The organism is Cryobacterium roopkundense, assembly GCF_014200405.1.
Taxonomy (GTDB): Bacteria; Actinomycetota; Actinomycetes; order Actinomycetales; family Microbacteriaceae; genus Cryobacterium; species Cryobacterium roopkundense.
The window spans coordinates 3898388-4013730 of record NZ_JACHBQ010000001.1; the positions used below are offsets into that span (position 1 = coordinate 3898388).

General features: G+C 64.0%; 103 protein-coding genes, 1 tRNA gene and 1 pseudogene (2 of these 105 running past the window's edge). 63 read left to right on the forward strand and 42 right to left on the reverse strand.

The features are described 5' to 3' along the window. On the forward strand, window positions 1–490 hold the 3' portion of the coding sequence (locus tag BJ997_RS18090) for an HdeD family acid-resistance protein (protein WP_152602067.1). It extends 140 nt beyond the left edge of the window; only the last 490 of its 630 coding nucleotides appear in the window; the start codon falls outside the window, past its left edge; it ends in the stop codon at window positions 488–490. Continuing rightward, window positions 487–738: a hypothetical protein gene (locus BJ997_RS18095; protein ID WP_035835240.1), complete on the forward strand. Its 252-nt coding sequence runs from the start codon at window positions 487–489 to the stop codon at window positions 736–738. The genes BJ997_RS18090 and BJ997_RS18095 overlap by 4 nt, the downstream gene beginning before the upstream one ends. 99 nt (window positions 739–837) lie before the next feature. Here the strand turns inward: BJ997_RS18095 and purB are convergent, their stop codons facing one another. Together purB and BJ997_RS18105 are read right to left on the reverse strand one after the other, a co-directional pair. After that, window positions 838–2220 carry an adenylosuccinate lyase gene (purB, locus tag BJ997_RS18100; RefSeq protein WP_035835241.1) on the reverse strand — a complete coding sequence of 461 codons (1383 nt, stop codon included), beginning with the start codon at window positions 2218–2220 and terminating at the stop codon, window positions 838–840. Further along, on the reverse strand, window positions 2217–2744 hold the full coding sequence (locus tag BJ997_RS18105; RefSeq protein WP_035835242.1) for a low molecular weight protein-tyrosine-phosphatase: 528 nt from the start codon (window positions 2742–2744) through the stop codon (window positions 2217–2219). The genes purB and BJ997_RS18105 overlap by 4 nt, the downstream gene beginning before the upstream one ends. Before the next feature lie 125 nt (window positions 2745–2869). Here BJ997_RS18105 and BJ997_RS18110 point away from each other — a divergent pair, with 125 nt between their 5' ends. Both BJ997_RS18110 and BJ997_RS18115 read left to right on the forward strand, forming a co-directional pair. Beyond that, window positions 2870–3154 (forward strand): hypothetical protein, encoded by a 285-nt coding sequence (locus BJ997_RS18110; RefSeq protein ID WP_035835243.1) that lies wholly within the window; start codon window positions 2870–2872, stop codon window positions 3152–3154. Next, window positions 3151–4623, forward strand: a complete 1473-nt coding sequence (locus BJ997_RS18115; RefSeq protein WP_035835244.1) for an alpha/beta hydrolase — start codon at window positions 3151–3153, stop codon at window positions 4621–4623. Before BJ997_RS18110 ends, BJ997_RS18115 begins: the two co-directional genes overlap by 4 nt. On the opposite strand, the gene BJ997_RS18120 is transcribed toward BJ997_RS18115, so the two are convergent. After that, window positions 4607–4999: a phage holin family protein gene (locus BJ997_RS18120; RefSeq protein ID WP_035835245.1), complete on the reverse strand. Its 393-nt coding sequence runs from the start codon at window positions 4997–4999 to the stop codon at window positions 4607–4609. The genes BJ997_RS18115 and BJ997_RS18120 overlap by 17 nt on opposite strands. Before the next feature lie 86 nt (window positions 5000–5085). On the opposite strand from BJ997_RS18120, the gene BJ997_RS18125 reads away from it, so the two are divergent. The 16 genes from BJ997_RS18125 to BJ997_RS18200 all read left to right on the forward strand — a co-directional run bounded on the left by BJ997_RS18125 (window position 5086) and on the right by BJ997_RS18200 (window position 22267). After that, window positions 5086–6192, forward strand: coding sequence for a histidinol-phosphate transaminase (locus BJ997_RS18125; RefSeq protein WP_084141041.1), 1107 nt, complete (start codon window positions 5086–5088; stop codon window positions 6190–6192). Window positions 6193–6250: 58 nt separating this feature from the next. Beyond that, window positions 6251–7342, forward strand: a complete 1092-nt coding sequence (locus BJ997_RS18130) for a thiamine pyrophosphate-dependent dehydrogenase E1 component subunit alpha (RefSeq protein WP_035835271.1) — start codon at window positions 6251–6253, stop codon at window positions 7340–7342. 83 nt (window positions 7343–7425) lie between these two features. Further along, on the forward strand, window positions 7426–8385 hold the full coding sequence (locus BJ997_RS18135) for an alpha-ketoacid dehydrogenase subunit beta (protein ID WP_035835273.1): 960 nt from the start codon (window positions 7426–7428) through the stop codon (window positions 8383–8385). 41 nt (window positions 8386–8426) lie between these two features. Continuing rightward, window positions 8427–9782 carry a dihydrolipoamide acetyltransferase family protein gene (locus BJ997_RS18140; protein WP_035835246.1) on the forward strand — a complete coding sequence of 452 codons (1356 nt, stop codon included), beginning with the start codon at window positions 8427–8429 and terminating at the stop codon, window positions 9780–9782. 81 nt (window positions 9783–9863) lie between these two features. Next, window positions 9864–11567, forward strand: coding sequence for a hypothetical protein (locus tag BJ997_RS18145; protein WP_035835247.1), 1704 nt, complete (start codon window positions 9864–9866; stop codon window positions 11565–11567). Between the two features lie 79 nt (window positions 11568–11646). Next, window positions 11647–12684 carry a metal ABC transporter substrate-binding protein gene (locus BJ997_RS18150; RefSeq protein ID WP_035835248.1) on the forward strand — a complete coding sequence of 346 codons (1038 nt, stop codon included), beginning with the start codon at window positions 11647–11649 and terminating at the stop codon, window positions 12682–12684. 7 nt (window positions 12685–12691) lie between these two features. Beyond that, entirely contained in the window at window positions 12692–13483 is a 792-nt protein-coding gene (locus tag BJ997_RS18155) for a metal ABC transporter ATP-binding protein (protein ID WP_035835249.1), read from the forward strand. A gap of 1 nt (window position 13484) precedes the next feature. Continuing rightward, on the forward strand, window positions 13485–14369 hold the full coding sequence (locus tag BJ997_RS18160) for a metal ABC transporter permease (RefSeq protein WP_236628780.1): 885 nt from the start codon (window positions 13485–13487) through the stop codon (window positions 14367–14369). Next, a complete protein-coding gene (locus BJ997_RS18165) occupies window positions 14369–15175 on the forward strand; it encodes a metal ABC transporter permease (RefSeq protein ID WP_035835250.1) in 807 nt (268 codons plus the stop codon). The genes BJ997_RS18160 and BJ997_RS18165 overlap by 1 nt, the downstream gene beginning before the upstream one ends. Then, window positions 15172–15573 carry a Fur family transcriptional regulator gene (locus BJ997_RS18170; RefSeq protein WP_035835251.1) on the forward strand — a complete coding sequence of 134 codons (402 nt, stop codon included), beginning with the start codon at window positions 15172–15174 and terminating at the stop codon, window positions 15571–15573. Before BJ997_RS18165 ends, BJ997_RS18170 begins: the two co-directional genes overlap by 4 nt. 152 nt (window positions 15574–15725) lie before the next feature. Then, a complete protein-coding gene (locus BJ997_RS18175) occupies window positions 15726–18596 on the forward strand; it encodes a putative bifunctional diguanylate cyclase/phosphodiesterase (RefSeq protein ID WP_052541940.1) in 2871 nt (956 codons plus the stop codon). A 177-nt stretch (window positions 18597–18773) separates the two neighbouring features. Beyond that, on the forward strand, window positions 18774–19010 hold the full coding sequence (gene rpmB, locus BJ997_RS18180; RefSeq protein WP_035835252.1) for a 50S ribosomal protein L28: 237 nt from the start codon (window positions 18774–18776) through the stop codon (window positions 19008–19010). Then, window positions 19010–19177 (forward strand): 50S ribosomal protein L33, encoded by a 168-nt coding sequence (rpmG, locus tag BJ997_RS18185; protein ID WP_035835253.1) that lies wholly within the window; start codon window positions 19010–19012, stop codon window positions 19175–19177. Before rpmB ends, rpmG begins: the two co-directional genes overlap by 1 nt. Before the next feature lie 2 nt (window positions 19178–19179). Next, complete coding sequence (gene rpsN, locus BJ997_RS18190) at window positions 19180–19485, forward strand: 30S ribosomal protein S14 (protein ID WP_035835254.1); 306 nt, start codon at window positions 19180–19182, stop codon at window positions 19483–19485. A gap of 381 nt (window positions 19486–19866) precedes the next feature. Continuing rightward, complete coding sequence (locus BJ997_RS18195; RefSeq protein WP_035835256.1) at window positions 19867–20154, forward strand: HU family DNA-binding protein; 288 nt, start codon at window positions 19867–19869, stop codon at window positions 20152–20154. A 139-nt stretch (window positions 20155–20293) separates the two neighbouring features. Further along, a complete protein-coding gene (locus tag BJ997_RS18200; protein WP_035835258.1) occupies window positions 20294–22267 on the forward strand; it encodes a bifunctional copper resistance protein CopD/cytochrome c oxidase assembly protein in 1974 nt (657 codons plus the stop codon). A 66-nt stretch (window positions 22268–22333) separates the two neighbouring features. Here the strand turns inward: BJ997_RS18200 and BJ997_RS18205 are convergent, their stop codons facing one another. Continuing rightward, window positions 22334–23800, reverse strand: coding sequence for an HNH endonuclease signature motif containing protein (locus BJ997_RS18205; protein ID WP_183323650.1), 1467 nt, complete (start codon window positions 23798–23800; stop codon window positions 22334–22336). A 357-nt stretch (window positions 23801–24157) separates the two neighbouring features. Then, window positions 24158–25201: a hypothetical protein gene (locus BJ997_RS18210; protein WP_035837085.1), complete on the reverse strand. Its 1044-nt coding sequence runs from the start codon at window positions 25199–25201 to the stop codon at window positions 24158–24160. A 64-nt stretch (window positions 25202–25265) separates the two neighbouring features. Between BJ997_RS18210 and BJ997_RS18215 the strand changes: the two genes are divergently transcribed. After that, the gene (locus BJ997_RS18215) at window positions 25266–25973 is read left to right on the forward strand and encodes a Gmad2 immunoglobulin-like domain-containing protein (RefSeq protein ID WP_035837083.1); all 708 of its coding nucleotides are present in this window, start codon (window positions 25266–25268) and stop codon (window positions 25971–25973) included. Window positions 25974–26065: 92 nt separating this feature from the next. Then, a complete protein-coding gene (locus BJ997_RS18220) occupies window positions 26066–27391 on the forward strand; it encodes an ATP-dependent DNA helicase (RefSeq protein WP_052542331.1) in 1326 nt (441 codons plus the stop codon). Window positions 27392–27454: 63 nt separating this feature from the next. Here the strand turns inward: BJ997_RS18220 and BJ997_RS18225 are convergent, their stop codons facing one another. Beyond that, complete coding sequence (locus BJ997_RS18225) at window positions 27455–28009, reverse strand: hypothetical protein (RefSeq protein WP_052542330.1); 555 nt, start codon at window positions 28007–28009, stop codon at window positions 27455–27457. A 31-nt stretch (window positions 28010–28040) separates the two neighbouring features. Next, on the reverse strand, window positions 28041–28451 hold the full coding sequence (locus BJ997_RS18230) for a DUF4383 domain-containing protein (protein ID WP_035837082.1): 411 nt from the start codon (window positions 28449–28451) through the stop codon (window positions 28041–28043). A 211-nt stretch (window positions 28452–28662) separates the two neighbouring features. On the opposite strand from BJ997_RS18230, the gene BJ997_RS18235 reads away from it, so the two are divergent. After that, a complete protein-coding gene (locus BJ997_RS18235; RefSeq protein WP_160175885.1) occupies window positions 28663–29928 on the forward strand; it encodes a serine hydrolase domain-containing protein in 1266 nt (421 codons plus the stop codon). A gap of 29 nt (window positions 29929–29957) precedes the next feature. Here the strand turns inward: BJ997_RS18235 and BJ997_RS18240 are convergent, their stop codons facing one another. Next, window positions 29958–30224 (reverse strand): GlsB/YeaQ/YmgE family stress response membrane protein, encoded by a 267-nt coding sequence (locus tag BJ997_RS18240; protein ID WP_035837080.1) that lies wholly within the window; start codon window positions 30222–30224, stop codon window positions 29958–29960. Between the two features lie 421 nt (window positions 30225–30645). Here BJ997_RS18240 and BJ997_RS18245 point away from each other — a divergent pair, with 421 nt between their 5' ends. Beyond that, window positions 30646–31968, forward strand: a complete 1323-nt coding sequence (locus BJ997_RS18245; RefSeq protein ID WP_052542329.1) for an alkaline phosphatase PhoX — start codon at window positions 30646–30648, stop codon at window positions 31966–31968. 97 nt (window positions 31969–32065) lie between these two features. On the opposite strand, the gene BJ997_RS18250 is transcribed toward BJ997_RS18245, so the two are convergent. The 4 genes from BJ997_RS18250 to BJ997_RS18265 all read right to left on the reverse strand — a co-directional run bounded on the left by BJ997_RS18250 (window position 32066) and on the right by BJ997_RS18265 (window position 37635). Then, window positions 32066–33448, reverse strand: coding sequence for an MFS transporter (locus tag BJ997_RS18250; protein ID WP_035837079.1), 1383 nt, complete (start codon window positions 33446–33448; stop codon window positions 32066–32068). A 39-nt stretch (window positions 33449–33487) separates the two neighbouring features. After that, on the reverse strand, window positions 33488–34684 hold the full coding sequence (locus tag BJ997_RS18255; protein ID WP_035837078.1) for an acyl-CoA dehydrogenase family protein: 1197 nt from the start codon (window positions 34682–34684) through the stop codon (window positions 33488–33490). A 63-nt stretch (window positions 34685–34747) separates the two neighbouring features. Next, window positions 34748–36256: an aldehyde dehydrogenase family protein gene (locus tag BJ997_RS18260; RefSeq protein WP_035837077.1), complete on the reverse strand. Its 1509-nt coding sequence runs from the start codon at window positions 36254–36256 to the stop codon at window positions 34748–34750. Further along, window positions 36253–37635 carry an aminotransferase class III-fold pyridoxal phosphate-dependent enzyme gene (locus BJ997_RS18265; RefSeq protein ID WP_035837076.1) on the reverse strand — a complete coding sequence of 461 codons (1383 nt, stop codon included), beginning with the start codon at window positions 37633–37635 and terminating at the stop codon, window positions 36253–36255. Before BJ997_RS18265 ends, BJ997_RS18260 begins: the two co-directional genes overlap by 4 nt. 106 nt (window positions 37636–37741) lie before the next feature. Between BJ997_RS18265 and BJ997_RS18270 the strand changes: the two genes are divergently transcribed. Then, entirely contained in the window at window positions 37742–39256 is a 1515-nt protein-coding gene (locus tag BJ997_RS18270; RefSeq protein WP_035837075.1) for a PucR family transcriptional regulator, read from the forward strand. A gap of 2 nt (window positions 39257–39258) precedes the next feature. Here the strand turns inward: BJ997_RS18270 and BJ997_RS18275 are convergent, their stop codons facing one another. Continuing rightward, window positions 39259–40461, reverse strand: coding sequence for a CaiB/BaiF CoA transferase family protein (locus tag BJ997_RS18275; protein WP_035837074.1), 1203 nt, complete (start codon window positions 40459–40461; stop codon window positions 39259–39261). 205 nt (window positions 40462–40666) lie between these two features. Beyond that, on the reverse strand, window positions 40667–41518 hold the full coding sequence (locus BJ997_RS18280; protein WP_035837073.1) for an NAD-dependent epimerase/dehydratase family protein: 852 nt from the start codon (window positions 41516–41518) through the stop codon (window positions 40667–40669). Between the two features lie 256 nt (window positions 41519–41774). On the opposite strand from BJ997_RS18280, the gene BJ997_RS18285 reads away from it, so the two are divergent. The 4 genes from BJ997_RS18285 to BJ997_RS18300 all read left to right on the forward strand — a co-directional run bounded on the left by BJ997_RS18285 (window position 41775) and on the right by BJ997_RS18300 (window position 45227). Then, the gene (locus tag BJ997_RS18285) at window positions 41775–42929 is read left to right on the forward strand and encodes a Re/Si-specific NAD(P)(+) transhydrogenase subunit alpha (RefSeq protein ID WP_035837072.1); all 1155 of its coding nucleotides are present in this window, start codon (window positions 41775–41777) and stop codon (window positions 42927–42929) included. Further along, window positions 42929–43234 carry an NAD(P) transhydrogenase subunit alpha part 2 gene (locus BJ997_RS18290; protein ID WP_035837071.1) on the forward strand — a complete coding sequence of 102 codons (306 nt, stop codon included), beginning with the start codon at window positions 42929–42931 and terminating at the stop codon, window positions 43232–43234. The genes BJ997_RS18285 and BJ997_RS18290 overlap by 1 nt, the downstream gene beginning before the upstream one ends. Further along, on the forward strand, window positions 43231–44604 hold the full coding sequence (locus tag BJ997_RS18295; protein ID WP_183323652.1) for an NAD(P)(+) transhydrogenase (Re/Si-specific) subunit beta: 1374 nt from the start codon (window positions 43231–43233) through the stop codon (window positions 44602–44604). The genes BJ997_RS18290 and BJ997_RS18295 overlap by 4 nt, the downstream gene beginning before the upstream one ends. Before the next feature lie 101 nt (window positions 44605–44705). After that, complete coding sequence (locus BJ997_RS18300) at window positions 44706–45227, forward strand: DinB family protein (protein ID WP_035837070.1); 522 nt, start codon at window positions 44706–44708, stop codon at window positions 45225–45227. Between the two features lie 220 nt (window positions 45228–45447). Here the strand turns inward: BJ997_RS18300 and BJ997_RS18305 are convergent, their stop codons facing one another. Further along, a complete protein-coding gene (locus BJ997_RS18305) occupies window positions 45448–46029 on the reverse strand; it encodes a hypothetical protein (RefSeq protein WP_183323654.1) in 582 nt (193 codons plus the stop codon). 229 nt (window positions 46030–46258) lie between these two features. Between BJ997_RS18305 and BJ997_RS18310 the strand changes: the two genes are divergently transcribed. Both BJ997_RS18310 and BJ997_RS18315 read left to right on the forward strand, forming a co-directional pair. Next, a complete protein-coding gene (locus BJ997_RS18310) occupies window positions 46259–46705 on the forward strand; it encodes a GNAT family N-acetyltransferase (protein ID WP_035837067.1) in 447 nt (148 codons plus the stop codon). A 92-nt stretch (window positions 46706–46797) separates the two neighbouring features. Beyond that, on the forward strand, window positions 46798–47448 hold the full coding sequence (locus tag BJ997_RS18315) for a dihydrofolate reductase family protein (RefSeq protein WP_035837066.1): 651 nt from the start codon (window positions 46798–46800) through the stop codon (window positions 47446–47448). A 478-nt stretch (window positions 47449–47926) separates the two neighbouring features. Here BJ997_RS18315 and BJ997_RS18320 read toward each other — a convergent pair whose 3' ends face one another. From BJ997_RS18320 to BJ997_RS18335, 4 genes are read right to left on the reverse strand one after another with little or no spacing between them, the layout of a single operon-like run. Then, window positions 47927–49921 carry a zinc-ribbon domain-containing protein gene (locus tag BJ997_RS18320; RefSeq protein ID WP_052542328.1) on the reverse strand — a complete coding sequence of 665 codons (1995 nt, stop codon included), beginning with the start codon at window positions 49919–49921 and terminating at the stop codon, window positions 47927–47929. After that, window positions 49918–50991 (reverse strand): ATP-binding protein, encoded by a 1074-nt coding sequence (locus tag BJ997_RS18325; protein ID WP_035837065.1) that lies wholly within the window; start codon window positions 50989–50991, stop codon window positions 49918–49920. The genes BJ997_RS18320 and BJ997_RS18325 overlap by 4 nt, the downstream gene beginning before the upstream one ends. Beyond that, complete coding sequence (locus BJ997_RS18330; RefSeq protein WP_052542327.1) at window positions 50991–53048, reverse strand: DDE-type integrase/transposase/recombinase; 2058 nt, start codon at window positions 53046–53048, stop codon at window positions 50991–50993. The genes BJ997_RS18325 and BJ997_RS18330 overlap by 1 nt, the downstream gene beginning before the upstream one ends. Window position 53049: 1 nt before the next feature. Then, entirely contained in the window at window positions 53050–53808 is a 759-nt protein-coding gene (locus BJ997_RS18335) for a TnsA-like heteromeric transposase endonuclease subunit (protein WP_052542326.1), read from the reverse strand. Window positions 53809–53915: 107 nt separating this feature from the next. On the opposite strand from BJ997_RS18335, the gene BJ997_RS18340 reads away from it, so the two are divergent. After that, window positions 53916–54341, forward strand: coding sequence for a protein kinase family protein (locus BJ997_RS18340; RefSeq protein WP_035837064.1), 426 nt, complete (start codon window positions 53916–53918; stop codon window positions 54339–54341). A gap of 561 nt (window positions 54342–54902) precedes the next feature. Here BJ997_RS18340 and BJ997_RS21235 read toward each other — a convergent pair. Next, a complete protein-coding gene (locus BJ997_RS21235; protein WP_035840832.1) occupies window positions 54903–55139 on the reverse strand; it encodes a hypothetical protein in 237 nt (78 codons plus the stop codon). 179 nt (window positions 55140–55318) lie between these two features. Between BJ997_RS21235 and BJ997_RS18350 the strand changes: the two genes are divergently transcribed. Beyond that, window positions 55319–56845, forward strand: a complete 1527-nt coding sequence (locus BJ997_RS18350; protein WP_221243938.1) for a DDE-type integrase/transposase/recombinase — start codon at window positions 55319–55321, stop codon at window positions 56843–56845. After that, window positions 56842–57654, forward strand: coding sequence for an ExeA family protein (locus tag BJ997_RS18355; protein WP_183323656.1), 813 nt, complete (start codon window positions 56842–56844; stop codon window positions 57652–57654). Before BJ997_RS18350 ends, BJ997_RS18355 begins: the two co-directional genes overlap by 4 nt. A 299-nt stretch (window positions 57655–57953) precedes the next feature. Here BJ997_RS18355 and BJ997_RS18360 read toward each other — a convergent pair whose 3' ends face one another. Further along, window positions 57954–58301 (reverse strand): hypothetical protein, encoded by a 348-nt coding sequence (locus BJ997_RS18360; RefSeq protein ID WP_035836353.1) that lies wholly within the window; start codon window positions 58299–58301, stop codon window positions 57954–57956. Between the two features lie 45 nt (window positions 58302–58346). Then, window positions 58347–59255 (reverse strand): metallophosphoesterase family protein, encoded by a 909-nt coding sequence (locus BJ997_RS18365; RefSeq protein WP_084141174.1) that lies wholly within the window; start codon window positions 59253–59255, stop codon window positions 58347–58349. A gap of 504 nt (window positions 59256–59759) precedes the next feature. On the opposite strand from BJ997_RS18365, the gene BJ997_RS21240 reads away from it, so the two are divergent. Both BJ997_RS21240 and BJ997_RS18375 read left to right on the forward strand, forming a co-directional pair. Continuing rightward, window positions 59760–60098 (forward strand): hypothetical protein, encoded by a 339-nt coding sequence (locus tag BJ997_RS21240; protein WP_152602152.1) that lies wholly within the window; start codon window positions 59760–59762, stop codon window positions 60096–60098. 697 nt (window positions 60099–60795) lie between these two features. Then, window positions 60796–63411: a hypothetical protein gene (locus BJ997_RS18375; protein WP_035836355.1), complete on the forward strand. Its 2616-nt coding sequence runs from the start codon at window positions 60796–60798 to the stop codon at window positions 63409–63411. 40 nt (window positions 63412–63451) lie between these two features. On the opposite strand, the gene BJ997_RS18380 is transcribed toward BJ997_RS18375, so the two are convergent. After that, complete coding sequence (locus tag BJ997_RS18380; protein ID WP_052542175.1) at window positions 63452–63979, reverse strand: mismatch-specific DNA-glycosylase; 528 nt, start codon at window positions 63977–63979, stop codon at window positions 63452–63454. Window positions 63980–64164: 185 nt separating this feature from the next. Continuing rightward, on the reverse strand, window positions 64165–64695 hold the full coding sequence (locus BJ997_RS18385; protein WP_035836356.1) for a hypothetical protein: 531 nt from the start codon (window positions 64693–64695) through the stop codon (window positions 64165–64167). A gap of 269 nt (window positions 64696–64964) precedes the next feature. Between BJ997_RS18385 and BJ997_RS18390 the strand changes: the two genes are divergently transcribed. From BJ997_RS18390 to BJ997_RS18400, 3 genes are all read left to right on the forward strand, one after another. Then, window positions 64965–65312, forward strand: coding sequence for a hypothetical protein (locus tag BJ997_RS18390; RefSeq protein ID WP_035836357.1), 348 nt, complete (start codon window positions 64965–64967; stop codon window positions 65310–65312). A 223-nt stretch (window positions 65313–65535) separates the two neighbouring features. Then, complete coding sequence (locus BJ997_RS18395) at window positions 65536–66111, forward strand: HNH endonuclease signature motif containing protein (protein WP_052542180.1); 576 nt, start codon at window positions 65536–65538, stop codon at window positions 66109–66111. A gap of 87 nt (window positions 66112–66198) precedes the next feature. Continuing rightward, window positions 66199–66594, forward strand: coding sequence for a hypothetical protein (locus tag BJ997_RS18400; protein WP_035836358.1), 396 nt, complete (start codon window positions 66199–66201; stop codon window positions 66592–66594). A gap of 439 nt (window positions 66595–67033) precedes the next feature. On the opposite strand, the gene BJ997_RS18405 is transcribed toward BJ997_RS18400, so the two are convergent. After that, entirely contained in the window at window positions 67034–68851 is a 1818-nt protein-coding gene (locus BJ997_RS18405) for a DUF262 domain-containing protein (RefSeq protein ID WP_035836359.1), read from the reverse strand. Window positions 68852–68959: 108 nt separating this feature from the next. Here BJ997_RS18405 and BJ997_RS21635 point away from each other — a divergent pair. Next, window positions 68960–69306 (forward strand): annotated as a pseudogene (locus BJ997_RS21635) (integrase core domain-containing protein); the annotation flags it as partial. 419 nt (window positions 69307–69725) lie between these two features. On the opposite strand, the gene BJ997_RS18415 reads toward BJ997_RS21635, so the two are convergent. Next, a complete protein-coding gene (locus BJ997_RS18415) occupies window positions 69726–70088 on the reverse strand; it encodes a hypothetical protein (RefSeq protein ID WP_035836360.1) in 363 nt (120 codons plus the stop codon). A gap of 272 nt (window positions 70089–70360) precedes the next feature. Here BJ997_RS18415 and BJ997_RS18420 point away from each other — a divergent pair, with 272 nt between their 5' ends. The 8 genes from BJ997_RS18420 (at window position 70361) to BJ997_RS18455 (ending at window position 82116) form a co-directional block, all read left to right on the forward strand. After that, complete coding sequence (locus BJ997_RS18420; RefSeq protein ID WP_035836361.1) at window positions 70361–70972, forward strand: hypothetical protein; 612 nt, start codon at window positions 70361–70363, stop codon at window positions 70970–70972. A 70-nt stretch (window positions 70973–71042) separates the two neighbouring features. Beyond that, window positions 71043–71549 (forward strand): hypothetical protein, encoded by a 507-nt coding sequence (locus BJ997_RS18425; RefSeq protein WP_152602155.1) that lies wholly within the window; start codon window positions 71043–71045, stop codon window positions 71547–71549. Between the two features lie 279 nt (window positions 71550–71828). Next, on the forward strand, window positions 71829–72308 hold the full coding sequence (locus tag BJ997_RS18430) for an NYN domain-containing protein (protein ID WP_035836363.1): 480 nt from the start codon (window positions 71829–71831) through the stop codon (window positions 72306–72308). A gap of 52 nt (window positions 72309–72360) precedes the next feature. Then, window positions 72361–74418, forward strand: a complete 2058-nt coding sequence (locus BJ997_RS18435) for an N-6 DNA methylase (RefSeq protein WP_035836364.1) — start codon at window positions 72361–72363, stop codon at window positions 74416–74418. Window positions 74419–74658: 240 nt separating this feature from the next. Beyond that, on the forward strand, window positions 74659–75627 hold the full coding sequence (locus BJ997_RS18440; RefSeq protein WP_052542177.1) for a 5'-nucleotidase: 969 nt from the start codon (window positions 74659–74661) through the stop codon (window positions 75625–75627). A gap of 186 nt (window positions 75628–75813) precedes the next feature. Beyond that, window positions 75814–77763 carry a type I restriction-modification system subunit M gene (locus tag BJ997_RS18445; RefSeq protein WP_035836365.1) on the forward strand — a complete coding sequence of 650 codons (1950 nt, stop codon included), beginning with the start codon at window positions 75814–75816 and terminating at the stop codon, window positions 77761–77763. 191 nt (window positions 77764–77954) lie between these two features. Continuing rightward, the gene (locus tag BJ997_RS18450) at window positions 77955–79184 is read left to right on the forward strand and encodes a restriction endonuclease subunit S (RefSeq protein WP_152602156.1); all 1230 of its coding nucleotides are present in this window, start codon (window positions 77955–77957) and stop codon (window positions 79182–79184) included. Next, the gene (locus BJ997_RS18455; RefSeq protein WP_035836366.1) at window positions 79165–82116 is read left to right on the forward strand and encodes a type I restriction endonuclease subunit R; all 2952 of its coding nucleotides are present in this window, start codon (window positions 79165–79167) and stop codon (window positions 82114–82116) included. The genes BJ997_RS18450 and BJ997_RS18455 overlap by 20 nt, the downstream gene beginning before the upstream one ends. A gap of 248 nt (window positions 82117–82364) precedes the next feature. Here BJ997_RS18455 and BJ997_RS18460 read toward each other — a convergent pair. Further along, window positions 82365–82438: transfer RNA gene (locus BJ997_RS18460), tRNA-Gly, on the reverse strand. A gap of 71 nt (window positions 82439–82509) precedes the next feature. On the opposite strand from BJ997_RS18460, the gene dcd reads away from it, so the two are divergent. Further along, on the forward strand, window positions 82510–83106 hold the full coding sequence (gene dcd, locus BJ997_RS18465) for a dCTP deaminase (RefSeq protein WP_035836367.1): 597 nt from the start codon (window positions 82510–82512) through the stop codon (window positions 83104–83106). 191 nt (window positions 83107–83297) lie between these two features. Further along, a complete protein-coding gene (locus BJ997_RS18470) occupies window positions 83298–83822 on the forward strand; it encodes a hypothetical protein (RefSeq protein ID WP_035836368.1) in 525 nt (174 codons plus the stop codon). 112 nt (window positions 83823–83934) lie between these two features. On the opposite strand, the gene BJ997_RS18475 is transcribed toward BJ997_RS18470, so the two are convergent. The 4 genes from BJ997_RS18475 to chrA all read right to left on the reverse strand — a co-directional run bounded on the left by BJ997_RS18475 (window position 83935) and on the right by chrA (window position 88612). Beyond that, the gene (locus BJ997_RS18475; RefSeq protein WP_035836369.1) at window positions 83935–84735 is read right to left on the reverse strand and encodes an isocitrate lyase/PEP mutase family protein; all 801 of its coding nucleotides are present in this window, start codon (window positions 84733–84735) and stop codon (window positions 83935–83937) included. 193 nt (window positions 84736–84928) lie between these two features. Continuing rightward, a complete protein-coding gene (locus BJ997_RS18480; RefSeq protein ID WP_035836370.1) occupies window positions 84929–86248 on the reverse strand; it encodes an MFS transporter in 1320 nt (439 codons plus the stop codon). 117 nt (window positions 86249–86365) lie between these two features. Beyond that, on the reverse strand, window positions 86366–87190 hold the full coding sequence (locus BJ997_RS18485; RefSeq protein ID WP_084141179.1) for a serine protein kinase RIO: 825 nt from the start codon (window positions 87188–87190) through the stop codon (window positions 86366–86368). Window positions 87191–87385: 195 nt separating this feature from the next. Then, window positions 87386–88612 (reverse strand): chromate efflux transporter, encoded by a 1227-nt coding sequence (gene chrA / locus BJ997_RS18490; protein ID WP_035836371.1) that lies wholly within the window; start codon window positions 88610–88612, stop codon window positions 87386–87388. A 255-nt stretch (window positions 88613–88867) separates the two neighbouring features. Between chrA and dnaK the strand changes: the two genes are divergently transcribed. Genes dnaK through BJ997_RS18515 form a run of 5 tightly spaced genes read left to right on the forward strand, consistent with a single transcriptional unit; the run spans window position 88868 to window position 94062 of the window. Next, a complete protein-coding gene (gene dnaK / locus BJ997_RS18495) occupies window positions 88868–90742 on the forward strand; it encodes a molecular chaperone DnaK (protein WP_035836372.1) in 1875 nt (624 codons plus the stop codon). Window positions 90743–90750: 8 nt separating this feature from the next. Continuing rightward, a complete protein-coding gene (locus BJ997_RS18500) occupies window positions 90751–91422 on the forward strand; it encodes a nucleotide exchange factor GrpE (protein ID WP_035836373.1) in 672 nt (223 codons plus the stop codon). Continuing rightward, a complete protein-coding gene (locus BJ997_RS18505) occupies window positions 91415–92422 on the forward strand; it encodes a DnaJ C-terminal domain-containing protein (protein WP_035836374.1) in 1008 nt (335 codons plus the stop codon). The genes BJ997_RS18500 and BJ997_RS18505 overlap by 8 nt, the downstream gene beginning before the upstream one ends. Before the next feature lie 2 nt (window positions 92423–92424). Continuing rightward, window positions 92425–92841: a heat shock protein transcriptional repressor HspR gene (locus BJ997_RS18510; RefSeq protein WP_035836375.1), complete on the forward strand. Its 417-nt coding sequence runs from the start codon at window positions 92425–92427 to the stop codon at window positions 92839–92841. Between the two features lie 54 nt (window positions 92842–92895). Beyond that, the gene (locus BJ997_RS18515) at window positions 92896–94062 is read left to right on the forward strand and encodes a class I SAM-dependent methyltransferase (RefSeq protein WP_035836376.1); all 1167 of its coding nucleotides are present in this window, start codon (window positions 92896–92898) and stop codon (window positions 94060–94062) included. A gap of 43 nt (window positions 94063–94105) precedes the next feature. On the opposite strand, the gene BJ997_RS18520 is transcribed toward BJ997_RS18515, so the two are convergent. The 6 genes from BJ997_RS18520 to BJ997_RS18545 form a co-directional block, all read right to left on the reverse strand. Continuing rightward, a complete protein-coding gene (locus tag BJ997_RS18520; RefSeq protein ID WP_084141176.1) occupies window positions 94106–95650 on the reverse strand; it encodes an APC family permease in 1545 nt (514 codons plus the stop codon). Between the two features lie 17 nt (window positions 95651–95667). Further along, window positions 95668–96588, reverse strand: coding sequence for a universal stress protein (locus BJ997_RS18525; RefSeq protein ID WP_035836377.1), 921 nt, complete (start codon window positions 96586–96588; stop codon window positions 95668–95670). Further along, window positions 96585–98615 (reverse strand): primary-amine oxidase, encoded by a 2031-nt coding sequence (locus BJ997_RS18530; RefSeq protein WP_236628928.1) that lies wholly within the window; start codon window positions 98613–98615, stop codon window positions 96585–96587. The genes BJ997_RS18525 and BJ997_RS18530 overlap by 4 nt, the downstream gene beginning before the upstream one ends. A gap of 105 nt (window positions 98616–98720) precedes the next feature. Continuing rightward, the gene (locus BJ997_RS18535; protein WP_152602157.1) at window positions 98721–100028 is read right to left on the reverse strand and encodes a glycosyltransferase 87 family protein; all 1308 of its coding nucleotides are present in this window, start codon (window positions 100026–100028) and stop codon (window positions 98721–98723) included. Window positions 100029–100163: 135 nt separating this feature from the next. Next, a complete protein-coding gene (locus BJ997_RS18540) occupies window positions 100164–100736 on the reverse strand; it encodes a histidine phosphatase family protein (RefSeq protein ID WP_035836378.1) in 573 nt (190 codons plus the stop codon). A gap of 159 nt (window positions 100737–100895) precedes the next feature. Next, window positions 100896–102290: an IS1380 family transposase gene (locus tag BJ997_RS18545; protein WP_035841044.1), complete on the reverse strand. Its 1395-nt coding sequence runs from the start codon at window positions 102288–102290 to the stop codon at window positions 100896–100898. Between the two features lie 1366 nt (window positions 102291–103656). On the opposite strand from BJ997_RS18545, the gene BJ997_RS18550 reads away from it, so the two are divergent. Continuing rightward, on the forward strand, window positions 103657–105273 hold the full coding sequence (locus BJ997_RS18550; protein ID WP_035840741.1) for an isocitrate lyase: 1617 nt from the start codon (window positions 103657–103659) through the stop codon (window positions 105271–105273). Between the two features lie 62 nt (window positions 105274–105335). Here BJ997_RS18550 and BJ997_RS18555 read toward each other — a convergent pair whose 3' ends face one another. Further along, window positions 105336–105518, reverse strand: a complete 183-nt coding sequence (locus BJ997_RS18555) for an LPXTG cell wall anchor domain-containing protein (RefSeq protein WP_035840738.1) — start codon at window positions 105516–105518, stop codon at window positions 105336–105338. Window positions 105519–105548: 30 nt separating this feature from the next. After that, window positions 105549–106292, reverse strand: coding sequence for a DMT family transporter (locus tag BJ997_RS18560; RefSeq protein ID WP_338080932.1), 744 nt, complete (start codon window positions 106290–106292; stop codon window positions 105549–105551). A 135-nt stretch (window positions 106293–106427) separates the two neighbouring features. On the opposite strand from BJ997_RS18560, the gene istA reads away from it, so the two are divergent. Both istA and BJ997_RS18570 read left to right on the forward strand, forming a co-directional pair. Further along, window positions 106428–107978: an IS21 family transposase gene (gene istA, locus BJ997_RS18565; protein WP_035841013.1), complete on the forward strand. Its 1551-nt coding sequence runs from the start codon at window positions 106428–106430 to the stop codon at window positions 107976–107978. Further along, window positions 107975–108724 carry an ATP-binding protein gene (locus tag BJ997_RS18570; RefSeq protein ID WP_183323283.1) on the forward strand — a complete coding sequence of 250 codons (750 nt, stop codon included), beginning with the start codon at window positions 107975–107977 and terminating at the stop codon, window positions 108722–108724. The genes istA and BJ997_RS18570 overlap by 4 nt, the downstream gene beginning before the upstream one ends. A gap of 109 nt (window positions 108725–108833) precedes the next feature. Here the strand turns inward: BJ997_RS18570 and BJ997_RS18575 are convergent, their stop codons facing one another. Further along, the gene (locus BJ997_RS18575; protein ID WP_035837201.1) at window positions 108834–109085 is read right to left on the reverse strand and encodes an EamA family transporter; all 252 of its coding nucleotides are present in this window, start codon (window positions 109083–109085) and stop codon (window positions 108834–108836) included. Between the two features lie 92 nt (window positions 109086–109177). Between BJ997_RS18575 and BJ997_RS18580 the strand changes: the two genes are divergently transcribed. Genes BJ997_RS18580 through BJ997_RS18590 form a run of 3 tightly spaced genes read left to right on the forward strand, consistent with a single transcriptional unit; the run spans window position 109178 to window position 112069 of the window. Further along, a complete protein-coding gene (locus BJ997_RS18580; protein ID WP_084141286.1) occupies window positions 109178–109732 on the forward strand; it encodes a CGNR zinc finger domain-containing protein in 555 nt (184 codons plus the stop codon). Between the two features lie 55 nt (window positions 109733–109787). Then, window positions 109788–111023 (forward strand): MFS transporter, encoded by a 1236-nt coding sequence (locus BJ997_RS18585; RefSeq protein WP_052542361.1) that lies wholly within the window; start codon window positions 109788–109790, stop codon window positions 111021–111023. Between the two features lie 47 nt (window positions 111024–111070). Then, on the forward strand, window positions 111071–112069 hold the full coding sequence (locus BJ997_RS18590) for an adenosine deaminase (protein WP_035837202.1): 999 nt from the start codon (window positions 111071–111073) through the stop codon (window positions 112067–112069). 6 nt (window positions 112070–112075) lie between these two features. On the opposite strand, the gene BJ997_RS18595 is transcribed toward BJ997_RS18590, so the two are convergent. Both BJ997_RS18595 and BJ997_RS18600 read right to left on the reverse strand, forming a co-directional pair. After that, entirely contained in the window at window positions 112076–112474 is a 399-nt protein-coding gene (locus BJ997_RS18595) for a RidA family protein (protein WP_035837203.1), read from the reverse strand. Between the two features lie 24 nt (window positions 112475–112498). Beyond that, window positions 112499–113899, reverse strand: a complete 1401-nt coding sequence (locus BJ997_RS18600; RefSeq protein WP_035837204.1) for an amidase — start codon at window positions 113897–113899, stop codon at window positions 112499–112501. A gap of 119 nt (window positions 113900–114018) precedes the next feature. Between BJ997_RS18600 and BJ997_RS18605 the strand changes: the two genes are divergently transcribed. Both BJ997_RS18605 and BJ997_RS18610 read left to right on the forward strand, forming a co-directional pair. Further along, on the forward strand, window positions 114019–115293 hold the full coding sequence (locus BJ997_RS18605; protein WP_035837205.1) for an aspartate aminotransferase family protein: 1275 nt from the start codon (window positions 114019–114021) through the stop codon (window positions 115291–115293). A gap of 49 nt (window positions 115294–115342) precedes the next feature. Beyond that, a protein-coding gene (locus BJ997_RS18610) for an FAD-binding and (Fe-S)-binding domain-containing protein (RefSeq protein WP_035837206.1) crosses the window boundary here: on the forward strand, window position 115343 shows a 1-nt sliver of it. It continues 2933 nt past the right edge of the window; a 1-nt sliver of its 2934-nt coding sequence is all that appears in the window; only part of the start codon is in view: it crosses the right edge, with 1 base visible at window position 115343; the stop codon falls past the right edge of the window.

Genomic DNA, 115343 nt, shown 5'->3' on the forward strand with positions numbered 1-115343 from the left:
CCACTCGGCGGCCTTCGGACTCCTCACATTCGGTGCCTTCGCACTTGCTTCCGGCCTGCTTCTGGCCGTGCTGAGCTCACTGACCCTCGCGGACGGGCGCGCGCGGCGCCTCTTCCTCATCCAGGGCGTCGTCGGAGTCGTGGCCGGGGCGCTCGCCCTGGCTTTCCATGCCGGCGGGCTGGGATTCTTCCTCTACCTCGTGAGCGTGTGGGGCGCCGTGACGGGGTTCCTTGAGCTGTACAGCGGGTCGCGCGTGCGCGGCCGGTTGCCGGTTGCCAAGGACTGGATGCTCGTGGGCGCCCTGACCGCCGTTCTGGCCCTGCTATTCCTGCTGCTTCCGCCGAACACCGTCGTAGCGGTAGGCCTACTCGGCGCCTATCTCGCCGTCTTCGCCATGTACCTCGTGATCGCGGGGCTTTCTCTCAAATGGGCGAAAATGGATGCTCCGGCATCCGCCGCCCCCGTCGCCAACGATTCGGACTCCCAGTGACCCAGAACACGCCGCACCAGCCCAGCCGGTCCGATCGACTCAAGCCCGCCGAACTAGTTGGAATCTCCGGGGCGATGGCGCTGTTCGTGGGAGTCACGATCCTGATCACCACCCGTGAGGTGGTGCTGTCGCTGATCGGCCTCGGCATCACGTTCATCGTGGCGCTTGTCGTGATCGCCATGCTCGTGCTCGGTATGAAGCCCAATGCCGCCGAAGAAACCGACATTGAAGAGCAGAACGGCCACTAGGCATCCGCTCTGTCCCCTCCCGGCCTACGCGAAAGCGGGCTGTGCGTCGCCTTGAGTGTCGAGGGACGAGCGCAGCCCGCTTTCGCGTGCAGCGTGGAGCTAGGCCAGGTAATCCACGAGGGGATCGGCCAGGCCCACGTAGGTGCTCGGCGTGAGTTCGAGCAGACGAGCCTTTGCGGCGTCGCCGATTTCGAGCGCGGATACGAAGGCCACGAGGTCGTCGCGGTTGATGCGCTTTCCGCGGGTGAGTTCCTTGAGCAGGGCGTACGGGTCGGCGATGCTCGAGCGCCCGGCAGAGACCTCGGCGCGAATCACGGTCTGGATCGCCTCGCCGAGGATCTCCCAGTTCGAGTCGAGGTCGCTCGCGAGCTGCGCGCGGTCGATGTCGATCTCGTCCATGCCGCGCAGCAAGTTGTCGAGCGCGAGCAAGGAGTGGCCGAATCCCACGCCGATGTTGCGCTGCGTGGTGGAGTCCGTGAGGTCCCGCTGCAGGCGTGAGGTGACGAGGGTCGCCGCGAGGGAATCGAGGATCGCGCTCGAGAGCTCGAGGTTGGCCTCGGCATTCTCGAAGCGGATCGGGTTGATCTTGTGCGGCATCGTTGAGGAACCGGTCGCTCCCACCTGCGGGATCTGCCGGAAGTAGCCGATCGAGATGTAGGTCCAGACATCCGTTGCGAGGTTGTGCAGCACGCGGTTGGAGTGAGAAATCTTGGAGTACAGCTCTGCCTGCCAGTCGTGCGACTCGATCTGCGTGGTGAGCGGGTTCCAGCCGAGGCCCAGGCCCTCCACGAACTCACGCGAGACGGCGGGCCAGTCGACAGACGGCTCGGCCACGACGTGCGCCGCGAACGTTCCCGTCGCGCCGCTGAACTTGCCGAGGTATTCGTTCGCCTCCACCTGCTTCAGGATGCGCTCGAGGCGGTACACGAACACGGCGAGTTCCTTGCCCATGGTGGTGGGCGTCGCCGGCTGACCGTGGGTGCGCGCGAGCATGGCATCGGTCCGGAATTCGAGGGCGCGCGAGCGCAGCGCCTCGATCACGAGACGGTACTTCGGCAGCCATACCTCGCGCACGGCCTGGCTCACGGTCAGAGCGTAGGAGAGGTTGTTGATGTCCTCGCTCGTGGCAGCGAAGTGCGTGAGCTCGGCGATGTGGTCGAGGCCGAGCGTGTTGAGGCGGCGGCGCACGAGGTACTCAACGGCCTTGACGTCGTGGCGCGTGGTGGCTTCGAGTACGGCGAGTTCGTCGATCTCGGCCTGGCCGAAGGTCGTCACGAGCGCGCGGAGCGACGCCTTCTGGGCGGTGTCGAGCGGAGCGGAGCCGAAGAGGCTGCGGTCGGTGAGCGTGATCAGCCACTCCACCTCGACCTGCACGCGGGCGCGGTTGAGCCCCGCTTCCGACAGGTACTCACCCAGCTCGGTTACGGCGGCGCGGTAACGGCCATCGAGTGGACTCAGGACCTGCGGGGGTAGTGGACTCATCGGTCTCCCTGTCGTATTGCCGGCGCAAGTTGCGTGAAAAGCGCCTGGTTTGCTCTCTCAATCATGCCTAATACCGAGGCAAAGAGCGCATCGTCGGAATAGTAGGGGTCTGGGACGTCGCTGAGAGGAGCCTGGTCCGGGTCGAAACTGAGCAGCAGACGCACCTTGTCGCGGTCTTTGTCGGTGGTGGCCCAGTTGCGCAGGATGCGGTCCTGGGTGCGGTCGAGCACGACGACAAGGTCAAGATCCGCGAACCAGGCAGGATCGAACTGGCGCGCCCTGTGGTGGCTGCCGTCGTAGCCGCGCGCGGCCAGCGCGGCGACCGCGCGTGTGTCGGCCTGCTCGCCCACATGCCAGTCGCCCGTGCCGGCGGAGCTCGTGGTGACGAGGCGCCCAAGACCAGACCGCGTGATCAGATCGCGCAGCACGAGCTCGGCCATCGGGGAGCGGCAGATGTTTCCCGTACATACGAAAATGATTCGAAAAGGCGTCGACTCATCGGGGCTGAGCGACGGGAAACTCATATTTACATTGTGGGGCACATTCTTGTCCTCCACATGTCTTCACGGGCGATCGACCGCACAGATACGCGAATTGCTGGCCGAACGGGGGGTACGTGGTGGCACACTCAGGGCAGAAAGGAGGTGCCATGCACCCTGCGACCGAGAGCACCGTTGGCACATCGTGGCTGAATCAGCTGGCGGCGCTGCGCGACCAACGAGCCCTGCTGGGTGAGCTGAAAGACGATGTGCAGCAGGCCTGGCGGCAACTGGCGCCCGGCGCCATGGAGGGATCGTGGCGGTCGAGTACCCAACGGGCGTACTCGGATCGGGTCGAGTACCTGCGCGGGGAGCTGCAGGGTGTCGTGGCCCAACTTGAGGATGCCGAGTCGGCCGTGAACCGGTCCATCGAACGGGTGCAGGCGGGGGCATGACCGAGCCGGGGGAGGGCGCGGGTGACCTCATAGTCTCCGGGGGCGGCACCTCGATGGTGGCGACCGACGTGGTGATGGCACAGATCGACGTCATGCGGCGAGTTCAGGCGGATGCGGCGGGGTGGCAGGGGCGGCTGGGTCGCATCCGCTCCCTGGAGACCACCCGAGCTTCGTTCTGGATGCCCGCCGATACCGGAATGAGTCTTCTGCACGCCGCCATGTCGGTCGAGGCCATCGAGATCGCCAGCGGTGACCTCGCCGACAAGCTGTCACAGGCAGCGGATGCCTATGGGGAGGCCGAACGGATCGCGGTCGGTTTCGAGCGCGCCGCCGGCGAGTTGGGCGGGTGGCTGGTGGGCTGGAACCTGCGCGTTTTTGGGCCAATCGAACTGCTCGCAGCTGCACGGCTGGCCACACAGGCCGGGATCGCGCTCGTCGGCATCGTCGCAGTCATGAGTTGGGCGACCGGAAAGAGCCCGCACCGCGTGCTGGCGGACCTGAGCGACGCCGTGCGCCTCGACCCCCGCCTGCTCACGAGTACAGCATTCGTCGCTGCCCTGCGCGTGGTCGTGTCGTCACTCGACGATGTGGGGGTCGGCTTTCTCGGCGGGCCCCCGCCGGTCTCTCATCTTTTGGGTGAGGGCGGCCTGGGGCTGCTGGGAGTGACGGGCCTGGCATCCGGAGCGCGAGCGTTCGGGTACCCCCTCGGTGTGCTGGGCACCACCTCGGTGACGGTCACGCAGGTGGGTGCTGGGCGACCCGTGTCGCCGCCCTCCGGGGTCGAAGACGCGGCCTCCCGGATCCCTCCGGCACGAGATCATCAACCCCAGGTTCGGATTGAGCAATATGGCGATCCCGAGCATCCGACGTGGGCTGTGTACATCGCGGGAACCGTGGATTGGAGCCCTGCGCCCCAGGGCGAACCCTGGGACCTGTCTTCCAACGTGGCCGCGATGGCCCACGAGAACGCCGGCTCCTATGCGGCGGTGATGCAGGCCATGAGGCAGGCCGGTATCGAACCCGATGCGCCGGTGGCGCTCTTTGGGCACTCCCAGGGCGGGCTCGTGGCGGAACAGGTTGCGGCATCCGGGGCGTTTAACGCTGGCGTCGTTGCCACCTTCGGCGCTCCCGAATCTCCCGTGCCGATTCCCGAGGGGGTGACCCACCTGACGGTCGAGCACACAGACGACCTGGTGCCTGCCCTGGGGGGTCTGCCCGCCGTGGCCGCGGCATCCGTTGGCCGGGTCCTCGTGCGGTCGGAGGCATTCCGCGATCGGGTCGTTCCCACGGATTCGTCCCTGCCGGCGCACGCCATGACGTCTTATGTGGCCACGGCGCGGGACATCGACCTGTCGTCGGATTCTCGGTTGGTCGCTGGACGGGCCCGGCTCGCCGACATGTTCGGGAGCGCGCCGGGGAGAGTCACCGCGTGGCGCGGCGAGCGGGTGACGGCTACCGCCGGGGAGTGACCGGCCGCACGAGCAGCCCGAGCAACCAGGCCACGATGCCGAGCACGATTGCACCGAGCACGCCCTCCCAGAAACCGTCGACAACGAGGCCGAAGCCGAGGAAGCCAGAGACCCAGGCGGCGAGTATCAGCAGCGCGCCGTTGACGACCAGGGAAAAGAGGCCGAGGGTGAGTATGTAGAGCGGGAATGCCACGACGCGCACCACGGTGCCCACAACGGTGTTCACGAGGCCGAAGATGAGGGATACCAGCAGGTAGGTCACCACGACGGCACCGGTGTCGGCCGCATAGGGAACCACGTGCACGCCCGACACGATGCTGGCGGCCACCCAGAGGGCAACCGCGTTGATGAGGAGCGTGATCAGAAAACGTGCCATGTATCAATGATTGCATTCGCCCGGGGGCCGTGACCGGGCAGAAAGGCATGCCGAGGCGTGAATATGGGGCGGCGTAGACTCGCGGAGTGAGCCAATCTGACCAGCCCTCAGTCCGACTGCGCCCGGAGATCGTTGCCCTGCCGGCATATAAGCAGGGAAAACCGGCTCAGGCCGATGCCTTCAAACTGTCCAGCAACGAGAATCCGTTCGAGCCCCTGCCCGGGGTCGTTGAGGCGGTGCAGGCCGAAACTGCCTTCAACCGCTACCCGGATGCCTCGGCGCTTGCCCTGCGGGAACGGCTCGCCGCCAAGTACGGCGTCAGCAGCGACCAGGTACACGTGGGAAGCGGTTCGGTGGCGCTGCTCGCGCAGCTCATCCTCGCCGCGGCCGGCCCGGGTGACGAGGTGCTGTATTCCTGGCGTTCCTTCGAGGCCTACCCCGGCCTCGTCGCCGTGGCAGGGGCCACGAGCGTGCGCGTGCCCAATCGCGACGATTTCGGTCATGACCTGCCCGAGATGGCCGCCGCGATCACAGACTCCACGCGCATGGTGATCATCTGCTCGCCGAACAACCCCACCGGCACGATCGTCACCGCCGAGGAATTCCACGCCTTCATGGCCGTGGTTCCCCGCAACCTGCTTGTGATCCTCGACGAGGCCTATGCCGAGTTCGTCACCGACTCCGAAGCCGTCAGTGGTCACCCGCTGCTCACGCGCTACCCGAACCTCGTTGTGCTTCGCACGTTCTCCAAGGCCTACGGGCTGGCGGGGCTGCGCGTGGGCTACGCCCTCGGACCCGTCGACATTCTGAACGCCGCCCGTTCCACGGCCATCCCACTTTCGGTGACCGGCCAGGCCAGCGTTGCTGCGATCGCGTCTCTCGACGCCGAGCCTGAACTGCTCGCGCGTGTGCGGGTTCTTGTCGACCGCCGGGATGCGACCTGGCGCGCCCTCCTTGAGCAGGGGTGGAACATCCCGGCATCGCAGGCAAACTTCCTCTGGCTCCCTACGGGTGCCGAGACGGCCGAGGTGGCCGAAACTCTCACCTCTGCGGGACTGATCGGGCGGCCGTTCGCGCCAGAGGGCATCCGCGTGTCGATCGGTGAAGCCGAGGCCATGGCCAACCTGATCCGCATGTCTGCGGACATAATCGAGTCGTTGCCGGCCGAACACGACGCACGGCGGAAGGATTAGCCCCGTGACAGCCATCCGCTCCCAGACAGCCCAGACAGCCCAGACGCCGAGCGTGCAGATGCTCTCTCCGGAGGGCCTCTTTCAGCCGAGCGATTCGGCCGCCGAATTCCTGCCCTACCTCGACGCCCTCACCGAGGATGACTACCGACGCTTCTATCGCGACATGGTCGTGGTGCGAAAGTTCGACAGGGAAGCCGCCAACCTGCAGCGCCAGGGCCAGCTGGCGCTTTGGGTTCCCAGCCACGGCCAGGAGGCCGCGCAAGTGGGCTCCGCCTACGCCACCCGGCCGCAGGACCACGTGTTCCCGTCCTACCGCGAGCACGTCGTCGGCATGATCCGCGGCCTCGACGTCGTCGACATTCTGCGGATGCTGCGCGGAGTCACCCTCGGCGGCTGGAAGCCCGAAGAGCACGGCAACTTTCATCTGTACACGCTCGTGCTCGCGTCGCAGACCCTGCACGCCACCGGCTACGCGATGGGCATGCAACTCGACGGCGCCACAGCGACCGGCCAACCGGAGACCGACCAGGCCGTGATCGTGTACTACGGCGACGGCGCCTCCTCGCAGGGTGACGCCAACGAAGCGCTCGTCTTCGCGGCGAGCTACCAGACCCCCCAGGTGTTCTTTCTGCAGAACAACCAGTGGGCCATCTCCGTGCCCGTGGCCCGCCAGTCGCGCACGCCGCTCTATCTGCGCGCCGGCGGCTTCGGCATGCCCGGCACCCAGATCGACGGCAACGATGTGCTCGCGAGCTACGCCGTGACCCGCAAATCGATGGAAGACGCCCGCGCGGGCAAGGGCCCCTCGCTCATCGAGGCCCTCACCTATCGGATCGGCGCGCACACGACCGCCGATGATCCCACCAAGTACCGCGACCCCGAGGAGCTCGCCTACTGGGTGGCCCGCGACCCGATCGTGCGCTTCCGCGCCTACCTGCAGGGTCGCGGCGTGGAGCAGGAATTCCTCGACGCGGTCGACGAAGAGGCCGCCGATTTCGCCGCAGACACCCGTGCCCGGGCCCTGGCGATCACCGGACCGGAGCGCGCGGTGATCTTCGACAACGTCTACGCCGAACCGCACGCACTCGTCGCCGAGCAGAAGGCCTGGCTCGAACGCTACGAAGCATCCTTCGAGGGAGGGTCGCTCTGATGACAGACACCACCACACGCCCCGTAGCGGATGCCGCCGCGGCCGGCCCGCCTTCGCCCGCCGCAACATCCGTCACCCTCCCCATGACGAAGGCCCTCAACGCCGGCATGCGCCAGGCGATGCTCGACAACCCCAAAGTTCTGCTGATGGGCGAGGACATTGGCCCGCTCGGCGGCGTCTTCAGGGTGACGGAGGGCCTCATCGCCGAATTCGGCGACAAGCGCGTGCTCGACACGCCGCTCGCCGAGTCGGGCATCATCGGCACGGCCATCGGCCTCGCGATGCGCGGTTTCCGGCCCGTCTGCGAGATTCAGTTCGACGGCTTCGTCTTCCCCGGCTTCGACCAGATCACCACCCAGCTGGCCCGCATGCGCAACCGCCACGAGGGCGGGCTCATCATGCCCGTGGTGATTCGCATCCCATACGGCGGACACATCGGCTCCGTCGAGCACCACCAGGAGAGCCCGGAGGCGTACTTCGCGCACACTCCCGGCCTGCGCGTGGTCAGCCCCTCAAACCCGCACGACGCCTACTGGATGATGCAGGAGGCGATCGCGAGCGACGACCCGGTTATTTTCTTCGAGCCCAAGAGCCGCTACTGGCCCAAGGGCGAGGTGCAGCTGGGCGAGAGCGGCACGCCGCTGCATGCGAGCAAGGTCGTGCGCGTGGGCACCGACGTGACGGTCACGGGCCATGGCGCCATGGTGAGCGTGCTGCTGCAGGCCGCCGATCTCGCCGCCGCCGAGGGCATCAGCATGGAGGTCGTCGACCTGCGCTCGCTGTCACCGATCGATTACGGCCCCATCCTCAAGTCGGTGCACAAGACCGGCCGTCTCGTGGTCACGCAGGAGGCCCCCGGCTTCGTGAGCGTCGGCAGCGAGATCGCCGCGACGGTCGCCGAGCGGGCGTTCTACTCGCTCGAGGCGCCCGTGCTGCGGGTGTCTGGCTTTGACACCCCGTTTCCCCCGGCTTCGGTCGAGACTCACTTTCTGCCGAGCCCCGACCGTGTGCTCGAGGCCGTCGACCGCTCGCTCGCTTACTAAACAGCCGTCATGCCCTTCACCACCAGCAAGAGAGGCACCTCATGAGCGTGTCGAAATTCACCCTTCCCGACGTCGGCGAGGGCCTCACCGAGGCCGAAATCGTGGAGTGGAAGGTTGCCCCCGGCGACACCATCGCGATCAACCAGGTGCTCGTCGAGATCGAGACCGCCAAGTCTCTCGTTGAGCTTCCGTCGCCGTACGTGGGTGTCGTCGGCGAAATCCTCGTGACGGCCGGAACCACGGTCGACGTGGGAACGGTGATCATCACCATCCGCTCGCACGCCGATGAAGTGGATGCCGCCGTGCCCGCTGAACCCGTTGCCCAGTCCGGCGAGCTCGCCGATGCCGCGGCCGATGCCGGTTCCACCATCACCGACGAGGCCGACAAGGTGCTCGTGGGCCGTGCGGCCCCCGCGACCATGCCCACGCGTCGACAGCGGCATGGCGGCGTCGCCGCGGCTCACGCCTCGATGATGCCGGCCGCTTCCCCGTCGACCGCCGAGCCGCTTGCGCAGCCCTCGCCCGCGGCATCCGCCGGCCCGGTGATCGCCAAGCCGCCCATCCGCAAGCTAGCCAAGGACCTCGGCGTGGACCTGGCACAGCTCGAGGGCACGGGCCCGATCGGCGACGTCACCCGCGAAGACGTGCTGCGCGGTGCCACGCAGGCGAGCGTGTTCCGCAATATCCAGACACCGGAATGGCCGACTGACCGCGACGAGCACATCCCGGTGAAAGGCGTGCGCAAGGCGATCGCGCAGGCCATGGTGAAGAGCGCGTTCACCGCGCCGCACGTGAGCCTGTTCGTCGACGTGGATGCCACCCGCACGATGGAGTTCGTCAAGCGGCTCAAGGCCTCGACCGACTTCGCCGGGGTGCGGGTCTCGCCGCTGCTCATCATGGCCAAGGCCATGATCTGGGCGGTGCGCCGCAACCCCACCGTGAACTCCACCTTCACCGATGAAGAAATCATCGTGCGGCACTACGTGAACCTCGGCATCGCCGCGGCCACACCGCGCGGGCTCATCGTGCCCAACATCAAGGAAGCGCAGGACATGAGCCTGCTCGAGCTCGCATCCGCTCTCGAGTCACTCACCATCACTGCTCGGGACGGCAAAACCTCGCCCGCGCAAATGGCGAACGGCACGATCACGATCACCAACATCGGCGTGTTCGGCATGGACACCGGCACACCCATCCTCAACTCCGGCGAGGCCGGCATCGTGGCGCTCGGAACCATCAAGCAGAAGCCGTGGGTCGTCGACGGCGAGGTGCGCGCGCGTTACGTCACCACGATCGGCGCGAGCTTCGACCATCGGGTCGTCGACGGAGACGTGGCCAGCCGCTTCCTCGCCGACGTGGCAAGCATCATTGAGGAGCCCGCGCTGCTCCTCGAGTAGCCGCCGCGCCGGGAGGGGTGCTTGCCGGGGGCCCCGGGCGTCCATAAACTGAGAATATCTCAGTCGAAGGTGGGGTGTGTGATGAAACTGCTGTCACGAGCACTCGCCCTCACCCTGGGTCTCCTGCTTCTGAGCGGATGTGTGGCCGCCGAACCGGCCGCCGCCAGGCCAGTGTTGCGCTCCGAAACGGCATTGTCGGCGGACTTCCTCACGCTCGCCGCCGACGCGGACCCCGTCGTGAACGCCCTTCTGGTGAGCGCAGCGCTCTACCGACGAGCAGAGCTCGTGGTTACGGCGCCGGTCGGCAATGATCGCGCGCAGCTGCTCGCCGCCTCTGCAGCCGTGGACCTCGGCGTTCCCCTCCTTCTCACTCCCTCCTTCGGGGCGAGCACGACGGCAGCCGTGAGTGCGGAACTCACCCGGCTGCATGCGTCGTATGTGGTGAGCGTGGGCGGTGGCGGCCGCTCGCTGACCGCAACGAGCTCTCCCGAACCCACGGGCAGAACCGGGCAGCGAGCGGATGCCCGCACTCTGCTCACTGTGCCAGCCACGCCGGTCGCCGTGAACGCACTCTTGCCAGAACCGCTCAGGGTAGTGGAGGTGGCTTCCGCGCCGGAAGCACTGTCCGCCCTGGCCCGGCTAGACCCGCTGCATGCGGCGTTGCTGACCCTTCCCTCCGCGTCCACCGCGACCCCCACGCCCAGTTCAGGGAAGGCTCAGTCGCTGCCGCGCGTGACGCGGGCCCGCCCGCTCGTCGGAGAGTTCATGCTCGCGGCCGATGACCCGGCGCAGCTGGCCGGCGTTGCCACAGCACGCGCGGCATCCGTCGACGTGGCCCTCGTGCCCGCCCTGCGACCCAATCCGCAGGCGTCCACCGAGGTGGTGGCGGCGCTCGGCGCGGCGACGCCGGGGGCCGTCCTGGCACTGGGTCTGCCCTTCGCCGCCGAACCGGGTCTGGACTACAAGGTGCGGGCGGCAGCCACTGGCGTGCAACTCCCCGGCGGCGGGCAGCTCCTGTTCCCCGGTCGACGCTTCGTCGCACTCTACGGAACCCCCGGCACGCCGGTGCTCGGAGTTCTGGGGGAGCGGCCGGTGACGGAGGCCATCGTGCGTGCCCAGCAGCTGGCGGCCACCTACCAGCCGCTCAGCGACCGCCCGGTGGTGCCCATGCACGAGATCATCGTCACGGTGGCGTCGGCCGGCTCCGGACCCGATGGCAACTATTCGAGCGAAATTCCGGCCGAGCAGCTGCGGCCGTGGGTGGAGGCGGCCGGGGCCGCGGGACTCTACGTGGTGCTCGACCTGCAGCCCGGGCGTACCGACTTTCTCACCCAGGCGCAGCAGTACGCCGGCCTGCTCGAGTTGCCCTACGTGGGGCTTGCTCTCGATCCCGAGTGGCGGCTCGCACCCGAGCAGCGCCATCTCGTGCAGATCGGATCGGCCGACATCGCCGAAATCAACTCGGTCGTGAGCTGGCTCGCCGCGCTCACGAGCGATCACGCCCTGCCGCAGAAGCTCCTCGTGCTGCACCAGTTTCGCTCGAGCATGATCCAGAATCGGCCCGGCCTGGACATGACCCATCCCGAGCTGGCGCTCCTGCTGCATGTCGACGGCCTGGGCGGCCAGCCCGACAAGCAGGCCACCTGGTCGACGCTTCACGCCGATGCCCCGGCGGGGGTGGCGTGGGGCTGGAAGAACTTCTATGACGAAGACCAACCGATGCTGACCCCTGAGCAAACTATGACGCTGGTTCTGCCGACACCCGACCTGGTGACGTACCAATAGCCGGTGACGTGCCGGAACAAGTGCCCTCGTTATCGATAATGGTTTTGACAATCATTATCAACAGAGCTAACGTCAGAACATGCACAAACGATACTTCGCCGTTCCCGCGCTCGTCGCTTCGGCTGCCCTAGCCCTGTCAGGCTGCGCATCGACACCGGCAGCCGGCACCGCAAGCAGTGACCTCAAGATTGTCGCGACCACGACCCAGATCGCCGACTTCACGCGCAACGTCGTGGGAGACACCTCCGGTGTCAGCCTCACCCAGCTCATTCAGCCCAACCAGAGCGCGCACAGCTACGACCCCTCCGCGGCCGACCTCACCGCTCTCGGCGCCGCTGACGTGCTCGTGATCAACGGTGTGGGCCTCGAAGAGTGGCTCGCCGACGCGATTGACGCATCCGGCTTCGACGGCGTCACCATCGATGCGAGCCATGACGTCGAGGTGTTCGGCAGCGAGGTCGAGACCGATCACGCTGACGAGACCGATCACGCTGATGAGGATGAGCACGCCGGCGAGACGGCCGAAGAGCATGCTGCTCACGCCGAGGGCGACCCTCACATCTGGACCGACGTGCACAACGCCGAAGAGATCGTGCACGCCATCGAAGAGGGCCTTGTTGACGCGAGCGCCGACAATGCGGCCGCCTTCGAGGCCAATGCCGCCTCCTACACCGCGAAGCTTGCCGACCTCGATACCTGGATCCGCGCGAACGTCGATACGGTGCCCGCCGCTGACCGGCTGCTCGTGAGCAACCACGACGCGCTCGGCTACTTTACGGCCGCGTATGGCATCACCTATGTCGGCGCCGTCATCCCCAGCTTCGACGACAACGCCGAGCCGAGTGCCGCGGCCATCGACACGCTCGTGGCCGCGATCACCGACACCGGGGTGAAGGCCGTCTTCTCCGAGGCCTCGCTGAACCCCAAGACCGCCGACACCATCGCGAGTGAGGCGAACGTGAAGGTCTACTCCGGGGATGAGGCGCTCTACGTCGATTCCCTCGGTCCGGCGGACGGCGCTGGAGACACGTACCTGAAGGCACAGATCCACAACTCGACCCTGATCCTCGAGTCGTGGGGTGTGACACCCACCGCGTTGCCCGCCGACCTGCAATAGTTAACACGTGAACGAGAACCCTTCTCAAGAATCGTCGACGACCCCCGCCGCCCTCCGCGTGGCGGGGGCGTCTTTCGCGTACGGCCAGGCGCCCGCGCTGACCGACATCGACTTCGAGGTGCTGCCCGGTGAGGCCGTCGCGCTCATCGGGCCGAATGGTTCGGGTAAGTCCACCCTGCTCAAGGGAATCCTGGGCCTGATCCAGCGTGTCAGCGGCACGGTTGACGTGCTCGGGGAGTCGCCTGCCCCGGCCGGCGCGGTGGGCTACGTGCCCCAGACCGACCAGCTCGACCCGCAATTCCCCATCACCCTCGCGCAGGTGGTCATGATGGGGCGGTACCGCTCGCTCGGCTGGATCCGTCTGCCCGGCAAGACAGACAGGCAGGCCGTAGCGGATGCCCTCGAGGCCGTCGGTCTCGCAGATCGGGCCAAAACCCGCTTCGGAGAGCTCTCGGGCGGCCAACAGCAGCGCGGCCTGCTTGCGCGCGCCATCGCATCCGGCCCGCGCCTGCTGCTTCTCGACGAGCCGTTCAACGGGCTTGACCAGCAGAACCGCGACGCCCTGATCGAGACCGTGCGCCGCCTGAAGGCGGATGGCGTCGCCGTGCTCGTGTCCACGCATGATCTCGAACTGGCCCGTGCGGTCTGCGAGACAGTGCTGCTGCTCAATGGCACCCAAGTGGCATTCGGACCTCGCGACGAGGTGCTCACCCTCGCCAACGTGCAGCGCGCGTTCCATGAGGTGGGCATAGAAATGGACGAACACACCGTCGTCTTGCCCGGCCACGGCGGTCACTGAGGTGGAAATCACCGGCCCGCTGTTCGACGCGTTCGCCCTGCCGTTCATGTCCAGGGCGCTCACCGTGCTCGTGGTTCTGAGCCTCGTGGCCGGCCTCGTGGGAGTGCTCGTCAACCTGCGCGGACTCGAATTCATCAGTGACGGACTCACGCACGCGGTCTTTCCCGGCATCGCCGTTGGCTTCGTGTGGGGCGGCCGCGACGGTCTGTTCTTGGGCGCGATGCTCGCCGCGCTGATCGCGGCGGTCGTGCTCACCCTCATCGTGCGGCGTGCCGTCAGCTCGGACGCCGCCATTGCGATCGTGTTCACCGCGATGTTCAGCATCGGCGTGATCGTGGTGTCGCGGCAGACCAACTACGTGGGCCAGCTCGAACAACTGCTGTTCGGGCGGCTGCTCACCGTGAGTGCGACGGAGGTCGTGCAGGCCGTCGTGATTTGCGGCGTCGCCCTCCTGCTCGTGGGACTCACCCTCAAGCAGCAGGTCTTCCGGGCCTTCGACCACGCCGGCAGCGCCGCTGCGGGCTACCGCCCGCTGGCCCTCGACATTGTGCTCAACGTGGCGATCGCCCTCGTGGTGGTCGCTGCGAGCAACGCCGTGGGAAATCTGCTCGTGCTGGCCGTGTTGATCGTGCCGGGCGCGGTGGCCCGACTGGTGACAAATCGCCTCTGGTGGCTGTTCCCGATCGCGGCGAGTTTCGCCATCCTCGCGGCCTGGTTCGGGCTCGCGATCGGCTATGAGGCATCCGTCAACGCCGGCATCGACCTGCCGAGCGGCGCGACGGTGGTGCTGCTGCTCGTGGCCGGCTACGCCGTTGCGCTTGTGGCGCGCCTCACCCACGATCGATTCAGGCCCCGACGCCTCGACGGAACGTCGGTGCGCCACTGATGGGGTATTTCGAACAGGCGCTGATCGCCGCCATAGTGATCGGTGCCTTGAGCGGGCTCGTGGGCACCCTCGTGGTGTTGCGCAAACGCACATTCTTCGCCCAGGCGCTCACCCACGCCACCTTCCCCGGAGCCGTGGGCGCGACCTTGCTCGGGCTGAGCATCCCGCTCGGTGCTGCGGTGGCGAGCATCGTGATCGTCGGGCTCATGACGGTGATCGGTCGGGTGCGCCGCCAGGGCAGCCAGGTAGCCTCCGGAATTCTGCTCACCGCCGGTTTCGCGCTCGGCGTGCTGCTGCAATCGCTCAACCCCTCGCTGCCGGTGCAGGTCGACTCCTACCTCGTGGGGTCCATCCTCACCGTGACGACGGGTGACCTGCTGCTCGCGACCGGCGTTCTGGTGGTGGCCGTAATTGTGATCGGCCTGTTCGGCAAGCAGATCCTGTTCTCGACCTTCGACGTGAGCGGTTACCGCGCGGCTGGGTATCGAGAGGGGCCGATCGAGGTACTTACCCTCGTGCTCATCACGGCCACTGTGGTCACCGCAATGCCGGCCGTGGGGGCCATCCTGGCCATCGCGCTCATCGCGGCGCCCGCGGCGGCCGCCCGACTCGTGTCGCACACCACCACGCACATCTTCGTCATCGCGCCCGTGATCGGGGCGGCCTCCGGTGTGATCGGCGTGTTCCTCTCCCGCACCTTCGATGTGGCGGCCGGTCCCGCGATCGCGCTCACCGCTGCTGGATTCTTCGTGCTCGCCTTGGGGGTGCGCCGGAGTGGGCAGATGTGGCTACGGTTAAAGGCATGAAGAGGAATACCTGGCAGCGCGAGGCCGTGCGCGGCGCGCTCGATGCCAGCGAGGGATTCGTCAGCGCGCAGGGGCTGCACGCCACCCTGCACGCGACAGGCTCCCCGATCGGGCTCGCCACGGTCTACCGCGCCCTGGCCGACCTCGCCACGGAGGGCAGCGCCGACTCCCTGCAATCACCCGACGGGGAGAGCCTCTATCGAGCCTGCAGCACGAACGACCACCATCACCACCTGATCTGCCGCAACTGCGGCCTCACTGTGGAGATCGAAGCGGATGCCGTGGAGACATGGGCCCACAATGTCGCCACCGAGCACGGCTTCAGCCAGGCCGCTCACGTCGTGGACGTCTTCGGGCTGTGCGAGCGCTGCACGGCCGCCGCAGCATCGACTGCCTGATCCCTTGCGCAGAGAACTGCCCGCCGGTGCGCACGCCAGCACGGCGGGAAGTGCGGGTTATCAGGGTCTGACACTATCGTGGGTCAGACTGTAACAAAAGAACACTGAGATCACCCGGAAGGTCAACCGTCCTGCCGCGTGCTGGGGGAGCAATGGATGTCGAGCCGCGCGAGACGGCGAGCACGACGATCAGTCTGCTCCTGAGACATGTACGTCTCCAGGGCGGGGAAGCAGCCGTCGGCGAGGTCCTCGCGCGAGCCGGTGTGAAGCAGGACGCGGGGGCGCTTCAAGATGTGTCCTCGTGGGTCAGCTACGAGACGAGAATTCGTCTGTTTGAGGCGGCGACGTTGGTCCTCGACGACCCGAACACCATGTTCAAGGTCGGTGCCAGCGCGGTGACAGGCAACATCCAGCCGGTGCTCCTGCAGCTGCTCAGCATGCTCGCCTCGCCGGGGGCGATCTATCGCCAGATGCCTCGAATGGTTCCGAAATTCACCACGACCTCCACAATCGATGACATTGCGGTGGGCAGGACCACGGCGACGGTGCGATACCGACTGCACGACGGCCATCTCCCCTCCCGACTGGACTGCCAATACGCGCAGGGGCTCTTCTCGGGCGTTCCAGCCATTTTCGGCCTGTCCCCGGCACGGGTCGTCCACTCGAAGTGCCAATCGGACGGCCATACAGCCTGCGAGTACGTGCTCAACTGGTCGTTGCGGCCGCACTGGTGGTCGTGGCGCCGGAGGAAACGGTTTGTGGACGACTCCCTCTCCGTTCTTCGCGACAAGGTACGTGAAGTGCAGATGGCTGCGGCCGACCTGGTGAGCAGTCTCCATGTCGACGAGGTGCTCGCGAGGATTGTCGATCGAGCGGACTCGGCCGTGCTCGCGCCCGGGTACGTGCTCATCCTGCCGTCTGACGATGGCCACGCGCCGGTGGTACGTCAACGAGGGCTCAGTGACGCCCGAGCCATCGAACTGGCCGACAAGCTGCTGGCCCTGGATGATCTGGGCGCTCATGCGCTCGTTGTCGACATCGTGTCAACCCGCAAGCTCCACGGATACCTGGCCGCCGTTTTTGCGGAGGGGCATGCGCCCATGGACGGCGACCGACTGTTGCTCGAGGCCTATGCCGGGCACGCGGCCGCCGCCCTCGACCTGTTCACAGCGCTCGAGGAGTCCCGAAGGGAAGGGGCGCGAACGGCAGCGCTCCTCAGCCTCGCGCACGAGCTCGCGACCAGCGACAGCGTGGAGGCCGTCGCCGGGATCGTTGCCTCTGCCTTGCCCCCTATCGTCGGCGGTGAAGCGGCATCCGTGCTGCTCTGGGATTCTGAGCGCGGGGAATTGCGCCCGATTGCGGCAGCCGGACTCGGGGCGGCCGAACGGGAGCTGTACCTGCAATCGACCATCCCCGTGGACCAGACTCCCGAGCTGCTCGGATTGTTGACGAGACGTGAGCCGCTGGTGTTGACGTCGGATGGCGCGAGTCCTGCCCTGTGCTACTTGCTGCGTGAAATTGGCGCCCACACTGTTGTGGCGGTGCCGCTCGTTGCGGGTGACGCATTCATGGGAGTCGCCACAGTCAGCTGGAGCGTCGACGTGGCGGCAGAAGCTTTGACTGAGGCCGTAGTGCGGCTCGAAGGCGCGAGCCACCAGTGCGCCACCGCTATGCAGAACGCCAGGCTGCTGGCCACGGTGAGACATCAGTCACAGCATGACTCACTGACCGGACTTCCCAATAGGGTGTTGTTCGCCCTCGAACTCGACGCCGCCCTCGCCGCGTGCACAGCACACACCGTGACCGCCATCGTGTTCTGCGACCTCGACGGCTTCAAGCGGGTCAACGATCGGTCGGGCCACCGTGCGGGAGATGAGCTCTTGCGGCAGGTTGCCGCCCGGCTGCGTCGGGAAATCGGCGTGAAGGACACGATCGGTCGACTGGGTGGCGACGAATTTGTCGTCGTCCTCAACGATGTGGCGGGAGAACAAACCGCCGTCGATATGGCCAACCGAGTCGTTGAATCTCTGAACCGGCCCTTCCGCGTGGATGGCCGTGACGTGCGCATCTCAGCCAGCGTCGGCGTGTCAGTGTTCACAGGCCGGGGTGGCCAAGGCGAGCGGCTCCTCGACGCGGCCGACGGCGCCATGTATGCGGCCAAGAGAACGGGACGCAACCAGGTTTCCGTCGCCGGGGACCTCGCTCAGGAAGACTCGCACGACTCGCTGGGCGCCGAGCTGTCCACGGCGTTGGAGTCGGACGAGATGAGGCTGTTCTTCCAGCCGGTCGTCGACATTTCAGACCCCGACGGAGCACGTGTGGTGGGTGCCGAGGTGCTCGTCCGTTGGGCACATCCGCGGCTGGGCGTGTTGGTGCCGGCGGCATTCCTGCCGCTGGCGCAGGAGACGGGCATGATGGCCGAGCTGGACCTGTGGGTCGTTGCGGCGGCCTGCGCGGCGGCTGCGACCTGGCCACAGACGGGGGACGTCCCCCTCACGGTGGCTGTCAACCTGGATGCCGCGACATTACTGGACGACAGACTTCTGTCGACAGTTCGAGCGGCAATCGCACGAAACCGCCTGCGGCCGGAGCGGCTGTTCCTTGAAGTGGTGGAAAGCCGGGCCCTCGTTGACCTGCCCGGCATCGTCGAGCGTTTGGTCGACCTGCGCAGATTGGGTGTGCGAATCTCACTCGATGACTTTGGTACCGGGTACTCGACACTCACCTGGCTCAGCATGCTTCCGGTTGACCAGATCAAGATCGATCGAAGCTTCGTCATGGATATTCCCGACCCGGCGGCCACCTCCCTGGTGCACGGGATTATGGCCTTGGCCTTGGCGATGACGCGGGTCGTGGAAGTGATTGCCGAGGGGGTGGAAACCATCGAACAACTCGATGTTTTGCGAAAAAGTGGCTGCACCCTCGTTCAGGGTTACCTCTTCGGACGCCCGAAACCGACACTGGACACGTGCCTCGTGAAATCCCTAGCCGCGGGCGCGAGTGCTCGGGACGATACGTGCTGACCTGGCCGTCGCCCCCGGGGCAGTGAATTCCCGGCAAAGTTTGCGCCGAGGCCCGCGAACCCGTAATGTTGAAGGCTGCTGCGCCTCTGCGCGCGCATTGCGTGCTGTCCGTTTACGGATGGCCCGCCGACAAGGGATCTTGGGAAGGGCATTCGCCCTTCGGTAATGGAGGTAACCATGGCATCTGTATGCCAGGTGACCGGAGCTGTTCCCGGCTTCGGACACAACATTTCGCACTCGCACCGACGCACCAAGCGTCGCTTCGACCCGAACGTTCAGAAGAAGACGTACTACGTGCCGTCGCTTCGTCGCAAGGTCACACTGACCCTGTCCGCAAAGGGCATCAAGGTAATTGACGCTCGTGGTATCGAGTCCGTCGTCAAGGACGTTCTCGCTCGTGGGGTGAAGATCTAATGGCTAAGGCACATGACGTCCGTCCGATCATCAAGCTGCGTTCGACGGCCGGAACCGGTTACACGTACGTAACCAAGAAGAACCGTCGCAACAACCCCGACCGTCTCGTACTCAAGAAGTACGACCCGGTCATCCGCAAGCACGTTGACTTCCGTGAGGAGCGCTAAAAATGGCGAAGAAGAGCATGATTGCCAAGAACAACCAGCGCAAGGTCATCGTGGAGCGTTACGCCGCGAAGCGCCTTGAGCTCAAGAAGGCCCTGGTTGACCCGGCCGGCACCGACGAGTCTCGCGAAGAGGCTCGCAAGGGCCTGCAGAAGCTTCCGCGCAACGCGAGCCCGGTGCGCCTGCGCAACCGTGACGCTGTTGACGGTCGCCCCCGCGGACACCTCTCCAAGTTCGGCATCTCGCGCGTACGTTTCCGCGACATGGCGCACCGCGGCGAGCTGCCCGGCATCACCAAGTCCAGCTGGTAACACCCGCTGGCAACCGCTCGGAGTCTGACTCCGGCGGTGAGTAATCATCCAAACGGGATGTCGGCTTCGGCCGACATCCCGTTTTGTGTGTCTGCCGTCTGCCTGCTTCGCTGCCTGCTTCGCTGCCTGCTTCGCTGCCTGCTTCGCTGCCTGCTTCGCTGCCTGCTCGACCGCCCTCCGTTTCGCGGAGAGCGAAAATTGGGGTCCTCAGAGGGTGAAACTGCCTTGAAATGGCCCAAAAACGCCGTAAATCCGGGGTTCTTGGCGTTTCAATGCTAGATTTCAACTCGGTCGATCCGACCAGCGGGGCTTCTCTCTCGAGAAGCATCCGTATAACGAATATCGCTGTTTTTACAGACGAAGGTCCGAGGAGGACACTCAATGGCTGACAAGTCGCTGAACAAGACCGAGCTCGTTGCCAAGGTTGCCGCTGACTCCGGACAGAGCCAGGCTGCCGTTGACGGCGTTCTGAACGCTTTCTTTGCAACCCTCGCCGAGACCGTTGCCGCTGACGGCAAGGTCACCATCCCGGGATGGTTGGGTGTCGAGCGCACCGCAACCGCCGCTCGCACCGGCCGTAACCCGCAGACCGGCGAAGAAATCGCCATCGCTGCCGGCCACCGCGTCAAGCTGACCGCCGGAAGCAAGCTCAAGGCTGCCGCGAAGTAGCTTTCAGCACCTTTCACTAGCGAAAAAGGGCGTCGTCCATTTGGGTCGGTGCCCTTTTTTGTGCCCATTTCCAGCTCGGGGACTGCCCGGGACATCGGGCATGGGGCCAGGTCACGGGTGGCTCGGTTAAGATTGGCTCGTGCCCCGTCTTGTCCGCGTTCTCGGCCCGTCAGTCCTGCTGTTGGTCGCGTTGCTGTCCACCCTTGTCGCCCTCAATTTCGGCGGGGGAGCGGCGGCCCAACTGCTCGCTGACCCGGGACCGGTCGTGCGCTGGGGACTGCCGATCTTCAAGGTGCTCGTCAATGTGAGTGCCGCTGCCACCATCGGCGCTCTCATGCTCGCCCTATTCGCGCTCAGCCCCAAGGAGCGCGAGTTCGGCTTCGCGCTCGACTTCGCCGCGGCGTCCGCAGCCGTCTTCGCTGTTGCGTCGGCCCTCACCGGCTTCTTCACCTTTCTGCAGGTTACGAACGTGCCGGTGAGCCTCGACGATCGATTCAGCGCCACGGTCGGCCAGTTCTTCGGCCAGATCGAGCTCGGCCAGGCCTGGCTCGCCACCACCCTGATCGCCGCTCTGGTGACAGTGCTGTGCTTTGCCGTGCGCAACCAGACCGCACTCGTGTTTGTTTTCGGTATCTCCCTGCTCTCGCTATTGCCGATGGCCCAGCAGGGTCACTCTGCGGGAGCGTCCGGGCACAACGCAGCCATCACGGCCCTCGGCTTGCACCTCGTGTTCGCTGCCATCTGGCTCGGTGGCCTGCTCACGATAGTGCTGCTGCGCAATCACCTCGGCAAGGACAGGCTGGGCGACGTGCTCGGACGATACTCCGCCCTCGCCCTCGTCTCCTTCGTAGTCGTGGCAGCCTCCGGTTACGTGAGCGCCGAATTGCGGGTTGGCACCTGGGAGAACCTGTTCACCCCGTACGGGATCCTCGTGATCGTCAAGGTGGCGGCGCTGATAGCACTCGGCTGCTTCGGCATTCTGTATCGCCGCTACTTCATCGGACGCCTCAAGGCTGCCGATTCGGGTCGGCGCTGGTTCTGGGGGCTCGTCGTGGCCGAGCTCGGCTTCATGGGTCTCGCCTCGGGAGTCGCGGCGGCCCTTGCCCGCACGGCGACGCCCGTGGCGCAGGTCGTTGCCACGCAGGTGCCCACGTCGACCCCGGCGCAGATCCTCACCGGCGAGCCGCTGCCGCCCGAACTCACCTTCGCCCGGTACTTCACCGAGTGGAACGTGGACCTGGCGTGGCTGCTGTTCTGTGCCTTCGGCATCTTCTTCTACCTCGCCGGCGTCTGGCGCCTGCATCGCCGTGGCGACAAGTGGCCCGTGTACCGTTCCGTGCTCTGGGTGAGCGGTCTTGTGGTGCTGTTCTACCTGACGAACGGCGGGCTGAACGTCTATCAGGACTACCTGTTCTCCGCCCACATGCTCATGCACATGATGCTCACCATGCTCGTGCCGGTGCTGCTTGTGCCCGGTGCGCCGGTGACTCTCGCGGCTCGGGCCATCCGCAAGCGCCAGGATGGCAGCAGGGGGGCGCGGGAATGGATTCTGATCGCGGTGCACTCGAAGTTCGCCGGCATCGTGGCCAACCCTCTGGTGGCGGCCGGTCTCTTCGCCGGTTCACTCTGGGTGTTCTACTACACGCCGATCTTCAGCTGGGCAACGACCGACCACATCGGGCATCAGTGGATGATCGTGCATTTCCTGATCACGGGTTATCTGTTCGTGCAGTCCCTGGTCGGCATCGACCCCGTTCCGTTCCGGTTGCCCTACCCCTTCCGTCTGCTGCTCCTGATCGGAACCATGGTCTTCCACGCCTTCTTCGGTGTGGCCCTGATGATGGGCACGAGCCTGCTGCTCGCCGACTGGTATGGCGCCATGGGCCGTACGTGGGGACTCAGCGCGATCGCCGACCAGCAGATGGGCGGCGGTGTGGCATGGGGCGTGGGCGAGCTGCCGACGATCATCGTGGCCGTCGTCGTGGCCGTGCAGTGGAGTCGAAGCGACGTCAAGGAATCGAAGCGATTGGACCGAAACGCCGACCGCACGAATGACGCGGAGCTGGTTGCCTACAACGAGAAGCTCGCCAAAATCGCCGCCCGCGACCGCTAGCCTTCCCACGTGGCGGCATCGGGTACGGAGTTCTAGCCGGCACAGAGTTCTAGCCAGCACAGAGTTCTAGCCCGATGCGGAGCTGGCCATATTGGCGCGGTGGGTGGCGGCGGGCCGCCAGGTGCGGGTGGGGTCCCACAGTACCGGACCCCGCACCTCGGGACGGCCTCGCACCATTCGTATCTCCCACCCCGACGTATCGATGGTGGCGTGGTGGTACCAGCAGAGCAAAGTTCCGTTGTCTATGTCGGTCTTTCCGTGGTGTTGCCACGGGATGATGTGGTGAACTTCGCACCACGCCGCCGCTACCGTGCACCCCGGTATGACGCAGCCTCCGTCGCGGGCTGCGATGGCCCGGCGCTGGGCGGGGGTGAAGAACCGTTTCTTCTCACCCAGTCGGAGCACTTCCCCGTTCTCCCCGAGGATCACGTTCTGATACCCGCCGGCGCACATCTTCTGCCGCACGGTGCGGAGGGAGATGGGTGCCTCCACTCCGTCGACCCACCCGACACCCTGGCCGCTCTTCAGATCGGCGGCGTTCACGTGCACCATCACCACCGGGGCAGCCCCGCCCATGATGGGCGTTCCCGCCGCCCGTGACGCGGCGTCGAACACCCCGCGGAGGATATCCGCTCGTTTCTCACCGCCGGTGCGCGGGTCGTCGAACTCTTCAGCCCCGGGGATCAGTTCTCCGGCTTCGATCAGTGCCTGCTGCTCCGCACTGGGGAACGCGGGGGCCGCGTGGGCCGAGAGGAACGTGTTGAAGATGCCGTCCATGATGCCCTTGAGTTCCGGCGTTACCGCGCCGCGCAGCGGATACAGCCCGGCCTTGAAACGGCCGAACCCGACGGTGCTCTTCGCCGCCGTCGCATCGTCACTGGGTGCGGCGCCGTCGGGGTCGAGTCGCGCTTCCCATTCGTGGGCCTGCGCCCGGATCAGGTCGGCGGAGAACGCGATCCCCGCCCCCGGCAGCCCCTCGGTCTCGGGCGTGATCGCTCCCGTCGCCGACGCCATCAGCGCCCGCTCCGCCCGATCCAAAACCTCCGGAGCGACCCGCCGCGACAGCGGCTCGAGGGCCGTCACAATCACCTCCGCCGCATCCACCCCCAACTCACCCGACGCGAGCCCCTCGGCGACGGCCGGGTGCTGCACCGGGATCTCCTGCCCCAGCAGCCCGCTGGCGGCGGTCGCGGCCCCACTGATCAAGCCGCCGAGCCGCATCCGCCGCTTCGCCTCAGAACCCGACACCCTCGTCACGGCGGTGATCAGCTCGTACTTACCCCGACATCCGTTCTTATACGCCAGCGACTCATGACCCAACGCCGAATCGGCCCGGGTGGCGACATCTGTCGCCGACGCCACCCGAGCCCCATCAACCCGGCGACCAATCTTCTCCACCACCCCCATCACCGCCAGTGAGCCCTCCTCACGGAGCCCCGCGTAGTCCACCTCCGCCAACGCAGCAGCAACCGAGGCCTCGGCCCTCTCCAACTGGGCGATCACCTCGGCATCTGATTTCCGCGTCTTCAACATGCATCCATTCTCCCACCAATCGAATACAAAAACGAGGAAAACTCACAGAAAGGCATCAATAATCGAATCTAAATTCCCCTCATGGGTCATGCATTTCCGCGACCGACGAGGACCCTGACGCGACCACCCGGGGTAGCTGACCGCTGCGGGTGCAAGTGCGCGGCGTCTTGCGCGCGCGACGGGACGGGCTGTCGTGTGGTGGCCCTGTGCGGCAGCGCCCCATTGACTCACTCTCGCGTGTGATTGCGTGGCCTGCCGTAGGTGTTCACCGCGACCGTCGCCCGCGTCGATGTACTCGTCATCGGCGGCCGGGCCGGCTCACGCTGAAACCCCGACAAATTACAACTACAACACCGACTAGTGCAGCTGAATGGCCAGCGCGCCGCCGGGCTGGATGCTGACGCTCAAGCCCATGGTGAACGGTACGTTCTCGTCGCGGGTCTCGATGCTGCCGTCGAAGAGGGACTGCACCTCCACTTCGATGTGGGCTTGCCCGAGTGTGCCGGGCATCTCGAAGCGGTCGTCACCGGCGGCAAGGGAGACGACCGGGTAGTCCGCGATCGACCAGGTCGGAGCTTTCAGAACACGGTTGTCGATGGTGATGCCGAACGGGCAGCTCGTGGGCTGCAGCACGGTTTGGGTGGCGCAGGTGTCGAGGAAGCCGTTCAGTTCGCCCTGAACCTGCGCAATGAATGCCTCATTCGGCATGGCGTCCACGGACACTTCGGTGAGCCCCGGCGTGGTCACGGGAACCGGCGCGGGTGCCGCCGCGAGCAGGGTGGACTCGTGGCTGAACGTGTACCGTGCGGGCGCGAAGGCGAGGTAGGTGGCCTCGTTGGAGAACGAGGCCGGCGCATCCGCTACGGCGTGCGCGCGAGTATCGAGCGTCAGGCCATTCACGGAGAAGGTCGACTCGTGCTGCACGGTGACGGCGAGCTGGGCGAGCGGGCTCTCGGCAAAGCGCCAGCTGTCGAAAACGCCGGCAAACTTACCCGTGCTCTGCACGGAGAAGTGCATTGTCGAGGACTCCCCGTCGAGGTCGAAATTGTAGACCACCGCGTGTACTCCCGGCGCCGACTCCGCATCGCTCACGAGCGTGATGTCGGTGATTTTGCCCAGAACGGATGCCCGCAGCAGGGTTTTCGGCAGGTCTGTCGTGATCCCGGCCGACTCCAAAGCCGCCTTCGTGGGCATGACGCCGTCGAGTTCGAGGGCGCCCGCGGTGTCCGTGCGGGCCAGGGCATCGAGATACTGGCGCACGAAACCGCCGGCGCTGTAGACCTCTTTATTGAGGGATCCGATCGCGGCGAATAGTGCCCCTACCAGCAGGGCAGCCACGATGGCCACCGCACCCGTGGCTCGTAAGACCGCTGTACGGTGCTTTCGGTCAACTACGCTCACCCCAATATCCTACGGGCGAGCCGGCCGCGCTACACTCACGGCAGAATCGAGGAAGAAGACGATCATGTCCAGTCGCCGTGGCCTCTCGCTGATTGCCGTGGCCGCTCTCGTGCTCGTGATCGGCGTCGGGTGCGCGAGTGAGGACCCCGCTCCGACAGCATCACCGTCACCCACGGAGAGCACGGCCGACTCCACGGTATCCACGCCAGTGGAGCTGAGCGAAACGGCGGATACCTTTGAGGCTGCATTAACGGTGGATGCCCTCGATGCCGCGGGCAAACAATTGTGCGTGCGCAGCATTCTGGCCACGTCCGGCTCGGGGACACCGGGAACATGGCGGACGATGCTGGCCTTCGCGCCGCCATCGACGGCCACTCCGGTCACCCTGCGCGCCTACGATTTCAGCGCGAAAGACGGCTCGATGCAGAACCTCGTGCAGCGGCCGGTCACAGTTTCTGCTGACCATCCGGCCATCTACATCACGTCGCCGACGTGCGGCTCGGAGGTTGCTCCGGGATCGGTTCTGAAGGTAACGGGACGGGCACTCGTCTTCGAGGCCATGTTCACCGTCGAGCTACGAGACTCCGTGGGTGCCACGATTGTCAACACGGAAGTCACCGCCGAATCCGGCACGGAGGAATCCAACTTCACGGCCGACCTGGCCGTGCCGGCGGATGCCGTGAGTGGGTACTACGACCTGGTGGCTTTCGATAACAGTGCCAAGGACGGCAGCGTGATCGATGAATTCTCGATCCAGTTGCTCGTGCAGTGAGACGGCGCCCGTAGGCCCGTTACAGTGGAATGAGCGAGCCGCAGGCACGATTGTGCTCTCGGGAAAGTCCTGTGTTCTACCGAAAGTACTGAGTGTCTGAGATCCCACTGTCCCGTGAACAGGCCGCAGTCTTCGCGGCCATCGAGGGCACCCGCCAGAACGTGTTCGTGACCGGACGGGCCGGAACCGGAAAATCCACTCTGCTCAACCACCTGTCGTGGAACACGAGTAAACAGATCGTCATCGCCGCGCCCACGGGAGTCGCCGCGCTGAACGTGGGCGGACAGACCATCCACTCCCTGTTCCGCTTGCCCATCGGAGTGATTGCCGACAGCCCGATCGACCAGAACGACCAGGTACGCAAACTTCTCAACACCATCGACACCCTCGTGATAGACGAGGTCTCCATGGTGAACGCCGATCTGATGGACGCGATCGACCGCAGCCTGCGCCAGGCACGCCAGCGCCCCCACGACACGTTCGGTGGTGTGCAGATCGTGCTCTTCGGCGACCCGTACCAGCTGGCGCCCGTGCCCGGCGGCCCTGAGGAACGGGCCTACTTCGCCGATCATTATCGATCCATGTGGTTCTTCGACGCCAAGATCTGGCGCGACGCCGAGCTGCGCATCGTTGAGCTCACCGAGATCCACCGGCAGAGCGACTCTGACTTCAAGCTGATGCTGAACGCCGTGCGGCACGGGCAGGTAACCCCCGAAATCGGCGGTGCTCTCAATGCGGCCGGCGGCAGGACCCCGCCGACGGAAGGAGTGATCACTCTCGCCACGCGCAATGATTCGGTGAACCGGATCAACGCATCCGCTCTTAAACGACTGTCCGGCAAGTCGCTCACGGCGAAGGCCGACGTCACGGGCGATTTCGGGGGGCGCACGTTCCCCGCCGACGAGGTGCTCGAACTCAAGGTGGGCGCGCAGGTGATGTTCCTGCGCAACGACTCACCGCTCGACGGCGGGCCGCGCTGGGTGAACGGCACGATCGGAACGGTGACGAAGGTCGACTCGACAGTTTTCGTGGAGGTCGACGGCCAGACCCACGAGGTGGAGCCAGCCGTGTGGGAGAAGTACAAGTACACCTACAACGCCGCCACGAAGAAGCTCAGAAAGGATGTCGTAGCCGAATTCACCCAGTTTCCGCTTCGACTGGCGTGGGCCGTGACCATTCACAAGTCGCAGGGCGCCACTTACGAGCGGGCCGTGGTGGACCTGGGAGCGCGGGTATTCAGCCCCGGTCAGACCTACGTGGCCCTCAGTCGACTCACGAGCCTTGATGGGCTCTACCTCACCCGGCCCCTGCGCCCGAGCGACATCATCGTGGATGAAAACGTGCAGCGCTTCATGAACATTCCGCCCATGGAGGCGCCGGGACTCGTGCCGGGGGTGCCGGGGGTGCCGGGGGCTTAACGGGATAATGCGCGCGCTCTGTTGATCGAGCGTGCGCATTATCCGGCGGTGCGGTGCCTGAAGCTAGTGGCCGTCGTGACTTCCGCCCGCGGGAACCTCGACGCCGGGAACCGAATGCGATCCGTGTGGAGTGGCATACAGTCCGGCATTCGTGGCGGCCAGGGCCGGGGTGGTGAGGCCGGAGAAGATCAGGCCGCCCAGTACGAGGGCCGTCATGAACTTCCAACCGGATGCCGGTGCCTGCGTTACCGTCGCTGCACCGTCAGATGACGTGCGTGCGATCAGAGCGAGGGAGACGGCAAGGAAAACGTTGAAAGCGGACGCCACGAACATGGGGAACAGTGGCAGTCCGGTGGATGCCGCGGTGACTCCCAGTCCGCTTCCGAGGGTGGCGGTCGCGGCCCACACTGCGACCGGAACCAGGGTGGCTCCGAGGGCGACTCGTTGGACGACGAGGCGGCCGGTAGAGAGAGCGGCGACGCCCCAGCCGATTTCGGCGATGCCGAACCCGACCAGCAGAACCGAAAGGGGGAAAGGAGCCCCTGCCCCGACAGCGAGGTGGATGAGTCCCGCACCGAGGGCAGAGAAGGCAAGCCAAAGACGTATTGCCGGGGCCACGAGGGGCTCCTTTCCTGAGGGAGGATCGAGACTAGGCCGTTGCGGTCTTCTGAACGGACTTGTCTGCTCCCAGGCCGACTCCGAGCAGCACGATTGCGCTGGCGAGGTGCAGGAAGTGGTCGGCGGTGTTCAGGGCGAGGATGTTGAGGCTCGTGCCCACGAGGAAGAACCCGACGATACCGAGCAGCAGGTACACCGCACCGATGGTCGTGTTCGTGGCCTTCGCGGCCGAGACGCTCGACAGGCCGGCTATCAGCAAGGCCGCGCCGATCAAGAGGTGAGCGACGTTGTGCAAGGGGTTGACCTCGAAGATTCCGAGGATCAAGCCACCGGACGTCGCGACGAACGAAACTCCGCCCGTATACGCGAAGCCGAGCAGTCCGACGAGCAGATACACCGCACCGAAAATGGTGCCGATCAGGCGGTTGGGTGATTTAGTCATTTCGATTGCCTCCTGTAGATTCCACGGCGAACCCGTGTCTTGTCTATCTATTCGGAGATCCAGTCGACTCGGATTGGTTTCACAGGGAGCAATTTTCAGTCGGAGGCTCCGTCAGTGCGAACTATATCGCTTTAGTCAAGATTTCAATAGGTGTTTCACCTGTGCGCGACCCGCGAGTACGCTCCGGATTCGAGAGCGAGGTGGGCGCACCATGAAGATTCCCGCAGGGCGGCGAATGAATCGTGTGTCGGTGATTCGTGTCGCCGTGCTCGTGAGTGCCTGCCTCCTGCTGTCGGGCTGCACCGGGGATGCGACGGCGTATGGGGAGCGCGACGAGGCGCTTCCGGGCCAGATCACGAGCCAGTTGGAAGCGGCGGTGAACGGCGCGATGGCGCAGGCGGACGCATCCGGTGCCATCGTGGGCGTCTGGGTTCCGTGGGCGGGCCGGTGGGTTGAATCGCCCGGCACGACCACGCGGGGTGGCAGCACACCGCTCACGACGGACATGCGTTTTCGGATCGGCACGAACACCACGGCCATGACCTGCACCGTGCTCCTCAAGCTCGTGGATGACGGTCGGGTCGCACTCGACGACGAGGTGTCGACGTATCTGCCCGCAATCGTGGGGCTTTCGGGTGTCACGTTGGCTCAGCTGTGCCGAAACACGTCGGGTCTGCCCGACTTCACCCCTCTGCTAACGCGGCAATTCGTGAACACGCCCACTCGCCAATGGCCCGCGCGGGAGCTCGTTGCGAATGCGTTGGGCAATCCGCGCGTGGCCGCTCCGGGAGCGGTCTGGGCGGGATCTGATACCGGTATCGTGCTTCTCGGCATGGCCCTGGAGGCGGCCTCGGGGCAGAGCTGGAACTCGCTCTATCACCAGTACATCTTCGACCCACTCGGCCTCTCGGACACGTCCTACCCCGATTCCGAGGAACTGACCATTCCCGGTGCGCATCCGCACGGATACGCCGCCCTGGGCACCTGTGCCGACGTGCGCGACACAACGGAGATCACGAATTCGGTGGCCGGCGTGGCCGGCGGGGTGGTGTCGACCCTCGGCGACCTCAAAACCTGGGTGCAGGCGTTGGTTGGCGCGGGGTTGCTGAGCCCTGAATCGGTCGAAGCCCAGTGGACGACCGTGCCGGCCGGTGACTCGGCGCCGTCCTGGCAGGGATACGGCGTCGGTGTGTGGCGCCTCGGTGCGTTGCGGGGGAGCGCGGGCACCATTCCGGGCTTCCTGTCGGCGGCGTTCGCCGACCCGGCGACCGGACTGACCGTTGTGGTGATGCTGAATAATTCCACGGCCGGAGTCGGCTTCATTCGCGGGCTTGCCCAACAGCTCGCGGCAATTGCCTCCAAGGCTCCTCGGGTCGAGGGCGGGCCTGCGCCGACGGTGGGGCTGCCGTGGTCGGCGGAGCAGGCAGGGGCTGGCCTCGCCTCAGCCCCATGCCCGGCCAAGGCGCCTGCCGGGTGAGCCCGGGTGAGTTCCGGTAGAGCAGCGGACTACGACTTGGTCTTGCGCCCTGCTACCGCCGCGTAGGCGATGAGGAGGAGCAGTGATCCGCCGATTGCGAGCACCCAGGTGCGGAGGTCGAAAAACGTTCCGAGTTCGACACCGAAGATCAGCCCCCCGAGATAGCCGCCGAGTGTTGCGCCGAGCACGCCAAGAAGCAGGGTGATGAACCACCCGCCGCTCTGTCGGCCCGGGAGGATCGCCTTGGCGATGGCGCCGGCGATGAGACCGAGAAGGAGGAATCCGAGAAAGCTCATGTGACTGCCCTTCGATTCGAGTGTCGAGTAAGTCGGCATGAGTTTATCCGGATGGCCGGTTGCTGATCCGAGCAAAACCGGTGTTTTTCGCGACACGCCGTATTTCGCGGACGGCGCACCTCGGTAATTTTCCTCAGGCGTTCACACACCTCGCGCTCATTGACGCGGCGACCAGACTCATCGAAGCCGAGCGGGTTCGCGCCGCCTCGGCAGACAACGACGGGATGGAGGAGTACATGCGGTGACGGCAGGTGGTGGGTGCGCGGTGCGGAACTACCGCACCGGACCTTTGCCGGGGGCCGCGCCACCGTGATGTGAGGAGCTTCCGGGTGTCATCGGGGCGATGACCGTTGGTTGCCCGGAGTTCACCTGATGACCCTACTGTCGAGAAGTTCTCAGTAACCGACACAGGAAGACAGCCATGCTCAAGAAGATCGCCACCGGCGCAGTTTTTGTATCCCTCATGCTCAGTCTCGCTACCGCGGCCCAGGCGGATCCGGCCGCACCGAAGGGAGGCCCGGAGCGCGACGACCGCGAACACTCGAACAAGGAGCATTCCGACAAGAAGGACCCCTCCTACGACTCCGCGCACGGGTCGTTCTCGTTTACGGCCTTGGATGGCTCGGCGTATGGGCAGGCAAGCAGCGACTGGACCGTTCCCTACCTCGTGCCTGCCGGCTTCTCGCAGACGATGGTGCAGGACGAGACGGTTCTCGACGTCTACCCGGGCGTCTCAGACCTGCATGACATGAACACTCAGAACGAGACCGGCCGTGAGGCCGGTCGCTACATGTACAACACGTACGAGGTGAACGCTAACGGTGCCGTTGCCGTCACCGACCTCACGACGGGCAAGGCCACGGTAATCGCACAGCGCGCCGACTGGAATCGGTTGGACGGCATTCGCTGGACGACGTGGGGCACCCTGCTCATCACCGAGGAAACGGCGGGCGGCAAAGTGTACGAGCTCTTCCTCGACAAGAAGGACCTGACGAAGGTCACCAGAATCGAGGAGCGCACGGCACTTGGCAGCCTGCGCCACGAGGGCATCGACGTAGACAAGGCCGGCAACGTGTATGTGATCGACGAGCTCAACGGCGGCTCGATCTACAAGTTCGTGCCGACCCACAAGGGAGACCTGTCGGCCGGCCAGCTGTACGCACTGAAGCTGACGGGCCTCTCAGCTGCCGATCAGCTCTGGAACCCGGCCACGTTCACGAACAAGGTGGGCGCGTTCGAGTGGGTTGCCCTCGACCAGAATCAGGTTGTAACGGATGCCGATGTGGCGTCGAACGCTGTCGCCGCGACCGAGTTCGGTCGTCCCGAAGACGTGGAAATCATTGGGAGCACGCTGTACGTGGCGAACACCTCTGAGGATCGCGTGATCGCGATCGACCTGAAAAAGAACGTGCTCACCTCCTTCGTCGAGGCCGGGGTCAACGTGCCGGTCGAGGACCAGGCTGCTGGCGTGACGGGCCTCAACAGTCCGGACAACCTAGCCGAAGGACCCGATGGAGCCCTCTGGATCGTCGAGGACAACGGCTTCAGCGACATCTTCCGCGCCGATGCTCGCACGAATCAGGCCGGCAACTCCCAGAGCGTCGACCTCTTCGCATCCCTGACCGACCAGGGCGCCGAGACCACCGGCATCTACTTCGGGAAGAACCCCAGAGAGCTCTTCGTGAGCCTGCAGCACCCCGACAAGGCCCTCGCTGACGGCATCTGGAAGATCAGCAAGGACTAGTCAGGTCTACCCAAAACTAAAACCGGGGAATTTCGCGACACACCAGCCCGATTTCGACGGCGTGTCTCAGATTCCCCGGTTTTAGTGTGAGGCAGAGCTACCTGGCGGAGGCTTTCGACGTGGCCGGAGCCCTGACTACCGCGATCGACGAGGTGTCTTCGAGTGAGCGACCCTTGGTCTCGACCGCCCAGAAGTACGTGACCCCGAAGCCGATCAGGGTAAGGATGGCCCCGGCGAGCATCACGCCGCTCACGCCGAAGTGTTCGAGGCCGATCGGCATCAGGAAGGTGCCGGTCGCCGCTCCGATCCGGCTGATCGCCACAACGATACCGACCGCGGTGGCGCGAATCTCGGTGGGGAACAGCTCGTTGGGGTAAATCCATTCCATCAGGCTCGGGCCGCCGGACACGAAGGCATAGAAGCAGAAGGCCAGCAGCACTAACCAGATGGGGCCGTTGGGTAGCAACCAGAGTGCAAGCAGGGGGAGCGACATCAGCGCGAACGGGATCACGGTCATCTGTCGTCGCCCGAGCGTTTCGACCGGCTTGAGGGCGGCCGCATTGCCCAGCACGAAGAGGGCGCTGATCACGGCCGTTCCGATGATGTCGAGGCTGCCGCCCTCGAGCCCCATGGAGAGCAGGATCATCGGGCCGAAAATGTAGATCGCGTACTGCGGGGTGATCTGGGCGAAGTACAGCACGCCGCACATGACAGTGCGTTTGAGGTATTTGCGGCTGAGAACCAGGCGGATCGCTTCTCCAGTAGGGAGGGTCTTGTCCTCGTTGGTTTCGTTGTGCGCCGACAGGTCCACGCGGCGACCATAGACCTGCTCGATGATGTCCTGGGCCTCGTCGATCCGGCCCTTCTGGATGAGCCAGCGCGGGGACTCCGGAATTCCCCGACGGATGACCACCACGATGAATCCAAGGATCGCGCCGCTGAAGAGCATCCAGCGCCACAGTTCGTACCCTCCCGAGAGGGAGACGATGAGCCAGCCCACCAGGAACGCGGACATGGCGCCGAGCCCCCAGGCCAGCGCGGACAGGCCGATCATGTAGCCGCGCTTTTTCACGGGGGTGAACTCAGTCAGCAGCGACGTCGCGATCGGGTAGTCCGCGCCGATGGCCAGCCCGATGACGAACCGCAGCACGATCAGCTGCCACGGACCCTGCACGAACGACGTCATCAGGCACGCGCCGACAAGCACGAGCAGGTCGACCGCGTACATCTTCTCGCGGCCGATCCGGTCGGTGAGTGAGCCGAAGATGATGGCACCAAAGAACATGCCGATGAGGGAAGCGGCGCCGATCAGGCCGACCTGAAGCGGTGTCGCCGGGAACTCGGCGAGGAAGCCGATCATGGCCACGCCGATCAGGCTCAGGATGTAGCCGTCGAGAAAGGGGCCGCCGCAGCAGGCGACCAGCAGTTTTTGGTGGAATTTCGAGGTGGGGGCCTCGTCCATGATGGCAAGCGAACTCATGCGAACTCCTTTGACTGAGTCGGGTGGTGGGTCAGCGAACTAGCGAAAGGCTGGAAGGCCCGTGATGTGGTTGCCGATGATGAGGGTGTGCACCTCGTCGGTGCCCTCGTACGTGCGCACGCTCTCGAGGTTGTTGGCGTGCCGCAGCGGCGAGTAGTCGAGGGTGATGCCGTTGCCGCCGAGGATCGTGCGGGCTTCGCGGCAGATCGCGATGGCCTCGCGGCAGTTGTTGAGCTTGCCGATGGAGATCTGGTGCGGCTTCAGCCGCCCGGCGTCTTTCAGCCGACCCAGCTGCAGCGCGAGCAGGGTTCCCTTGTTGATTTCAAGGGCCATGTCCACGAGCTTCTGTTGGGTGAGCTGGTAGCCCGCGAGGGGCTTGTCGAAGGGCATCCGCTCCTGGGAGTAGGCCAGGGCGGTGAGGTAGCTGTCGCGTGCGGCCCCCATTGCACCCCAGATGATGCCGTAGCGAGCCTCGTTGAGGCATTCGAACGGCCCACGTAGGCCGGCGGCTTTCGGCAGCATGGCGTCGGCGGGCAGCCGAACGTTGTCGAGCTCGATCTCGCACTGGATCGACGCACGCATCGACAGCTTGTGGCTGATGGCGGTGGCTGTGAACCCTGGAGTGTCGGTGGGAACGACGAAGCCGCGCACGCCCTCCTCGGTCATGGCCCAGATCACGGCGACCTGCGCGACGGTGGCCAGGCCGATCCAACGCTTGGTGCCGCTGATCACCCAATCGGTGCCGTCCCGGCGGGCGAAGGTACTCATGCTGCCCGGGTCGGAGCCCGCGGCTGGTTCGGTGAGGCCGAAACAACCGATCGCCAGGCCGGCGGCCATCTTCGGGAGCCACTCGTTCTTCTGCTCCTCCGAGCCGTGCCTGTGGATTGCGCTCATGGCGAGCGAGCCCTGCACGCTGACGAAGGTACGTAGCCCGGAATCGCCCGCCTCAAGCTCGAGGGCGGCGAGGCCGTACTCCACGGAGCTGCGACCGGGACAGCCGTAGCCCTTCAGGTGCATGCCGAGCAGTCCGAGCTTGGCCATCTGCGGCACGATCTCGAGGGGAAAGACGGCGTCTTCGTACCACTGCGCGATATTCGGCTTAATCTGCGTGTCAACGAATGCACGAACGGATGCCCGCAGCGCGATCTCGTCGCTCGTGAGCAGCGAGTCGATATCGATGAGGTCGGCGAGGTCTGTTTGGTCTGGTGTGACGCTGAGGTCGAGTACGTCTGTCATGGGATCACTCTCTTCTGGGGGTGCGGGTGGGGTGGCGCCTGGCGGCGGATGTGGCGGTGACTGTCACGGTGCGGGGATCGGCAGGGTGAGGATTCCCTCGAGGCGGCGGGGTACCCGCCACGGGTTGCCGGCCTGGAGCGCGGGCGGCAGCAGCTCTCGGGGGGCGTTCTGCAGCGCGACCGGCCGAACGAAGCGGCCGAGGGCGCCCGCGCCCACGCTCGTGGACTCCGGCCGGGAGGTTGCCGGCCACGGTCCGCCGTGCTGTTGCGACCAGCTGGTCGCCACCCCGGTGGGCCACGCGTTCAGGGCCACTCGGCCCACCTGAGGCAGCAGGCGTACCACCGCGGCGTTGGCGTCGGCATCCGCTGTCTCAGCGGTGAAGACGGAGGCGGCGAGGGCGGGCTGGAGGCGGGCTACGGCGTCGAGCGCACGGTCGACCTCGTCGTATTCGCAGATCAGGGCCACCGGGCCGAAGCACTCCTCGAGCAGGCGTGACCCGGGCTGCAGGTCGTCGAGGAGAACGGAGAAGATCCGCGGCTCGACCGAGTGTCCTGTTCCGATCATGGCGTGTGGCGCGGCGTGGGCGGCCGCGGTCAGCTCGTTCACGCCGGATCGATAGCCCTCGGCAATGCCTGCGGTGAGCAACGGCGACGCGGCCACCCGGGCCGCGTCGCGGCGCACGGCGGCGAGGATTCCGGAACCGGTCGGCGCGAACAGCAGGCCGGGCTTCGTACAGAACTGCCCGGCGCCGAGCGTGAACGAGGCGGTGAAGCCTGCGGCGATCTCAGCTGCACGCTCCCGGGCCGCGGCCGGCGTGACGAACACCGGGTTAACTGTGCCCATCTCGGCGAACACTGGAATGCCCCGAGCCGCCGCTCGACGTTGGATGGCCATGCCGCCGGCCTGGCTGCCGGTGAAGGCCACGGCCATGATCTCGGGGGCGTCGATCAGTTGTAGACCCGCGTCGAAGCCCGCCACGTAGCCGTAGGTGCCCGCCGGGGCGCCAGCCTCAGCGAGGGCTTCGCTCGCGAGCTCGCCGAGCCGAAGGCTCAGGCGCGGGTGCGCCGGGTGCGCCTTAGCAACCACGGGACAGCCGGCGCTGAGCGCCGACGCGACGTCATGGCCGATCATGCCGAACCCGAACGGAAAGTTGCTCGCGCCGAACACGGCGACCGGCCCGAGCGGCACGTTCCAGCGTGACAGGGTGTTGCCGGGGGTCACCGTCTCGATGCTCGCGTCGAGGTAGCTGCCCTCCACGGCCACATCGCCGTAGAAACGCAGGCTCGTGACGGCCCTGGTGAGTTCGCCGCGCAATCGATCGGCGCCGAGGCCGGTCTCCTCACCGGCGATCTGCACGAGCTCCTCGCGATTGATTGTGAGGGAGACGCCAATCGTGTTCAGCCACGTGGCGCGGGTCTTGGGCGTGGTCGCAGCGAGCCGCACGGCGGCAGCCTGCGCCGCGCGCAGAATCCCGGCGACGGCGGGCGGAGCCGTGTGGGCCACCTGCCCGCGGTGTTCTCCCGTGGACGGGTCGACGCTCGTGTCGGCCCCCTCTGTCACGAGCGTCGTCATGCCGGCACTGTCTCGGAGAGTGCGAACGCTTCGGCCTGCGCAACGGCCGCGCACAGCACCCCGAGGCCGTCCTCGAGCAGGTCCAGTCCGATCACCAGCGGCGGCAGCAAGCGGATGACGTTGCCGTGTGTTCCGCAGGCCAGCACGAGGACGCCCTGTTCGTGGCACCGGGCCACGACCTCTTTCGCGAGGTCGGCGCGTGGTGCCAGCGTGCCGCGGTCGGCGAACTCGATCGCAATCATGGCACCGTGGCCGCGTACGTCGGCCACGGTGGCGGTTTGCTCGAGCAGCGGCTCCAGCATCCGTCGTGCCGTTGTTTCGATCAGGCGGGCGTTGGCCAGCAGCGTGCCGTCTTCGAAGGCTTCGAACACACCGAGCGCGGCGGCGCAGGCGAGGGGGTTGCCGGCGTAGGTGCCGCCGAGCCCGCCGGTGTGCACAGCGTTCATCAGTTCGGTGCGGCCGGTGACGGCACTGAGCGGAAGTCCGCCGCCGATCGCCTTGGCCGTCACGGTGATGTCGCCGACGATGCCCTCGTGCTCGCTCGCGAACAGCCGGCCCGTGCGGCCCATACCGGCCTGGATCTCATCGACGACGAAGACGATGCCGTGCCGGGCGGCGAGCTGCTGCAGGCCCTGCAGGAAGCCGGGGGCTGGAACAATGAAGCCGCCCTCGCCTTGGATGGGCTCGACGACCATGGCGGCGAAGGTGTGGGCGCCGCGTTCGGCGAGGAGGGTCTCCACAGCCGCGAGGGCTTCGGCGGTGGCGTTCTGCGCGCCGGACGGCCAGCGGAACGGTGCGGCCATCGGTGCCCGGTAGACCTCGGAGGGGAACGGCCCGAAGCCCTTCTTATAGGGGTTCTCCTTGGCCGTCATCGCCATCGTGAGCAGTGACCGTCCGTGGTAGGCGTCGTCGAACACGAGCACCTTGGAGCGCCCGGTGGCTGAGCGGGCGATTTTGATGGCGTTCTCCACGGCCTCCGCGCCGGTGGAAAAGAGGGCCGTGCGCTTGTCGAAGTCGCCGGGGGTGTGGGCATTGAGCCACGCGCAGACCTCGGTGAAGCCCACGTACTCCGTGACCATGAAGCAGGTGTGCGTGAAGCGGGACAGCTGTTCGGCGACCCGGGCCTGCACAGCCGGGTTGCTCGCCCCCACGCTCGTGACCGCGATTCCGGAGACCAGATCGATGATGCGGTTGCCGTCGACGTCCTGCAGGATACCGCCCTCGGCCCGCTCGATGAATACCGGCAGGGCGACTCCGAAACCGGTGGTGACCTGCTGCATCCGCTCGGCATGCAAGGCGACGGAGGTGGGCCCGGGTACCGCGGTGCGAAGGAGACGGGTTTGTTCAAGCTGCGGGCTCTTCGGCTGCGTAGTATTCATTGGCTAAAGGTAATGACGCTGGCACTCCCTGACATCGGACACATCATCCAGAAGTGCCCGCACATGTGGTTAGACTGACCCGTAATCGTCTGAAGGGGGACGGCGCATGATCAGCCTCGCCCAGTTGTGCAACAAGCTCGGCCAGGATCTGCGTTCTGCGGACGGCTCCGGAGTGGCCAGTCGCAGCGTCACGGGCGTGCACATTTCCGAGCTCGACGACCCGACACCGTATCTTCAGGGCGGTGAGCTGCTGCTGACCACCGGGATTCCGGTGACCGGCGGTACGGAACGGATCAACCAGTATGTGCAGCGTCTGGTGGAACACGGTGTGGACATGCTGGGTTTGGGCCTCGGCGCCGGAACCGACGAGGTTCCCGCTGACCTGCGTGCTTCGTGCCGCACCCTCGGCGTTCAATTGCTCATAGTGCCACAGGGCACGCCGTTCATGGCCGTCTCGCGGGCCTACTGGGACCTGGTGAATCAGGGCAGGCAGGCGGACTTCTCGGCCGCAATGCGGCTGCAGACCTCGCTCGCGCAGGCAGTCGGGCGGCCCGAGTCAGCGGCATCCGTCGTGAAGGTGCTCGCGGAGGCGCTCGGCGGATGGGCCGCATATTTGCCCGCCGACGGGGGAGCCGAGACGATCTGGCCAGCAAAGGAGACCCACGTGCTGCCGCAGCTGCGCGAGGAGACGAAACGGTTGAATCTGCAGGGGATGCATGCGAGCGCGACGTTTCCGCTCGACGGCCGTGATGTCATTGAGTACTCGATCGTGGCCGACAAGCGCACTGCAGGCTTTCTGGCGGTTCGGGCGGGGCGGTCGTTCCGCCCCGCGGACCGGCAGCTGATGCTCACGGGGTGCATGCTGCTCTCTGTGGCTGCCCAGCAACAGTGGGAGCGGATGCGGTCGCGGGCGACGCGCGGCGCCGCCGTGGCGGCTCTCGTGCTCGGCGGGCACGTGGATGCCGCGCGGATCGCGGCGGCAGAGCTGGGCTGTGAACAGCCTGCCGAGCAGGTGCGGTTGCTCGCCGTGCGGGGCGACCGGGCAGACCAGCTGTCGACGGCCGAGCTCTCGGAGGTCGTGGCGGCGATGGCCACAGGTGAGGGTGTGGCAGAGCTGCGACGCGGCATTCGTGCGTCCGACCTTCGATGCGTCGTCGACGGGCTGAGCTACGTAATCGTGCGGGAGTGGTCGGGTGATTCGCTGCTTCGTGAAGCCACTTCGACTTCGACTTCGACTTCGACTTCGACTCCGCGGGGCGACGAGGTGTTTTCGGCGGCTCTGAGCGGACCGCTGATGCTCGCCCAGGTGCACGCGAGCGTGCGAGAGGTGGGCGCAGCATGCGCCAGGGCGGCGGGGGGTCGGCTGGTAACGGTCGAGGGAGCGAGGGACTCCCGGGCACAGGCCTGGGTCGAGGCCCTGCGCTCCTATTCCCGTGCGGATCTCGTGGAAACGGTGCGCGCCTACCTGCGCAACCGGGGTCAGTGGGAGGTCACCGCACGCGAACTCGGCCTGCACCGCAATTCGCTCCGACATCGAATCGGCATCGCGTCTCGGCTGATCGACGTGAACCTCGATGACCCTGACGTCTCCGCCCACCTCTGGCTCGCGCTGCGAGCCTAGGTCTACTTCGCGTTGGCCTGCTCGACGTTGACCTGCCCCGCGAGTAGCCACTCGCGCACGGCGGCGCTGTGCTCGCCGAGTTCTGGGGGCGCCTGCGTGCGGGCCGCGAGTGGTGGTGTCCAGCTCACCGGGTGGCGAATCTGGCGGCCCACGGTGACGCCCGCCGCATTGTGCACGTCGATCGTGGGGGAGAGGCCGAGCGAATCGGCGAGGGCGATGCCGTCGCCGATCGTGCCGACCTGGCCGGCGGGGACCCCTGCCCGGGTGAGCCTGACCTGCCACGCTGCGGCGACATCCGTTGCCAGTTGCTCTTCGAGCGCCCGCACGAGAGCGGGCCGGTTCTGCACCCGGGCGCGGTTGGTGACGAAGCGCTCATCGGATGCGAGGTGCTCGGCGCCCAGCACGCCGGCGAGTTTCGCGAACTGGCCGTCGTTGCCGCAGGCCACTGCGAGGAGTCCGTCGGAGCATTCGAGAGTCTCGTATGGTGCGATCGACGGATGCGTGTTTCCGAGGCGGCCCGGTGCGCTGTCTGCGCCGAGGTAGGCCTGAGCCTGGTTGGCGAGAGCCCCCTGCAGGCTCGAGAGCAGGTTGACATCGAGCCGTGCGCCCAGGCCGGTGGAGTGGCGGGCGGTGAGGGCGGCGAGCACGCCGATAGTGGTGTCCTTGGCCGCGAGCACGTCGACCAGGGCGACGCCGGCCTTCATGGGCGGGCCGGTTTCTTCCCCGGTGATGCTCATCAGGCCGCCGACGGCCTGCACCATAAAGTCGTAGCCCATCAGGTGTGCGCCGCCGCCGAGGCCGAAACCGGAGATGGAGGCGTAGACGAGGGCGGGGTTCTTCTCTCGCAGCGTGTCGTAGCCGAGTCCGAGCTTGTCCATGCCGCCGGGCTTGAAATTTTCGAGCAGCACATCGGCCTTGAGGGCGAGTTCGAGGGCCACGGCGAGGTCGGCCTCATCCGCGAGGTCGAGGCAGATCGACTCCTTGTTGCGATTGACACTCTCGAAATAGGTCGAGCCCGTGCCGGAGAACGGCGGGCCCCAACTCCTCGTGTCGTCGCCCACCGTGGGACGCTCGATCTTGATCACGCGCGCGCCGAGGTCGGCGAGCGTCATCGACGCGAGGGGGCCGGCCAGCACGCGTGAGAAATCGACCACCAGGATGCCCTCGAGGGGACGGGAGTGGGTGGCGTTCGAGTGTTCCGGCATGGAGTCTCCGTTCGAAGGTGGCTGTCCCCGAACCTACTGGTTTAGCTCTCGCCACATGTGGATGATTCATCCAACTCCTTGTGCAAACTGCCCGGGTGTGCGGCGTGGCGACCGCCGGGCCGGCTCGCAAAACCGGTGTTTCTCTCGACATACCGCATATCATGGCGGGTCGACCGGCGTGTCGCCGATTTCACCGGCTGTAGGGCTACGGGTGGCGGGTACCGCGGCCCGCGAGGAGCGCGCGGTAACCCTCCCGGTAGCTCGGGTACGTGAACGTGAAGCCCGTGCCGAGCAAGAGCTTGTTGCTCAGGCGCTTGTCTCCGCCGCGCTGGCTCGTGGTGGCGGTGTCGTCGGTGGCCGGAGTCGGCAGGCCCAGCTCGGCAGCGAGAAACGTGACGACCTCGTTCATCGTGACGGGCGCGTGGTCCACGCCGAGGTAGAGGGGCGCCGGGGCCTCGTCGCGCAGCAGGAGGTGCACAATCGCAGCGGCCGCGTCGTCCCGATGGATGCGGTTCGTGTGACGTGAGCCGTGCGACACCCGGGCGAGGCCGTCGCGGACCTGGGTGATCAGGCGCTCGCGGCCGGGTCCGTAGATGCCGCTGAGGCGAAGAACCGTGGCGGCGGGAATGCGGGCATGCAGCATCCGCTCGGCCTCGAGCAGAATGGCGTCGGTGCCCGGCTTCGGGGTCGCGGGGGTCTGCTCGTCGACCCAGCTGGCGTCGTTCACGTCGTAGACCGCGGTGGACGACACGAGCAGCACCCGGCGCGGCGCGGCGCCGGCTTCGTCGAGGGCATCGAGCAGGTTGCGGAGGCCGTCGACATAGGCAGCCCGATAGGCCTCGGGGGTGGGACTGCCGGCGGCGATTGCGATCACCACAAACTCGGTATCGGCCGGAATCACCGGTTTGTCGCGGCTGAGATCGAGCGACTGCCCGATGATGGCGGCGGGCAGCACATCGACAGTGCGCCGAAGCCCCACCACGCGGTGTCCGAGCTCCGCGAAACGCAGGCCCACCTCTGTACCCAGGTCGCCGCATCCTGCGATCACTACAGTCATCTGACTCCTCTAATTACTTGCCACGCTAGCGGCCCCAGCTGGACAGCGGATGTCGGCAGTCGGCCTTCGTGAACAGGCGAAATCACCTGAATTGCGCCGTCCTCTACCCGGAACCCGCCCGAATTCTTCCGATTCCCTCAAGAACACGAGTTCTTATCGACATCGAGGACCGCTTGGGGGAGAAATGAACGCAGCACTGCCGATAGGTTCAGGACTCAAAACTCGTACGCAAGAAACTCAAGCTCTGGAGAAGACGATGAAGGTAGCGGTATTTCGAGAACGAGATCCGGGAGAGCTGCGCGTCGCCGCAACACCCGAATCGGTGCGCCAGCTCGTCAAGGCCGGACTCGACATTGTCGTCGAAGCCGGGGCAGGCGATGCGGCAGGATTTCCCGACGCCGCCTACAGCGACGCAGGTGCCTCGGTCGAACCGCGGATCAGCCTGGAGGACGTCGATGTTCTCGCCCACGTGCGCCCCTTGAAGATCGAGGTCATCTCGGCCCTGCGCGAGGGAACCATCACGGTGGGGCTCGCCTCACCGGCCAACCAGCTCGACGCCATCGCGCAGCTGCATACCTCGGGCATCACGGCCTTCGCGCTTGAGCTCGTTCCCCGCATCTCGCGGGCACAGTCGATGGACGCGCTCACGTCGCAGGCCCTCGTGGCCGGTTACCGGTGCGCGCTGGAAGCGGCCATGCGCCTGCCGCGGTTCTTCCCGCTCTTCATGACGGCCGCTGGAACCATCCCGCCGGCCAAGGTGCTCGTGCTCGGCGCCGGTGTCGCCGGCCTGCAGGCCATCGCGACGGCCAAGCGTCTCGGCGCGAAGGTCTCCGCATACGACGTGCGCGCGGCATCCGCTGACGAGGTGCGCTCCATGGGCGGCACGTTCGTGGACCTCGGGCTCGACACCACCGACGGCGGTGGCGGCTACGCCAAGGAACAGGCCGAAGACCGGGCGAAGCGCCAGCAGGAACTGCTGACGCCGTACGTCTCCGACGCCGACATCGTGATCACGACCGCTGCAATCCCCGGACGCCCGGCGCCGCGCCTGCTCACGAGCGAGATGCTGCTCGGTATGCGCTCGGGATCGGTCATCGTCGACCTCGCCGCCGAGAGCGGTGGAAACGTCGAGGGCAGTGTGGCCGGACACGAGGTGACGATCGCGGTCGCGAGCGGCCGGATCACGATCGTGGGCATGAAGGACGTCGCCTCGTCGATGCCGTTCGATGCGTCACGCCTGTTCTCCAAGAACGTGTCCAACCTCATCGAACTGATGACGGTCGACGGCACGGTCACGCCCGACTTCGACGACGAGCTGGTGCGAGGCGCCTGCCTCACGCGCGACGGCACTGTTCTGCACGAACCCACCCGGCAGTCACTGGCCGCTCTAGCCACGCAGGGAGCTTCGTAATGGAACCCATGAGTCTGTTATCCATCTTCGTTCTGTCAGTCTTCATCGGTTTTGAGGTCGTCTCGAAGGTTTCCAGCACGCTGCACACGCCCCTCATGTCGGGCGCCAACGCAATTCACGGCATCATTCTGGTGGGCGCGATCGTCGTGGCCGGTCAGGCCGAAAATATGGGCATCCTGATCTTCGCCCTCGTCGCCGTGCTGCTGTCCACCATCAACCTCGTGGGCGGGTTCGTCGTGACCGACCGCATGCTCGAGATGTTCGCCGGACGCAAGACCGGCGCTCCCCAGGGAGGCAAGCGATGAATATTCTCTCTTCGGAATGGACCACGGGCCTGTACCTCGTGGCCGCCGTCTTCTTCATCCTCGCGCTGAAAGGGCTGGGCTCGCCCAAGACCGCCCGGCGCGGAAACGCCATCGGCGCCCTGGGCGCTCTCATCGCCCTGGTGACGGTGTTCCTGTCGACCCAGCTGGACAACATCCTGCTGATCGTCGCCACCATCGTGGTCGGCGCGGCGATCGCGGCCCCGGTGTCGCGTCGCGTGCAGATGACAGGCATGCCGCAGCTCGTGGCCCTGTTCAACGGCGTCGGCGGCGGAGCGGCGGCCATCGTGGCGCTGCTCGAACTGCCGCACGTCGAATCTGCCGGGGCCTCCCTCGCCGTGGTCTTCACCGTGCTCGTGGGTGGTGTCTCGTTCTCGGGATCCTGCATCACGTTCGCGAAGCTACAGGGCCTCATTCCCACCAAGCCACTGATCTTTCCCGGCCAGCGCTGGGTGATGGGCCTCGTGCTCGTCGCGGCCGTTGCGCTCGGCGCCGTCATCGTGGCGGATTCGTGGATTCTCGGAGCCACGATCCTGCTGATCCTCGGCCTCGTCGCCGGTGTGCTGCTGGTGAACCCGGTCGGCGGAGCGGATGTGCCGATCGTCATTTCGCTGCTCAACGCGTTCACCGGACTCGCCGTCGCCGCATCGGGCCTCGTGCTCGGCAACGTGCTGCTACTCGTGGCCGGCACTCTCGTGGGTGCCAGCGGAACGATCCTGACCCGGGCCATGGCATCCGCTATGGGGCGCAGCGTCAGCGGCATCATCTTCGGCGCGTTCAAGGGCGGGTCCACTGCCGGGTCAACCGAGATCTCCGAGCGCCCCGTGCGCTCGTCGTCTGCCGAAGACGTTGCGATCCTCCTCGGCTATGCCCAGCGTGTGATCATCGTTCCGGGTTACGGTCTGGCCGTGGCACAGGCGCAGCACACCATGGCCGAGCTCGTCGTGACGCTCGAAAAGATGGGCATCGAGGTCATCTTCGGAATCCATCCCGTGGCCGGCCGTATGCCCGGTCACATGAACGTGCTCCTCGCTGAGGCCAACGTGCCCTACGAGGTGCTGCAGGAAATGGACGAGGTGAACCCGCAGTTCAAAACCGCCGATGTGGCGCTCGTGGTGGGAGCGAACGACGTGGTCAACCCCGCGGCGAAGTCGAGCCCCGGATCGCCCATCTATGGCATGCCCATCCTCGACGTGGGCTCGGCACGTCAGGTTGTCTTCCTCAAGCGCTCCATGCGTCCCGGTTTCGCCGGCATTGAGAACGAGCTGCTCTACGAAGACCAGACGACGCTGCTCTTCGGCGACGCGAAGGACTCGCTCACCAAGGTGCTGACGGCGGTCAAGAACCTCTAGTCGGCGGCCGTTCGACGAGGCACCCCCGGTTCTGAATCGGGGGTGCCCTCCTGTGCGCAGCCGTGCTGTCGAGCCCGGACATGGGACCAGTAGCATGAAGCATGGCCATCACCCCCGACATAGCCGACTGGACCTGGGTACTCGAACGCCCGTGCCCCGATTGTGGGTTTCGGGCTGCGGATGTGGAGTTCGACGATCTTCCGCGCCTGATTCGCGCGAATGCCGCTGCGTGGGTGCCGGTGCTCTCCCGAGCGGATGCCGCGGTGCGCCCGAACGATCACACCAGGTCACCGCTGGAATACACGGCCCATGTGCGCGATGTCTGTCTCCTGTTCGCCGAGCGACTGCAGCGCCTGCTCGACGAGGAGGATCCTCTTCTCGCGAACTGGGACCAGGACGCCACGGCGATCGCCGAGCGATACGACCTTCAGGCGCCCGAAAAGGTGGGACGCGAGCTCAAGGCTGCGGCGGCATCCGTTGCCGATGCCTTTGCGGCCGTGCCCGAGGATGCCCGCCAGCGCACCGCTCGTCGAAGCGACGGGGCGTCGTTCACAGCGGAGACGTTTGGGGCGTACTTTCTGCACGACATCGTGCATCACCTGCACGACGTGGCCGGCGACTAGGTTCATCTAGAAGGGGCCGTCGGTGGATTCGGTGACGGCAATGCTCCACGGGTCTGCGCAGGCGTGTGGCTTCGTGGGTGGTGCAGGTCATCTCCTGTCTCGACAAGCTCGACAACCGACCCCGTCCCGTCACGGCCTGGGCTGACCCAGAAGTTCCGGTCGGCGAGGGCCTTCTGGTGCCGCACGGCGATGGACTCCGGGTGAGTGAACTCCCGCACCTTCACGGCCTTCCTCCGCAGTTGCGGGACGGTGAGGGTTTCACTGTTGCGGAGAGCCTCCTCTTCGAAGGCCTTCCAGGGCTCTGGCGGGAGGCTGACGGCCCGGTTGTCGAGCTTGTCGAGACACGATGGTCGTTTGGGCGTGGCGGTAGCTGATGTCTCCGCGTCGGAGGGCATCTCGGGTGGCGGGGAGGCCGGTGTTGCAGCAGGTCACTTTCGAACATCAGATTGCGGGCAACACCGCTGGGCAGTTTCAGCAGGGCGGCCAGCTCAGCGACGAGGCCTTCGTGGGCGGCTTTCTGCGGCGACCACTCGGTGTCTCGTCGTCCCCGCGCGGTGCGGGGGAGTCCAGCCTCGGCCGTGGCGTCGGTCCACTGCCGGAGCTTGTCGATCACTTCGGCTCGAGCGGCTTGGGCGAAGCAGACCATCCGATCGAAGCTGAGGATTGCGTCGAGGAGCAGGGTTTGAGTGTCGTCGGCGACGGCCTTCTCCTCCGCCAAGACGGCGAGGGTCTGGTCGACTGGTTCGGGCAGGGTATTCCCCGCGGCGTCCTCCAAATGAGGAACTTCATCGTTGTTCGCCATAAGATAATTATCCCACGAACCACAGACAGATTCGAGAAATACTCAGGGTTGTGGATATATTATTCGAAGTTGATTCTTGCTTCCGCAGTCCGGGGAATGGCTCGCGGGGTCTCGACGGGCGCGGGCCAAAAGCGGGCCCGCTGCTCGACCGGCGAGGGGGGTGTGGGAGCCGAAAGGGCGGAGCGCGGCGCGGGATGGGGGACGGGCCGACGTGTGACACCATGTGGGCATGCTTAGCGTCGTGCTGTCAGAGTCGAAGGTCTTCACGCCCGCCGACCTCGTTGGTCTCTATGGGAGCGTCGGATGGGCCGCGTACACGAATGATCCGCATTCGCTCGCGCGTGCGGTGGATCAGTCGTCCTACGTTGTGTCGGCGAGGGATTCGGCAGGGGAATTGCTGGGCCTGGCTCGAGCCATTTCCGACGACGTCTCGATCTGCTATCTCCAGGACATCCTGGTTCGCCCCGGCCAGCAACAGACTGGTATCGGCCGTGCCATGGTGCACAGGGTTCTGGAGCGCTACGTTCACGTGCGGCAGAAGGTGCTCATCACCGACGATGAACCTGGCCAGCGCGCGTTCTACGAATCCATCGGCTTCGTTGAGGCGCACGATTTTGCACCGGCGCCCCTGCGCGCGTTCGTGCAAATCGGGCAGCAGCACGTCACGAGTGCCTGACGGCCAATGAGTCCTGCAGGGGTAGGGTGCTTCCACGCCATCAGTGGAGGCGCAAACGATGCTCCCATATGTGCTGACGCAAGGAGAACTTCATGTCTGGTCGCATTCACATCGACCTGTTCACCACGCTCGACGGGGTCGCCCAGGCTCCCGGCGGCCCTGACGAAGACACTGACGGCGGATTCGCGTTCGGCGGGTGGCAGGCCCCCCTGATGGACGAGACCGACGGTGCCCAGGTTGACGAGGGGATACAGGCCATGGACGCCTTGCTTCTGGGGCGCCGTACCTATGACATCTTCGCTTCTTACTGGCCCCATCACCTCGACGGGCCTAACGCCGACATCGCGCGCAAGTTCGACGCGATCCCCAAATACGTCGCGTCGCGAGGCGAGCCGGTGCTGGAATGGCATCACTCGCACCTGCTCGGCGGCGATCTCGTGGCAGAGCTGGCAGCGCTGCGGAAGCGGCACCGGGAGATCCACGTGATCGGCAGCATCCGTTTCGCCCGCACTCTCGTGGCCCAAGGCTTGTTCGACCAGTTGAATCTGTGGGTGTATCCGATCGTGCTTGGTTCCGGCAAACGTCTGTTCACCGCCGACGGCCCGCCAGCGTCCCTCGAGCTTCTCGCCGCCGAGCCCGCTTCGAAGAACGGCACGGTTCTGCTGCGCTACGGATGGAGGGGGTCAGTGCCGGCGACCGGAGACATGGGCAGGGACGACCCTGCAACCGAACTTGGACCATGATATCCGGTTGTGATGTGACGCGCGCCGATAGATGAGCTCAACCCTGACACTTGACACCATGGGACGAGCGGCGACTCCCCATTTGGCAATGGCACCTGTCCGCAGAAATGATGATCCTTCGGATGAATTCTTGGGGTCTGAAAGTATTTACCTTGATCAGAAGCATATGCCTAGCATTAGGAAACTTGCAAGGAGTGGGTTTTGGGCAAAAAAAATGGGCCCGTCGAATGACGGACCGATTGTTGGGTGTTTTGTGTGGGGCCGGGTTATGCGCCGCCGAATGCGGCGATTGCGATCTGTCCGAGTCCGATGAGAATGAAGCCGACGCCCGTGAGTCCCATGTGGCCCAGTGACGATAGCCCGGCCTCAACTCTCGCTCGGTTAAGCCTGCCGAGGTACTGCTTTTGCCGTTTCGCGTATGGGCGGGCGAGCCTCTCGAATGATCTGTGTTGTGGAATGTTCTCGAATGAGAACGAACCTAGTGGCGGGCTGGAAGATTTGGGCTGGCACCAGCTCGAAGGTCCGCTGGGCAGTGGGTGCAGCCGTTTGATTTGACGCGGTGGGGCACGGACTGCAGCTCTTCATGGTTCTGGAAGCATTTCCACCAGTGTTTGGCGGTGCCGGGAAGGATTTGGTCCGGTTGGATGTCTCCGTTCCTTTCGGTGTCCCAGTCGATTATGAGGAGCGGGTGTTCGGAAGCTACGTCCGTCTCGCCGGGCAGGGGTTTGCGTCTTGCGCAATAGGGGCATCCGCTGCCCGATGTCCGGCGGTCAACGCGTTGCCGGTATGGGTGGTCTTTGGGACAGCGCCAGGCATAGGTGTCGCAGGAATGTGGGGCGACGTCTTCTGGCTTGACGGGCATGTTTGCGTCTAAATCCCATTCCTGGGCGATGTCGGGCCGGGCCGCCGGGAGATTGGTTCCGTGGAGTTTCCTGGCACTGCATTTCGGGCAGCCGTGGCCGTGCACTCTGCTTTCGATAAGCGCTTCCCAGACGTGGTTGAAGCGGCACTGCCACCAGGCGCTGTCGGGGCTGCCGACCGCGACTTCTTCTGGCCGGCGGACGTTGAGCTTCGGGTGCCACTCTGTAGCGAGTTGCGGGCAGCGGGTTCGGATGTCGTTTACTCCGGGGCGGAATTCGCGGTTGAGGCAGACGCGGCAGCCGGGGTCGCCGTTTACTCGATTGGTGGGGCTTGTGGTGATGAGGTGTCCGGCTTGGGGGCAGCGCCAGTTGTATGGGGTCGTTGAGCTGGGGAGTATCTGGGAGGGGAGGATGCCGTCGTTGTCTTCGGGATGGAATTCCCGAGCGCGGGCGGGGTATCGCGTTTCGAGGTCGTTGAATCCGGGTTCCACGAGATGGTTTGAGCAGATTCGGCAGCCGTCGCTGGTCGGTCCGAGGAATTTGTTGAAGTGTGAAACCGTGAGGGTTATGCGGTGTCCGCTGCGGCAGATGGAGGCGAAGTCGTCGTCTGCGCGGCGTTTGCTTCCCGGGTGCTTGCGCTCGTTGAGGTGGTGCACCCTGACGGCGGCCCAGTTCTTTTCGGTGAGAATGTAGGCGCCGGTGACGTCGAGGTAATTTCGAAATGGCTCAGGCGCGGTGGTCAGTGGCTGGAGCGTGTTGATGATGGCCGTGGGTACGGGGAAGTCATGGTCCCAGGTCCGCACGTAGGCGCGCTTTCCGAGCGAGTGTTCGCGAACGCTGAGGAATGTGGGCCGCAGGTACAGCCAGAGTTCTCGGGTGACGTCAGTGAAGCCAGGACCGACTGCGGAGCGCACCTGCTGTTCGAGGGTTTCGTAGCTTGCCGCGTAGGTGCGCGTCGGGTCGAAAAGGTTCTGGAGGAAATCGACTCGAGTGAGTGCTGTGGCGACGGCCATCATCAGCGGGTAGATGAGGATGTCCGTGAGAGTCATATTGTCCGTGGTTTCGGCTTTGGAGGTCTGGTGCGTGCGGAAGGCGCGTCGAAGCGTGACGTAGAAGTGAGCATCCATCTGTCCCCGCCGACGCAACTGGCGGAACCGCCGCTCAGCCTCCTGATGGTCAGCGCCGACGTGCATTTGCTCTTCGGGGCCGCTGCCGGGTCCGACCCATTTGGAGTGGTGTCGGCAGATGATGTTGTCGAGGTGGGGGTACTGGTGCGCCGCGATTCCGTGGCTGCAGTTCGTGCAGAGCCACCGTTGGCCGAAGTCGTCGGTGCAGGGTGAGCAGTGAGAGTCTTCGCCGTGGTGGAGCCCGGTAGCGGCGGCCCGGCTGAAGTGCCCGGACTGCAGCCCAGATTTTTCGCTGATGACTCGCGTCCAGGTCTCTTCTGCGGTCCCTTCGGTCTCTTTGAGCGCCAACCGAATCAGATGTTGTTGGTGCATGAGTGTGTCTTGGTTGGCCGGCAACACCCGGTCGGTATAACTATCAACGGTTTCGCGGTGCATCGCTTTGAGGGGGTTCCAGTAGGGACGGTGCGTCTCGCTGTAGTGAGTCATGAGGGGTTTGCCTTCTTCGAGGCCGGCTTGAGGGGCCTGTGCGTCTCTCCTGCTTCCATGGCGGATTTGTCGCGTGGTTGTGCCAACAGGAGTTCGAGGGTGATGGATTCTGCTTGGGGGTCGTCGGCACGGATGAGCGTGTTGGCGCTGGAGATGAAGATTTTGGCCAACGTAGAAATGGAACCGGCCGTGTGGCAGTGCAGGGCCTTGGAGTGCTTGGTCAGGCTGTCAACCGTGTGGGCGAGTAGCGGCATTTCCCTTTCGAACCCTCGGATGATTCCGCGCCAATGGATTTGGGCCGTCGTGTCGGCGAGGGTGAACGATTGGAGGTCTTGGAAGGTGAATCGGCCGCTCAGTTGGCGACCGGTGGGTCCCGCGAACAGCTGGCTCTCTCGGAGGTTGACGCCGCACAGGATGAATATTCCGAGGACTTCGCTGTGGAGTTGGCGGAGGACTTGGATTGATTCGCCGCTGCCGCGGTTTCCGGCACTGAGGTTTTGCAGTTCGTCGATGACGATTAGTTCTGTCTTGGCTTGGCGAAAGGCCTCGCAGACACGCATCATCAGTGTGACCTGTGTGTCCCGGGCGGCGACGGTCAAGCCAAAGAACCGCGCGAATGCTTCGAGGAGTGATTTCCCGGTACACGCATACGGCACCTCGATGTAGGCGATGGGATGGCGGCCGCGCTGCGCGGCCTGCGGGAACGTCTTGGTGTGTTCGGCGTAAACCTTGAGCATGGTTGATTGCAGGGTCGTGGTTTTTCCTGCGGTGCCGTCACCGGTGAGGATGAGCCCCGGGCGTTTGTCGTGCGGCAGGCGACGGTTGTCTGTGATGAACTTCCCGACGGCCTCTCGGGCTTCTCGGACCTGAGGGGTCACGATGATGATGTTGCCGGCAAGGTGGTCGAGCCGCCCCCGGTTGTACTGACTTCTCTGCCCGACGTCGAGCGCTTCGTACTGGGCGATGGTGAGTCTTTTGGGCGCAGAGATATCGGACTTCAGATAGTGGGTGAGCCCGGGGAGGGTGGAGAGCGGGAGCTCATCGTCTCGGTCTTCATCGAACATGCCCATCAGTTGTTTCCCATCTCGCTGAGCGTTTCAAAGTCGATTTCTGCCGTACCGTCATCGAAGTCCTCGTCGTCCTCGTCGCTGGCGAAGGGTTGGGTGCTGGGCCTGGCTGACTCTGCCGGTGCCGGTGCCGGTGCCGGTGCCGTGGCGGTCGGGAACGGGGTGTGTTCGAGCTCGGCGAGTTGGAGGGCCTTGGCGTCGCGGGCGGCGGCTTTCTTGAAGGTGAGGGCCGACGCGGCGGCGCGTTTGCGAATGTCGGTCTTGGCCTGCTTCAACAGTTCGGTGTCGGCGCCGGTCCTCGTGCTGGCGATGTCGACGGCGTTCTGGAAGATTTCGTCGGCGAAAGGCTGGCGGTAGGTGGATTCGTCGCGCCAGAGGCATTCCATCCAATGCCCGTCGGGGTGGCGGACCCAGATGGCCCGGGGGTCATACGGGTTGGTTCGCGCTTCCCACAGGTTGTTGTGGCGGGGGTTGTTGGAGGGGCTGTTGCGGAACGGCTGGAGGTCGATGCTGTCGTAGAAACGACCGCTGATTTTGACTCCTGCGGGCTGAATGGTGCGCCATTCGACGGGCATCAGCTCGATGTAGTCGTCGGAGGTGAGGGGGAGGGGCAGCTGGCCGGCGATGTCGAAGGAGGCGTTGTACATTTCGTTGGGGGTGAGTTTCACGGTCGGGTAGAGGGGGTCGCGAAGGTTGTCGTGGGGTTGGTTCTGCCACACGCGAGTGACCCATTCGTCGAAGTATTCTGCGAGGGTGACGACGTCGAGCAAGGCGCCGTTCTCGATTCGGTCGCCGCGTTCGGCGACGGAGCCTCCCTTGAACCCCGGGAGGTCCTGGGCGAAGAGGGTTTTGATGGAATGAAAGGTACGTTCGACGATGGCCTTGTCCGTGGGCGTGTGCGGCGCGGAGTAGGTCAGGGTGACGTCGAATTTGCGGCAGGCCGCTTCGAAAACTGTGCTTCGGTAGTCCCGGCCGTTGTCCATCATGATGCGGTCCGGGCAAATGAACGGGCGGGTGAGGTCCAGACGGCTGCGTTCCTCCTCGCTGGTCAGGTCAGCCCAAGGCATCCTGCGTTGGGCCAGCTTCCAGAGGTCTTCGTTGCCGGGGCGAAGCGGACGCGGGACGAGGCACTGCGCGAGGAGGAAGGCATGGTCGAGCCCCTTGGCGGCGGTGGAACGCACCGACGAGGCGATGATGCTGCGGGTGGCGACGTCCATCATGATTGTCAGTACGGCCCGGGTGGCGGTACCGTTTGCATCGCGGACGAGGATATCCCAGGGCGAACTGTCGATTTGTACTTCCTGGCCGGGACGCATTCTGCGCGCCGTTCCGAAAGGCCGTTTGGGTGTGTTCGCGGCGGTTCGGCGAGTTTGCGCTGACCCGGTCGTGTACTTCCCCTTGGTCAGGTATCCGATATACCGGTAGAGAGTGGATTCGGACGGTACCTTGATGGCTTGTCCTGGATATGTGGACAGCAGTTCCGCTTTCATGCGCTCCTGGAGGCGCAGGCCCGTTCCGGTGGAATCGTAGGTCTCGTCTCCGATGACGTGGGTGAGTGTGTCGATGATGCGTGAGTCCGCGCGGTCCAGTGGTGACTCCGCTCGAAGACTGCGCCCGTCAATGAGGCCCGCGGTGCCGCCCTGCTCGAGGGCTCGTCTTTTCCGGATGAGGGTGGCGCGTGAGGCGGGAAGTCCCATTCGTTTGAGTTCTTCGACTTTCGCCTCGATGCGCTGGTTCAGGGTGGTGGTGTCCGGGTCATATTCAGGTCGTGGCGCCTGGTCGGGAGCTGTGGGGTTTTCTCCGGTGACCATCTCGGTGATGTGGGCAGCGTAGACGTCGAGGGCTTTGCTCTCGGCCTTGGTGCGCGAGTCGAGGCTCCGGGGGTCGCTGTGCTTGCGGAGGGGCGGTTCAATCAGCCGGGCGGAGATGTCGGCGATGTGTACGGTCGAGTATTCGCCGGTCACGCAGTGACGGAGTTTCAGCAGGCTTCCGTGGAAACCGGCGACGAGGTAGGCGCCGTCGTGGAAGTGGAGTTCGGAGTTGATGTCGATGGAGGGCATGTCAGTTGTCTTTTCTGAGGTTCGTGTAGGTGGTAAGTAGGGTGGTCATGTCGAAGGTGAGTTGTCGGTTCCACAGCAGGCTGTAGAGGTGCATCGCCCCGCGGGCAGGAGAGCCCTCGTCGGCGACGTGGGCCAGGTCGCGGAACATGGTTGGTGATTCGGCGGCGGCCAGGACGCGCGTTTGTGTGGGGAGGTCGGGCCGGTAGCGGGGGTGGCGATAGCCGGCGAGCCATTCCATGTTTGCTTTGACGACCGGGTCGATGCGCGTGAACAGTTCGTACGCCCACCCGACTTTGTCGCAGACCCGTTTGGTCTCAGCGAATTCGCCCGCCGTTTTTGGCGTGATGAGCTTCTCGGGGCGGACGTCGTAGACCACTTGTCTGCCATCGGTGTGCACGGCGAAAAGGTCCGGGTAGTGGACCTTGCCGCTGGTGAACTGCAGCATCATCGGCTGTGAGGCGATGGACTGGATGTTCGCGGTGAAGTCGAGGGTCATGAGGGCGGACATTTCGAACAGCGACTCGTACCAAATGTGTTGGCCGGTCTGCGCGAATGCGTAGAGTCCGTGATAGTTGCGCTGGGCTTTGTACTGGTACCCGGTGCGAATGCGCCTGGCGCTGACGATGTCGCGATGGAGGAGCGACCGGGTGGCGTTTTCGACGTGTTGGATGTGGGAGTGGTCGACCCAGGCGACCAGGTCTCGTTTGGTGGGGGTGGCGAGCTTGCCGGGGCCAGTGTGACCGGAGTTGTTTTTCTTCATGCGGGTATCATTCGCGGCACTGTGTGCATAGTGCGAATCTCGCACTCAGAGGCCTTAGGCTGGCTCGGAGACGGTTGAGACAGTTGTCGTGTTTGGGGGAGAGCGCAATGGCCTATTCGAAGTACGTTCCGGCGCACTACGCCCACTCGAAGTGGATGTTCGGCCGAGGGCGAAAAACCACCTTCCCTCCCGTGGACGGTCCCCTCGGCTGGGCTTCGGAAATGCAGCACCTTTACGCGATGCGGATTCGTGACGCTATCGCCCAGAAGGGCTGGACTGTCGTTGTCTACGCTGAGAAGGCCGGGTGCACGGCGGATCACATGTTCAAGCTGCTGCGAGGTGAGGCGATTCTCAAGTTGGAGGACATCGCGCTGGCTGACCAGTTGCTCGGGCCGGTGAGTGAATTCGCTCGTGCCGGGCCGCCTCGCACACCGACTGCGGAAGAAGAGATCCTGCTGAACGCAGCGGAACAAATCCGCTCCGGCAGCCCGGCACCCTGGCGTCCTCAGAAGTTTCCACCGAAACGCACTTAGAACCGGCCCCCAGGGCTCCTGGTCGACTTCACCCGCACTCGCTTCGGGCTGTCTCCGCCGGTCGACTGCCATCAGGTCGGGAGGGGGTGTTGTGCGTCTCGTGGGGTGACGACGTAGGCGTCGGGGTCGGTGACGATGGGTTTAGTGCGCCTGGATTTGGTTTCTGGTTGTCGGCGGCGTCAGGCTGACGATGTCCGGATAGACGAATGGCCCGGCGTGCAATCTTGAAGGATCACGCCGGGCCGTTCTAACGCGTAAGGCCGCGCTGATGCTCACGGTAAGTCATGATTCTGTTGTTGTCGAGTTGGACCTTCGGGTCGGGCGGGTTGCCTGCCCCGATTGTGGTGGCCGTTTGCGCCCGTGGGGGTGGGCTCGGGCGCGTGTGATCCGTGAGGGCCTCGGCACAGATTGGGTGCCGCGGGGCCTTCGCCCGCGTCGGTCTCGGTGCACGGCCTGCCAGGGCACGCATGTGCTCCTGGAGGTGCGGTTGGCCGCGCGGCGAGCAGATACCGCCGAGGTGATTGCGGCGGCGATCGAGGCGAAGACTGCTTTGGGTTGGGGTCATCGGAGGATCGCTGCGGACTGCGGAAGACCGGTTTCGACGGTTCGTGGTTGGTTGCGTGCTTTCGCCGCTTCGGCCGCGGCGATGGGTGAACGGTTCACGGGGTTGTTGGTGCGGGATGCTCCCGATGCGGTGGTCGTCTGGCCAAGGCCTGCTGGGACTTTTTCGGGTGAGGCGTTGTCGGCGTTGATGGCGTATGCACGGGGGCTGGCTCGCCGGTTCGTCGCGACCGTCACGGTGGCGTGGGTTCAGGTGGCGATCGCTCAGACCAACGGGCTGTTTTTTTGCCGGAGCTGGTGGGCGGCGGTCCCCAACACCAACTGGCCCTTATGCCGTCCGTGGTGGGCGGCAACAGTGGCAGGAGCGCCTGCCATATCCCTGTGATGGGTGTGTTCACTGTTTGAGAGGACTCTTCATGCCCGCACTTTCCCCGGCATTGCTCCCCGTTTCGCCGCGGGCTTCCCCAGCGGAGCCAGCCGATGCTTTGCTCGTCCCGCCGCCGCCGGCGGGACCGCCGTCTGCTTCGGCGGTGCGCCGCGGACGGACGGAGAAGATCGCGCTGTTTCGTTACCACCTGATCCGGGACGCCGCCGATGACAGTGTGACGACGCGGCAGCGCGGCCCGATGGTTCGAGCGCTGGCAGGGCTGGTGCATCCGGGTCCATTCGGCGGGACGGTGACGGTCAGCAAGGACACTCTTGATCGGTGGATCAGGCAGTGGCGGCGCGGAGGGTTCGACGCGTTGAGACCCCGAGGCCGGGCGCAGGGCGCGGTGACGCCGGCGCAGATCTTGTCGTTGGCGGCGACGTTGAAGAGGGAGCGGCCCGCCCGCACCTCGGCGCAGGTGCGGCGCATCATGATCGACACGCTCGGTGATGCTCCGTCGGAGTCGACGCTGCTGCGGCACTTCCGCACGCTGGAACTTTCGACCGGGGTGCGGGAGGTTTTCGGCCGGTTTGAAGCGGACTACCCGAATGAAATATGGGTCGGTGACGGGTTGCACGGGCCGCGGATCAATGGGCGGAAGACGTATCTGTTCGCGTTCCTCGACGACCACTCCAGGATGGTGACGGCGGGCCGGTGGGCTTACGCCGAAGACTCCGTCCGCCTCACCGCGGCCCTCCGCCCGGCGTTGGAAGCGCGCGGAATTCCCGGGACGATTTACGTCGATAACGGAAGCGCTTTTGTTGATGAGTCGCTCTCGCGGACCTGCGCGCGCCTCGGAATCCGGTTGACGCATTCGAAGCCGTATCGGCCGCAGGGCCGCGGAAAGATCGAGCGGTTCTTCAACACCGTCAACTCGCAGTTCCTCACCGAGATCACCACCGTCGATACCACGACCGGCGTAGTAGATGCCGGGGTGGGCAGCATGGTCACCACGCTGGAAGAGATGAATGCTCTGTTCACGTCGTGGGTGGAGATGGTCTATCACCAGGCCACGCATTCGACGACAGGGCAAACACCGGTGCAGCGCTGGGATGCCGGCTGGGCGGGACGACGCCCGGTGCGGAAGGAGAAAACCGTCATTGCGGAGGCGTTCCAGTGGTCGGCGATCCGCACGGTGACGAAGTCCGCGACGGTGTCGTTGCAGTCCAACACGTATCAAGTGGATCAGCTCCTCGTCGGCAAACGAGTGGAGCTGGTTTATGACCCCTTCGACCTCGCCGGGCTGATCACCGTCTCGGCCGGGAACGGCGTCCCGGCCGGCATCGCCGTACTGAGTGAAATTCGCCGGCACGTTCACAAGAAGGCCGCGACCGCGGCGGCTGACGAGGCCGACACCGGTGCCCGGAATGCGGCCTCCGGCATTGACTACCTGCGCCTGGTGGAGACCCGGCACAAGGGCACGATGGCTGGGGAACCGATTAGTTTCGTGAAAGCATCCACCCCGGCGGCGAGGAAGGTCGTCTTCGTGCCGACAGTTTCGGAGGCCGCCCGATGAGTATCGACACCCTGCAATCGCACTACGGCTTCACGCGTATGCCCTTCGCCCGCGATATTCCGCCGCAGGCCTTGCACCCGCACCCCTCGCACCGGGAAGCGATCGCCCGCATCGATTGGTGCGTCAGCCAACGCCAGCTCGGCGTGATCAGCGGTGAAGTCGGCGCCGGGAAAACCGTCGCCGTCCGCGCGGCCCTGGCCCAGTTGGAACCCTCCCGGCACCAGATCATCTACATCCCCGACCCGACGATCACGATGCGTGGAATCCACACTCAGATCGTCACGGCGCTTGGCGGGACCCCGGCGTTTTTCTCCGGAGTGCTGTCCTCGCAAACCGCGGCGCTACTCGCCGGGGAACTCGACGAACGAGCCCGCCTGCCCGTCGTCGTCATCGACGAAGCGCACCTGCTCACCAACACCGACCTGGAATCGTTACGCATGTTGACGAACGTGGCAATGGATACCGGGTCGCACTTCGCGATGCTCCTCATCGGCCAACCCACCCTGCGGCGCCGCCTGAAACTTGCCGTGCTCGCGGCATTGGATCAACGCATTTCCACGCGCTACACAATCACCGGGATGAATGCCGCCGACACAACCGATTACATCCGGCAACACCTCAAATTCGCTGGCCGGTCAGACCCGCTGTTCTCCGACGACGCCATCCAAGCGATCCACCTCGCCTCGAGGGGATATCCACGGGCGGTCAACAACCTCGCCGTCGCCGCGCTGATCGCGACCTACGCCGCCGACAAAGCAATCGTCGACCTGGCCGCCGCACAATCGGCGATCACCGAGAACAGCGAATGAGGTCGCGTCACCCCTGACGACCACCACGTCACCATCACGATGAAAGCCCCGCCGAAATCCACCGGCGGGGCCTTTTCACACCCGGCTATCGTCACTCACGATGACGCCGCCATCGTCAAACAACGCGACGGGCGACAGGGGGTGCGTGGCGGAGCTGGTGCGCAGTGTTCGTTTGTAGTGGAGAGTTGGCGGCTGCGTGTTTCGCGGCGGCGGGCGCGGGGTGGATCCGGTCCTTGTTGGCTGTGGGGTCGCTGGCCGCGCACGCCGTCGACTGACGAATCGACCGGGTACACGGCGCCTCAGGCCGGCACGACACCGCCTGCTCCCGGGAAATCGTGAGGTTCAACAGCGTCGATCGATATTACTTCCGAGGTGTTTGCCCAGAAGTAGTCAATGTCGTCTGACCACCCGTCGGTGGACATCGTCCATTGCCCGCGCTCTCCAACAATGACGGTATCGATCGTGCGAAGCGGGCGGGGTCGGTCGTTGATCGAGGGCCCGGCGTTCTTTCCGGGGACACGGGTGACTGTTCCCCGCTCGAGGTCGAAGTAGTGGAAGCTGTAGCGCGTCGAGACTCGCCAGAGTCCGCCCTCCGTGCCTCGGAGCTCGGTCCGGTGATGCTGGGGAGTATCAGGGGTATTCATCATTCTCCTCTCGGTTGCATCGGTCGATGCACTGACAGGTAACAGCCATCACGGTGACCCGTCGTTTGTGACGGGCGCCGGCGCACCGTTTCGGAACATGAACGCGATCTCCAATGTGCTGGTGTCCAGGATGGCGACATTGACTCGGTCCTTGCCGCTCTCATCCAGCACCACCACTCGCGTTTCACACTGGTTGGGTCCTGGCGTGATCACCGTCTCGTCGATCCACCGGTGATAGTGCCCGCCCAGTGTCAGGGAAGGCTGGATCTGGCGGACTGCTCGGTGGAACATCAGCCGGCTCGCGGCTGCATAGGTTTCTTCCTCCGGTGTCCAACTGGTCTCGTGCTCTCGGAAGGTCAGGGCGACTTCCTTGGGAAGCGGCGCCTCATGACCAACCAGAACATCGGCCTTTTCGAACCCCAGCCGGGTCAAGTCGGTCTCGGTGATCTGTTCCTCTGGCCACCAGCTCTTCCCTTCGAGGCGATGAGCGCGGTCGGTGCTGTTCGCTCCGCCCAGTGCGGCGAGCGTGAACTGTCCGCCGATTCGTGTGCGGTATCCCCGGGGCAGGTGCCCGACGTTGCTGGTGATCCACCGGATGCCGTCTTCATCAATGGGGTACTCCAGAAGCTTGGGGTGCCAGTCGTGGTTGCCGTCGACGAAGTACAGTGTCTGCTCGTGGCGGGCCAGCGCTCGAGAGAACTTTCGCAGATCGATCTGCCAGTTCTGTCCGGGCCAGATGACTCCCCAATCCCCGAGCTGCACAATCACGCGCACTTCCCGTCTCGCGAGCGTCTCGAAGGCGGTCAGCGAATGCCCAATATCACCGTGCAGGTCGCCCAGGAGCCCGATCTTGTGCGCTGTAGAAAGCGCGCGCGCGGGGTAGCTGCGCGAAGCGGTCGCGTTGGATGGTGTTGGCGCGCTCGGCGCGCGCTCGGGACGCAGGTTCTTGTCCATCATCGACCTGCCTCGTGGGTGTCACCGACATAACTCAACTGCTCGCACCCAGGGAGGAGCGCGGAGCGAACCGACGTCAGGCACCAGCCATCGATTAGCAGCTTCGGCTGCAGGATGCAGCCCAGAGGGCAAGGATTGTCGGAGCCGAGCATGCTCCGGCTCAGAGACGTTTGGTCAAACATGTCGATTCTTCCTGTGGAGGCCAAACCCCTGTTCAGAGCTTGATGGAGGGAAGATATCCGAGTTTGCGCCAGTGTCGGATCCGTGCCGGAATACACTTTCCGACACGCCGCAACAAAGACCTCCGGGCCTGTCTCAGCGCTAGCATTCGTCGCTACTCGGTCAGCTCCTCGTGAATTCTGAAGCCAACAAACCGCAGGTCGAAGGCGCCAACCGCACATTTTCACCGCAGTGCCCTTTTGAGCGAGTCCCACGATGCAGGCTCCGACTCACACAAGACGAATATTGCTGGTTGACAGGCGTATCGCGTCACCGTATGTTCCGGGCATGAAGCTGACAATTCGAAAGAAGTTGACTGCGGTTGCACTGGCTGGAGCTCTTGCCGTCGGCATGTCGATCGGCGCCGCGGCGCCTGCGATGGCACTGACAAACTGCACGCTGGCCCAGTGGCAGAAGTTTGCGCAGGTCACCTGCTCGCAAAGCAGCAGCCCCCGCACCCAGGTCCGCGCGGCAATCGGTTGCACAAGATGGTACTCGGGCGGTTACATCTGGACTCGCTACGGGAGCTGGGTGGGCGTCGGGGCGACCTCTCAAGCAGCCTGTTCAGCCACCGAGACACCGGCGGTGCTCAACGGGCGAGTAGTGCACTGGTACGAGGGCCGATGACATAGCTGCAGGCCGGGGCACGGCCCAAGGCTTCTCGATGATCGCTCAACTCACCAGAAAGAACCAAGCGCACCTTTTGCGCTTGGTTCTTTCTGGTGAGTTGAGCGACGGTTGGGTAACGCGTTCCGCCGATTTACAAGTTGGGCCGCCCACCCGAAGTGCCGCGGCGACGTGCGGTCCGATCATGAGCGGGCTCCGGGGATAGACCTGGGAGGGCCGCGTCATTCAAGAAGAGCCTTAGGCTTTTTCCGGCGCCTGAGCTTGTTTTGTGCCATGGGGCTCAGGCTCCCGGCTTCCTCGCCGCCGATCGCCGAGGGGAGCGTCGTGGGGGTCGTGCGAGGTGGCGTGCCAATCACTGGTCACGCGAGCTAGAGCCGATATCCCTTCCGGCGTTTGTGCGCCGATCTTTCGGTCCGCGGCGACGCGCGTCCGGGCAATGGCGATGAGTGTCCCGAGCGTACAAACTCTTGACTCGTCCATTTTTCAAGAATCACGCCGATCCGCAGTTTTGTAAAGCATGGTGCGTGTTTGGTCGTCACAATCTGAGTCTGGGATATGCGGTGCTGGGGGCCGGTATCTTACGAAGGACCTCGGCTTCCGCACAGCGCTGGTTCGATCGCGCGCGGATGTGGCGGCAATGCTGATAATTTATTCCGTTGTCTCGACGTAAATGAGTCCCGCTCACTAGGGTGATGGCATGCTGACACCTGATGCTTGGTCGACTCTGTTCGCAGCCGACGAGTCGTTGGCGGGTGTCCTCTTGACCCTTGTCCAGGTCAACGGAACGATTTTGGCATTTGTGCTCGGCATCCGAATAGTGGCAATGCAGTTGAGCTCCCGTTTTGATCTGCGCCGGGTAAGGCTTGGTCTGGGCGACTTGATCTTCATTGGTTTCTACGCTGCAGCGAACGTGGTGTTTCCGCTGATTGCCTCGGTCTATCCGAGCTTGGCGTATGTCTGGCTTAGCATCGGGCTTTCGATTGTGCTGGGCATCGCTGTCCCGATTGTGATGCGTCGCACCGTCGCCGCTGGCTTACCCCGCGGCATTATTCGGGCCACCGTCAGGAGGGCATCGCGCGCGCTGACTGTGAGGTCGCGTTTGAACGGCCTGAATGAGGCCGCTACAGCGCTCCCGTCCCTCCGCGACGCTGCTGCCAGTGATTCCCTTCGGGAGGATGTCCAGTTGGGTCTCCTGGCTCTCCTCGAGATCGCACTGAAAAGAGGCGATCCGGCCAACCATCTAGTGATCGCAGTCCTTGGGGACATCGATGGTCACGAGGTCGAGCGAGTGACTGAATTTATGAAGTGGCTCAGGGCGGGCAACTCAGGCCTGCTCTTTGGCCAGACCCAAACTGCGACGGCGGCATTCAACCGCCTCAGCATGTTTGCGCTCGGAGGGTCCACCATGCCGCAGGCACGAGCGCTCCTGACAAGTGCCGCCGCAGACTTCGCCACGGCCGGGGTTTCGGAAGATTATCGAGGGGCAAAATATCAATCCCTAGGCAGAACGAAAAGCTTCTTTTGTATGAACTCTGGGCCCGAAAACGGATGGGTGCAGCGCTCGTCAGACCTTGCAGTCCAGACACTTGAAGTGTCGCCTCTGACGCTCAATGGCCGGCCGCAGTTTGACGCTATCTGTGAACTAATCACGACGCCGTTTACAGAGATTCGTCTCGGAAGGCACGTCTCCATCTACGCGCAAATAAAAGCCCTTCGTCAGTTATTTGGCGCCCTCACCCGCGTCCCTTCTGATCCCGAGATCGACTACAGAATCGGGAAGCTTTGCGAGGTGGTCCTCCAAATGATGGAACATCTAGAGGACCAGCACATGTTGGCTTCCGATGAGGCACGTGACCTCTTCACGCTTTACCTAGATTGGGTTGACGCGGCCGCCGCCGACGACCGCCTTCTGGTCGATGACCTCCGGCAAGAATTGCGATACAGATTTTCACGAGGCTTCGTGCGCCGTGAGAAATCAGGGCACAAAGCAGCCGCATCGTCAGCTTTCGCGTCACTGCTCGAGATGCTGGTTAACAGGTTTGCCGACACCGTGATCACGCTGGAGGCGTCATACAGGCGTCGGTGGGGTGAGGACTCCTCGGGATTTGCTCATCCGGGGATCGAGCTCTTCGACCCCGTGCATTGGGACCACTATCGAGTCTCCTACGAGATAGCCCAGACCTTCTACCCGGGCGTCGAGCGAAGGCACCTTGAACCGAACGGACAGTTCACGACCGCGCTTCGTGAGCCCATTGAATTCCCCATGCTGCGCTACGACAAGCGGCACGACATTTTGGGAGGAGCCTTCGTTCACTCAGATCGACCAGACATGCTCCTCGGAATCCTCCGGTCTCGATGGAGCCGTGCCTTGGACGAGGACTTCCTGCGGCCGGGCGCACGACGGCGGAGAGATAAGGCGTTCTACGATGACGTCGTCGCGCCAGCAACGGGCGAACAGGGGGAGGCTCTACGCAAACTTTTCGAGCGCGAACGGAACGAGTTCGCGCCGCCATTCGACGCGGTCGCGAAGTTCCTGGTCGCACGTGATCTGCTTCGGCGCGCCGTCGACTGCCGACCCTATGGTGACGGCATTGGTGCGAGGACCTACGAAGGGTGGCGTCAGGCAGCCGAGTCATGGCTGGCCGCAACGGAAGAAGACGAAGACGCTGCCGTCGACCTGGTATCCAACATCCCCGCCCTGCCGCAGGACAACGCGAGCCTGGCGAGGTACATCGAGTTCCCTTTGGAAAAGCGCCATACGAATATCACGAACGCTCGAACTATGGGCATATGGCAGGCGATCTACGGGCATACGACTCCTAACGAAACTCTTTTCCGAAGGTCGGCTGAGGAAAACCAGATGCGAGGGGCAACGGAGCGGATCTATTGGGCTATCCCTTTAGACCGCGAGTGGGACGAGATCGCGCTCATAGTTGAGGAAGAGGATCGGAGCCGATGGCTAGTGCCACTCATCGTCGACGAGACCGACGTGCAGATGAACATCCCCGTGAGCAGCCGCTATCTTGGTCGGGTCCTCCTCGAAGAGTGCCTTGGTGGGCTCCTGGTGTGCAGCACCTGCTTCAATACTGGCGACAGACAGCATGGTCGGCGGCCCAAGTGCCCGATCTGCGATGGAAGCGGGCATGTTCCGCAGTACGGGCTGTTATTGCGGGAGACGTGCAGGTTTTACGTCAAACAGTTCAGGTCTGCCGGTTCTAACCAGCAGCCAGTACCGATAAATGAAGCGGCTCTCCGCGACGCTTTCCTGACGGCGCTCCGCGACCCTGCGAACGAACCGGTCTCGGACAGCTGAGAGGTTAGGCGAATTCCGCCAGCTGCACGAGTTCCGCCCATCACTCAACACGAGTCGCACGGCCATCCAGCCCGCCAAGTCCCCGATTCGCGCTGCTGCTGCTCGGCAGGATGAACACGTTGCTGCGCCCAATCATGAACGTGGCCACACCCAGGCCACGGGGCTTCCGGTGTCCAAGGACCTTCGCGGCCTCGCCGCCAGCTCTGTTGCCGTTGAAGGCCACCCAAATCGGCGCGGCCGCTTCTATGTGGGTCGTTACCGATCGTGCCCCTGAATAGTTGAGATTTCTGTCATGGCTTTGGGCGACCTCTTTCACGAGGTCGGTCATGCCAATGCCGAACTCGGGCAGGCTCTGGTCCTCGTCTGGTCGAAGTTGGCGGGGCGTGAAACCTGCCAAGTGGAGGAGCTGCCAGAAGGAGTTGCTTGGCTTGGAGTAGTAGTGACCGCGCGCTGCCGACTCATCGCTGACCGCGGTTCCGCAGAAAACGACTCGGAGGTTGGGCTCGAGGATGTCCGGCAGGACGAACAGCGATGCTTCTCCTGAGGGTGCGGCGGAGCCAGTATGCATAGCGCGAGCCTAGCGCGGCGGTCCCGCGAGGCAGCTCTCAAGGCCACCGAGAGGAATAGAGATGCGTGACTGGTTGCCGACGGTCATCGCCCATTTCTCCAGAGCCGCGGCGGTTGCGATCGTGTGGTCTATGGTCTTGATCCAAACTAGGGACGGGTCCCTCCCCGGAGCAATGGCTCAAGTTCCTATTCAGCTACAGCGTCGTCTGGGCCACCGCCGAACTTGTGCGCAGGAACCAAGTACATTTCGGGCTCCGCTGCTAGTCGGTCGTTGACTTCGTATACGGAGCGATTTCGCATCGCCGCTCTGAGGTCACGACTCGTCGCCGGTGTCGAAACCGCAGGACACACGGACATGGTTTGCTCAGCCGATGCTGACCGAGTACCTAGCCGAAGGTAGCGGTTCAGTTCCACTTGAAAAGCCTCGCCGGCCACGATCATCTCGGCCTCTGTGACGAAGCCCGATTCGGGCAGCAGGATCGGCCGGACCGACTCGACGCCGTCGCGGCAGATTACGTCGTCGTGCCAGTCGTCGTTCATCGTCGGGTCGAAGTAGCAATCCCACGACATCCTTGACGCGTCCTGGATTTCCGCATCGGTCGGCTCTTGGAAGACAGGTTCGCGCTCCGGCCTTGGATTCCCAACGAGTTCCGAGACGCCGCCGCTCGACCCGAGAAAGGCGCAGCCGGTCATCACCGACCCCACACCGAAAGCCACGATTGCGCTCGTCAGACGCCTGACAATCGTTCCGCGAGGTTGATAGGGCATCTGGTTGTCGCTCCCTGTCGGTTGGCCCAATGGTCACGAAATAGCTCTCCCGGGATGCGCCGCGACCACGATCGCACCCGCTCTCGGTGATGGGACGAATTCCGGCAAACGGCCGCATTAGCGCGTCGTGGACCCGCAGTAAAAAGCCAAACGTGCCTTCATGGACGCACAGACCCAATATTAAGCTAATAGACCCTATTTAGGGCTAACCTTGTTGCATGTCGAATCCCCGATACCGACCGCGTGCGTACGCTCAAATCCCGGTCGAGTTCGGGAAATATGAGGAAATCAGCTGGCTTGCGCCTGCCAACGTTGCGGAGCAAGATCGGCTGTGGGCCGCGCGGTGGCACCATCTGTATGCCTGCCGCATCAACAAACGACTTCGCGAGAGCGGGCAAACCGTGGCCCAGTACGCCGAAATGACGGGGTCGCGCTATGACCGCTTGTCAAAGATGCTTCGAGGTGACGTGCTCATCAAGTTTGAGGACGTCGCGCAGGCCGAACGTCTTCTTGGGCGCATTCTCAGGGCGACGCCCAGGCTGACCTCCAACGACGACGATTTCTGATTCTCCCGGTAGCGCCATGGCGAAAGGGCCGACGGTTTGGGGGCGATTGTTCCCGCTGAAGGACCCCATGGAGGCCGTCCTTTGTCCCGCCACCGAAAAGAAACACCAGTGGATAAGATGAATTAGCCGATCTAGACGAAATTGGGCACGGGAATGCGGCGCTTGACGAGATTCTCGCGACAGCCACGTGATCGGCACCGGCGCGAGGGGGGAGCCCATAACTATGGTCGACCGTGCAGTGTTTCGATTCGCGATGCCCAAGCCGGTGCGCATAACTGGTCGTTCCTCGAGCATCACAAATTCTTTTGTAAGTGGCATTATCCCGGTCCTGCCGCCGACGCTTGAGCAGATTGAGGAGGCCCTCGGGATCCTCGGCATGGAGGACACTGTGGTGTGCTCCTACTGCGGCGATCCCGCATCCGAATGGGACCACCTTCGGCCGCTCGTCATACTTCAGAAGCCAACTGGTTACATCTCGGAGATTCACAATCTTGTGCCCGCTTGCGGCAAATGCAATCAGAGCAAGGGCAATAAGCCATGGCGGCAGTGGATGTTCAGTTCGGCACCACTGTCACCTCAGACCCGTGGGATCACCGGGCTAGAGGCAAGGGTGAGTCGCCTTCTTGCCTTTGAAGCGTGGGAAACACCCACCCGTATCGACTTTGCGGCCGTTGTTGGCGATCAATTGTGGGCTCAACACTGGGACAACCATGCAGCCATTCTTCAAGCGATGAGGGAGGCCGAGAAAACCGCCGAGTTGATTCGCTTTCGGGTCGCATCGTCCCGCGCGGAAGAGTAGCCCAGCCCGGTGACTCAAGCTCCCGTGCCGGAATACACTTCCGGGAATATCCGCCGCCCGGGCGGTCACGCGGTGCAGAATCAGAACATGACGGACAACCTTGACGGTGAAAGGTTCGCGGTGCCATCAACAACGATTACGCCGGCTGATCTCGTTTATCCGGCCCGCGGCGCCGACCCGGACTTGCTGCCGGCGCTCATCTTGATCCCAGATGACTACCGCAGGCCCGCGTCCTCTGGCAATGCGGAAGCCGTGAAATGGACCCAGTTTCAGGGCCGATGGTTCTTTGAGGGGTTGCCGCCCACCGTGCAGCTCTACCCGCGCCCAGGAATCAACGCCCAGCAAGCTTTCGACCACCTCAGGGTCATACAAGGCTGCTTCGGATCCCAGCACGAACACAAGGTGGCGGCCGTCGCGTGGCTGGCATCGAGATGGTTTACTGGATACGACTTCGAAGGTGTGGCTCCGAACGACGCCCTATAACCTGAAATTCTTGCCCTTATTCCGCCTGCCTGCTCCGCTGGGTCCTGCCTACTTGGAAACCCCGCTCTTTCCGCAAGTCGTGTCGGGTTTCGGGACAGAGTTTGACTCTTCCAGTTGTGCGGGGGACCTGACCACTCTGCGCCTCAAAATACCGACGATAGGCCCCGACGTGTCTCCGGACCCCAGAGCGCGAGTAGGGAGCTTCTACACTTCGGTCAAGTCGAGGTCAGTCCGAAAGCCCCCCGCAAGTCGCGGTTAAGACGCAGCCAGACGACGCCTGCGGCACGGTGTGTGGCAAGAGCGATCAGGTCTTGTACTAGCCGCGCCGCAGGTCTTCTTTCGATACCCGGCCTCATTGAGCACGAACACCAACGCTCGGACGGGCTTTCAATGAAGTCTGCCCGGACTGTCGCGGACCGGATCGCCGCCACAATCGAACTCAGAGCTTCCAAACGTGTTCGAGTGCCTCCACCGCGAGAGTTCTCGATCGTGCTGCAACCTGTTTGTCAGTTGGTACCAATAAGCCGCTGCTCGCCCAGGACTCTAATTCGGCGTCGAAGTAGGCACTTCCACTTCGCAGGGCAGCCGCCTTCACCGGGAGCTCCGCATCACCCAGAGAACTGTTCAGTGCCTGTGTCAACAGTGTTAGATTCCCGATGGAGTAGACGGCATTGCGAGAGTCGTCTGGAGCGAGAGATTGCGGCTTGATGTGCTCAATCGACCAAGAAGTGAGGCTTTGACCAGGAGGAAGAAGTTTTTTCCACTTCGCAAATGACATGAGCACGTAGGAAACGAATATTTTCCGCCCACGAATTTTCTGCGCTTGAGTTAGGTGGAGAGTTGGCGCATAGAAGAGCTCCCGGAATGCCTGCTCGGCGGCAGCTCGTGATGGCAAGCTATTCCGGAGTCGGACCTTGAAGTCCGAGATAGCGGCCGCCACTTCAGCTTTCGTTGTTGCTTTTTCCAGACGCACGGCGAAGCGGTTGTATCGGCCTCGAGTGCCTCCGGTGGAGCCGCTATTGGTGAGAGACGTGAATTGAAAGTGGAAGTTTTCCACTAAGCGCATCACCTCAATCAGTTGTGCTTCCTTGAAGATAGTGGTCCCGTTGTACTTGCGCGCAATCGCCATGACGGTCGAATTCGCAACTGAAACGTTGAAGATAGCGAGTGCTCGCACGCTATCAACAAACTGAGCGATTGCCATGGCATTCCGCTCGCCGAGAACTTTGGCCTGTACTCGTACGTCTTCGTCCTCAAGAAACTGATACGTAAGCGAATCCACCTCAAGTTCTTCGAGATATCCGAGGTGATTAGCGGGGCTCGGTGCGGTGAGAGCACGGACGGCCTTAAAAAGTTCGGGCTCCTTGAGTGCATCGCGTCGCGAATTCCAGGACTGCCAAATAAATCGATCAACAACGTCAGAGGCGACCCTGCCTTCTTGAACGCGGTCGACAACGCGATCCCATCGATCTGAGATTGCTTGACGATCAGGAACGTTGGTGGCGACTCCCCGGACTAGGAGGTTTTTGACAAGGTCAGCGAGCCGCAAGTCGGCCCCACGAGTGTTGAGAGTCTCGAATATGAGAAACCCATCCTCTTCCGACGCGAGTTCGACTTGAATGACTCGCGCCTTGAGGACGTTGGCCCGAATAGTCTTCAACTCCTCAATCTGCTCCCCTGCGGTGAGTCCTTCTACGGATTGAAGGACGCGAAACTCAAAGAAGCGTCGAGCCTCGCCAATTCTTTCAGCGCTGCCATTCCACATTGCCCCAGAGGGTATGGCGTTTGGGTTTTGGATCTGTTCATAGAACATTCTCTCTGGTCGTGTTAAGACCGGATACGCGTTGCCGTCGTCATCGGAGACGATGAGGTATCTCTGCGTGGCAACCGCCTGGCTCTCAGCCACTTTCGCAGTTTCGGCATCGTCCGTATTTGCGGTCACAGCAACTTCGTTAAACGCGTCGCGGACGACGGAGAGGAAAATTGCACTCGTCGTCAGCCGCTGCTGGCCGTCAATGATGGAGTAAGTGTCGTTGAACAAATCTCTTTTGTTGCTCACCCACGTCACCGTGGATCCGAAGAAGAAGTCTCCTCGTGCGAGTACCACGTCATCCCAAAAGTCTTCAAGTTGCTCGGCGTTCCAGCTATAGGGCCGCTGGAAGTTCGGGACTTCATACAAGCACTGCTGAAAGCAGGTTTGTATCGTTCTCGTCTGACTTTCAATCGGGATCAGATCCACGCTCGTCATTTCTGCCATCTCAAACTCCCCATATCGGCGTACCCCTCAGCGCATCGTATCGGAAGACCCGAAACACGATGCACCCCCGCGACCGCCGCCGGTACTAGAGCCCCTGCTGTCCGACCGGCCGGCGTTCTCCTCCGCGCGGCGGCGTTCTTCGCCAGCTGTGGCATCGCCACAATCGAACGCGTCCTGTGCGACAACGCCTTCGCCTACCGAAAATCCCAAGCCTTCAAAGACGCTGTCGCGACCCTCGGAGCCCAGCAACGCTTCATCAAACCGCACTGCCCGTGGACCAACGGAAAAATCGAAGGCTTCAACCGCACCCTCAAACCGAGTGGGCCTACCGCCACGTCTTCACCAGCAGCGCCGAACGCACCCAAGCCCTTGACCCCTGGCTCAACTACTACAACATTGAACGCAGCCACACCGGCATCGGAACCACCCCGCTCCAGCGCGTGTCACCAACCTGATGGCTCGGTACGTCTAGGCCTTCGTCTCGAGGTACTTGCCCAATGGGGTACCCAAGCGATGGGAGGCGTCCTTGTCGGGGCGGACGATCGCACTGGGCAGGGCTCCGAGCCGTGGCACGCCTCATCATGCCTTCCATGCTGCTGAAGTCGGCGCTCACCCAGCGTGTTTTCCATCGAGGCGCTCAGAATGGTTCGGGTTGAGCGGACATCCAGTGGGAACGGCCTGCTGAATGCTGGTCTGCACCGACGGCCGCAGCAGGGCCTGTTGGGTTTGACCTGTCCGTCAGAAAGTCGCTCCAAGGTGCGTCAACTGCGACAGGCTGACGACCGTAGTCACGTCACGTCACGTCACGTCACGTCACGTCACGTCGCGTCTGCGCAAGACAACAGCCTGGCTCTCAACTATCTTGTCAGGCGGATTATCCGAAGTGAGTGACAAAAGCTTGAACTGGACTGTCACTCGAGATCATGGAAGCCAAGGCGGTGGCCGAAGCTGGGCCGACAACGATGGACCATATTCTGCGTGCCATGAGGAAACGCAGGGCATGCATACGATGGCACGATTCGCGGTGGCGTATGCCCCGAAAGGAACGATCTATCAGCTTGGTCGAGGCGAACCGGCCTTGCAACATGGCGGCCCCGAGCCGCGGCACACGGTCTGCCTGCTCGTCGTCATGCTCAGGGTTGACCTGCTGACGGATGTCAGCGTGGAACCAGACGTACTTGGGCCAGACGATGTCGACAGCACGGAATGCGGCGCAGACACTGTTGATCGAGTTCATGGGTTCCTGAGCGGCGGAATGAAGGGGATGTCGCTCCGCTCATGTGTGCGGCTCGACGCCCAGTCGGGTTGGGAAGTAGACGGTCGCCCCGAGGCCCGTGATCCGTCACCTCATCGACACGACCTCGTCCGCTTCTTAGTCTTGCCCGAAGGAGCGACTCGACTCAGCTGCAACGGCGATCCTGTTCCGGAGCTCATTTTGCCGTGCCGCGAGGCGCGTGCCGCGCATGACCTTTCCGACACCGCACTTCCGTGCGGGTCGGAAAGGCCACAATGCCCACCTCCAACCCCGTCGACGACCTGCACACCGAATACCGAGAGCTCCAATCCCGCTACCGCGCGACCCCTACGCGGGACCAGGCTCAGTCATTGCGTTACTACACGGCAGAGATCGCGTTCAGCCGCGCCAATCCCACCGACGATCACGTCCCAAACAACGTCATCGTGTGGGTACGTAATTTGCTCGCCCTCGAGGCCTTCGTCGCACGTGAGGGACGGATGCCTCGGGAGAACCGCCGGCTCCCCGCCGGAACGATCTCATCAGAGGAGAAGGGGCTGACCCACCGAGTTCGTGCACAGCGGAAAGCATTCGCCGACGGGCGCTTGTCGTCCTATCAGGAGCGGCGGTTGCTGTGCATCCCCGGCTTCGCCTTCCAACCTCAGGAGGACCAGTGGCAGGCGAAATTCATCCTGTACTCCCACTTCACTGACGTGAACCGTCGAGCACCCAGAGCGCGGAGCCGCAACGCCTCAGAGAAAACGCTCGCGAGTTGGGCCGCAAAAGTGCGGATGGCGTACTGGGCTGGCACGCTCGCCCCAAGCCGGATCGACAGCCTGAATAACCTCACGATCTGGACATGGGGTAACCGGAAAGACCATCGGTAAGGGTCCCGTGCCGGAACGCATTTCGGATGAGTGACTCGTTCTCAGCAGAGCGCGGGTACAGGATTGCCATGTGAATGAGCGGGACAATTATGATCCGTCGATTCCGGACGGCAAGCGGCAACCAACGGATGAGAATACGGCGGCTGCGGCAGAGAAATCTGCCGCAGTTTCGCCGGAGCTTGCCTGGAGCAGGCGCGAAACGGCCGCGGCCTGGCGGCGTATGGACGAGGAATTCGGCCTGCTCGACGCCGGTGAGGTTCATGAACTTCTCGGGACTGAACCGGATCGGGACTTGACCTCCTCAAAACTTGAGCTGCGCGGCCTCATCCGCGTCGAGGTCGGCGGGAGGGTTCTCTACCCAGGATTCCAGATCGACCGGGACAAGCGCGCGGTCCTCCCGGTCGTCGCAGGCCTCCTCGATCTGGCAGCGGAGAACTCGTGGAGGTCCGAGGATTTGGCGCTCTGGCTGATGGGACCGTCCACGTCTTTCGAAGCGGAAGATCGGCCGGTTGACCACCTGCGCGAAGAGCCGGATGCTGTGTTAGGAGCGGCTCGTAGTGCGTTTGAATCCTGTTGATAAGTAGGCGCCGCTCCCAAGGCGGCGGCCCAAAGTCGCTCGAGTACCCGTAGGTGGACGTGCCCGATTGTGCGCGCGCGTTCAGCTGGAGATACCGGGGGTGTGACGCGTGCTCGGATGGGCTTGGGGTGAGTTTGCGATCGACGAGCGGCGTGCGCGCGCTGCGACTCAGACGAATTAGTAGAAAATTTACCCCAGCTCATGTAAAACTATTGACACATGAAAACTTACGTGGTTTACTCTTTTACGTCACCAAAACTTTTAGGAAGGAGTGGCCAAATGAGCTCATCACTTACACGCCTCAAGCGGGGCCGAGCTATCCACTTGCTCGACCCGGAGAACCTCTGCGGATCATCCCTTCTCACTGAGGCGATGGTTGCAGAAATGCGTGGCCTCTACACGTCGGCTGTCTCTGTCGGTCCTCAGGATCACATCATTCTGGCCAGCGCACATTGCAGCCTCCTCCCGATGGCAGACGGGTGGCCGGATGCCCGGTACCAGGTTCGTTCAGGCAAAGATGGCGCTGACATCTGCCTCGCCAACATCATGCTCGACGAGAACGTGGCTGATCGGTTCGACCATGTCTTTGTCGCCTCCGGCGATGGCGGTCTTGCTCCTTTTGTTGCAGATATAGCCCGGCGTGGCGCTCGCGTGACAGTCGTAAGCCGCAGAGCCGCCATCTCCGCACGCATGCGCCTTGCCGCAACAGATGTGATCTACATCGATTCCCCCGCAATGGCCTTCGCCATCGCGGCATAAACGCCATCCCCCACATCGTGACCACGACCCCGGCCAGATCAAGAAAGTAACTATGAGCGACAGCACAGATGGAACAATGACCACAAGCGACATCGCTCGCTTAGCGAACGTCGACCTTTCGACAGTGAGCAACTGGCGCAAGAGATTTCAGGGCACGTTCCCCGAGAGGATTCTTGTCGGCGAAAGCACCCGGCCGCGATTTGATCGCCAAGCCGTCGAGCGGTGGCTCCAGATGAATCCACAACTCGGAGGGGCGCCTATAGAAGCGCCGCCTCTCAGCCTCCACGCTGTTGTAGATACTTTTCGAGGTGTGCTGTCTCCCAGCGAGGCGTTTGATTTCATCGGCCGTGCACTTGCCCTCATTGCAGCGATGACGGATGAACAGCTGACGCCAGAATTGGTACTCGACCGCGTGCCTTCCTGGGACGACCTGTCTCCCGAAATGTTCGACCTTGCGGGGACGGACCTTTGGACCACGCTCCCTCATTCATCGGTCGTAGATGCGCTCGGTCGTCTCATTGCGGCAGGGCCGCCACGCGACGTTTACGAGGAGTTTTTGGCAGAATTCCAAAGGTCATCCGCCGCTACTGACTCAACCCCACAACCCCTCCTTGATCTCATGGTTGCCCTGAGCCCCGATAGCGATGGTGTCGTTTTCGATCTCGCCGCCGGTACCGGAGGGACGCTCCTGGCCGCTCTCAGTAAAGGAAAAGCAAGCGGGGGCGAGGGCGTTGATATCATCCCTGGGTATGCACAAGTCGCGCGGATACGGGCCTATCTGGCCGATTCACGAATCTCGATGCACAGTGCCAACTCCTTCACCAAGAGTCCTCTGTACGAGCAGAAAGCGGATCTTGTACTGGTAGACCCTCCCCTCAACATGATGTTCAGCAGAGATAGGCAGCAACTTGACTGGATAGATTGGGAATTTGGGAACCCCCCAGCAACCAAGCCGGAGTGGGCCTGGCCCCAACTGGCCATCAGCCATTTAGCGCCGGGCGGCACTGCGATCGTCGTGTCGGGACTGGGACTCCTTTCCCATCAGGACAAGCAGTCATCGTCGATCCGCAACGAACTCATCCGACGAGGTGCGGTGCGCGCGGTGATCGCCCTTCCCCGTCGACTTCGGACGAACACGGCTATCCCACTAGCCGTCTGGGTACTCGGTGAACCCGACCAGATCGATCGTCGAACGACCATACTTCTCATCGACGCCACAAACCTGAACCCGGATGAGTTGGGTCAAGACGGGCCAATCCTGAGCGCCTACGAGAATTGGCGCGCCGGCCGCACGGGGGATCTCGATAGATCCTTCGCCATTGACGTGCCCGTCATGGACCTCCTCGCTCCCGAGGCAACGCTCCTGCCCAACCGATGGACAATCGACCCGACGGAGACTCGCTCTGCAAACGACTGGACCGCAGCGCTCGTCCACTCATACTTGGCGGCATCCGAATCGCTCTCCACCATCGGTCATGGATTACCTCACCTGCAAGTTACTGCTCTGAAGGAACCACCAGCACCTTCCTCGATCGGTGGCCTCGAGAAAGCCGGATCAATTGCAGTCCTGCGTGGCCGACACATGGAACGCGAACTTGAAGAGGCGACGGAACGATACCCGATGATGACCGTTCGCCACGTGCGACCAGACACAATGCCCACAGGCCTTGATACGGAGTTTGTTGCCGCGTCGCCCAGCTCAACTGCGCAGCTCGTAACCCCAGGCGAGATCATCGTGTATCTGGACGGTCAGAGCGTCCGGGCTCGCATCTGGACAGAGTCAGGCTGGGTGCTCGGGCGATTCATGCAATCAATTCGCGTCCTCGACAGCTCACTCAACCCGGAATTCCTCGCGGCCGCCATCTCCGCGCCTGTCAACGAAAAATTCCTAGCCGCAGGTGCATCTAGGACACACTTCACCCTCAAGGAGTTTCTTGTGACGCAACCTCCAATAGAGGTCCAGGACACATACGCCCAGGCCTACGACCTCGTGACCGACAAACTGAGGTGGCTCCGGCAAGCAGTAGACGAGCTCGAGGCCGCGCGGGAACAACTCGCGCAAGCAGCATCAAGCGGACGTGTGGCCGTCAAAATCGAAGATGCCCAATGAATCCGATTCGGCGACGCTGGCAAGGTCCAAGGACAAAGGTGAATAGCGAGGAGGAGGTCGATCCTCGTTGGGCAAGGAACTTCATGATGGCTCCTGTCCCCACCAGAAACCGTGCGTGTGCCCATATGGGCGAGCCCCAGACCGCCTGCGAGTCGGGAGCCCCGGCGAATATGAAGGCGGAGTCTCTGCCTTCGGCTAACGCCCCCTACGCTCAAAGGAATACTTCTGGGGGGAATCTGTATGGCGTATGACCTGAGTAACCAACTGGTAATCGAAATTGCCTCGAGCGCACTCTTCGATCTCACCGATTCGGATGCTGTCTTTCAGACACGAGGCGAAGAGGCCAATAGGGCCTACCAAGAGGAGCGCATCGCTGAGCCCTTGCTTCCGGGCATCGCCTTCCCCTTCATCAAGCGCCTGCTGTCGTTGAACGATCTGGCGGCTGAGGGTGAGGTGCCATTCGTCGAGGTGATCGTCCTCTCGAAGAATGATCCAGACACCGGCCTTCGGGTAATGCGGTCCGTGGCCCATCATGACCTCGCCATAACTCGAGCTGTATTTATGCAAGGCAGATCGCCGCATATGTTCATGCCGGCATTCAAGATGGTGCTCTTTCTCTCGGCCGACAAGAACGACGTCCGAAGTGCGGTGGCCTTGGGCCATCCGGCTGGCCAAGTTCTCGATACTTCCTCCGCGACCGACGACAGCGACGACCTCCGGATCGCTTTCGACTTTGACGGTGTGCTGTCGGACGACTCCTCGGAGAAGGTTATGCAGGCGAGTGGTCTAGCTGCGTTCCACGACCATGAAGTCGAGCACCTCCAGGACCCTATGTCCAAGGGGCTTATGCGTGACCTGCTGGCGGGGATCAACCGCATTCAACGCCGGGAGGAAGAAGTAAAACGCGATGATCCCAGTTACAGGCTTCGAGTGCATGTTGCTCTCGTCACGGCACGCAATGCCCCTTCCCACGAGCGAGCGATCCGAAGTCTGAAGGGCTGGGGCGTCACCGTTAACGATGCATTCTTCCTCGGCGGCATTGAGAAAGCGGACGTCTTGGAGATCTTGAAGCCGCATCTCTTCTTTGATGATCAGGCTGGCCATCTTAAGGCCGCTTCCCGAGTCGTACCTAGCGTCCACGTTCCCTTCGGTGTCACCAACGAGGGGCTGCCAGTGCCGGCACCTGTCCTCATCGAAGAGTCGGAGTGACCATGTCTGTGGACCTCGATAACCTAAAGAAACCACTTGTGTCTGACGGCAGCCACAACACGGTCCGAACAAGGATTCGCACGAAATGATCCGCCTACCATCGAACGAACGCGTCGTGACCCGAGCGACCTCGACCGTCATCGCGCGTCCCGCTGTCTTGCAGTGCCCCGAACGGAGAGTTTCAAATTGAACAGCACCACCAACCAGCGCCTCGCACAGTTGATCTGGAACATCGCCGATGACGTATTGCGGGACCTATACGTGCGTGGCAAGTATCGCGACGTGATTCTGCCGATGACAGTGCTTCGGCGCCTGGACAGTGTTCTCGCAACGACGAAGCAGGAGGTCGTGAGCACCAAGAAGACGCTGGATGATGCCGGGATCGTTAACCAGGATGCCGCCCTGAGGCAGGCTGCGGGACAGGACTTCTACAACACAAGCGCGTTCCTCCTGAAGGATCTCCGCGCCGCGAACACCCAGACGCAGCTGCGTCAGAACTTCGAGGCTTACCTTGACGGGTTCTCGCCGAACGTGCAGGAGATCCTGGAGAACTTTGAGTTTCGCAACCAGCTCCCACGCCTGACCAAGGCGGATGCGCTCGGCACGCTGATCGAAAAGTTCCTCGACCCCACCCTCGATTTGTCGCCAACTAGTCTCGACAACCACGGCATGGGCAGCGTCTTTGAGGAACTTGTTCGCCGCTTCAACGAGGAGAACAACGAAGAGGCCGGTGAGCACTGGACGCCCCGAGACGTCGTAAAACTCATGACCCGCCTGATGTTCGAACCGATCGCTGACAGCATCCCGGACGGCACCTACCTCCTGTATGACGGTGCCATGGGCACGGGGGGAATGCTCACGGTCGCCGAGGACACTCTTGCTGGCCTGACCGCAGGCAAGAAGATCTCCACCCACCTCTACGGGCAGGAGATCAACGCTGAAACGTTCGCCATTGCCAAAGCCGACCTCATCCTCAAGGGTGACGGGCGTGCCGCCGACAATATCAAGGGCGGCCCCGAGTACTCGACTCTGTCGAACGACGCATTCGCCAATATGGAGTTCGATTTCATGCTCTCCAACCCCCCCTACGGCAAGTCGTGGAAAACCGACCAGGAACGCATGGGCGGAGCGAAGAAGATCAACGACCCGCGCTTCATTGTCGACCACGCGGGAAACTCCGAGTTCAGCTTGGTAACTCGATCCAGCGACGGCCAGATGCTGTTTCTGGCGAACCTCGTCGCAAAGATGAAACACAGCACCGTCACCGGCAGCCGCATCGCCGAGATTCACAACGGTTCGTCCCTGTTCACGGGGGATGCAGGGCAGGGCGAATCCAACATCCGTCGCTACGTGATAGAAAACGACATGCTCGAGGCGATCGTCGCGCTGCCTCTGAACCTCTTCTACAACACCGGAATCGCGACCTACATCTGGGTACTGAGTAACCGCAAGCAGCATCGCCGCAAGGGCAAGGTGCAACTCATTGATGCGACGAAGTGGTTCACTCCGTTGCGCAAGAACTTGGGAAGTAAGAGCTGCGAGCTCTCGACCAAGAACACCGAGACGATCATGAAGACTTTCCACTCGTTTGATGAGGCGGATGACGCAGTATCGAAGATCTTCAATAACGCAGACTTCGGCTATTACAAAGTCGCGGTCGAACGACCTCTTCGCTTGGTTGGCGCTGAGCCGGAGCGCGTCTACAAGCCGGCAGAGATCAAGGCACTCAAGGAGAGCAGGGAGCGCGCCGACGATGCGCCGGCCATCATTAAGAAACTTCACACGCCGGACACCCTGCCTGACCCGATGCGCGGTCTCTTCGCGACTCAGATAGGCGGAAAGACCAGGGTCGTGGAGTACGAGCGCGATGGCGACCTGAGTGACTCAGAGCAGATTCCCCTGACTGAACCGGCGGGGGAGCATCCGAGCGGGATTGAGGCGTACGTCCACCGCGAAGTGCTGCCCTTTTCGCCGGACGCGTGGATTGACGAGGCAAGGACCAAAATCGGCTTTGAGGTGAGCTTCACCCGCCACTTCTACAGGCCAGCTCCCGTGCGCACCCTCGACGAGATTCGGGCAGACATACGTGCCCTTGAAGCGGAAACGGATGACCTCTTGAGTGAGATCGTCGCGTGATGTTCAAAGACCTAACGGCCCAGATCCCGAGCGAGCATGAATCCGTAGCATGGCTCGGCCATCTGCCCGCTCACTGGGACACCGCCCGAGGGAAGTCACTTTTCCGACGGGAGAAACGCGAGCCACTCGACGGCGACGGCGTGGTCACGTGCTTCCGAGATGGTCTAGTGACCCTGAGGGCGAATCGTCGCTTGACCGGCTTCACCGAGGCGATTCAGGAGAGTGGCTACCAAGGCATCCGGGAGGGCGACCTAGTGATCCACGCCATGGACGCTTTCGCTGGCGCTGTTGGTGTTTCAGACAGCGACGGCAAATCGTCGCCGGTTTACGCTGCGTGTACTCCTCGGGGTGCTTCCAACGTTCATTACTACGCTGCAGTGGTGCGCGAAATGGCTCGAACGGGTTGGATTGCGGCGCTTGCCCGAGGGGTGCGGGAGAGGTCCACCGACTTCAGATTCGAGTCCTTCGCGAATCAGGTGCTTCCGGTGCCGCCGTATGACGAGCAGGCAGCCATCGTGAAGTACCTCGGGCACGCGCGTGCCCGGATCGACCGCGCCATCGACGCCAAGCGCAAACTCATCGTGCTGCTCGAGGAGCAGAAGCAGGCCATAATTCATCAGGCCGTCACCCGCGGGCTTGACCCGACAGTGTCGTTCAAGGATTCGGGCCTTCCCTGGCTCGGCGACATTCCTGCTCGCTGGAAGATGATTCCAGCTCGATATCTATTTCGCCCTGTGAACAGACGAAACCGAGACGGTACTGAAGTGAAACTGTCCGTCACCCAGGCAAGAGGTCTCGTTCCCACTGACCAGATGCTCGAACGGTCAATGCAGGCCTCGAACTTTGATTCTTTTCAGGTTTGTGACGTTGGGGATCTCGTCCTGAACAAATACAAGGCCCATTTGGGTGTGTTCTGGGCGGCCACATTGAGGGGACTTATAACTCCGAACTACACAGTCTTTGCTCCCGCCAAAGGAGTCAAAAGTTCCTACTATGAGCGGCTCTTTCACACTCCGCAGTATCGAGCGATATTTAGCTCCATCGTCTACGGCGTAACTGCGGGAATGAGCCCGTTGTACAACGCTGACTTCAATGCTCTGCATTGTGCGCAACCGCCTGAATCAGAGCAACGAGAGATTATCCTGTTTGCTGAAAAGGTTGAGCAAGACCATGCCCGTGTTGCGTCCAGAGTGCTGTACGAAATCGACTTATTGCGTGAGTTTCGCACGCGTCTGACTTCCGATGTGGTGACCGGAAAGTTCGACGTGCGCGCGATCGCTGAAACCCTGCCGGATTTGGCCGGCCAGTCCCTCGGCGTCTCCGAGGACCAGCTATTCGATGACAGCTGGAATGAGTCGACGCTCGAATACGTAGTTACAGCAGGCGAGCAAGGAGTGGCACATGACCCCGATCAGCCTTAATGAGGCGAGCCTGGAAGAGCTCATCGTCGCCCAAATGGTTGCCTTGGGGGGCAATCCGGGCTGGGTCGAGGGTGACCCGAAGACCTTCAGCTCTGCCTACTGTCTCGACCTTCCGGACCTTCGCGCATTTATCCACGAGACACAGCCGTCTCTGATCGACGCCCTCGACCTCGACGGGGACTCACCTACGACCCACAAGTTCCTTGCCCGACTCCAAGGTGAGATTACTAAGCAGGGAGTTGTCGCCTGCCTGCGCGACGGCATCACTCACGGGCCGCACCAGGTCGACCTCTATTTCCCGACGCCTGCCGCGCAGAACCCCAAAGCGGCGAAGTTGTTCGCCGCCAACCGGCTCAAAATCACCAGGCAGGTGCACTACAGCTCGAGTGAAGCCGGCAAGTCCTTGGACCTCATCGCTCTTGTCAACGGCCTGCCTGTTGCCACTTTCGAGCTGAAGAACCACATCACCAACCAGACTGTTGAAGATGCGGTGAAGCAATACAAGACGGATCGTGACCCGCGCGAGCCGATCTTCGCCTTCGGCCGGTGCATGGCGCACTTCGCCGTGGACGACCACAACGTTCGTTTCAGCCCGAAGCTCGCCGGGACGGCATCGTGGTTCTTGCCCTTCGACCAAGGGAACAACGGTGGAGCGGGAAACCCCGTCAACCCCCAAGGAGTGATGACGGACTACCTCTGGAAGCGCGTGCTGGAAGCCCGCAGTCTCGCCAACATCATCGAGAACTACGCCAGCATCGTGCGCACTAAGGACGCGAAGACGGGCACGAAAACTGCCTCGGCGATCTTTCCCCGCTATCACCAGCTCGACGTAGTGCGAAAGCTCCTAGCGGACGTGGAAGCCCATGGTGCGGGCACCCGCTACCTGATCCAGCACTCTGCTGGCTCCGGCAAATCGAATTCGATCGCGTGGTTGGCGCACCAGTTGACCGGGGTGGAGCACGATGGGGTGCGCGCGTTCGACTCGGTGATCGTGGTGACCGACCGGGTGATTCTCGACGATCAGATCCGAGACACGATCAAGGGATTCACCCAGGTGGGCTCGACCGTGCAGCACGCGGACAGCTCAAAGGATCTGCGTGACGCCATCGAGGCCGGCAAGAAGATCATCATCACGACCGTCCAGAAGTTCCCATACATCGTGCGGGACCTGGCGGGTGCCCAGCGGGAGAAGAACTTCGCAATCATCATCGACGAGGCCCATTCCAGCCAAGGTGGGAAAGTCTCTGCGGCATTGGCTCAGGCACTGTCGAAGGATGGGCTGGACGACGGGGTTGAGGACGTCGAGGACGCTCTGAATCGGCTCATGGAATCCAAGAAGATGCTGCCCAATGCGTCGTATTTCGCGTTCACCGCCACACCGAAGAACAAGACCCTTGAGACATTCGGTCATGCCTACATGGTGGATGGCATCGTCAAACATCGCCCGTTCCACAGCTACACGATGAGGCAAGCGATCGAGGAAAAATTCATCCTCGACGTTCTCGCCAATTTCATCCCCGTCGACACCTACTACAAGCTGGTCAAGACCATCGAGGACGATCCTGAGTTCGATGCAAATCGTGCTTCCAAGAAACTGCGCTCCTATGTTGAGGGGCAGAAGCACGCGATTCGGCAGAAAGCCGAAGTCATGGTCGATCATTTCCACGCTCAGGTGTACCAGCCGCGCAAGATTGGCGGCCAGGCGAGAGCCATGATCGTGACCAGCACGATCCAGAGGGCGATTGACTATTTCGAGGCGGTCAACGCCTACCTTGCCGAAACGAAGCGGCCATACAAGGCCATCGTCGCGTTTTCGGACTTCACGGACGTTTCCGGAAACAAGATCACCGAGGCGCAGTACAACGGGTTCCCCGGCTCGGCGATCGCCGCACGCATCCAGGAAGATCCTTACCGGATTCTGATTTGTGCCGACAAGTTTCAGACCGGCTACGACGAGCCGCTGCTGCACACAATGTACGTCGACAAGCCGCTCTCTGGCGTCAAAGCGGTGCAGACTCTGTCGCGGTTGAACCGTTCCCACCCGCAGAAACACGACTGTGCCGTGCTCGACTTCGCGAACGACACCGACACCATCCAGCTCTCGTTCCAGGACTACTACGAGACCACCGTTCTCGCCGCGGAGACGGACCCGAACAAGCTCAACGACCTTGCTGCCGACATCATGAAGTCCGCCGTCTTCGCGCAGGAGCACATCGACCTATTCGTTGAGCGCTATCTGGCCGATGCACCGATCAATGAGTTGCATCCGCTGCTCGACACAGCGGTGGCAGAGTATGTCGAGGCGATGGATGAGGACGAGCAAGTCGCATTCAAGGGGTCGGCGAAGGCCTTTGTGCGAACCTATGGGTTTCTCTCCGCGATCCTGCCGTACTCGAACGTCTGGTGGGAGAAACTCTCGATCTACCTTGGGTTCCTCGTGCCGAAACTGCCCTCGCCTCAGGGTGAAGACCTCTCTGCGGGCGTCCTTGAAAGCATCGACCTTGATTCGTTCAGGGTTGAAAAGCGGACGGCTATGAAAATAGCATTGGCCGACGGGAACGCGGAGATCGATCCGGTCCCCGACACGGGCAGCGGGGGACGACCTGACCTTGATCTGGAGCGACTCAGCGAGATTCTCGCGTCATTCAATGCGTTGTTCGGGAACATTTCGTGGCAGGACGAAGAGCGAATTCGTCAGCGTGTGACGGAGGAAGTTCCGGCCAGGGTCGCCGAAGACCCGACGTACAAGACCGCGATGGGCAACAACGACAAAGCCAACGCGAAAGTGGCGATGGTTGATGCCCTCGGGAAGGTGATGCTCGACCTCGTGAAGGACGAGACCCAGCTGTTCAAGGAGTACGCGGACAATGCGGACTTCAAGAAGTGGCTCGAGGATGCTGTCTTCCGCGCCACCTACCGGAGTGCAGCGTAGAGCGAACTCGTGAGGTAGCCAATCAGTCGAGCAGCTCAATGAGACGCAGCGCTGTCTCCCGGATAGATGGCTGGGCGAAAGCATGCGGCGATTGCAAAAAGCGATCGCCTTTACCCATGAAATCTTGCCAAGCCCGAAGCGGCCGTCTGAAACTTGAACCGGGGCTCAGTCTCGCTGCGAAAGGCTCAGGCGCTCTGCGAGAAGGCTCAACTGGCTTTCCACGTCACATGTGACCGGGGTTTTTTATGTGGAGCGGATGACGGGAATCGAACCCGCGCTATCAGCTTGGGAAGCTGAAGTTCTACCATTGAACTACATCCGCACGCCCGACCGTGAGTCGTCAACAACCGGAACGGTGCCAGCTTACCAAGCTCTCGCGGATAGGCTGTCACCGTGCTGCTCTCGGATCGCGATATCAAGGCCCAACTCGACGCCGAACGAATCGGGCTCGACCCGTTCGACCCCGCCATGATTCAGCCCTCGAGTATCGACGTTCGACTCGACGGTTTCTTTCGGCTGTTCGACAACCACAAATACGCCTACATCGATCCGGCCGAAGACCAGCCCGAACTCACTCGGCTGATCGAAACCAAGCCGGGTGAGCCCTTCATCCTGCACCCAGGCGAGTTCGTGCTTGGCGCCACCTACGAAAAGGTGACGCTGCCCGACGACATCGCCGCTCGGCTCGAGGGCAAGAGTTCGCTCGGACGCCTCGGCCTGCTCACGCACTCCACCGCAGGTTTTATCGATCCGGGCTTCACCGGCCATGTCACCCTCGAGCTCAGCAACGTGGCGACCCTGCCCATCAAGCTGTGGCCCGGCATGAAGATCGGTCAGCTGTGCTTCTTCCAGCTGAGTTCGCCCTCCGAGCAGCCCTACGGGTCGAGCAAGTACGGCTCGCGCTACCAGGGCCAGCGCGGTCCGACGGCGTCACGTTCGTTCCAGAACTTCCACCGCACCGACGTGGCAGAGACCGCCGCCGCCGAGTAGAGCTCGGCCGGGTTCCGCCGCCGCGGCATCCGCTTCGTGGGGTGGCGCTGCCGAAAGCGGATGCTGCGCCTGCGATACCGCCGGCACGCGCAGGTTATGAGCCCGCGAGCGGGAAGCGCCCTGGGAATCCACGGATCGCCCCCGGTCGCACGGTTAATCCGCACGCAACATTCAGCCGGTAAAATCGCACCATGACCGCCATTCCCACGCCCCGATTCGACGAGGCGCTCGTGACGCACGAGCCGACCTCTGAGTACCCCGAACGCATGAAACGTTTCGGTCGACTCGTGGGCTCCTGGTCGGTGAAGGGCAGCCGCCTCAGCGAGGAGACCGGCGACTGGTCGGAGCGCACGTTCGTGTGGGAGATGGCCTTCATCCTCGACGGGCGCGCTGTGCAAGACGTTGAGATCGAGGCGCGCGAGGAGCACCCGACCGGCTTCGAGACGGTGGCAACGGCCATCCGCGTCTACGACGCCTTCGCCGGCGTCTGGCGCGTGAGCTACTTCGCACCCGTCACGGGGGAGTATTGCCACCTCGTGGCCACTCCGTACCGCTACGGAATTCGCCAGGACGGCACGCGCACCGACGGCAAGCTGATCCGCTGGAACTTCACGTCGATCACCGCCAACTCCTACAAGTGGGAGGGCTGGGTGTCCAACGACGAGGGCTCCAGCTGGCAGCTGATCGAGCACAACGAGGCCACGCGCATCCGCTGACCGCCGCCGCCGGGCGCGTCTCATGCGCGGCAATCCGGCTCGGGCGGGCGGTATCGCGGCCGCGCGAGCCGGATTGACGCGCGCGAGGCGGCCGTCGGTCAGCAGATGCAGGTCAGAGCGCGAACTTAAAGCCGAGGTCTGCGGGGTACTCGCCGAGGGCCGTGAGATCGGTTGCGGTGCGCTGCAGGGCGGCGAGCGTGAGGCCGAGTGTGCCCGGGCCGAAGCTCACGCGGGAGATGCCGAGTTCGGCGAGCCGTGTGAGCGGTACGAGACCGGGGGCGCCGATCACCGAGATGCGGCCCTTGACCTGCTCGAGCGCGCGGCTCACCTTGTCTTCGTCGGTGAGGCCGAGGAAGAAGATCACGTCGGCGCCCGCGCCGAGGTAGGCGTTGGCGCGGGCCACGGCCTCGTCCCAGTCGCCGCCCCCGGCCAGCGTGTCGACCCGCGCGTTGATCACGAGCGGGATTCCGCTCGCGCCGGCGCCGGCGCGGGCGGCGGCCACCCGGGACGCGGCGGTGGCGATGTCGAACTGGGGGGCCTTCGGGGCGCCCACGGAGTCCTCGATGTTGATGCCCACGATGCCGGACTCCTCGATGAGGCGACGCACGTTGCGGGTCACGCCGGCGGCATCCGCTGCGTAGCCCTTCTCGAAGTCGGCAGACACCGGCAGGTCGACGGCGCCCGCGATGATGCGCGCCGCGTCGATGGCCTCGTCGACGCTGAGTCCTTCGCCGTCTTGCAGGCCGCGCGCGTTGGAGATGGAATGGCTCGCGGTGGCGAGGGCTTTCACGCCAGGTGCCTGCGACACAATCTTGGCCGTGATGGCGTCCCACACGTTCGTCACGATGAGCGGTTCACCGGGAGCGTGAAGGGCATTGAATCGTTCGGCCTTCTGGAGCTGTGAAAGAGTCATGACTCCAGCTTGACCTGCCCGGGCGGCGAACACATCCCCTGCACAGCGGATGCCCACCCGACGCTCGGTGGACGCTCAGCCGCAAGGCTTCTGGCTGGTCCTGCGCCCGAAAACTGCTCGTGCGGCCGCGATACCCGGCGCACGTGCAGATTTGGACAGCGCGAGGCCCGGGCCTGGGCCCGGGACAGCGCGGTCAGGCGATTTGCTCCTGGTGGGCCTTCACCGGTAGCAGCAAGAGCAGGCCGACCAACAGCACGAGCATGATGCCGAGGATTCCCCAGTAGGTCTCGCCGAAAATCGTCACCATGAGCGCGAATGAGAGCGGTGCGAGAAAGCTCACAGCGCGTCCGGTGGTGGCGTAAAGACCGAACACCTCGCCCTCCCGCCCCGGCGGAATGAGCCTGGCGAGGAACGTTCGACTCGCTGACTGCGCAGGCCCCACGAACAGGCACAGGGCCAGGCCGGCGGTCCAGAACACGATCTGCCCGCCGTCGTGCAGGAAAAACACCACAAGCCCGCTCACCAGCAGGCCCACGAGAGCGGTGACGATCACGGGCTTGGCGCCGAGTCTGTCGTCGAGCGCGCCAACGCTGATGGTGGCCACACCAGCCACGACGTTGGCCGCGATCGCGAAAATGATCACCTCGCCGGCCGAGAAGCCGAAAACGGATGCCGCCAGCACGCCCCCGAAGGTGAAGACGCCGGCGAGCCCATCGCGAAAAACGGCGCTCGCCAGGAGGAAATATACCGTGGGTCGGCTGGTCTTCCAGAGCCTGGCGATGTCGTGGCCGAGCACCGCGTAGCTGCGAAAGAACCCCACGCGTTCCCGGCGCGCGGCCTTCGGTGCCCGGTATTCGGGCACGCGCAGCAGCACGGGGAGGGCGAAGAGCCCGAACCACGCTGCAGAAATGAGCATCGAGACCCGAACGGCGAGGCCGTTCTCGCTGGTCACACCGAACAGTCCGACCTCCGGGCTGATGAAGCCGAAGTACACGATGAGCAGCAGCACGATGCCGCCGAGGTAACCCATGCCCCAGCCGAAGCCGCTCACCTTGCCGATGGAACTCGGCGTCGACACCTGCGCGAGCATCGCGTTGTAGTTGACGCCGGCGAACTCAAAGAACACGTTGCCGGCCGCCACGAGGAACAGCCCGAGCAGCAGGTAGTCAGGGGTTGCCTGAACGAAGAACATCGTCGCGGTGATGGCCACCACGACGAGGGTGTTCACGCCCAGCCAGAACTTGCGCCGCCCGGACGTATCGGAGCGCTGCCCGGTGATCGGCGCGAGCACGGCGATGAGGAAGCCGGCGATCGCGAGCGCCCAGCCGAGCTGCGCCGAGATCACATCCTTGTCACCGAAGGAGGAGCCCGTGATGTAGACGGTGAAGACGAAGGTCGTCACGACGGCGTTGAAGGCGGCGGACCCCCAATCCCAAAAGGCCCACGCCACGACGTGCCCGCGGGCGGGCTTCAGGGGAACGTCTCGGTCGGCACTGACAACGAACTCGGTCATGCGATCAGGCTAGCCCCGGCCGGTAAACATCCGTCGCTTTGGGGACTTTTCGGGGCGGGCGCGCCGTTGGCGCGGGGCGCTGCCGCTGTAGCGATAGCGCCCCGCGGGAGCGGCGCGTCAGCCGCACAGGGTGGCCACGAGGTCGGCGAAGAGCGCCTCGGTGTCGCGCTCGAGGCCCTGGCGAGTGAACCAGTCGCACACGTTGAGGCAGTCCCGATGCAGGAGTGCCATGCCGTTGGGGTTGCTGGCCACCTCGATGAGCTGCGGCAGGTCGATCACGATCACCCTGCCGTGGTGTACGAGCAGGTTGAACGCCGAAAAGTCGCCGTGTGCCACCCCGGCCCGTGCGAGCAGCCGCAGGATCTCAACGACCTGCGCGAACAGGTCGGCCAGCTCTGCCCGCGTCGCGCGTACGTGCGCGAGGCGCGGCGCCGCGGTGATGTCGTCGCCGACGAACTCCATCAGGATCTCGGTGCCGTTCACCTGCACGGGGTAAGGAACGGGTACGCCGAGCCCGTGCATTGTGCACAGCGCCTCGAACTCGGCGTGCGCCCATCGCCCGGCAGAGACCGCCTTGCCGTAGGCGCTGCGACGGGCCACGGCTCTGGTGTCGCGGGTGTTTCGCATCCGCCGCCCCTCGGTGTACTGGCCGGAGCGGTGGAAGTCGCTGTGCTCGGGCCCGCGGTAGCGCTTGGCGGCCAGGATGCTCGACATGGACGGCTCGCCCGGAACGGCGCGCTCGATCAGGAACACGTCCGCTTCCTTGCCGGTCTTCACGATGCCGAGTTCGGTATCGAAGGCCGCGGCGGAGGTGACGACCCAGTCGGGCCAGGGGCGAGGGCCGCGCTGGCTGGGGATGACGGCCGGCCACGTGCTCCAACGCTGCCCATCGGCGGGTTCGCCGACGGCAAAAATGGGGACAAAGAATTCGTCAAGAGACAAGGTGATTACTCCGAGGTTGGAGGCCACCGGAGTCTTAGACGGTGGAGGTGGCCTCAATGAAGGAAGGTGTGTCGGAATGCATGATGAAGTCAGTCATGGTCTTCCCCTCCTCTCGGCTCTGCGCAGCGAACTGCGGCGTGTGGCCAGCATAACCCCGGACACCGGCCCGGTGGGATAACGATTTGGAGGAGGCGATCAGGGGAGTGCAGCGAGCACGATTCCGCCCGCAGCCCCCACCACAACAACGGCCCAGGCGGGCACTCGCCACGCGATCAGGAGCACGAAGCACACCACGGCGAGGCCGAACGATGCCGGGCCGACAATAGCGGTGATGAACACCGGGTCGTACAGGGCTGCCGCGAGAATGCCCACCACGGCGGCGTTGGCGCCGCGCATGAGGGCTTGTGCGCGCGGACTCGCGCGGCACGCATTCCAGAATGGCAGGACTCCGACCAGGACCAACAATCCGGGGAGGAAGACAGCCGAAAGCGCGATCGCCGCCCCGAGGATGCCGCCGGGACCGGTGGTTGAGAGGGCGCCCAGATAGGCAGCGAACGTGAAAAGCGGGCCGGGAACGGCCTGGGCAGCACCGTAGCCGGCGAGAAACTGGTCGGGGGTGACCCACCCGGAGTCGACCACGCTGGCCTGCAGTAGGGGGAGCACGACGTGGCCGCCACCGAAGACGAGCGCGCCGGCACGATAGAAGGCGGCGAACAGCTGCACGGCTCCAGACCCGGTGAGGGTGGAGAGGAGGGAGAGCCCGAGGAGTAAGCCCGCGAACAAGCCGAGGCAGATCCAGCCGGCGGGGCGGCTGACCGGAAATCGGATCATGGTTCCTGGAGCACTCGAACCCGCTCGGCAGAAGGCCAGCCCGGCGAGAGCCCCGATTACGATTGCCGCGATCTGGCCGACGGAGCCGACCAGGCCGAGGGTGATCAGCGCAGCGACAACGGCGATCGCGGCGCGCGGTCGGTCGGGGGTGAGCGTGCGAGCCATACCCCACACGGCCTGCGCGACGATAGCGACCGCCACGATCTTCAGCCCGGTTAGGATGCCTACGCCGACGACGCCCCCGAACAGCGAGGCGCCGACGGCGAAGACGACGAGCAGAACGGCAGACGGCAGGGTGAACGCGACAAACGCGGCAACCGCCCCAGCGGCTCCGGCGCGGTACAGGCCGATTCCGAAGCCGACCTGGCTCGACGCCGGGCCAGGAAGAAACTGGCTGAGCGACACCAGATCGGCATACTCGTTATCGTTCAACCACTTGCGGCGCTGGATCAGCTCGTCGCGAAAATAGCCCAGGTGCGCGATGGGGCCGCCGAAAGACGTCAACCCGAGCCGTAAGAAAACCCTGAAGACTTCCCACGCCGTTCCGGGCCGGGTCGCGCCACGGGCCGGAGGTGCGGGCTCGTGCGTCATTCTGCGGGGCCTTTCGGAGGGAGATCACCGGGTGCTTCTTCCGCAATCATCCCTTGTGACATCTCCTGCCGGTGAACGGGGGATGTACGAGCGGCGAACAGATGGCCGCCCAAGACGGCCTAAGCTGAGAGTTGAGCGTAAGTGACTCAACTTTGGGCCGCAGGAATTGACAGCGGTTTCGACTGGGTGAATACTTGAGCCAATGAGACTCAAGTCTTTGAACTTGATCATAAACTCTGAAGGAGAACAACCCACATGGCACGTGCAGTAGGCATCGACCTCGGAACCACTAACTCTGTGGTGTCCGTACTTGAGGGTGGAGAACCCACCGTTATCGCCAACGCCGAGGGTCTGCGCACCACCCCCTCGGTGGTCGCATTTACCAAGGACGGCGAAGTTCTCGTCGGCGAGACCGCCAAGCGCCAGAACGTCACCAACGTCGACCGCACCATCTCTTCCGTGAAGCGCCACATGGGCACCGACTGGACCGTGGCCATCGACGACAAGAAGTACACGCCGCAGGAAATCTCCTCGCGTATCCTTGCCAAGCTCAAGCGCGACGCCGAGCAGTACCTCGGCGAAAAGGTGACCGACGCTGTCGTCACCGTTCCCGCCTACTTCAACGACGCCGAGCGTCAGGCCACGAAGGAGGCCGGCGAGATCGCCGGACTCAACGTGCTGCGCATTATCAACGAGCCCACCGCCGCGGCTCTCGCATACGGCCTCGACAAGGGCAAGGAAGACGAGCTCATCCTGGTCTTCGACCTCGGAGGCGGAACGTTCGACGTGTCGCTGCTCGAGGTGGGCAAGGACGAAGACTTCTCCACAATCCAGGTGCGTTCGACCGCCGGAGACAACCGCCTCGGCGGCGACGACTGGGATCAGCGCATCGTTGATCACCTGATCAAGCGCTTCAAGGAGACCACGGGCGTCGACGTGTCCAAGGACAAGATCGCCAAGCAGCGCCTGAAGGAAGCCGCAGAGCAGGCCAAGAAGGAGCTGTCGTCGAGCATGTCGACCAGCATCCAGCTGCCCTACCTCTCGCTGACCGAAAACGGCCCGGCCAACCTCGACGAGACGCTCACCCGCGCCCAGTTCGAGAAGATGACCGAAGACCTGCTCGACCGCACAAAGAAGCCCTTCCAGGACGTCATCCGCGAGGCCGGCGTCAAGGTGGGCGACATCGCGCACGTCGTTCTCGTGGGTGGATCCACCCGTATGCCCGCCGTCTACGAGCTCGTCAAGGCCGAGACCGGCGGCAAGGACCCGAACAAGGGCGTCAACCCTGACGAGGTCGTCGCCGTAGGCGCCGCCCTGCAGGCCGGCGTGCTGAAGGGCGAGCGCAAGGACGTTCTGCTCATCGACGTCACCCCGCTGAGCCTCGGCATCGAGACCAAGGGCGGCATCATGACGCGCCTCATCGAGCGCAACACGGCCATCCCGACCAAGCGCAGCGAGACCTTCACCACGGCCGACGACAACCAGCCGTCCGTAGCGATCCAGGTCTTCCAGGGCGAGCGTGAGTTCACCCGCGACAACAAGAACCTCGGAACCTTCGAGCTCACCGGAATCGCCCCCGCGCCCCGCGGTATCCCGCAGGTAGAGGTCACCTTCGACCTCGACGCCAACGGCATCGTGCACGTGTCGGCCAAGGACAAGGGCACCGGCAAGGAGCAGTCCATGACCATCACGGGCGGCACCGCGCTCGCGAAGGAAGACATCGAGCGCATGGTGCGCGAGGGTGAAGAGCACGCCGCAGAAGACAAGCGCCTGCGCGAAGTCGCCGAGACCCGCAACACGGCCGAGCAGCTCGCCTACTCGATCGAGAAGCTGATCAAGGAGAACGACGACAAGCTGCCCGAAGACGTCAAGGCCGAGGTTCAGGCCGACGTCGACGCCCTCAAGTCCGCTCTCGCCGGCGACGACGAGGCGGCCGTCAAGCCCGCCTTCGACAAGCTCAACGAGAGCCAGGGCAAGCTCGGCGAAGCCATCTACAAGTCCAGCCAGGCGGATGCCGCTGCCGGCGCCGACGAGGCCGCACCCGATGAGGCGCCCGCCGACGCCAACAAGGACGAAGACGTTGTCGACGCCGAGGTTGTTGACGACGACGAAGACGACAAGAAGAACTAGAACGAGTTATGGCAGACAAGAAGAACCCCGACAAGAAGCGCCGGGACGACGAGCCATCCGCCAAGGGGGCACCCGAGCAGGGTGCCCCCGCGGCGGGGGACGCCCGGCCCGAGGACGCACAGCCCGGAGCGGCCCAGCCCGATGCCGCACCAGACGTGGCCCCGGTTGACGCCGAGGCCGCGGCATCCGCTGACGGAATCGAGGAAGACGAACTGACCGTTCAGGACATTCTGGACGCGGCAGAGCGCGAGGTTGCGGAGCCGACCAGCGAGCACCTCGCCGACCTGAAGCGGGTCACGGCCGAGTACGCGAACTACCGTCGACGCACCGAAGCCAATCGCGTGGTGGAGAAGGAGCGCGTCACCGGGGACATCGTGAAGTTGTTGATCCCGATCCTCGACGACCTCTACCGTGCCGAAAAGCACGGCGACCTTGAGGGCGACTCTGCCTTCGCCACCATCGCGGCCAAGCTGCGCTCGAGTGTCGAGCGCCTCGGCCTCACCTCGTTCGGTGCGGTGGGCGACCCGTTCGATCCCACCATGCACGAGGCGATTTTCCAGATGCCGTCCGCGGACGTCGAAATGGAAACCGTCGGCGACGTGGCGGAGACGGGTTACTACCTCGGCTCCACGCTCCTGCGCGCGGCCAAGGTCGTCGTGCAGGTACCGAGCGATGGCTAGCCAGGACTGGTTCGACAAGGACTTCTATAGGGTTCTGGGTGTCTCCAAAGATGTCACTCCGGCCGAGTTGAAGAAGGCGTATCGCAAGCTGGCCCGCAAGTACCACCCGGATTCCAACCCGGGGAACCCCGCTGCTGAAGCGAAGTTCAAGGAACTGAGCGAGGCGCACTCTGTACTTGCCGATGCTGCGCAGCGCAAAGAGTATGACGCCATACGGGCCATGGGCACCGGGGCGCGGTTCGCCGCACCCGGTGGCCGTGGCCAGGCCGGCGGCTTCGAGGATGCCTTCGGTGGCATGTTCGGTGGCGGCGGAGCCGGTCGTCAGCAGAGCTACACCTTCGAACAGGGCGGCTTCGACGATATTCTCGGAGGCATGTTCGGCAGAGGCGGCGGTGGAGGCGGCGGGTTCGGCAACCCCAGTGGCGGTTACCGCGGCACTGGCGCGCCCACGCGCGGGCACGACGTGATCGCGTCGACGACCATCGACTTCATCACGGCCACGCACGGCGATCAGATCACGTTGCAGACGCAGGACGGTCGCCCCATCAAGGTCAAGATCCCGGCCGGAGTCGCCGACGGCCAGAAGATCCGGTTGCGCGGCAAAGGACAGCCGAGCCCCGATGGCGGGGAGACCGGCGACATCGTTCTCACCATCACCGTGCGACGTCACCCGGTTTTTGAACGTGAAGGACTCAACCTGCGCGTGCACGTTCCGGTGACCTTCGTGGAGGCGAGCCTCGGCGCGACCATCGAGGTACCCACCCTCGGCGGTCCGCCGGTCAAGCTTCGCGTGGCCCCCGGCACCCCGAGCGGCCGGGTTCTTCGCGTGAAGGGCCGCGGAGTCGTGACGCCCAAGGGCACCGGCGACCTGCTCGCCGAGGTTCAGGTGGCCGTTCCCTCGCACCTGTCCAAAGACGCCGAGGAAAAGCTGAAGGCTTTTGCCGAAGCCTTACCCAGGGAAAACCCGCGCGATGAACTGATCGCCAGGGCCAAGGGCTAGACATGGACGAGAACACCCGGGTCTTCGTGATTTCGATGGCTGCGGAGCTTGCGGGGATGCACCCGCAAACTCTGCGCCAATACGATCGCCTGGGCCTCGTGAGCCCCGAACGCACGCCCGGAAAGTCCCGCCGCTATTCGATGCGGGACGTCGTCAAACTGCGGGAGATCGCAGAACTTGGCGTTCAGGGCGTGAGCTTGGAGGGCATCCGTCGTATCCTCGAACTGGAGGACCACGTGCGTCGCCTCGAAACTCGCTTGCGCGAGCTAGAGTCAACGCTCGCCGACGAGCTTCTGAACCGTCCGGGCCGCCGCGTTTTCGCGGCCGGCTCGGCCGGGGACGTCATCTCGATGCGGGCGGGCACACGCACGCGGCGCTCCAATCAGGTCGTCATCTGGCGACCGCTGGACCACAGCTGACTTCACACGTAGTTTGCACATCATCACGCGTAACCGCAGTAGCAGGGGGAACCGATGTTTGAATCGGGCACACAAAAACCGACACTTTCCGCGTCTCGGGCCGATTTCGATTTCGATCGACTGAGCCGCAAGCCGGATGTCGAAGCCGACAACCTGTTCGCAGTGGACGCGAGCGACCGGCTGATCCTCGACGAGGCGGCCGGCGCGCTGGCCGGTGCCGGAGCCGGCAACGTCGCGATCCTCGAGGACCGCTATGGCGCCCTCACTCTCGGCGCGGCAGCCCTGCATGGTGCCCGCAAGTTGCGCGTCTACCAGGACGCCCTTTCTGGCGAGCACGCCCTGGAGCGCAACGCCAGCCAGTTCGGGCTTGACGATTGCTACCGTTCGCTGCCACTCGGCGAGGAGCTGCTCACCGGCGCCCGTGTCGTGCTGCTGCAGTTGCCGCGCAGCCTTGGAGAGCTCGACGAAATCGCCGGCGCGATCGCCCGTTACGCAGCCCCAGATGTGCTCGTCTTCGCCGGCGGCCGCATCAAGCACATGTCCGTGGGCATGAACGAGGTGTTGCGCCGCCACTTCGGCGCCCTCAACGTGACGCCTGCGCGCCAGAAGTCCCGCGTGCTCATTGCCACGTCACCGATTCAGACCGGCGCATCCGCCTGGCCGCACTCCGAGACCCACGACGACCTCGGCCTCATCGTGCGTGCCCACGGCGCGGCCTTCGCTGGCACGAGCGTTGACATCGGCACCCGGGCACTGCTCGACGTACTCGACCGGATGAAGCCCGACGCCGAATCTGCGATCGACCTCGGCTGCGGCACCGGCGTTCTCGCTGCTGCGCTGGCCCTCCAGCGGCCGCGACTGCGCGTGATCGCGAGCGACCAGTCTGCCGCGGCCGTGGCATCCGCTCGCGCCACCATGGACGCGAATGCCCTCGCCGAGCGCGTCACGGTGGTGCGCGATGACGCGCTCAGCAGCCGTGCGGAAGATTCGGCCGAGCTGATTCTGATCAACCCGCCGTTCCACATCGGCTCGTCCGTGCATGCCGGCATCGCACTCAAGCTGTTCGCGGACGCCGCGCGCGTGTTGAGCCCCGGTGGAGAACTGTGGGCCGTGTGGAACACGCACCTCGGCTACCGTCCCGAGCTCACGCGCATCGTGGGTCCGACGCGCCAGGTGGGCCGCAACACGAAGTTCACCGTGACGGTGTCGACGCGCCGCTAACCCTTTGGGGCTGGCCTCACGGCCAGCCCCAAAGGGTCATCGGCTAGTCGAGCGAGGTGCCCTTCGTGAGGGTCTTTCCCTGGAAGAACGACGGGTTGATCCGGCGCTGAACGAGCATCAGCACGATGCCCGAGATGAACAGCACCATGGCGAGCACGAACACCAGGCCGAGCCCGCCGATGTTCGAGCCGCTGCCGTACTCGGGGTTCATGCTGTCGATCAGGGTCGTCGCGAAGATGACGGTCAGGATGACGCCGCCGACCAGCGGTGCGAGGAACTTCAGGAAGAAGGCCCTGGCGTTCGAGAACGCCTCAGCCCGGAAGTACCACACGCACGCGAACGCGGTGACCCCGTAGTAGAAGCAGATCATCATGCCGAGGGTCAGGATGGTGTCGGTGAGCACGTCGGTGCTGAGCACTCGCAACACGGCGTAGAAGCCCCACGCCACAACCGCCGCGGCGATGGTGGCGAAGCCGGGGGACTTGAACCGCGGGCTGATGCTCGCGAACCGGCTCGGGAAAGCCTTGTAGTGACCCATGGCGAGCATGGTGCGCGCCGGTCCCACGAAGGTCGACTGTAGGGAGGCGGCCGAGCTGGACAGCACTGCAAGGGAGAGCAGGATAGCAAACGGCCCCATCACCGGGCCGGCGAGGGCCGCGAACACGTTGCCCTGGATGTCTTCGTTGCCCAGTCCGAGCTCGCCCGTGCCGATGCCAGCGAACATCAGGGCGGCGATGGCCACCAGGATGTATAGGGCAAAGATAATGGCCACGGTCAGCGTTGCGGCCCGGCCGGGCGTGGTCTTGGGGTTCTTCGTCTCCTCGTTCATGGTGAGGGTCACATCCCAGCCCCAGAAAATGAAGATGGAGAGCGAGACGCCTGCCGCGAAGGCCGAGAAGCTCGGCACGAGGAAGGGGTTGAACCAACTTGCGCTGAACGCGAGCTCGTCGAAAGCCGAGCCGTTGCCGTACTCGATCAGGGCGGCGACGCTGAACCAGACCAGCACGATGAGCTGGAACGCCACGAGGACGTATTGCACGGCCTTGGTGGTTTCCATGCCCCGGTAGGACACGTAACAGGCCAGCACCATGAAGACCAGACAGGTGACGATGTTGATGAGCACGTTGTTCGTGAGGTCGGCAAGGGCGGGGTTGTTGAAGAGCTGCGCGAGCGCCAGATAGAGGAAGTCGACGGCAACCCCGGCCAGGTTGGAGAGCACCACGACAGTGGCGACGATCAGCCCCCAGCCGCCCATCCAGCCGATCCAGGGTCCGAAGGCCCTGGTTGCCCAGGTGAAGGAGGTGCCGCTGTCGGGCATCGCCGCGTTGAGCTCCCGGTAGCCGAGGGCCACGAGAAGCATGGGGATGAATCCCACGAGGAAGATGCCGGGCATCTGCGTGCCGACCGCGGCGACCGTGGGGCCGAGGGAAGCTGTGAGTGTGTACGCCGGTGCGATGCACGAGATACCGATGACGGTGGCGCCGAGCAGACCGATCGAGCCGGCGCTGAGACCCTTGGCAGAGAGGCCGCCAGCGGACGGTAGCGCGGAAGCATCGGGCGTAGCGCTCGGCGAGGGGGTGTGTGCCATGATCCTGATCCTTGAATTCAGCTAAACGTGGGCAAAGCGTGCGGGATGTTGGGAACGACCACGAGCGGAACGGGCAAGCCGTGCAGCATGCGGTGGGCCGTGATGCCGAGGAAGATTCGGCTCGGGCTGGCCAGTCGGCTCGAACCGACGAAGGCGATTTCGTCGGGTCTCCAGTCGAGCGCCTCCACGGCGGCTTCAACGCTCGCACCCATGGCGACCTCGGTCGTGAGGGTTCCGCTCGCGCCCGAGCGTTTGCCGAAGTACTCCAGCACGCTGTCAAGGTGGGCGGCGCTGTCGTCCTTGGCGCTGTTGTCGTGCGCGCTGTGCGCCGTGCGCTCGTGGGCAGGTCGGCCGTGCGCGGCATCCGCTTCGACGAGCGTGACGAACCGGAGGTCAACGGGGAGATCTCGCGAGACGGCAACCATGGAATCGAGCAGCGCCTCCCACCCGGCCCGAGTTCCGATCGCGCAGGTGATGCGCGTGATGGAGTCGGGGGCGCGGTAGCCGCGGGGGGCGAGAGCAACGGGCACCGGCGAGGCGTGCAGCAGGGCGTTGGCCACGCTGCCGATGGTGAACCGGTTCAGGATGCCGCCTCGTGCGGCTCCGACCACGATGCGGTCCGAATCGAACTGGGCGGCCGCTGTGATGAGGCCCTCCGAGGTGGAATCGGCCCAGAGCACGTGCGTGGTGGCGACGACGTCATCCGGGATCTGTGCCACAGCTGCGGCGAGCCACTCCCGCGCCTGTTCTTCGAGTAGGGCGTCGAAGTCGGCACTCGAGGCGGGCACCTTCGCGGGTACGGCTGTGGACCGCTCGAGCACCAGACACACCCGAAGTTCCGCGCGGGTGAGGCGCGCGAGCGCCACGCCGAGTTCGATGGCCTCCTTGCCGCGGGCGGTCGCCTCGTAGGCGACGACATAGTTGGGGACTCGGGTCATTCCGCTACCTCCTGGTGGTGCTGGTCATGCTGGGTGTGGTCGTGGTCGTGGTCGTGGTCGTGCAGGGCGTGGTCCTGGCCCGGCGCGCAGTGCGCGGAGGGACTCGGAGCCACGTCGAGGGAGGGATTACGGTCGAAGAAGCCCACCGGTTTAAGCCAGAAGGCGACGGTGTCGCTCGGCATGATCGGCCAGTCCTCAGGCCTGGTGATGTGGTGGATACCGAAGACGTACCAGAGTACGAGGTCGGTATTGCGCACCGGGCGCTCGGCCTGAATCCACTCGGGCAGGCCGTGGTCGACACTGCTTTGGTTCACGAATTCGCCGCAGGGCCAGCGCTCCGATTCATCATTCGGTGTCACCCACACTGTGTGCCCGATCACCTGCGCGCGCTGGAATGCCGGGGCGGAGGGGTCGAAGAAAGACGGGATGGCCCCGCTCGGCACGAGCTTGTACGACACGGGGGTGCCGAGACCGTTGAGCGAGTTCTCGTTGACGACTTTCCAGGCGCGCTGGGTATTCCAGTCGAAGTCGTCGAACCCCTCCTGCTCGATCGGAGTGTTCACCTGGGTGAGGCCGAGTCCGTGTGGATTCTCCGTGCTGGTGGGCTGGATCTGGGTTTCGGAGCGGAAGACGGTGTTCTCGGTGCCGTCGATGTCGAGGTCCATCCGGGCCACGATGAAGTGCTGGTGGATGGGCGCGTACGTGCGCTTGTCCACGAGGGTACCGTTCGGATGCGGCTGGCCCTCGTCGATGTGGGTCACTACCATGATGCCGGTCGCGCGCACCTCGCACTCGATGTTGCCGTCTTCGTAGAACCGCCAGTACACGAGGTATTCGTAGTTTGCCACGGTGACGTGGAACGAGACGACGAGACGGCGCATCCGTCTCACCTCCACGTTGCCGTTGTGGTCGACGTGCTTCCAGAGCACCGCGTTGTCTTCCTCGTGCACGCAGAAGGCGTTGGGGATGTCATAGGGCTCGCCCGCGCTGTTGTGAAGCACCGCATCGATGTACTGCACCTCGCCGAGGCAGTCGCAGCCGAGCTCGAGGGACGTGGTCATGAAGCCGAGGCCCCACTCGCCGATGTCGAATGCGGTGCGGCGAAAATGGTCGACGCTGGGATCGCGGTACGGCACGACCATCTCCGAGAACGAGAGCCGGTTGGCAATGGGGCGTACGCGCTCGCCGCCGACCGCTGAACCGTCACGGTACCCCACGCGGTGCAGGGTCATACCCTCGCGATAGTTGAACCCGACCCGCATCGACCAGCCCTGCCACTGGATCAGGTGGCCGTCGATCGTGAAACCGGCCCCTTCGGGCTGCACGATGTCGAGCGGCGTGCGTGGCGGGCGCACGCTCTGGGCCCTGATGCGCTCCGGCACGAGGTGGGGCACGTATTCGCCCATGATCTCGGGGGTGTCGACGGTGAAGGAGTCCTCGATTTCGAGCAGCTCCATGGTGTTGACGTCGAGCACGAGGTGCAGGCCGTTCACCGGGCCGGCGTAGGGGTTGGCTTCGGCGGAGGCGCGCACCCAGATGTCGCACCAGCCGAGGCGGTGGCCGCGGTACTGGTCGGGGATCACGGCGTCGCCGTAGGTCCAGGTGTCGATGAAGACGAGGTCGAGGTCTGTGATGCCGCGCTTGGCGAGGGCTGCGATCACGTCGGGATGCACGCGCAGGGCGGCATCCGCTTCGTCCCACTCGTCCACGGTGAAGTTGGCCTGCACACCGGGCACGTGCGTGAACTCAAGCACCCGATCGTGCGTCAGCGACACGACCGACGTGTACGTGGCGTTCTCGGCCCGGTGCAGCACCACCAATCGGGCGAGCCGCTCCGGCACGGCGCCGTGCTGCTCGAAATCGGAGATGGCCTGTCGCGACGGCTCCACGAGTTCGATCGAGGCGAACCGCCACCCGGCTGCCACGCCGTGTTCCCGAGCGAGGATTGCGCTCGCGCCGGAGAACTCCTCGGCGGTCAGGGGATCAAGCGGATGCATGCCGGTGGTGCGGGCGTGTGAAGGCGACACAGATCTCATCCTCTGCAGTGAGCGACGGAACAACGTGAGGACAGACTACGGCTATTTCGGCCCATTCGTCCCGTTTTTGCGCGCGCCGGGCCGCGAAAGCGGGTGTTACGTCGGTTGTAGCGATCCCAGCCGACGATTCGCCAACTCTCGCGAGGGGATCGGGCGGCGGGCGAGCCGCACGAGGGTGGTGACCGACCAGGCCAGCAGCGCGACGAGAAGGGTGTTTCGCAGGGTCAGCAGCACGAGCGCGAACGGGTCGCCATCGATGAGCGGCAGGTACAGCACCGGGAATATCAGGGTCGTCAGAACGGCGATTCCCATCACGACGTAGCCGGGTGTGCGCCACGCCCGCCAGCCCCGGGCCACGCCGACGGCGACGATCGGGGCGATCCACAGCATGTACTGCGGCGATCCCACCTTGTTGAAGACGACGAAGGCGCTGACGAGGGCGAGCGCGCCGATCAGCAGGAGTTGTGCGGGGTCGGCGCGACGGTGATGTGCCAGAAGCATGAGCAGAAAAATGGCCGCGATCGCCGCGAACATGAGCGGCGTCATGACGGACGCCGCGGCATCCGCTCCCGGTCCGGTCACCTCACGCGTGGCGATCGCGTAGTTCTCATAGATGTGCGACCCCGGGTGCCCGAGGGCGGCGAGCCAGACCCACGGAGTTGTCACCGGAGCCTCGAGCTGCAAGGCCCGATCCGACTGCATGGTGACGAAGCCGGTCAGGTACCGCAGGCCGCCGAGCATCCACACGGATGCCACGATGCCCGCCGTGACACTTGCTCCCGTGACGACGACGGTCGCGCGGTGCCTCGACGCGGCCACGACAGCCAGCATGACGGCGGCCGGCCACACCTTGATCCACGTCGCCACCGTGAGCAGCACGGTCGCCGCGATCGGGTGACGCGCGAGCAACACGAGTCCCACGATCACGGTCGGGGCCGTGAGGCCCTCGAGCCGCAGCAGCCCAACGGGGCTGAGCACGAAACTCAGGCCGAGCCACCACCAGGCTGCGCGGTAGCCGCTGATCCGGCGCCCGAAGTCGGTGAGGGCGCAGACGGCGGCCGCATTCAACGCCACCGTCATCAGGAACCACAGAAACTGGTACAGGTAGGGCCCGCCGATGCCGGCTAGCGCGATCGGCCACAGGGCTCCGATCGGGTAGACCCACTGCACGTCGATGCCCTGCCAGATTCCGGTGCTGAAACCGAGCTCGGCCCACGTTCGGTACAGGGGAAGGTCGCCGAGCACCTTGCCGGTGAGCATGGCCGGGAGCAGTGCCGCAAGAAAGGCGACGTGCACTGCCGTGAAGCCGAGCACAAGCATTCGCGGGGTGCGAAGACGCAGCAGCCGATCGGCCGTGAGGGCCCTCTCGATGCGGCTGTCGAGCCGGTCTAATAGCAGGGACACGGTAACCACCTCGGCGCAGGCCGGGAATTCCCGGACGGACAGTGCCTGGAGCCTAGGACTCACCGGTGTCGCGCAGATGAACGGATGCTGTATTCGGCTCGCAGGTGCCGACACGCTGCGCCGGCGTGGCCTGGCCTACTCGGGCGGGGTCTCGCCGTTCAGCATGGCGAGCTTCCAGCCGGCCGGGTGATGGTGCACGAGGTTGAGCGACGCGTTGGTGATGCTGCCGACCTGCCGTTCCAGCACCCGCTCGAGGCTCAAGCGGATGAGCGTGCCGTGGCTCACCACGATGATGCGGGCACCCGGGTGCTCGTGCGCGAGCTGTTGGAGGGCATCGATGCCGCGCTCGGCGACATCCGATTCGGTTTCGGCGCCGTGGAACCCGCCAGGGAAGCGCAGCGCCTCGAGCTCCTCGCCGGCCTGCAGCCCCTCGGCCGGCCCGTAGTTGCGCTCGATCAAGCCGGGGATGCGGTGCCTCACCGTGAGGTCGAGGTCGGCGGCGATGAGGTCGGCGGTTTCGGCGGCGCGGGAGAGCGGGCTCGACACCACGAAGTCCCACTCGAAGGCGGAGAGCGGAGCCACGGCATCCGTTGCTTGGCCCCGTCCCACATCGTTCAACGGAATGTCGGTGGCGCCCTGGATGCGAAGCGCCGCGTTCCAATCGGTCTGGCCGTGGCGGATGAGGGCGAAAGTGGTCGTGGAGGTCACTCCTCTATTGTGCCTTAGCCTGAATCCACCGGTTGGCCTCTGATGAATTCTTGATTTGGGCGCGATCCTTTTTCGGGGTTTTGGGCTCGGTCGAGCTGTGGGCCTTGATGCCTGAGTGTTCCACTGGGGTTCCTGGTTGCGCCCGGTCGGGCTCGATGGTTAGGTGGCGGCGCGGCCGGGCGGGTTGCAAACGCTGGTGAACAGCGCCGACCAGCCTTCTTCCCAGGGCCAGCTTTCGGGCAGGTGCAATGTGACGCGTCGTGCCGACGTGGATACTCTGGCGGCGACGTTGATGAGTTTGCGGCGAACGGTCGCGGTGACGGCTTTTCCGAGGGCGGGATTGGCGAGGGTGCCGGCGGCGCGGGTGAGATTGAACGTGATGCAGGCCAGCACCAGCCAGGCGGCGTTGGCCGTGAATACGCCGGACGGGAAGTGCGCCATCGCCGACGCTTTCATGTCGGCGTTCAAATTTTCGATGATCGCATGGTGGCGGTGGGTTTTGTCGGCGTCAACGGTGTTCAGGGTGCTGGTGGTGAAGAACGCGTGAAAGCGGAACAGGTCGAAAAGGGTGCCTTGCCCGGCGGCGACGGTCTTGTTCAGTTCCGGGATGCGGCGCACGACGAGGCGTCCAGGGATTTGTTCGCTCTTCTTCTTGGAGCCGAACGCGGTGAAGGGGATTTCGGCGACTTCCGCGTCGGAGATCCACCGCCCGGTGGCGTCGTCGAAGATCGCATTGGTGTATTTGATCGGGGTCCACGCGGTATCGGGGATGGTGCTGATACCCGCTTTCACCAATGAATTCAGGCGTGCCGTGATCGAAACCATCGCCCCGGCACGGAGGGCAGCTTGGATGACGGCGCTGACGTAGTAGGCGCTGTCGGCTCGGAGGAGAAGCATTCCTTTTGCGGTTGGGCTGCGCAGTCGTTTCACGGTCGCGAGGGTGTCGGAGACGAATTTCTTTGCGCCGCGGGCGGAGTTGGTGGGGCCTTTGCGTAGCCGGGAGCTGACGATGATCGGAGCGGCCGATCCGGTGCTGACGATGGCGAGCAGGGCGTTGAGGCCGCGAACACCGGAGTAGCCAAACCCGGCGCCTTGCTTCTTATATCCGTGCACTTCCCTGATGGTGTCGTCAATATCGACCAGGGCGAGGTCGTCGATACCGGTCACGATCGGCGTGACGGCGCCGAGGTTCTGCAGCCACCGGGACGCGGCGGCGTCGAGCTGGCGGACATGGCCAAAAGCGAACGCGCGCAGGAACGATCCCAGGGTCGAGGGCGCATAGGTTCCGGTGAACAATTTCCGGAGAGCGCCGTGCCGGAGCACGGCCATATCGTCGATGGAGTCGGCGCCGGTGAGCATTCCTGCGACCAGTGCCAGCGCTTTCAGGCCGGCATTCGCGCCGAAGTAACCGGGCAGTTTCACCCACTCATCGACCAGCGCGCCGAGGCCTGTTTTCTCGGCCAGAGCCATCGTGGGCACCAGTCCGGCCGACGACACGAGATTGGGGTCGTCGAAGGATGCAGAAAAGGACCGGTGAGTGTGAGAAAGTTGCATCTACGAGATGCCTCCTTGATCGTTGAATAGTTTGTCTAAGTAACAACTATTTTAGCTGATCAGAGGGGTATTCTCGGTTTAACGCGCCGTCAGAATCTGAGGTCGACCGGTGGATTCAGGCTAAGCGTGTGGCCCAGCGTCAGCCAAGCGCAAGACAATAGGATTTATCAACCGGTGGGAGAAACATGTTGGCTGCAGTAATAGCTGGGACACTGGTCATTGCAGCGGGCATCGGATTGATTTGGAAGAGGGTTCGGGTTGCCCGCTTCTATCAGAATGCGATTCGGGCCTTTTGGGGGACGCTCGGTGACCTACCGGCACGCGCCATGACGCTGGGAACCGTCGGAATGGTGGGAATCCTGTTCACGCTCAGTGGCGCGGTAATTCTTGCCAGTGAACTCACACGTCAATGACGGCTACGCCATAGTGGGGTTGATCATTTCTTCGAAATACTGCTCTTTACTCTGGGCGCCGTTTCGGGCGTCTTCGGGATCGTCGTGCTTTTTCTTCGCAAGCGAGTCGTTGATTTGGTGAGCAGACGGTACGACCGAGTCAACGCGAATTATCGTGTCCAAGGCCAGGCGGAAATCGACCCGACGCGTATACCAAAGTTGAAATCAGTCATATTCATCGGAGTGAGTTCCTGCCTCTTCGCAGTCCTCTGCTTCACCATTGCCTCGTCGACGGCCGAATGAGGTACATCGGTAGGAATCGCACTTTTGAGCCCACCTCGAAGTCTCAGCCCGGGGGCTCTGGGTAGATGGAATCCTGCTTGCCTGAATGCAGTCGCTTTTGTTGTCGGTTGCCGGTGCGGTGGCCATCGCGATGGGCACCGGAATTACTGGGCAGAGGTTACGGATCGCTGAACTGGAGGAATGTCTCCACTCGAGGGGAAAGCCAGAGGATTCTCGGACATGCGCTGGAGGATCGGTGCAATCCTGAGGTGGTTTCTGCAGAAAGTGCCCAGTCGCCGCGCGGGTCGTCGAGGCCCATGGAGTTTTGCAATCAACCCACAGTGGGATTTCTCTAAAAATCCAAGCGAACGATGAAGGGCCCCCGAGAAATCGGGGGCCCTTCATCGTTTAAGGAAAATTACTCGCTCGGGCAGCGTCGGTGATCGAGCCCGACCGTGCCCGGAGGGTACCAATGTCCTGTGCCCCGTACGAGGGTAATGCGTGTTATTTCGGGCTTGTTCTCACATATGCGCACTGGAATTCTTCTCAGAAGCAGAAGAAACGCGAAATTTCTGTGAAGAATTCTTGGGAACACGTGTTGCATCTGCGCCACTCTTTAGTTACAAGCCGACAGCGGTTCTCCGCTTCAGCAGTCCAGAGGTCAGTTCATCCAAAACGTCGAAGGAATACACATGACCGTCTATGAAGACGATACCCAAGCCATCGAAGCCTTGAAGAAGGTCTACGGCAGCAGCTGGGACGCAATCAACCCCGAGTCCGTTGCTCGTATGCGCGCTCAGAACCGCTTCAAGACGGGACTGGATATTGCCCAGTACACCGCCGACATTATGCGCAAGGACATGGCGGAGTACGACGCCGACTCCTCCGTTTACACCCAGTCACTGGGTGTCTGGCACGGCTTCATCGGACAGCAGAAGCTGATCTCGATCAAGAAGCACCTCAAGACCACGAACAAGCGCTACCTGTACCTGTCCGGCTGGATGATCGCAGCGCTGCGCAGCGAGTTCGGCCCGCTCCCCGACCAGTCCATGCACGAGAAGACGTCGGTTCCCGCGCTCATCGCCGAGCTCTACACGTTCCTCCGCCAGGCCGACGCCCGCGAGCTCGACCTGATCTTTACGGAACTAGACAGTGCCCGTTCCGCAGGGGACACGGCCAAGGTCGCCGCACTTCAGGCGCAGGTCGACAACTACGAGACCCACGTCGTGCCGATCATCGCCGACATCGACGCCGGTTTCGGTAACCCCGAGGCCACGTACCTGCTCGCCAAGAAGATGATCGAGGCTGGCGCCTGCGCCATCCAGATCGAGAACCAGGTCTCGGACGAGAAGCAGTGTGGCCACCAGGACGGTAAGGTCACGGTTCCTCACGAGGACTTCATCGCCAAGCTCAACGCCGTGCGCTACGCGTTCCTCGAGGTCGGAATCGACAACGGCGTGATCGTCTCGCGTACCGACTCGCTCGGTGCAGGCCTCACGCAGAAGATCGCGGTGACCTACCAGGCCGGCGACCTCGGCGACCAGTACAACTCCTTCCTGGACTGCGAAGAGATCACCGAGGCCGAACTCGGCAACGGCGACCTGGTCATCAAGCGCGAAGGCAAGCTGCTCCGCCCGAAGCGCCTCGCCAGCAACCTGTTCCAGTTCCGTGCCGGTACCGGAGAGGCGCGCTGCGTACTCGACAGCATCACCTCACTCCAGAACGGTGCAGACCTGCTCTGGATCGAGACCGAGAAGCCGCACATCGGCCAGATCGCCGCGATGATGAACCAGGTGCGCGAGGTTATTCCGAACGCCAAACTCGTCTACAACAACAGCCCGTCGTTCAACTGGACCCTCAACTTCCGCCAGCAGGCCTACGACACGCTGGTCGAAGAGGGCAAGGACGTGTCGGCTTACGACCGCGCCAAGCTCATGAGCGTTGTCTACGACGACACCCAGCTCGCCCAGGACGCCGACGAGAAGATCCGCACCTTCCAGCGCGACAGCTCGAAAGAGGCTGGCATCTTCCACCACCTCATCACGCTGCCGACGTACCACACGGCCGCACTCTCGACCGATGACCTGGCCAAGGGCTACTTCGCCGACCAGGGCATGCTCGCCTACGTCAAGGGCGTGCAGCGCCGCGAAATCCGCGAGGGAATCGCCACGGTCAAGCACCAGAACATGTCCGGCTCCGACCTGGGTGACAACCACAAGGAGTACTTCGCCGGCGAAGCCGCGCTGAAGGCCGGCGGCGCGAACAACACGATGAACCAGTTCGAAGAGCCGACGTTGGTTAGCCACTAACGCAGCAGCTTGAGCTAGAACGGAAGAAGCCCCAGTCATATGACTGGGGCTTCTTCGTGCGCTCACACGTGATGGTCGCGACGTGCGGTGCTGCGTTTGCGAAACCAATAGATCAGGTAGGCGGCGGAAACGAGCAGGAGGCCCACTCCGACATACCACGATGACGTGAAGAAGAGAAAGAGCAGTCCGACGAGTGCGAAGACCACGATCGGAACGAGATTCACGGAATCCAACTTGTCGTTCACTCAGAACGCCTCCCACGAGAAACCTGCGCGTCAGTTGGCAGCAGAATACTCCTGCTGATCCCTTCTTGTCGGCACGATTTGCGCCTCTGCGGTGACCTGATCGGAGCTTTCGGCGCGCACGGCGGCGATTCCACCGAGGATCAGGGCTCCACCCACGAGCTGAATTGGCGTGAGATTCTCGCCGAGGAGCAGCCACGCAAACAGTGACGCGAAAACGACCTCGAGCAGGGCAACGAAGGATGCCATCCGTGATCCGAGAGCCGCGGCCGCCGTGATGCCCGCTGCGTAGGCGAGCGAGGTGGCGACAACAGCGACGACGAGCAGGGGAACCCACCAGGGCAGGACTGTACCGAAGAGGGGAACGCCACTGAACGTCGCGGTAAAGGGCAGCAGCCCGGTAGAGCCAAGAATTCCCAGCAAGAGTCCGCCGATCACCAGGCCCGATGCCGCGAAGGCCACCGGGGGCAGCCCGTCGCTCGGGCGGGCCGCCATCACGAAGAATACCGCGCAGCTGACCATGGCGAGGGTCGCAAACAGGAGGCCGATCGGGTTGACGGCCTGCACAGCGCCGGGACCGATCACGAGCACGAGGCCGCAGACGGCGAGGGCGGAGCCGACGAGAACCAGAGGCCGCGGCATCCGCTTAGTCGTGACCCAGGCGACAGCCACGAGAAGGAGCGGCGCGAGTAGTTCGATGAGCAGGGCGGTGGAGACCGGAATGGTCTGGATGGCCGCGAAGTAGGTGAGTTGGTGAATATTGGCTTCGATGGACACCACCTATGGTGCGGTTGAGCCCCACTGTTCAGATGCGTGACTTGCATCGTTCAGCCCCACTACCGGCGTGGTTGAGCCCCACCTGAAAAGCTCCTTCCACCAGGTGAGCGCCACCTGGTGGAAGGAGTACCGGTAATGGTACGGAAGATCAAAGCGAAGCAGATCCTGCAGCTTCGTAATCAGGGCTTGTCGCGACGGGCGATCGAGTCCGCCCAGGGCATGTCCCGGCACAGCATTCGAGCGGTGCTCGATGCTGCAGAGCGGCTCGGGCTCGGCTGGGATGACGTCGCCGAGTTGTCGGAGGCCGCGGTGTATTCGACGTTGTTCCCCGGCCGCGGCGTCCACGAGTCTGTCTTCGCGCAGCCGGACTGGGGCCGGGTGCATACCGAACTCGCGCGGGTGGGAGTGACGTTGAAGCTGTTGCACCAGGAGTATGTCGACCAGGCAGCGATGGCGCAGGCGACGATGAGTTACGACCGGTTCTGCCGGCTCTATGCCGAGCACGCCGCAGTCTCGGGGGCGACATCCCGGGTCGGCCACAAAGCCGGCCGCAGCATCGAGGTCGACTGGTCCGGGCCGACGATGCAACTGCTCGACCCGACGACGGGCGAGATGTCGAAGGTGTATTTATTCGTCGCGTGCCTGCCGTTCAGCCGCTATGCGTTTGTTGAAGCGACCCTGGATATGCGGCAGGAGGCGTGGTTGCGTGCGCACACGGCGATGTTCGCCTTCTTCGGCGGCAGCGTCCCGCGCCTGGTGCCGGACAACTTGAAGACCGGAGTCATCTCCCACCCCAAGGAGGGCGAAGTCGTTCTCAACGATGCCTACCGGGAAATGGCGGCGCACTACTCGGCGGCGGTGCTGCCCGGGAGGGTTCGGCACCCGCGCGACAAAAGTAGCACTGAGAACACGGTGGCCCATGTCGCGACCTGGGTCATCGCCGGTTTGAGGAAGGAGACGTTCACCTCGCTGGCGCAGTTGCGCCGGCGAATCCGGGAACAGATGGAGGCCTACAACCGGGAGCCTTTCCAGAAACGTGTCGGGTCCCGCCTCAGCGTGTTCACCACCGAGGAGAAGCCGTTGTTGCAGGCGCTGCCGGCGGCACCGTTTGAAATCAGCACGTGGTCCTATAAACGCAAGGTCAACGCCAACGCCCACGTGGTCTGGGCCAAGAATTTCTACTCCGTTCCCTTCAGCCACATCGGCGCCCTGGTGGACCTTCGCCTCACCGAGACGGTGTTAGAGGTTTATCGGCGCGATGAGCGTCTGGCCAGCCATTTGCTGCTGCCAGCAACGACCAGCAACCAGTATCGGACCAACGATGCGGACTTGCCCGAGGGGCGCAGCTTCCAGGCCTGGGACCGACCTCGGATCGAGGAATGGGCCGCGCGGATCGGGCCGGCAACACTCACCGTGACGGCCAAGATCTTCGAGACCGTCTTCATCGACGAGGCCGGCTTCGACGCCGCACTGGCCGTGCTGAAACTCTCGCGCCGTTTCCCGTCGGCCCGGGTCGAGGCCGCCTGCGCACTCGCGCTGCGGGGCCCGGTCCGCTCTCCGCGTTATGCGCATTTGCGACCGATCCTCGATACCGGGCAAGACAAAACCGGACAGGCCCCTGAACCGGAACCGGACCATGGCGGTTACGTTCGTGGCAGCGCTTATTACGCCGGAGGGAACCGTTGAGCGCTCTGGACGGTGAGACCAAACGCAAGCTCCGCGAGATGAACGCCGGCGAGCTCCTGCAGGCCATCGACCTGCAGGACGAGATTCTCTCGATCAGCCTGACCTTCGAGGAACGGGTCCGGCTCGTTGTTGACGACGCCTACTCGACGTTCATGCATTCCAAGGTTGACGGGCTGATCCGGCGGGCGGGACTTCGTTATCCGAACGCGGATCTGCGCCGCATCGACCTCCTTGACGAGCGCGGCCTCAACCGGCAGGTGCTGACCCAGCTCGGGACCTGCTCGTTCGTCACCCGGCAACAGAACGTCGTCTTCCAAGGCTTCACCGGGTCGGGAAAGTCGTATCTAGGATGCGCTCTCGCCAAACGTGCTTGCGAGCATCGCATCCGCGCCCATTACGTCCGAATGCCCGACCTCGAGGAAGCTTGGGTCGCCGCCCAGGATACAACCGGTGGGGCGGGAAAGTTCCTGCGGAAGTATGCCGCCTTCACGCTCTTGGTCATCGATGAGTGGCTGCTGGATAAGCCGACGGAATCGATGCGGACGATGCTGCTGGAGCTGATGGAGCGCCGTTACGGCGAGACGTCGACGGTGTTCTGCACCCAGTATCAGCAGAAGGACTGGCACCAACGCCTCGGCGCCGGCGTTCACGCCGACGCCATCATGGATCGCATCATCCACAACACGACCTGGGTCGACACTGGCACCTACAACATGAGAGAACAAGCCGCCCTCGCGACCGCGTAATCGGTGACGGGGAGCACCAGTGGGGCTGAGCCACACCACCCCTGGTGCTCTTCCGCACGACTGGTGGGGCTCAACGGCACGATCGGGTGGGGCTCAACGGCTCGAATACTCATTGGGTGGCGGCGACTCCGACCGCTGCCATCACAAGAACGCGGCGGCGCGCGCGCCAGAGGGCGTTCCACCTGCCGCGAAGGGAAACAATGGCGAATGGAAGTAGCACGAGCGCTCCGATCAGGGCGCGTGCGGTGACGGCGGCCGTCGGCGACCAGCCCGCCTCGAGGAGCGGCTTGATGAATGCGCCGGATGTTCCGAACGAGACGGCCGCGAGCACGGCTACCATCAGGCCCGCCGACGTTGACATGACTCTCACACTGACTCCCTGTTTTGGTCGACAGTTATGGTCTAGACTGCCTTTAGACAGTAACAATACGAGAGAAGGTGTGAGGAGTCAACATGCATTTTGCCCCTGACACAGAGGACTCCCTGGAATTTGCGGTCGCCCTCGGAAACACCCACCCCGGGGCATCGCGAAGCGGCGTAGATGAGCTCGCCAGTGTGGATCAGTTGCTCGCCCTCGTGGCGGGGTACCCCTTCTCTGGACGGATCGACGGCGATGAGGTCGAACTGCGAGACGTGCGACAGGCCCGGGAGCTCATTCGGCAGGTGTGGACTCTCGACCGCGATGCCGCCGTGGCAGTCGTGAATCGCATGCTGCGGGACGCGAAGGCGCTGCCGTACCTGGCGCGGCACGACGGATCCGACTGGCACCTGCACGCAACCTCGCCCGACGCTCCGCTGGGGGAGCGAATGCGGGTGGAGGCATCACTCGCGCTTACTGACGTTATTCGTATGAACGAGACACGACGCCTGCGGCTCTGTGAAGCGGATGATTGCACCGGCCTCATCCTGGATCTGTCCCGGAACGGCTCCAAGCGCTACTGCAGCGTTCGGTGCGGCAGCCGCATGAACATGATCGCCTTCCGTGGACGGCAGGCGGGCGACGCCTAGCGGCATCCGCTCTCTGGGTTAGTGGTGTCGATGTGCGCTCGGTAGGTTTGCCTGCATGCCAAGAATCCTGCGGTTCGGGCGTCGTGGCACATTTTGGTCGGCCGCCGCCGTTCTGGCCCTGTGCCTGTGGGCGAGCGGTGCGCCGAGCGTGCTCTACCCGGTCTACGCGGCGGAGTGGAACCTGTCGTCGGTTGTCACGACCTCGGTATTCGGCGCCTACCCGCTGGCGCTCCTTGTCGTTCTGTTGGTCTTCGGTGGGCTGTCCGACGCGATCGGCCGTCGGCGCGCGATGCTGGTGGGCGTGGCACTCATCACGCTGTCGGCGGCGATCTTCGCCGTGGCGCCGAACGTGGGCTTTCTCTTTGCCGGGCGCGTGCTGCAGGGCGTAGGCACGGGATTTGCGATCGGGGCGGCCAGCGCGGCCCTCGTGGAGAACAACACCTCGCGCAACCCGCGGTTCGCGAGCTCGATGGCCACGGTGTCCACCTCGACGGGGTTGACCCTTGCGCTCTTCGCTTCCGGGGTGCTGGTGCAGTTGGCGCCCCTACCTCTCGTGCTCAGCTTTGCGGTTCTGTTTGTGCTGGGACTGTTCGTGCTCGGTCTGGTGTGGTGCACGCCCGGTGATGCGCCCCACACGCTGGTTCGCGTGCGGCCGCAGGCCCCACGTTTTCCGCGCGGCATGATGCGGGTGTTCATGCTGTCAACGGTATCCGTCGCCGTGGCATATTCCATTGGCGCCATGTTTCTGTCCCTGGGCGCCCAGATGGCCAGGGACCTCACTGGAACGAGCAACGTGATGGTCGTCGGCGGGCTGCTCGCCGTCTCCTCACTGACCATCGGCGTGACCGCTCTGCTCCTCAGCCGGGTGCACGCCCACCTCTCGATCATGATCGGTGCCGTGGTGTCGCTCGCCGGACTTGGCCTCATGGCGGCCACGACGGCATCCGGTTCGGTGGTGCTTTTCCTGGTGTGGTGCGTGGTGGGCGGCATCGGATACTCCTTCGCGTTCACGGGCGGGCTGACCCTGCTCAACCGCACGGCCCCCGAGCATCACCGCGGCGGAACCCTGTCGCTGATGTACCTCTTCAGCTACCTGATGCAGGCGGTGACGGCGATCGGGGCGGGGGCCCTCGTCACGGGCCTCGGCCTCGGAGTGGCCCTCGGTATCGCCGTGCCCGTGCTCGGGGTTCTCTGCATGGTGGGGCTGGTCCTTGCGGCGGTGGACCTCGTGGCCCGGCGCCGGATTTTCCTGGATGCGGCGCTGGGGGCTTCGCCCAGCGAGGCCGCATAGAGTCGATGGAGCATTCCCGCCTCACTGTTCTACCGAAAGGCCCCGCCATGATCACCACCCTGCCCAAGGTCGAGCTGCACCTGCACATCGAGGGAACGCTCGAGCCGGAGCTCATCATGCAACTGGCCGAGCGCAACGGCATCCGCTTGCCCTATGCCGATCTCGACGACCTGCGGCGACAGTACGAGTTCACCGACCTGCAGTCATTTCTGAACCTCTACTACGCCAACCTCGACGTGCTGGTGACCGAGCAGGATTTCAGCGACCTCACGCGCGCGTACCTCAAACGGGCTCAGGCGGCCGGGGTGCGGCACGCGGAGATCTTCATGGATCCGCAGGCGCACACCTCCCGCGGGATCGCCCTCGCGACCTGCGTGAACGGGGTCTCCCAGGCGTTGGCCGACAGTGTGACGGAGTTCGGAATATCGACGTCACTCATTGTGACGTTCCTGCGCGACCGACCGGCTGCGGAGGCACTCGAGGTGCTCACCGAGCTGATCTCCCTCGACGCGCCGATCATTGGCATTGGCCTGGACTCGGCCGAGGTGGGGCATCCACCGATCGATTTCGTCGAGGTGTTCGCGCTCGCACGGGCACACGGGCTCGAGTGCGTGGCGCACGCGGGCGAGGAGGGCCCGCCGGAGTACGTGTGGCAGGCGCTCGACCTCCTGAAGGTGTCGCGCATCGACCACGGCATTCGCAGCCTCGAAGACGACGCGCTCGTGGACTACCTCGTGCAGAATGAGATCCCCCTCACGGTCTGCCCGTTCTCCAACGTGCGACTGCGGGTCGTCGACCGCCTCGAAGACCACCCACTGCCGGCGATGCTCGCGCGTGGACTGCTCGTGACGATCAACTCCGACGACCCGGCCTACTTCGGCAGCTACCTCGACGACAACTTTCGCGGCCTGCAGCAGACGTTCGGGCTCGATGCGCCCGCGATGGCCGCCCTCTCGCGCAACGCCGTTCAGGCTGCCTTTCTCGCGGATGCCGAGCGGGCGCCGCTTCTCGCCGAGATCGAGGCCTGGCTCGCGGAGCAGCTCTAGCGCGCCTCAGTCGACTGGAGTCACCCGCGGGGGAATCACAGCCACGACGTCGATCTCCACCAGGATATCGAGGAGTTGAGACCCGACTGTGGTTCGCACGGGAAACGGTGCCGTGAAGAATTCCGCGTAGGCGCGGTTGTACTCAGCGAAATCGCGCTTCAGATGCTGTAAATGCACGGTCACCTTGACGCAGTCATCGAGCGTTGCGCCCTGCTCGGCGAGAACGGCAGAAAGGTTGCGCAACACCTGCCGAGTCTGGTCACCAACGTTGTCGGGCATGACGCCGGTTTCGGGTTCGTGGGGAGCGAATCCAGCGCTGAAGAAGAGACCGTGAGAGATCACCGCCTGGCTGTACGGGCCGATCGGACGTGGAGCTCGGGCCGTGTCGACCACAATTTTCGTCATGACAGTCCTTCGTCTTGTTCGGTCTCAGGCGTTCAGGAGGGGAGGACGTCCGAAGGGGACGGCGTCGGAGTACGCCGATGCAGCGCGCAGTACGAGGCGATCAGCATGACGCGGGCCGACGATCTGCAACCCGATCGGCAGGCCGGTGGATGTCGTGCCGCACGGCACGGTTGCGGCCGGTTGCTGGGTGAGATTGAACGGATAGGTGAACGGCGTCCATTCCGCCCATCGCGTGAGGCCTGATCCCGCCGGGACCTCGTGACCGATATCGAAGGCTCCCATGGGGAGGGTCGGTGTCACCAGCAGGTCGTAAGTCTCGTGGAACGCACCCATCTGTAGTCCCAGGTCAGCCCGAACCTGGGTGGCGGCCAGAAAGTCCATGGCGCTGAAGCCCTGGCCCGCGCGGGCAACCTCGAGAAGACCGGGATCGAGTTCGTTCCAGCGTTCGGGGTCGAAAGCCTGGATGACCTTGCCCGCACCCGCGAACCAGAGCGTGTGATATGCATCAATCGGGTCACTGAAACCGGGGTTGACCTCCTCGACGATGGCGCCGAGATCCGCCAGGACCTTGACCGCCGCGTCCACGGATGCCGCAACGTCGGGGTCGACATCGGCGAATCCGAGGTCGCGGCTGTAGCCGATACGCAAACCGGCGATGCCGGATTTGAGTCCGGTCTGGAAGGATGCCGTCGGCTGGGCCAGGGCGGACCAGTCGCGCGAGTCGAACCCGGTGAGCACATCCATCATGAGGGCGGCGTCGTCGACTGTTCTCGTCATGGGCCCGATATGCGCCAGTGTGCCGAAAGGGCTCGTCGGATAGAGCGGCACGGCACCGTAGGTCGGTTTCACTCCGACTATCCCCGAGAACGCCGCCGGGATCCGCACCGAGCCGCCGCCGTCGGTCCCCACAGACAGGGCACCCATACCGAGAGCGACGGCGGCAGCAGAGCCACCGCTGGACCCGCCGCTGGTCTTCGTGGGATCCCAGGGGTTGCCTGTGTTGCCGATCAGTGGGTTGTCGGTGACACCCTTCCACCCGAATTCGGGCGTGGTGGTCTTTCCGATGAGCACGGCGCCGGCCTCACGCAGCCGAGCGACGGAGGGGGCATCCTCCGTGGGGTCCTGTTCGTCGCTGATCAGACGCGACCCGCGCATGGTGGGCCAGCCGCGGGTCAGAAGGAGATCCTTGATGCTGGTGGGCACGCCGTCGAGGGTCCCTTGGGGAGTTCCTGCCTGCCAGCGGGTTTCGGATTCTCGTGCCTGCCGCAGGGTCTCGGTTTCGTCCACCAGGCAGAACGCGTTGACTATGCCATCGAAGCGTTCAATGCGCTCCAAGGCGGCTTGCGCGGCTTCAACGGGGGACACCGTTTTGCGGCGGAATGCGGAGAGGAGTTCGATGGCGGTCATGTCGGCAAGGTCGGTCATTGTCCTAGTGTGAGGGTGAAAGAAGAAGATTGTCAACAATCGACCTTGCCTCCGGCGCACCGCAGTTATAGGGTGTCTATTGTTGACAATCTACTTCTATACGAGCTGAGGACGTTCCGATGACCACGCTGAGCCCCCTGTTGAAGCAAGCCACTCCCGTCGTCGTTGACCGAGCGCTCGGCAGCTGGATCTACGGCACGGATGGATCGACGTATCTCGACTTCACCAGCGGAATCGGCGTGACCAGCACCGGTCACTGCCACCCAGCTGTCGTCGCGGCGGCCCGCGAGCAAACCGGCCGTATCATCCATGCTCAGTACACGACAGTGATGCACAAGCCGCTGTTGGAACTCACGCAGAAGCTCGGTGATGTGCTCCCCGCGGCCCTGGACAGCGTCTTCTACGCCACGTCCGGTTCAGAGGCCGTCGAGGCGTCCATCCGACTCGCCCGGATGGCCACCGGCCGACCCAATATCATCGCTTTTCACGGCGGATTCCACGGCCGGACCGTCGCCGCGGCCTCCCTCACCACAGCCGGTACCAAGTTCCGCGCCGGCTTCAGCCCCCTCATGGGAGGCGTGCACATCGCGCCGTTCCCCTACGCCTTTCGCTACGGCTGGGACGTGGACACGGCCGTCGACTTCGCCCTGAAGGAACTGGACTACCTGTTGCAGACGATCTCGTCGCCCGCCGACACGGCCGGGTTCATCATCGAACCCGTTCTCGGGGACGGCGGGTACTTGCCCACCCCGCCGCGCTTCCTGGAGGGACTACGCGAGCGCGCCGACCGCCACGGCATCGTGCTCATCCTTGATGAGGTGCAGGCGGGATTCGGTCGCACGGGCAAGTTCTGGGGACACCAGTTCAGCAGCATCACTCCTGACATCCTGATCACCGCCAAGGGACTCGCCAGCGGGTTCCCGATCTCGGCCATCGCAGCATCGAGCGCCCTGATGAGCAAGGGATGGGCCGGATCGCAGGGGGGAACTTATGGCGGGAATGCCGTCGCCGCCGCCGCCGCCGTGGCGACGATCGGCGTCGTTCAGGACGAAAACCTCGTCGAGAATGCCCGGGTGCGCGGCAATCAGCTGCGCGTGGGGCTCGATCGCCTGGCACTCGACAACGCGCTCATCGGAGATGTGCGCGGTCTCGGCCTCATGCAGGGCATCGAATTCGTGACGGATGCCGGCGAGCCGAACGGCGCCCTGGCCGGGGCCGTGCAGCAGGCCGCTGTCGCGGAAAACCTGCTGCTGCTTACCTGCGGCTCCGCCGGCAACGTCATTCGCATGATTCCGGCCCTGATTGTGTCGGCCGAGGAGATCGAAACCGGTCTCGAACGCTTCTCCGGCGCGCTTCGCGCCGCCCAGCGTGAGCTCGTTTCGCAGCGGGCCTAGACAAACAGGGGACATATCGGAAATCAGGGGGAGGAGAGGTGGTGCGGCGA

Bases quoted from the DNA above. Each gene is read 5' to 3' on its own strand.
- BJ997_RS18365 (WP_084141174.1), bottom strand. From the start codon at position 59,255: ATGATGGACAAGAACCTGCGTCCCGAGCGCGCGCCGAGCGCGCCAACA.
- BJ997_RS18520 (WP_084141176.1), bottom strand. From the start codon at position 95,650: ATGGCACACACCCCCTCGCCGAGCGCTACGCCCGATGCTTCCGCGCTA.
- BJ997_RS18405 (WP_035836359.1), bottom strand. From the start codon at position 68,851: ATGGCAGAAATGACGAGCGTGGATCTGATCCCGATTGAAAGTCAGACG.
- BJ997_RS18360 (WP_035836353.1), bottom strand. From the start codon at position 58,301: ATGATGAATACCCCTGATACTCCCCAGCATCACCGGACCGAGCTCCGA.
- BJ997_RS18380 (WP_052542175.1), bottom strand. From the start codon at position 63,979: ATGCATACTGGCTCCGCCGCACCCTCAGGAGAAGCATCGCTGTTCGTC.
- BJ997_RS18310 (WP_035837067.1), top strand. From the start codon at position 46,259: ATGCTTAGCGTCGTGCTGTCAGAGTCGAAGGTCTTCACGCCCGCCGAC.
- BJ997_RS18315 (WP_035837066.1), top strand. From the start codon at position 46,798: ATGTCTGGTCGCATTCACATCGACCTGTTCACCACGCTCGACGGGGTC.
- BJ997_RS18455 (WP_035836366.1), top strand. From the start codon at position 79,165: ATGACCCCGATCAGCCTTAATGAGGCGAGCCTGGAAGAGCTCATCGTC.
- BJ997_RS18165 (WP_035835250.1), top strand. From the start codon at position 14,369: ATGGGGTATTTCGAACAGGCGCTGATCGCCGCCATAGTGATCGGTGCC.
- BJ997_RS18500 (WP_035836373.1), top strand. From the start codon at position 90,751: ATGGCAGACAAGAAGAACCCCGACAAGAAGCGCCGGGACGACGAGCCA.
- BJ997_RS18255 (WP_035837078.1), bottom strand. From the start codon at position 34,684: ATGACAGACGTACTCGACCTCAGCGTCACACCAGACCAAACAGACCTC.
- BJ997_RS18340 (WP_035837064.1), top strand. From the start codon at position 53,916: ATGGCCTATTCGAAGTACGTTCCGGCGCACTACGCCCACTCGAAGTGG.
- BJ997_RS18375 (WP_035836355.1), top strand. From the start codon at position 60,796: ATGCTGACACCTGATGCTTGGTCGACTCTGTTCGCAGCCGACGAGTCG.
- BJ997_RS18150 (WP_035835248.1), top strand. From the start codon at position 11,647: ATGCACAAACGATACTTCGCCGTTCCCGCGCTCGTCGCTTCGGCTGCC.
- BJ997_RS18195 (WP_035835256.1), top strand. From the start codon at position 19,867: ATGGCTGACAAGTCGCTGAACAAGACCGAGCTCGTTGCCAAGGTTGCC.
- BJ997_RS18120 (WP_035835245.1), bottom strand. From the start codon at position 4,999: ATGGCACGTTTTCTGATCACGCTCCTCATCAACGCGGTTGCCCTCTGG.
- BJ997_RS18235 (WP_160175885.1), top strand. From the start codon at position 28,663: ATGAAGATTCCCGCAGGGCGGCGAATGAATCGTGTGTCGGTGATTCGT.
- BJ997_RS18390 (WP_035836357.1), top strand. From the start codon at position 64,965: ATGTCGAATCCCCGATACCGACCGCGTGCGTACGCTCAAATCCCGGTC.
- istA (WP_035841013.1), top strand. From the start codon at position 106,428: ATGGTACGGAAGATCAAAGCGAAGCAGATCCTGCAGCTTCGTAATCAG.
- BJ997_RS18290 (WP_035837071.1), top strand. From the start codon at position 42,929: ATGGAACCCATGAGTCTGTTATCCATCTTCGTTCTGTCAGTCTTCATC.
- BJ997_RS18480 (WP_035836370.1), bottom strand. From the start codon at position 86,248: ATGACCGAGTTCGTTGTCAGTGCCGACCGAGACGTTCCCCTGAAGCCC.
- BJ997_RS18605 (WP_035837205.1), top strand. From the start codon at position 114,019: ATGACCACGCTGAGCCCCCTGTTGAAGCAAGCCACTCCCGTCGTCGTT.
- BJ997_RS18440 (WP_052542177.1), top strand. From the start codon at position 74,659: ATGGCGTATGACCTGAGTAACCAACTGGTAATCGAAATTGCCTCGAGC.
- BJ997_RS18325 (WP_035837065.1), bottom strand. From the start codon at position 50,991: ATGGGCATGTTCGATGAAGACCGAGACGATGAGCTCCCGCTCTCCACC.
- BJ997_RS18470 (WP_035836368.1), top strand. From the start codon at position 83,298: ATGACCGCCATTCCCACGCCCCGATTCGACGAGGCGCTCGTGACGCAC.
- BJ997_RS18275 (WP_035837074.1), bottom strand. From the start codon at position 40,461: ATGCCGGAACACTCGAACGCCACCCACTCCCGTCCCCTCGAGGGCATC.
- BJ997_RS18110 (WP_035835243.1), top strand. From the start codon at position 2,870: ATGCACCCTGCGACCGAGAGCACCGTTGGCACATCGTGGCTGAATCAG.
- BJ997_RS18285 (WP_035837072.1), top strand. From the start codon at position 41,775: ATGAAGGTAGCGGTATTTCGAGAACGAGATCCGGGAGAGCTGCGCGTC.
- BJ997_RS18130 (WP_035835271.1), top strand. From the start codon at position 6,251: ATGCTCTCTCCGGAGGGCCTCTTTCAGCCGAGCGATTCGGCCGCCGAA.
- BJ997_RS18240 (WP_035837080.1), bottom strand. From the start codon at position 30,224: ATGAGCTTTCTCGGATTCCTCCTTCTCGGTCTCATCGCCGGCGCCATC.
- BJ997_RS18135 (WP_035835273.1), top strand. From the start codon at position 7,426: ATGACGAAGGCCCTCAACGCCGGCATGCGCCAGGCGATGCTCGACAAC.
- BJ997_RS18230 (WP_035837082.1), bottom strand. From the start codon at position 28,451: ATGACTAAATCACCCAACCGCCTGATCGGCACCATTTTCGGTGCGGTG.
- BJ997_RS18550 (WP_035840741.1), top strand. From the start codon at position 103,657: ATGACCGTCTATGAAGACGATACCCAAGCCATCGAAGCCTTGAAGAAG.
- BJ997_RS18400 (WP_035836358.1), top strand. From the start codon at position 66,199: ATGACGGACAACCTTGACGGTGAAAGGTTCGCGGTGCCATCAACAACG.
- chrA (WP_035836371.1), bottom strand. From the start codon at position 88,612: ATGACGCACGAGCCCGCACCTCCGGCCCGTGGCGCGACCCGGCCCGGA.
- rpmB (WP_035835252.1), top strand. From the start codon at position 18,774: ATGGCATCTGTATGCCAGGTGACCGGAGCTGTTCCCGGCTTCGGACAC.
- BJ997_RS18355 (WP_183323656.1), top strand. From the start codon at position 56,842: ATGAGTATCGACACCCTGCAATCGCACTACGGCTTCACGCGTATGCCC.
- BJ997_RS18350 (WP_221243938.1), top strand. From the start codon at position 55,319: ATGCCCGCACTTTCCCCGGCATTGCTCCCCGTTTCGCCGCGGGCTTCC.
- BJ997_RS18430 (WP_035836363.1), top strand. From the start codon at position 71,829: ATGAGCTCATCACTTACACGCCTCAAGCGGGGCCGAGCTATCCACTTG.
- BJ997_RS18145 (WP_035835247.1), top strand. From the start codon at position 9,864: ATGAAACTGCTGTCACGAGCACTCGCCCTCACCCTGGGTCTCCTGCTT.
- BJ997_RS18580 (WP_084141286.1), top strand. From the start codon at position 109,178: ATGCATTTTGCCCCTGACACAGAGGACTCCCTGGAATTTGCGGTCGCC.
- BJ997_RS18435 (WP_035836364.1), top strand. From the start codon at position 72,361: ATGAGCGACAGCACAGATGGAACAATGACCACAAGCGACATCGCTCGC.
- BJ997_RS18510 (WP_035836375.1), top strand. From the start codon at position 92,425: ATGGACGAGAACACCCGGGTCTTCGTGATTTCGATGGCTGCGGAGCTT.
- BJ997_RS18395 (WP_052542180.1), top strand. From the start codon at position 65,536: ATGGTCGACCGTGCAGTGTTTCGATTCGCGATGCCCAAGCCGGTGCGC.
- BJ997_RS18265 (WP_035837076.1), bottom strand. From the start codon at position 37,635: ATGAATACTACGCAGCCGAAGAGCCCGCAGCTTGAACAAACCCGTCTC.
- dnaK (WP_035836372.1), top strand. From the start codon at position 88,868: ATGGCACGTGCAGTAGGCATCGACCTCGGAACCACTAACTCTGTGGTG.
- BJ997_RS18305 (WP_183323654.1), bottom strand. From the start codon at position 46,029: ATGGCGAACAACGATGAAGTTCCTCATTTGGAGGACGCCGCGGGGAAT.
- BJ997_RS18105 (WP_035835242.1), bottom strand. From the start codon at position 2,744: ATGAGTTTCCCGTCGCTCAGCCCCGATGAGTCGACGCCTTTTCGAATC.
- BJ997_RS18595 (WP_035837203.1), bottom strand. From the start codon at position 112,474: ATGACGAAAATTGTGGTCGACACGGCCCGAGCTCCACGTCCGATCGGC.
- BJ997_RS18170 (WP_035835251.1), top strand. From the start codon at position 15,172: ATGAAGAGGAATACCTGGCAGCGCGAGGCCGTGCGCGGCGCGCTCGAT.
- purB (WP_035835241.1), bottom strand. From the start codon at position 2,220: ATGAGTCCACTACCCCCGCAGGTCCTGAGTCCACTCGATGGCCGTTAC.
- BJ997_RS18575 (WP_035837201.1), bottom strand. From the start codon at position 109,085: ATGTCAACGTCGGCGGGCCTGATGGTAGCCGTGCTCGCGGCCGTCTCG.
- BJ997_RS18585 (WP_052542361.1), top strand. From the start codon at position 109,788: ATGCCAAGAATCCTGCGGTTCGGGCGTCGTGGCACATTTTGGTCGGCC.
- BJ997_RS18270 (WP_035837075.1), top strand. From the start codon at position 37,742: ATGATCAGCCTCGCCCAGTTGTGCAACAAGCTCGGCCAGGATCTGCGT.
- BJ997_RS18330 (WP_052542327.1), bottom strand. From the start codon at position 53,048: ATGCCCTCCATCGACATCAACTCCGAACTCCACTTCCACGACGGCGCC.
- BJ997_RS18545 (WP_035841044.1), bottom strand. From the start codon at position 102,290: ATGCAACTTTCTCACACTCACCGGTCCTTTTCTGCATCCTTCGACGAC.
- BJ997_RS18250 (WP_035837079.1), bottom strand. From the start codon at position 33,448: ATGAGTTCGCTTGCCATCATGGACGAGGCCCCCACCTCGAAATTCCAC.
- BJ997_RS18115 (WP_035835244.1), top strand. From the start codon at position 3,151: ATGACCGAGCCGGGGGAGGGCGCGGGTGACCTCATAGTCTCCGGGGGC.
- BJ997_RS18280 (WP_035837073.1), bottom strand. From the start codon at position 41,518: ATGACTGTAGTGATCGCAGGATGCGGCGACCTGGGTACAGAGGTGGGC.
- BJ997_RS18295 (WP_183323652.1), top strand. From the start codon at position 43,231: ATGAATATTCTCTCTTCGGAATGGACCACGGGCCTGTACCTCGTGGCC.
- BJ997_RS18515 (WP_035836376.1), top strand. From the start codon at position 92,896: ATGTTTGAATCGGGCACACAAAAACCGACACTTTCCGCGTCTCGGGCC.
- BJ997_RS18320 (WP_052542328.1), bottom strand. From the start codon at position 49,921: ATGACTCACTACAGCGAGACGCACCGTCCCTACTGGAACCCCCTCAAA.
- rpsN (WP_035835254.1), top strand. From the start codon at position 19,180: ATGGCGAAGAAGAGCATGATTGCCAAGAACAACCAGCGCAAGGTCATC.
- BJ997_RS18140 (WP_035835246.1), top strand. From the start codon at position 8,427: ATGAGCGTGTCGAAATTCACCCTTCCCGACGTCGGCGAGGGCCTCACC.
- BJ997_RS18590 (WP_035837202.1), top strand. From the start codon at position 111,071: ATGATCACCACCCTGCCCAAGGTCGAGCTGCACCTGCACATCGAGGGA.
- BJ997_RS18525 (WP_035836377.1), bottom strand. From the start codon at position 96,588: ATGACCCGAGTCCCCAACTATGTCGTCGCCTACGAGGCGACCGCCCGC.
- BJ997_RS21240 (WP_152602152.1), top strand. From the start codon at position 59,760: ATGAAGCTGACAATTCGAAAGAAGTTGACTGCGGTTGCACTGGCTGGA.
- BJ997_RS18415 (WP_035836360.1), bottom strand. From the start codon at position 70,088: ATGAACTCGATCAACAGTGTCTGCGCCGCATTCCGTGCTGTCGACATC.
- BJ997_RS18600 (WP_035837204.1), bottom strand. From the start codon at position 113,899: ATGACCGACCTTGCCGACATGACCGCCATCGAACTCCTCTCCGCATTC.
- rpmG (WP_035835253.1), top strand. From the start codon at position 19,010: ATGGCTAAGGCACATGACGTCCGTCCGATCATCAAGCTGCGTTCGACG.
- BJ997_RS18335 (WP_052542326.1), bottom strand. From the start codon at position 53,808: ATGAAGAAAAACAACTCCGGTCACACTGGCCCCGGCAAGCTCGCCACC.
- BJ997_RS18245 (WP_052542329.1), top strand. From the start codon at position 30,646: ATGCTCAAGAAGATCGCCACCGGCGCAGTTTTTGTATCCCTCATGCTC.
- BJ997_RS18475 (WP_035836369.1), bottom strand. From the start codon at position 84,735: ATGACTCTTTCACAGCTCCAGAAGGCCGAACGATTCAATGCCCTTCAC.
- BJ997_RS18175 (WP_052541940.1), top strand. From the start codon at position 15,726: ATGGATGTCGAGCCGCGCGAGACGGCGAGCACGACGATCAGTCTGCTC.
- BJ997_RS18260 (WP_035837077.1), bottom strand. From the start codon at position 36,256: ATGACGACGCTCGTGACAGAGGGGGCCGACACGAGCGTCGACCCGTCC.
- BJ997_RS18215 (WP_035837083.1), top strand. From the start codon at position 25,266: ATGTCCAGTCGCCGTGGCCTCTCGCTGATTGCCGTGGCCGCTCTCGTG.
- BJ997_RS18205 (WP_183323650.1), bottom strand. From the start codon at position 23,800: ATGTTGAAGACGCGGAAATCAGATGCCGAGGTGATCGCCCAGTTGGAG.
- BJ997_RS18300 (WP_035837070.1), top strand. From the start codon at position 44,706: ATGGCCATCACCCCCGACATAGCCGACTGGACCTGGGTACTCGAACGC.
- BJ997_RS18505 (WP_035836374.1), top strand. From the start codon at position 91,415: ATGGCTAGCCAGGACTGGTTCGACAAGGACTTCTATAGGGTTCTGGGT.
- BJ997_RS18420 (WP_035836361.1), top strand. From the start codon at position 70,361: ATGCCCACCTCCAACCCCGTCGACGACCTGCACACCGAATACCGAGAG.